General features: G+C 34.4%; 98 protein-coding genes, 1 pseudogene and 1 riboswitch (2 of these 100 cut by a window edge). Of the genes and pseudogenes, 61 read left to right on the top strand and 38 right to left on the bottom strand.

Annotated elements, in window-relative coordinates; genetic code table 11:
• The 5 genes from J3U24_RS06965 to J3U24_RS06985 form a co-directional block, all read right to left on the bottom strand.
• A protein-coding gene (locus J3U24_RS06965; protein ID WP_267337440.1) for a bifunctional 2',3'-cyclic-nucleotide 2'-phosphodiesterase/3'-nucleotidase crosses the window boundary here: on the bottom strand, positions 1-1,686 show its 5' portion. Its footprint begins 276 nt before the window's first position; only the first 1,686 of its 1,962 coding nucleotides appear in the window; it begins with the start codon at positions 1,684-1,686; its stop codon lies beyond the left edge, outside the window.
• A 26-nt stretch (positions 1,687-1,712) separates the two neighbouring features.
• Positions 1,713-2,876: an adenosine deaminase gene (add, locus tag J3U24_RS06970; RefSeq protein ID WP_267337439.1), complete on the bottom strand. Its 1,164-nt coding sequence runs from the start codon at positions 2,874-2,876 to the stop codon at positions 1,713-1,715.
• Positions 2,877-3,135: 259 nt separating this feature from the next.
• Positions 3,136-4,374, bottom strand: a complete 1,239-nt coding sequence (locus tag J3U24_RS06975) for a nucleoside permease (RefSeq protein WP_267330651.1) — start codon at positions 4,372-4,374, stop codon at positions 3,136-3,138.
• 189 nt (positions 4,375-4,563) lie between these two features.
• A complete protein-coding gene (gene deoD / locus J3U24_RS06980) occupies positions 4,564-5,280 on the bottom strand; it encodes a purine-nucleoside phosphorylase (RefSeq protein WP_220225805.1) in 717 nt (238 codons plus the stop codon).
• Positions 5,281-5,323: 43 nt separating this feature from the next.
• Entirely contained in the window at positions 5,324-6,553 is a 1,230-nt protein-coding gene (locus J3U24_RS06985; RefSeq protein ID WP_065563162.1) for a phosphopentomutase, read from the bottom strand.
• A gap of 482 nt (positions 6,554-7,035) precedes the next feature.
• Between J3U24_RS06985 and murB the strand changes: the two genes are divergently transcribed.
• Genes murB through birA form a run of 3 tightly spaced genes read left to right on the top strand, consistent with a single transcriptional unit; the run spans position 7,036 to position 10,169 of the window.
• Positions 7,036-8,046 carry a UDP-N-acetylmuramate dehydrogenase gene (murB, locus tag J3U24_RS06990; protein WP_220225806.1) on the top strand — a complete coding sequence of 337 codons (1,011 nt, stop codon included), beginning with the start codon at positions 7,036-7,038 and terminating at the stop codon, positions 8,044-8,046.
• Positions 8,047-8,095: 49 nt separating this feature from the next.
• Entirely contained in the window at positions 8,096-9,208 is a 1,113-nt protein-coding gene (locus J3U24_RS06995) for an MFS transporter (protein ID WP_065563160.1), read from the top strand.
• A 7-nt stretch (positions 9,209-9,215) separates the two neighbouring features.
• The gene (gene birA, locus J3U24_RS07000; protein WP_267337438.1) at positions 9,216-10,169 is read left to right on the top strand and encodes a bifunctional biotin--[acetyl-CoA-carboxylase] ligase/biotin operon repressor BirA; all 954 of its coding nucleotides are present in this window, start codon (positions 9,216-9,218) and stop codon (positions 10,167-10,169) included.
• Positions 10,170-10,875: 706 nt separating this feature from the next.
• On the opposite strand, the gene J3U24_RS07005 is transcribed toward birA, so the two are convergent.
• Positions 10,876-11,091, bottom strand: coding sequence for an EexN family lipoprotein (locus J3U24_RS07005; protein ID WP_065733814.1), 216 nt, complete (start codon positions 11,089-11,091; stop codon positions 10,876-10,878).
• Between the two features lie 610 nt (positions 11,092-11,701).
• Between J3U24_RS07005 and J3U24_RS07010 the strand changes: the two genes are divergently transcribed.
• The 4 genes from J3U24_RS07010 to J3U24_RS07025 all read left to right on the top strand — a co-directional run bounded on the left by J3U24_RS07010 (position 11,702) and on the right by J3U24_RS07025 (position 13,472).
• A complete protein-coding gene (locus tag J3U24_RS07010; protein ID WP_267337437.1) occupies positions 11,702-12,127 on the top strand; it encodes a hypothetical protein in 426 nt (141 codons plus the stop codon).
• Between the two features lie 64 nt (positions 12,128-12,191).
• On the top strand, positions 12,192-12,371 hold the full coding sequence (locus J3U24_RS07015) for a hypothetical protein (RefSeq protein WP_267346987.1): 180 nt from the start codon (positions 12,192-12,194) through the stop codon (positions 12,369-12,371).
• A gap of 100 nt (positions 12,372-12,471) precedes the next feature.
• Positions 12,472-12,882 (top strand): J517_1871 family lipoprotein, encoded by a 411-nt coding sequence (locus J3U24_RS07020; protein WP_267337435.1) that lies wholly within the window; start codon positions 12,472-12,474, stop codon positions 12,880-12,882.
• Positions 12,883-12,995: 113 nt separating this feature from the next.
• On the top strand, positions 12,996-13,472 hold the full coding sequence (locus J3U24_RS07025) for a hypothetical protein (RefSeq protein ID WP_267337434.1): 477 nt from the start codon (positions 12,996-12,998) through the stop codon (positions 13,470-13,472).
• A 97-nt stretch (positions 13,473-13,569) separates the two neighbouring features.
• Here J3U24_RS07025 and J3U24_RS07030 read toward each other — a convergent pair whose 3' ends face one another.
• Together J3U24_RS07030 and J3U24_RS07035 are read right to left on the bottom strand one after the other, a co-directional pair.
• The gene (locus J3U24_RS07030) at positions 13,570-13,911 is read right to left on the bottom strand and encodes a helix-turn-helix domain-containing protein (RefSeq protein ID WP_267337433.1); all 342 of its coding nucleotides are present in this window, start codon (positions 13,909-13,911) and stop codon (positions 13,570-13,572) included.
• 765 nt (positions 13,912-14,676) lie between these two features.
• Entirely contained in the window at positions 14,677-16,983 is a 2,307-nt protein-coding gene (locus J3U24_RS07035; RefSeq protein ID WP_267337432.1) for a zinc/cadmium/mercury/lead-transporting ATPase, read from the bottom strand.
• A gap of 871 nt (positions 16,984-17,854) precedes the next feature.
• On the opposite strand from J3U24_RS07035, the gene J3U24_RS07040 reads away from it, so the two are divergent.
• Positions 17,855-19,168 carry a hypothetical protein gene (locus J3U24_RS07040; protein WP_267337431.1) on the top strand — a complete coding sequence of 438 codons (1,314 nt, stop codon included), beginning with the start codon at positions 17,855-17,857 and terminating at the stop codon, positions 19,166-19,168.
• Between the two features lie 336 nt (positions 19,169-19,504).
• Positions 19,505-20,686, top strand: coding sequence for an MFS transporter (locus tag J3U24_RS07045; protein WP_267337430.1), 1,182 nt, complete (start codon positions 19,505-19,507; stop codon positions 20,684-20,686).
• A 54-nt stretch (positions 20,687-20,740) separates the two neighbouring features.
• Here the strand turns inward: J3U24_RS07045 and surE are convergent, their stop codons facing one another.
• Complete coding sequence (surE, locus tag J3U24_RS07050; protein ID WP_267337429.1) at positions 20,741-21,517, bottom strand: 5'/3'-nucleotidase SurE; 777 nt, start codon at positions 21,515-21,517, stop codon at positions 20,741-20,743.
• A gap of 23 nt (positions 21,518-21,540) precedes the next feature.
• The gene (locus J3U24_RS07055) at positions 21,541-22,392 is read right to left on the bottom strand and encodes a neutral zinc metallopeptidase (protein ID WP_267337428.1); all 852 of its coding nucleotides are present in this window, start codon (positions 22,390-22,392) and stop codon (positions 21,541-21,543) included.
• A 272-nt stretch (positions 22,393-22,664) separates the two neighbouring features.
• On the opposite strand from J3U24_RS07055, the gene proP reads away from it, so the two are divergent.
• Positions 22,665-24,143 (top strand): glycine betaine/L-proline transporter ProP, encoded by a 1,479-nt coding sequence (gene proP, locus J3U24_RS07060; protein ID WP_267337427.1) that lies wholly within the window; start codon positions 22,665-22,667, stop codon positions 24,141-24,143.
• A 789-nt stretch (positions 24,144-24,932) separates the two neighbouring features.
• Entirely contained in the window at positions 24,933-26,639 is a 1,707-nt protein-coding gene (dld, locus tag J3U24_RS07065) for a D-lactate dehydrogenase (protein ID WP_267337426.1), read from the top strand.
• Between the two features lie 59 nt (positions 26,640-26,698).
• On the opposite strand, the gene mutS is transcribed toward dld, so the two are convergent.
• Positions 26,699-29,251 carry a DNA mismatch repair protein MutS gene (gene mutS / locus J3U24_RS07070; RefSeq protein ID WP_267337425.1) on the bottom strand — a complete coding sequence of 851 codons (2,553 nt, stop codon included), beginning with the start codon at positions 29,249-29,251 and terminating at the stop codon, positions 26,699-26,701.
• A gap of 567 nt (positions 29,252-29,818) precedes the next feature.
• On the opposite strand from mutS, the gene gapA reads away from it, so the two are divergent.
• Positions 29,819-30,817 carry a glyceraldehyde-3-phosphate dehydrogenase gene (gene gapA, locus J3U24_RS07075; protein ID WP_065563148.1) on the top strand — a complete coding sequence of 333 codons (999 nt, stop codon included), beginning with the start codon at positions 29,819-29,821 and terminating at the stop codon, positions 30,815-30,817.
• Positions 30,818-30,952: 135 nt separating this feature from the next.
• Here the strand turns inward: gapA and J3U24_RS07080 are convergent, their stop codons facing one another.
• The 3 genes from J3U24_RS07080 to yjgA form a co-directional block, all read right to left on the bottom strand.
• Entirely contained in the window at positions 30,953-31,162 is a 210-nt protein-coding gene (locus J3U24_RS07080) for a cold shock domain-containing protein (RefSeq protein WP_025315032.1), read from the bottom strand.
• A gap of 391 nt (positions 31,163-31,553) precedes the next feature.
• A complete protein-coding gene (ppa, locus tag J3U24_RS07085; protein ID WP_065563147.1) occupies positions 31,554-32,078 on the bottom strand; it encodes an inorganic diphosphatase in 525 nt (174 codons plus the stop codon).
• Between the two features lie 69 nt (positions 32,079-32,147).
• The gene (gene yjgA, locus J3U24_RS07090; protein ID WP_267337424.1) at positions 32,148-32,684 is read right to left on the bottom strand and encodes a ribosome biogenesis factor YjgA; all 537 of its coding nucleotides are present in this window, start codon (positions 32,682-32,684) and stop codon (positions 32,148-32,150) included.
• 77 nt (positions 32,685-32,761) lie between these two features.
• Between yjgA and pmbA the strand changes: the two genes are divergently transcribed.
• The 6 genes from pmbA to recG all read left to right on the top strand — a co-directional run bounded on the left by pmbA (position 32,762) and on the right by recG (position 41,798).
• Complete coding sequence (gene pmbA / locus J3U24_RS07095) at positions 32,762-34,114, top strand: metalloprotease PmbA (protein WP_267337423.1); 1,353 nt, start codon at positions 32,762-32,764, stop codon at positions 34,112-34,114.
• Positions 34,115-34,120: 6 nt separating this feature from the next.
• Complete coding sequence (locus J3U24_RS07100; protein ID WP_267330638.1) at positions 34,121-35,857, top strand: SulP family inorganic anion transporter; 1,737 nt, start codon at positions 34,121-34,123, stop codon at positions 35,855-35,857.
• Positions 35,858-35,892: 35 nt separating this feature from the next.
• Positions 35,893-37,107: a CinA family nicotinamide mononucleotide deamidase-related protein gene (locus tag J3U24_RS07105; RefSeq protein ID WP_267337422.1), complete on the top strand. Its 1,215-nt coding sequence runs from the start codon at positions 35,893-35,895 to the stop codon at positions 37,105-37,107.
• Between the two features lie 173 nt (positions 37,108-37,280).
• Positions 37,281-37,571, top strand: a complete 291-nt coding sequence (rpoZ, locus tag J3U24_RS07110; RefSeq protein WP_065563143.1) for a DNA-directed RNA polymerase subunit omega — start codon at positions 37,281-37,283, stop codon at positions 37,569-37,571.
• A gap of 19 nt (positions 37,572-37,590) precedes the next feature.
• The gene (gene spoT, locus J3U24_RS07115) at positions 37,591-39,699 is read left to right on the top strand and encodes a bifunctional GTP diphosphokinase/guanosine-3',5'-bis pyrophosphate 3'-pyrophosphohydrolase (protein ID WP_220225826.1); all 2,109 of its coding nucleotides are present in this window, start codon (positions 37,591-37,593) and stop codon (positions 39,697-39,699) included.
• Positions 39,700-39,704: 5 nt separating this feature from the next.
• Positions 39,705-41,798, top strand: a complete 2,094-nt coding sequence (gene recG, locus J3U24_RS07120) for an ATP-dependent DNA helicase RecG (protein ID WP_267337421.1) — start codon at positions 39,705-39,707, stop codon at positions 41,796-41,798.
• Positions 41,799-41,924: 126 nt separating this feature from the next.
• On the opposite strand, the gene ulaG is transcribed toward recG, so the two are convergent.
• Complete coding sequence (gene ulaG / locus J3U24_RS07125) at positions 41,925-42,992, bottom strand: L-ascorbate 6-phosphate lactonase (protein ID WP_065733831.1); 1,068 nt, start codon at positions 42,990-42,992, stop codon at positions 41,925-41,927.
• 27 nt (positions 42,993-43,019) lie between these two features.
• The gene (gene ulaR, locus J3U24_RS07130) at positions 43,020-43,781 is read right to left on the bottom strand and encodes an HTH-type transcriptional regulator UlaR (protein WP_065563139.1); all 762 of its coding nucleotides are present in this window, start codon (positions 43,779-43,781) and stop codon (positions 43,020-43,022) included.
• A gap of 440 nt (positions 43,782-44,221) precedes the next feature.
• On the opposite strand from ulaR, the gene J3U24_RS07135 reads away from it, so the two are divergent.
• The 12 genes from J3U24_RS07135 (at position 44,222) to uvrD (ending at position 56,240) form a co-directional block, all read left to right on the top strand.
• Entirely contained in the window at positions 44,222-45,988 is a 1,767-nt protein-coding gene (locus J3U24_RS07135; RefSeq protein WP_065733832.1) for a PTS ascorbate-specific subunit IIBC, read from the top strand.
• A gap of 35 nt (positions 45,989-46,023) precedes the next feature.
• Positions 46,024-46,497 (top strand): PTS sugar transporter subunit IIA, encoded by a 474-nt coding sequence (locus J3U24_RS07140; protein ID WP_267337420.1) that lies wholly within the window; start codon positions 46,024-46,026, stop codon positions 46,495-46,497.
• Positions 46,498-46,500: 3 nt separating this feature from the next.
• A complete protein-coding gene (locus J3U24_RS07145; RefSeq protein WP_267337419.1) occupies positions 46,501-47,193 on the top strand; it encodes an L-ribulose-5-phosphate 4-epimerase in 693 nt (230 codons plus the stop codon).
• Between the two features lie 20 nt (positions 47,194-47,213).
• On the top strand, positions 47,214-47,858 hold the full coding sequence (locus J3U24_RS07150; protein ID WP_065733834.1) for a 3-keto-L-gulonate-6-phosphate decarboxylase UlaD: 645 nt from the start codon (positions 47,214-47,216) through the stop codon (positions 47,856-47,858).
• Between the two features lie 65 nt (positions 47,859-47,923).
• Positions 47,924-48,814 carry an L-ribulose-5-phosphate 3-epimerase gene (locus tag J3U24_RS07155; RefSeq protein ID WP_267337418.1) on the top strand — a complete coding sequence of 297 codons (891 nt, stop codon included), beginning with the start codon at positions 47,924-47,926 and terminating at the stop codon, positions 48,812-48,814.
• A gap of 257 nt (positions 48,815-49,071) precedes the next feature.
• On the top strand, positions 49,072-49,203 hold the full coding sequence (gene lptM, locus J3U24_RS11655; RefSeq protein ID WP_416380179.1) for an LPS translocon maturation chaperone LptM: 132 nt from the start codon (positions 49,072-49,074) through the stop codon (positions 49,201-49,203).
• Between the two features lie 12 nt (positions 49,204-49,215).
• A complete protein-coding gene (gene lysA, locus J3U24_RS07160; protein ID WP_065733836.1) occupies positions 49,216-50,469 on the top strand; it encodes a diaminopimelate decarboxylase in 1,254 nt (417 codons plus the stop codon).
• A 106-nt stretch (positions 50,470-50,575) separates the two neighbouring features.
• Complete coding sequence (gene dapF / locus J3U24_RS07165) at positions 50,576-51,400, top strand: diaminopimelate epimerase (RefSeq protein ID WP_267337417.1); 825 nt, start codon at positions 50,576-50,578, stop codon at positions 51,398-51,400.
• Positions 51,401-51,448: 48 nt separating this feature from the next.
• Positions 51,449-52,183 carry a DUF484 family protein gene (locus J3U24_RS07170; protein ID WP_065733837.1) on the top strand — a complete coding sequence of 245 codons (735 nt, stop codon included), beginning with the start codon at positions 51,449-51,451 and terminating at the stop codon, positions 52,181-52,183.
• Positions 52,184-52,192: 9 nt separating this feature from the next.
• Complete coding sequence (xerC, locus tag J3U24_RS07175; protein ID WP_065563130.1) at positions 52,193-53,116, top strand: tyrosine recombinase XerC; 924 nt, start codon at positions 52,193-52,195, stop codon at positions 53,114-53,116.
• A complete protein-coding gene (gene yigB / locus J3U24_RS07180; RefSeq protein WP_267330632.1) occupies positions 53,116-53,829 on the top strand; it encodes a 5-amino-6-(5-phospho-D-ribitylamino)uracil phosphatase YigB in 714 nt (237 codons plus the stop codon). The genes xerC and yigB overlap by 1 nt, the downstream gene beginning before the upstream one ends.
• A 182-nt stretch (positions 53,830-54,011) precedes the next feature.
• On the top strand, positions 54,012-56,240 hold the full coding sequence (gene uvrD, locus J3U24_RS07185) for a DNA helicase II (protein WP_065733840.1): 2,229 nt from the start codon (positions 54,012-54,014) through the stop codon (positions 56,238-56,240).
• Positions 56,241-56,303: 63 nt separating this feature from the next.
• Here the strand turns inward: uvrD and cyaY are convergent, their stop codons facing one another.
• The 6 genes from cyaY to J3U24_RS07215 form a co-directional block, all read right to left on the bottom strand.
• Positions 56,304-56,612 carry an iron donor protein CyaY gene (gene cyaY / locus J3U24_RS07190; RefSeq protein ID WP_065733841.1) on the bottom strand — a complete coding sequence of 103 codons (309 nt, stop codon included), beginning with the start codon at positions 56,610-56,612 and terminating at the stop codon, positions 56,304-56,306.
• A 91-nt stretch (positions 56,613-56,703) separates the two neighbouring features.
• The gene (locus J3U24_RS07195) at positions 56,704-57,222 is read right to left on the bottom strand and encodes a surface-adhesin E family protein (RefSeq protein WP_065733842.1); all 519 of its coding nucleotides are present in this window, start codon (positions 57,220-57,222) and stop codon (positions 56,704-56,706) included.
• Positions 57,223-57,993 carry a hypothetical protein gene (locus J3U24_RS07200; protein WP_267337416.1) on the bottom strand — a complete coding sequence of 257 codons (771 nt, stop codon included), beginning with the start codon at positions 57,991-57,993 and terminating at the stop codon, positions 57,223-57,225.
• Positions 57,994-58,072: 79 nt separating this feature from the next.
• Positions 58,073-58,687, bottom strand: a complete 615-nt coding sequence (locus J3U24_RS07205; RefSeq protein ID WP_267337415.1) for a thiamine diphosphokinase — start codon at positions 58,685-58,687, stop codon at positions 58,073-58,075.
• Between the two features lie 21 nt (positions 58,688-58,708).
• Positions 58,709-59,164, bottom strand: coding sequence for a ribosomal protein S18-alanine N-acetyltransferase (gene rimI, locus J3U24_RS07210; protein WP_267337414.1), 456 nt, complete (start codon positions 59,162-59,164; stop codon positions 58,709-58,711).
• A complete protein-coding gene (locus J3U24_RS07215) occupies positions 59,139-59,540 on the bottom strand; it encodes a DNA polymerase III subunit psi (protein WP_267337413.1) in 402 nt (133 codons plus the stop codon). Before J3U24_RS07215 ends, rimI begins: the two co-directional genes overlap by 26 nt.
• Positions 59,541-59,633: 93 nt before the next feature.
• Between J3U24_RS07215 and rsmC the strand changes: the two genes are divergently transcribed.
• Positions 59,634-60,668 (top strand): 16S rRNA (guanine(1207)-N(2))-methyltransferase RsmC, encoded by a 1,035-nt coding sequence (gene rsmC, locus J3U24_RS07220; RefSeq protein ID WP_416380500.1) that lies wholly within the window; start codon positions 59,634-59,636, stop codon positions 60,666-60,668.
• 41 nt (positions 60,669-60,709) lie between these two features.
• On the opposite strand, the gene hemN is transcribed toward rsmC, so the two are convergent.
• Positions 60,710-62,080 carry an oxygen-independent coproporphyrinogen III oxidase gene (gene hemN, locus J3U24_RS07225; protein WP_370632605.1) on the bottom strand — a complete coding sequence of 457 codons (1,371 nt, stop codon included), beginning with the start codon at positions 62,078-62,080 and terminating at the stop codon, positions 60,710-60,712.
• A 240-nt stretch (positions 62,081-62,320) separates the two neighbouring features.
• Complete coding sequence (yihI, locus tag J3U24_RS07230; RefSeq protein ID WP_267337410.1) at positions 62,321-62,785, bottom strand: Der GTPase-activating protein YihI; 465 nt, start codon at positions 62,783-62,785, stop codon at positions 62,321-62,323.
• A 162-nt stretch (positions 62,786-62,947) separates the two neighbouring features.
• Between yihI and coaA the strand changes: the two genes are divergently transcribed.
• The 8 genes from coaA (at position 62,948) to pbpC (ending at position 75,445) form a co-directional block, all read left to right on the top strand.
• A complete protein-coding gene (gene coaA, locus J3U24_RS07235; RefSeq protein WP_267330625.1) occupies positions 62,948-63,883 on the top strand; it encodes a type I pantothenate kinase in 936 nt (311 codons plus the stop codon).
• A 16-nt stretch (positions 63,884-63,899) separates the two neighbouring features.
• Entirely contained in the window at positions 63,900-64,355 is a 456-nt protein-coding gene (locus tag J3U24_RS07240) for a DUF1090 domain-containing protein (protein ID WP_267337409.1), read from the top strand.
• 146 nt (positions 64,356-64,501) lie between these two features.
• Positions 64,502-64,546: riboswitch (PreQ1 riboswitch) on the top strand.
• A 4-nt stretch (positions 64,547-64,550) separates the two neighbouring features.
• Complete coding sequence (gene queF / locus J3U24_RS07245; protein ID WP_065563118.1) at positions 64,551-65,024, top strand: preQ(1) synthase; 474 nt, start codon at positions 64,551-64,553, stop codon at positions 65,022-65,024.
• Between the two features lie 37 nt (positions 65,025-65,061).
• Positions 65,062-65,721 (top strand): 7-cyano-7-deazaguanine synthase QueC, encoded by a 660-nt coding sequence (queC, locus tag J3U24_RS07250; protein WP_065733848.1) that lies wholly within the window; start codon positions 65,062-65,064, stop codon positions 65,719-65,721.
• A 21-nt stretch (positions 65,722-65,742) separates the two neighbouring features.
• On the top strand, positions 65,743-66,903 hold the full coding sequence (locus J3U24_RS07255; protein ID WP_267337408.1) for an acyltransferase family protein: 1,161 nt from the start codon (positions 65,743-65,745) through the stop codon (positions 66,901-66,903).
• 117 nt (positions 66,904-67,020) lie between these two features.
• A complete protein-coding gene (locus J3U24_RS07260; protein WP_267337407.1) occupies positions 67,021-67,695 on the top strand; it encodes a 7-cyano-7-deazaguanine/7-aminomethyl-7-deazaguanine transporter in 675 nt (224 codons plus the stop codon).
• 261 nt (positions 67,696-67,956) lie between these two features.
• Positions 67,957-73,053: an alpha-2-macroglobulin family protein gene (locus J3U24_RS07265; protein WP_267337406.1), complete on the top strand. Its 5,097-nt coding sequence runs from the start codon at positions 67,957-67,959 to the stop codon at positions 73,051-73,053.
• 94 nt (positions 73,054-73,147) lie between these two features.
• Complete coding sequence (gene pbpC, locus J3U24_RS07270) at positions 73,148-75,445, top strand: penicillin-binding protein 1C (RefSeq protein WP_416380497.1); 2,298 nt, start codon at positions 73,148-73,150, stop codon at positions 75,443-75,445.
• Between the two features lie 281 nt (positions 75,446-75,726).
• Here pbpC and J3U24_RS07275 read toward each other — a convergent pair whose 3' ends face one another.
• From J3U24_RS07275 to dtnK, 3 genes are read right to left on the bottom strand one after another with little or no spacing between them, the layout of a single operon-like run.
• A complete protein-coding gene (locus J3U24_RS07275; protein ID WP_141677452.1) occupies positions 75,727-76,488 on the bottom strand; it encodes a DeoR/GlpR family DNA-binding transcription regulator in 762 nt (253 codons plus the stop codon).
• A gap of 23 nt (positions 76,489-76,511) precedes the next feature.
• A complete protein-coding gene (pdxA, locus tag J3U24_RS07280; protein WP_267337404.1) occupies positions 76,512-77,495 on the bottom strand; it encodes a 4-hydroxythreonine-4-phosphate dehydrogenase PdxA in 984 nt (327 codons plus the stop codon).
• Between the two features lie 12 nt (positions 77,496-77,507).
• Positions 77,508-78,782, bottom strand: coding sequence for a D-threonate kinase (gene dtnK / locus J3U24_RS07285; RefSeq protein ID WP_267337403.1), 1,275 nt, complete (start codon positions 78,780-78,782; stop codon positions 77,508-77,510).
• A gap of 227 nt (positions 78,783-79,009) precedes the next feature.
• Between dtnK and J3U24_RS07290 the strand changes: the two genes are divergently transcribed.
• From J3U24_RS07290 to pmrB, 11 genes are all read left to right on the top strand, one after another.
• Positions 79,010-80,146: an iron-containing alcohol dehydrogenase gene (locus J3U24_RS07290; RefSeq protein ID WP_267337402.1), complete on the top strand. Its 1,137-nt coding sequence runs from the start codon at positions 79,010-79,012 to the stop codon at positions 80,144-80,146.
• 27 nt (positions 80,147-80,173) lie between these two features.
• Positions 80,174-81,052 (top strand): dihydrodipicolinate synthase family protein, encoded by an 879-nt coding sequence (locus J3U24_RS07295; RefSeq protein WP_267337401.1) that lies wholly within the window; start codon positions 80,174-80,176, stop codon positions 81,050-81,052.
• 43 nt (positions 81,053-81,095) lie between these two features.
• Entirely contained in the window at positions 81,096-82,499 is a 1,404-nt protein-coding gene (locus J3U24_RS07300) for a sodium:solute symporter family protein (RefSeq protein WP_267330616.1), read from the top strand.
• 12 nt (positions 82,500-82,511) lie between these two features.
• The gene (locus J3U24_RS07305) at positions 82,512-83,708 is read left to right on the top strand and encodes a sialidase family protein (protein WP_267330615.1); all 1,197 of its coding nucleotides are present in this window, start codon (positions 82,512-82,514) and stop codon (positions 83,706-83,708) included.
• Between the two features lie 53 nt (positions 83,709-83,761).
• A complete protein-coding gene (locus J3U24_RS07310) occupies positions 83,762-84,226 on the top strand; it encodes a YhcH/YjgK/YiaL family protein (RefSeq protein WP_267330614.1) in 465 nt (154 codons plus the stop codon).
• Positions 84,227-84,454: 228 nt separating this feature from the next.
• Entirely contained in the window at positions 84,455-85,282 is an 828-nt protein-coding gene (locus J3U24_RS07315; RefSeq protein WP_267330613.1) for an ABC transporter substrate-binding protein, read from the top strand.
• A gap of 3 nt (positions 85,283-85,285) precedes the next feature.
• The gene (locus J3U24_RS07320) at positions 85,286-86,005 is read left to right on the top strand and encodes an amino acid ABC transporter permease (RefSeq protein ID WP_065733860.1); all 720 of its coding nucleotides are present in this window, start codon (positions 85,286-85,288) and stop codon (positions 86,003-86,005) included.
• Positions 86,006-86,011: 6 nt separating this feature from the next.
• Positions 86,012-86,704 (top strand): amino acid ABC transporter permease, encoded by a 693-nt coding sequence (locus J3U24_RS07325; protein WP_267337400.1) that lies wholly within the window; start codon positions 86,012-86,014, stop codon positions 86,702-86,704.
• Between the two features lie 105 nt (positions 86,705-86,809).
• Positions 86,810-87,334 carry a phosphatase PAP2 family protein gene (locus J3U24_RS07330; RefSeq protein WP_176701500.1) on the top strand — a complete coding sequence of 175 codons (525 nt, stop codon included), beginning with the start codon at positions 86,810-86,812 and terminating at the stop codon, positions 87,332-87,334.
• A gap of 122 nt (positions 87,335-87,456) precedes the next feature.
• Positions 87,457-88,119 carry a two-component system response regulator PmrA gene (pmrA, locus tag J3U24_RS07335; RefSeq protein ID WP_220225855.1) on the top strand — a complete coding sequence of 221 codons (663 nt, stop codon included), beginning with the start codon at positions 87,457-87,459 and terminating at the stop codon, positions 88,117-88,119.
• A gap of 33 nt (positions 88,120-88,152) precedes the next feature.
• Positions 88,153-89,250 carry a two-component system sensor histidine kinase PmrB gene (gene pmrB / locus J3U24_RS07340; protein WP_267337399.1) on the top strand — a complete coding sequence of 366 codons (1,098 nt, stop codon included), beginning with the start codon at positions 88,153-88,155 and terminating at the stop codon, positions 89,248-89,250.
• On the opposite strand, the gene J3U24_RS07345 is transcribed toward pmrB, so the two are convergent.
• A complete protein-coding gene (locus J3U24_RS07345; RefSeq protein ID WP_065733865.1) occupies positions 89,222-89,842 on the bottom strand; it encodes a YrbL family protein in 621 nt (206 codons plus the stop codon). The genes pmrB and J3U24_RS07345 overlap by 29 nt on opposite strands.
• Positions 89,843-90,117: 275 nt before the next feature.
• On the opposite strand from J3U24_RS07345, the gene rplM reads away from it, so the two are divergent.
• The 8 genes from rplM to J3U24_RS07385 all read left to right on the top strand — a co-directional run bounded on the left by rplM (position 90,118) and on the right by J3U24_RS07385 (position 102,782).
• A complete protein-coding gene (rplM, locus tag J3U24_RS07350; protein WP_034901369.1) occupies positions 90,118-90,546 on the top strand; it encodes a 50S ribosomal protein L13 in 429 nt (142 codons plus the stop codon).
• Between the two features lie 11 nt (positions 90,547-90,557).
• A complete protein-coding gene (rpsI, locus tag J3U24_RS07355) occupies positions 90,558-90,950 on the top strand; it encodes a 30S ribosomal protein S9 (RefSeq protein WP_065561853.1) in 393 nt (130 codons plus the stop codon).
• Positions 90,951-91,252: 302 nt separating this feature from the next.
• Entirely contained in the window at positions 91,253-91,885 is a 633-nt protein-coding gene (locus tag J3U24_RS07360) for a glutathione S-transferase N-terminal domain-containing protein (RefSeq protein ID WP_065562614.1), read from the top strand.
• 48 nt (positions 91,886-91,933) lie between these two features.
• Positions 91,934-92,338 (top strand): ClpXP protease specificity-enhancing factor, encoded by a 405-nt coding sequence (locus J3U24_RS07365; RefSeq protein WP_267337398.1) that lies wholly within the window; start codon positions 91,934-91,936, stop codon positions 92,336-92,338.
• Between the two features lie 371 nt (positions 92,339-92,709).
• Complete coding sequence (locus J3U24_RS07370; RefSeq protein WP_267337397.1) at positions 92,710-93,627, top strand: inorganic triphosphatase; 918 nt, start codon at positions 92,710-92,712, stop codon at positions 93,625-93,627.
• Between the two features lie 1,359 nt (positions 93,628-94,986).
• On the top strand, positions 94,987-97,443 hold the full coding sequence (locus tag J3U24_RS07375; protein ID WP_267337396.1) for an autotransporter outer membrane beta-barrel domain-containing protein: 2,457 nt from the start codon (positions 94,987-94,989) through the stop codon (positions 97,441-97,443).
• Positions 97,444-97,697: 254 nt separating this feature from the next.
• Positions 97,698-100,538 carry a bifunctional [glutamate--ammonia ligase]-adenylyl-L-tyrosine phosphorylase/[glutamate--ammonia-ligase] adenylyltransferase gene (gene glnE, locus J3U24_RS07380; RefSeq protein ID WP_267337395.1) on the top strand — a complete coding sequence of 947 codons (2,841 nt, stop codon included), beginning with the start codon at positions 97,698-97,700 and terminating at the stop codon, positions 100,536-100,538.
• A gap of 75 nt (positions 100,539-100,613) precedes the next feature.
• Complete coding sequence (locus J3U24_RS07385) at positions 100,614-102,782, top strand: extracellular solute-binding protein (RefSeq protein ID WP_267337394.1); 2,169 nt, start codon at positions 100,614-100,616, stop codon at positions 102,780-102,782.
• A 31-nt stretch (positions 102,783-102,813) separates the two neighbouring features.
• On the opposite strand, the gene J3U24_RS07390 is transcribed toward J3U24_RS07385, so the two are convergent.
• From J3U24_RS07390 to yeiP, 4 genes are all read right to left on the bottom strand, one after another.
• Positions 102,814-104,040 carry an MFS transporter gene (locus J3U24_RS07390; protein ID WP_065562608.1) on the bottom strand — a complete coding sequence of 409 codons (1,227 nt, stop codon included), beginning with the start codon at positions 104,038-104,040 and terminating at the stop codon, positions 102,814-102,816.
• 13 nt (positions 104,041-104,053) lie between these two features.
• The gene (locus J3U24_RS07395; protein ID WP_065733871.1) at positions 104,054-104,881 is read right to left on the bottom strand and encodes an MBL fold metallo-hydrolase; all 828 of its coding nucleotides are present in this window, start codon (positions 104,879-104,881) and stop codon (positions 104,054-104,056) included.
• 230 nt (positions 104,882-105,111) lie between these two features.
• The gene (gene ttcA / locus J3U24_RS07400) at positions 105,112-106,008 is read right to left on the bottom strand and encodes a tRNA 2-thiocytidine(32) synthetase TtcA (protein WP_267337393.1); all 897 of its coding nucleotides are present in this window, start codon (positions 106,006-106,008) and stop codon (positions 105,112-105,114) included.
• A gap of 14 nt (positions 106,009-106,022) precedes the next feature.
• Positions 106,023-106,595: an elongation factor P-like protein YeiP gene (yeiP, locus tag J3U24_RS07405; RefSeq protein WP_065562605.1), complete on the bottom strand. Its 573-nt coding sequence runs from the start codon at positions 106,593-106,595 to the stop codon at positions 106,023-106,025.
• A gap of 98 nt (positions 106,596-106,693) precedes the next feature.
• Between yeiP and J3U24_RS07410 the strand changes: the two genes are divergently transcribed.
• A complete protein-coding gene (locus tag J3U24_RS07410) occupies positions 106,694-106,960 on the top strand; it encodes a YkgJ family cysteine cluster protein (protein WP_065562604.1) in 267 nt (88 codons plus the stop codon).
• A gap of 177 nt (positions 106,961-107,137) precedes the next feature.
• Positions 107,138-108,601: an amino acid permease gene (locus J3U24_RS07415; RefSeq protein WP_267330679.1), complete on the top strand. Its 1,464-nt coding sequence runs from the start codon at positions 107,138-107,140 to the stop codon at positions 108,599-108,601.
• Positions 108,602-108,722: 121 nt separating this feature from the next.
• On the opposite strand, the gene infA is transcribed toward J3U24_RS07415, so the two are convergent.
• The 5 genes from infA to leuS all read right to left on the bottom strand — a co-directional run bounded on the left by infA (position 108,723) and on the right by leuS (position 113,930).
• Positions 108,723-108,941 (bottom strand): translation initiation factor IF-1, encoded by a 219-nt coding sequence (gene infA / locus J3U24_RS07420; RefSeq protein ID WP_025315083.1) that lies wholly within the window; start codon positions 108,939-108,941, stop codon positions 108,723-108,725.
• A gap of 218 nt (positions 108,942-109,159) precedes the next feature.
• A complete protein-coding gene (nadD, locus tag J3U24_RS07425) occupies positions 109,160-109,816 on the bottom strand; it encodes a nicotinate-nucleotide adenylyltransferase (RefSeq protein WP_267337391.1) in 657 nt (218 codons plus the stop codon).
• Positions 109,810-110,814, bottom strand: coding sequence for a DNA polymerase III subunit delta (gene holA, locus J3U24_RS07430; protein ID WP_267337390.1), 1,005 nt, complete (start codon positions 110,812-110,814; stop codon positions 109,810-109,812). The genes nadD and holA overlap by 7 nt, the downstream gene beginning before the upstream one ends.
• A 2-nt stretch (positions 110,815-110,816) precedes the next feature.
• Entirely contained in the window at positions 110,817-111,311 is a 495-nt protein-coding gene (gene lptE, locus J3U24_RS07435; RefSeq protein ID WP_065562599.1) for an LPS assembly lipoprotein LptE, read from the bottom strand.
• Positions 111,312-111,347: 36 nt separating this feature from the next.
• The gene (leuS, locus tag J3U24_RS07440) at positions 111,348-113,930 is read right to left on the bottom strand and encodes a leucine--tRNA ligase (RefSeq protein ID WP_267337389.1); all 2,583 of its coding nucleotides are present in this window, start codon (positions 113,928-113,930) and stop codon (positions 111,348-111,350) included.
• Between the two features lie 224 nt (positions 113,931-114,154).
• Between leuS and J3U24_RS07445 the strand changes: the two genes are divergently transcribed.
• Positions 114,155-114,772 (top strand): hypothetical protein, encoded by a 618-nt coding sequence (locus J3U24_RS07445; protein ID WP_267337388.1) that lies wholly within the window; start codon positions 114,155-114,157, stop codon positions 114,770-114,772.
• A 153-nt stretch (positions 114,773-114,925) separates the two neighbouring features.
• Here the strand turns inward: J3U24_RS07445 and bamD are convergent.
• Positions 114,926-115,343, bottom strand: a pseudogene (gene bamD / locus J3U24_RS07450) (outer membrane protein assembly factor BamD) (its annotated part continues 305 nt past the right edge of the window); the annotation flags it as partial.

Genomic DNA, 115,343 nt, shown 5'->3' on the forward strand with positions numbered 1-115,343 from the left:
ATTAAATTTAACATTTTTACCACCAGTACCAGGGAATGTTCCGGTATAAGCACGATAGTTATTGGTAGCAATTAAAAATGCTTGATTGGAAGCAATAGGTTTTTGTTGATAAGTTAAGTTTACGATACGTTCTGAATCAGGATTAATTAACTGACAATTTCCATCATAACGTGCAGGTTTAGTGATATCAATTTGATAACTCACACCATCAATGGTATCAAAATTATAAGTTCTAAATTTATCCCAATTAATCAAATATTGTGGTTGTGGCGAATTGATATCAATTTGATTATAAACACCTGCTGAGCATTCCAACCACTCTTTAACATCTTTACCCGTTATTTTTACCGCAGATAAAATATTAGGATAAAGATAGATATCAGCTGCATTTCTAAAAGTTAAATCACCTTTTTTGACATCAACATAAGCTGAAGGATCGTTTTTACGACCACCAGCTTTAAACGGTGCAATTGCCGATAAAATGGGTAATCCATCCAGATCTGGATCACCTTGAACAAACTGTTTCACATAATCAATTTGCGCATCACTAATAATTTGCAAAGCAGAAGTATCTTCGACTAATGCTAAATAACTATTGATATCGGTTGAAACCTTGCCAATTGGTTTACCAACAAATTCACGGGTACCTTCGTGGTCGTCTCTTAACGCATTCGTAATATTTTTATCTGTCTCAACTAATGCTTTTTTATTTTTAATATCAAAGATCGGGCGAGCTTCTGATTTACCAGAAATGACTTTCCAATTAGCTTTATCACCTTCAATAACTAAATCGACTACACCTAAATGACTTCCCCATTGTCCAGGCATTACTGCGGGCACATGATTGATATTTCCGGTACTAATATCAGTATTAGGCAATGATTTAAAATCCTCGCTAGGAAAGACCCCATGAGAATGACCAAACATAATAGCATTAATACCTTCAACTTGGCTTAAATAATAGACTGAATTTTCAGCTAAAGCCTTATATGGTTCGGCAGAAACACCTGAATGCGGAATTGCAACAATGATATTTGCACCTTGCTTTTTCATTTCAGGCACTAATTGTTTCGCGGTTTCAGTGATATCTTTAACAATTACCTTACCTTCCAAATTAAGTTTATCCCACTGCATAATTTGTGGTGGCACAAAACCAATATAACCGATTTTAATAGTGTGTTGTTTACCTTCTCTATCAACGACCGGTTTATCTAAAATAATATATTGCCTAAAGTAAGGTTTATTTGTTTTCGCATCAAAAACATTAGCATTAACATAAGGAAAATTAGCACCAGCTAGACTTTTTTGTAAAAAATCTAAACCAAAATTAAACTCATGATTACCGATGTTACCAACTACATAATCTAGCGTATTAAGTGCTTTATAAACAGGATGAGTCTCACCTTTGTTTAGACCTTTATTCAAAGCATAATCAGCCATTGGACTGCCTTGAATCAAATCGCCGTTATCAACTAAAACACTGTTTTTTACCTCTTTTCGTGCTTGATGAATTAAATTGGCTGTTTTAGCTAAACCAAAAGTATCAATGTACTGATCTTTGAAATAGTCATAATTCATCATATTACCGTGCAAATCGGTAGTTTCTATAATTCTTAAATCTACTGTTGCTGCTTGAAGTGAACCAGATATTAATAGGGTTAGTAGGCTTAATCGGGTTTTATTCATATCAATCTCCTATTTCTCTGATGTTGTTAATCATTAACATATAATAAAACGAGATAATTCTTAAATCGTTCAATAATAGCAGGGTGATACTGCTGATCGTTGATTGCCTGTTGTAGACATTGCTTATCATTACTCGTAAAAAAGGCTAAAACGTCATTAAACAAACGTGATTTTTCGGTTGGTTCAATAAATGCAGCATCAATTCCACAAAGTGTAATATCAAACAGTTCCAATCGAGAAAAATGAAAAAAATGCTCAGCGAGCTGATATTCTTTCTCTATATCGGTGCCAAATATGCCTGCGTCATCGGTATTAAGCGTTATTCTGACCCCTCTATCATAAAGTTGTCGAATTGGGTGATTAAGAATATCACCATTTAACTTATTGACTAAAATACGATTACTAGTAAGCGCTATTTCTAAAGTGATCTTGTTATCAATTAAATCCTCAATCAACTTATCATCTTCAATGGCGGCAATACCATGTCCAATACGATTCGCGCCATGTTTAAGCGCTTGGATAATACTTTCAGCAGAATCAATTTCACCAGCATGATAAGATTTTTTTAAATTCAATTTAGAAGCAAGTTGATGGGCTTTTTCAAAATCATCAAAATGACCTGCTTTTTCATTACCTGCGATATTAAATCCGGTAATAAATGGGTGGGGGTTATTCTCAATAAATTGCAGTGTATCGTATACCACATCGGCACCCAGATGGCGCACGCCAATCACATGGTATCTTACAGTAATATTATGTTCTTTTTGAACATCAATAATCGCTTTATCCATTTGATTAAGCGTTTGTTTAAATCTTTCTTGATCCCAAACTATTTTACCTTCGCTTTCCATGGCACAAATATGATAGGGAGACAAAAATAGCTCGCAATAGATTAACCCTTGCTTGGCATTTCTGCTTAAAAAATCGTAAGTAATTAGGTAATAATCGTCGGGATGTTTAACAAAATTAGAGACAGTATCATAAGTTTGGATAAATGAAACAAAATCGGATTCATCATAATTATATCGACCATTTTTATAATCGGTTGCATCATATTCACCGGGTCGATAGCACAATGAATCAGGAAAAGTCAGATGATTCTTATCGGCTAGTTTTTTTGCCATAAATGGTGTAATACTACCTTCCACATGCTCATGAAGTATAACTTTTGGGATTATTTGCTTATTCATCTAGTTCTAATCTGTTTAAGTATATGCTTATAGGGCACTTGTAAATTATTCATCAGACTAAAATGATACAACTTTTACAAGCATTTTATTCTACCTTGATAAGACAATTATTTTCCATACATTTTGTGTGACTTATCAATTTCTTTGAAATCAAGTGGCAACAATAGACAGGCAACAAATTAGATGCCTGTCTATTGATGTGGCCAAATTGGTTAATTTAGTCTATCTATTTAATATTAACCTTGCCATGAGTTTGGTATTAATTTCTGTTCTCAAGAGTATCATTCTTGAAAATAAAGACAAAAATAATAGCAAGTAATAAAGAATATCCTGCAAAAATTAACCAAATTGTACGCCAGTCAATGACACCATTTACAGTGTAAAGATCCACAACAACACCACTGATAGTTGAACCTAAATAAGCCCCAAAACCATTGGTCATAATCATAAATAAACCTTGTGCACTATTACGGATATCTGGTGAAACTGTTTTATCAACGTACATAGAACCCGAAATATTATAGAAATCAAATGCACAACCATAAACAATCATTGACAGAAGAAGTAACGTGAAACCTACAGGTGATGGATCGCCAAAAGCAAATAATCCAAACCGAGCAACCCATGCCAACATACTGATTAACATGACATACTTGATACCAAATCTTTTCATAAAAAATGGTACAAATAAAATAAATACAACTTCTGACATTTGTGAAATAGATAGCAATACTGACGGATATTGCACAACTAAACTATCAGCATATTCCGGAATACTTTTAAATGAAAGTAAGAACGGATTACCAAAAGTATTGGTAATTTGTAAAATACCACCAAGGAAGACTGCAAAGACAAAAAAGATAGCAATTCTAGGTTGTTTAAATAATACAAATGCATCTAAACCTAAAGAACTTACAAGCGATTTTCTTTTTGACTCATCTTTAGCAATGACAATTAATGGCAATGTTAATGAATATAGGCTGAGTAAAATCGAACCGCCAGCTGCAATATAGAGCTGTACATTGCTTAATCCAACTTTTAAGAAACTAACAAGCCACATAGCAACAATGAAGCCGATAGTACCAAAAATTCTTATACTAGGGAATTGCGATATAACATCAAGACCTTCTGATTCTAAACAAGAATAAGAAATTGAGTTAGAAATCGCGATAGTTGGCATAAATGCTAAACAATGAATTAAAATTACCACGACCATCATAAATGGTGTTGTGACTGAAGCGGCAATAAAAAGGGTTATTGCCCCAAATAAGTGACAAAGCATGAATAAACGATTAGCAGGAATCCATCTATCTGCCACAACACCAAGCAGACCTGGCATAAATAAGGATGCTATGCCCATAGTACCATAAACTGTACCTACTGTTGTTCCAGTAAAATGCAAGGTCTCCATCATGTAAGAGCCTAAAGTTATAAGCCAGCTACCCCAGATAAAAAATTGCAAGAAAAATATAACTTTAAGTTTGAACTTAATATTCATTTCGTTTCCTTATTAAATGAGTTCTCTTCTAACCTATTAGATAAAATTAATGAATAAATAAAAATTGTTATTACTATCGATGCGTTAGTTATAACGTTAAACACATTTACTGATAAAATTGATTAATGACAGTCAATGTAAAACTTTTATTTTTTAAACAAAAAAAATGGCAGAAATTCTGCCATTAATTTAATCTGAATTGAGTAATACCGACTCTAACGCAACAGTAATCATCTCTTTGAAGCCTAGCTGGCGTTCTTCGGAAGACATCGCTTCGCCTTTTCGAATATGATCTGATACCGTACAAATCGCCAACGCTTTTGCGCCATATTCAGCCGCCACACCATAAATACCAGCAGCTTCCATTTCGACACCTAAAATATTGTATTTTTCCATGATATCGAAAAGATCAGGCTCAACGCTATAAAACAGATCAGCTGAGAAAATATTACCAACCTTCACATTAACATTTAAATCTTTAGCTGCATTAACCGCATTACAAACAAGACCAAAGTCAGCGATGGCAGCAAAATCATGATCTTTAAAACGCAAACGATTCACTTTAGAATCCGTACAAGCGCCCATACCAATAACAACATCACCAAGATTAACATTTGGGCTAATTGCACCGCATGAACCGATACGAATAATGTTTTTGACACCATAAAACTTAATCAATTCGGTTGTATAAATAGAACAAGATGGGATACCCATTCCATGCCCCATAACAGAAACTTGTTTACCTTTATACTGACCAGTAAAACCGAGCATTCCTCTTACATTCGTTACTTCTTTAGCATTATCTAAAAAAGTTTCGGCAATAAACTTAGCTCGTAATGGATCGCCGGGCATTAATACCGTTTGAGCAAAAGCACCATCGGCGGCGTTGATATGAGGGGTAGGCATTTAACTCTCCTGATTTATTACTAAAAAACGTCCTAAACAATTGCTATTTACGAATAAATGACTTGCCATAATCCATTGGTGACAAATCAAAATAATCAGCAACACTTTGACCAATGTCAGCAAATGTTTCACGATGACCTAATGATCCAGCTGGAACACTATCACCATAAACTAAAACGGGAATATGCTCACGAGTATGATCCGTACCAGGCCACGTTGGATCACAACCATGATCGGCACTAATAATTAAAAGATCGCCTGGTTCAATAAGGGCTAACATCTCAGGTAAACGACGGTCAAAATATTCTAAAGCCGCAGCGTAGCCTGCAACATCACGTCGATGACCATAAGATGAGTCAAAATCAACGAAATTGGTAAACACAATCGTGTTATCTTTCGCTTGTTTGATTTCTTCTAGCGTAGCATTGAATAAAGCCTCAATACCTGTAGCTTTAACTTTCTTAGTGATACCTACTTCGGCATAAATATCGGCAATTTTACCAATTGATACAACAGTACCTTGTTTTTCTTCAACTAGCTTTTTAATCATTGTCGGAGCTGGTGGTTCAACGGCTAAATCATGACGATTACCAGTACGCACAAATTCACCAGGCTTATTACCTAAAAATGGACGAGCAATAACGCGGCCGATATTATAATCGCCTTTATTAAGCTCATCACGAGCTATCTCACAAACCTCATAAAGTTTATCAAGACCGAAAGTCTCTTCATGGCAGGCAATTTGAAAAACAGAATCAGCAGAGGTATAAAAAATAGGTTTACCAGAAGCCATATGCTCAAGCCCAAGCTCATCAAGAATCACTGTACCTGATGAATGACAATCACCAAGATAACCAGGCAAGTTAGCACGTTTAACAATATTATCTAATAATTCTTTAGGAAAACTATTGGTAGTATTGGTAAAATAGCCCCAATCAAACAGAACGGGAACACCCGCGATTTCCCAGTGACCTGATGGCGTATCTTTACCCGACGAAATCTCACTGGCAAAGCCATAAGCACCAATAACTTCACCTTCGGTAGCCATTCCTTTAGGGTATGAACCAGTTGATTCATAAGCGGCTTCTATCAAACCTAACTTTCCTAAATTAGGTAATTTTAATGGGCCTTGACGACCATGATCTGCATTACCTGAAGCACAAGCTTCGGCAATATGGCCTAAGGTATCAGAACCTTCATCACCATATTTTTTTGCATCTTCAGCACCGCCGATCCCAAAGGAATCGAGGATCATAATAAAAACTCTTTTCATAATTTCCTCTAAATCACAACTACCACTAAATATTGCAACAATCTTAAAACATAAAGTTATATAAAACCGTGATCGATAACTTATTTTTTAAATTTCATTAATAATAACGTCTACCACAAGGTTGAGTAAAATAGATTTTAACTAAATTTATAAAAAAGATCGTTTGGGTAGCTATAATACATGATAAAAAAAAACAAAAAAGGGAAAGTGTCCAATTTGTAGACTATTTGTCTAATCTTTTGACACATATATCAACCTAAAAGTAGTTAAGATCATTAAAAAAAATTTTAATGCATAAAAGATCGTTTTGCGTTGTGATAATATAGCAAATAAATAAACAATCGACACAATAGAATAAATTGCTTTATCAAAATAGATAAAGGCATTGATTTAATACTTTTAAATAATAAAAGGCATAAAAAATGCCGAATAAAACTAATTTAATTGAATTTAAAAGTATTTCTAATAAAAGGTAGTTATTAATGAACCAAAAAATTCCTAACACATTTGCTTTAGATGTCTATGCCAACCAAGTAGAAACAGTCGAAACTGTGGAACAGCTAATGCAAGTTTGGAAAACTAATACCGATAGTCAACCAATTATGATTATTGGACAAGGTAGTAATACACTATTTACTGAAAATTTTGCTGGTACAATCATTGTTAATCGAATTAAAGGATTAACTATAACCGAAACCCCAACACACTGGCATTTAAAAGTGGGTGCGGGTGAATATTGGCATGATCTAGTTGCTAACACCATTAATCAAAACATTCCCGGCCTTGAAAACTTAGCTCTAATACCAGGATGTGTAGGATCTGCACCAATTCAAAATATTGGCGCTTATGGCATTGAATTTCAAAAAGTAGCCGATTATGTCGAATTACTTGAATTTGCAACGGGTAAAATTATTCGCGTAACTGACGGCCAATATGGCTATCGTGAAAGCATCTTTAAACAAAAATATGCTAATGGTTATGCGGTTGTATATGTTGGCATCACATTACCAAAACAATGGAGCCCGGTGTTAACTTATGGTGAATTAAGGAATTTTGATCCAGAAAGTGTCACCCCAAAAATGATCTTCGACAAAGTGTGCGAAATCCGTCGTAGCAAACTGCCTGATCCTAATGTATTAGGAAATGGTGGAAGCTTTTTTAAAAACCCAGTAGTAGACAAAAAATTTGCTGATAAACTACTTGAAAAATATCCAACAATGCCAATATATCCACAATCAAATGATCAAATAAAATTAGCTGCCGGCTGGTTAATTGATCAGTGTGGTCTAAAAGGCTATCAAATTGGTGGTGCAGCAGTGCATCAACAACAAGCTCTTGTATTAGTCAATAAAGATAATGCGACAGCGCAAGATGTCGTTGCGTTAGCGCGTTATATCATAAATGCAGTATTACAAAAGTTCTCGGTGCACCTCTCGCCTGAAATTCGATTTATGGGCGCAACTGGTGAGATTGACGTGGATAAATTTCTATAACGTAAATAACGTTTATTAGACAATAAAACAGCTTATATACAACAAAATTATGAAACATTCGTATTCATTTCCTATTTTATTAACAAGTTTATTATTTGTAACCATCGCCTTATCGGCACTTAATACCCAAGTGCCACTTTGGCTAGTGCGTGAACATTTTTCACTAGGACAAATAGGTTTAGTCGGCTCGAGCTACTTTACAGGTAACTTAGTGGGAACGATTATGGCAAATTGGTTTATTAGCCGATTTAACGCCAGATTTACTTACACCTATAGTTGTATTATCTTTGCGATTGCAACTATTGGATTAAGCTTTTCAATGGATTTCTATAGTTGGGCGATATGGCGATTTTTTATTGGAATAGCCTGTGCGGTTACTTGGGTGGTCATTGAAAGCTGTATCTTAGTTACGGGTACTGTTCGTACTCGCGGTAAAATGCTGGCGGTTTATCTAACCACCTACTACTTAGGTACTGTTTTAGGGCAAGCATTGCTCCAATACTTTCCGCAAAACGTACTCTATTTTGGCCTAGTAATAGCAGTGCTAATGGGGTTAGCCATCTTATTTATATTACTAACCCATTACAAATTACCTAAAAAGAAAAAAAGCAGTTTCAACATCATCCCCATGATATTGTATAAACCTTCTCGAGTTGGTTTAATTGGTTGTGCGATTGCTGGTATGTTAATTGGATCGCTATACTCTCTAATGCCAGCATACTACTCACATCTAGGTTATACAGATAACCAAGTCGCAAATTGGATGGTTTTACTAATACTTTCTGGGGTAATCGCGCAAATGCCTGCCAACTGGTGCGCAGATAGGTTTGGTCGTCGTATTGTTTTGTTGGTTGAATCAATCTTAATGATGATAGCTTGTTGTTTACTGATATTTAACCTCTATGGCGTATTAGCCATCATTTTACTTGGTGCGACCATTTACACTATCTACCCAATCTCAATGGCCTGGGCTTGCTCATGTGTTCGCAAACAAGAAATTGTATCAATGAATCAAGCTATGCTATTAACCAATACACTTGGTAGCCTAGTTGCGCCAGCGGTAATTGCCTTTATAATGGACACATTTAACAATACCTATTTATTTATTAGTTTTGCTATAATTTCGCTTTACTTTATTGTTTTATTATCACTCAAAAAGTGAGGGTTTAATGCGCAGTAACCAAAATCCATTGAAATTAATCAATATATTAGCTGATGGGCAGTTTCACTCCGGTGAAGAACTTGCCAACCAATTTGGAATAACGCGAGCTGGCATCAACAAATATATCAAAGTGCTACGGGAATGGGGGATCACCTTATCATCCGTGCAAGGTAAAGGTTACTGCTTAGCATCACCAATAGATCTACTTGATAAAGTCAAAATCGACAATGACTATGGTGCTGATAGTCATGTGGAAGTACTGCCTATCATTGAATCAACCAACCAATATCTATTAGATAATATTGAAAAATTACAAACTGGCGACAGTTGTGTTGCTGAGTTTCAATCTAAAGCGCGAGGCAGGCGAGGGCGACAATGGTTTGCACCATTTGGCAGTAATCTCTATTTCTCAATGTATTGGCGACTTGAACAGGGCATCGCAGCAGCCATGGGGCTAAGCTTAGTCGTTGGTGTTGTGATAGCCGATACGTTACGAGAAATCTCGGGGCAAGATATTAAAGTAAAATGGCCAAATGACCTCTATCTTAATGACCAAAAACTTGCAGGCATATTAGTTGAACTTGCAGGCAAAACGGGAGACTGTGCACATGTTGTTATTGGTGTTGGAGTCAACCTAATGATGAATAATCCCGATACAACTATCGTCAACCAAAAGTGGGCTAATTTAGGTAAAGTTGATCGCAATTTATTAGTGGCAAAAGTCGCGAAAAATCTAAAATTAAAACTTCGAGACTTTGAACAACATGGACTAACACCGTTTCTTAACGATTGGCAACGGCTCGACAATTTTGTAGGGCGTCCTGTTAAATTATTAATTGGTGACGATGTGATCCGTGGCGTAGCCAAAGGTATCAATGAACAGGGTGCGTTACTCTTAGAACAAAATGGCAAAACGAACGCATTTATTGGTGGCGAAATCTCATTACGAAGTGATGAGTGAAATATCTATCGGTAATTGATTAACATGAATTACCGAAAAGTACATCTTGTGATCGGGAATAAATCGGTACAATAGGTAAGCGGCAAAAAATAATGCAGCTCTAAATCCCTTTTTATCTTGACTTAACCATTTAATAAATTTCAAATTATATTGATAATCTCGCCTTAAACCAGCTGTTTAAAAAAGCACCAAAAAAATTGGTGGAATTTTTCATTTTGGTATTTTAATTAATAAACAATAGGTTATAATTAGGGTGTTCCCTATATGTATAGGGATAAACCGAAACCACTCATCAGTTCGTTGCTCCATGTTCTGTGTTCCCTATATGCATAGGGATAAACCAGCGTATTGGTAGGTTACAGATTGCTAAAAAGTTAAGTCACAGTTTGCAATTAATCTAATATTTACAGTTATTTAAGCTACATTCTCAATTGCAACAGAGAAACAAAGTGATATTGTGAAAGAACCCAATTATCAATTTCAAATAAACGGTAAGCAAACAGCATTTGCTAAATTAATTGATAACAAGGATAGCTAAAAGAGATTTGTTCGAAGTAGATTAATCAATTGTTTAAATTAAAATAAAGCCGAAAAAGAAGTTAAGATTATAAGGCAAGATGGTAAGCTTATGATTAATAATAAAATTAATGCTATAAGCTTATCACGGATTGAAATTTAAAGCCAACATGAGTAGCTTATAAAGCTATTAATTCCAGCTTGCGTTACCAACTCTATTTTTTGAGACCACTGCTTTGTGAGAGTTTTGACAATTTAAGCTATCACCATCAATTTCACCGTTCTCACATTTTTTACGATATTTATCTAGTAGTTCTTTATCATTTTTAAAATCTTCTACAGTATAGGTCTTTTCATTACATCCAAATAAAAACAAAGCAGTAATTAATATTAATATCTTTTTCATATAAAATCCTTGCAATAATTGGTTAATATTAGATTAATTTTTTATAGTAGTTTTACTAAAAATTCATTTACAGCTAAACGAAGTAAATCAGATATTATTTTTAAATGCAACTTTGCTCGTTTATTTTTTTCAATATATTCTAATTCTTCATATTTATTTTCATCATTCGCTTTTTGATTATCTGTAATATCTATGAAAATGAGCGAGTTTTTAATGATCTGCAAATCATGGAAGGGGAAGCGCTGAAATTAATGAATAAATCAAAAAGACACCTAAGGGTGGTTTTTTTATGCTCATCAATCAGTTTTACAATACTTGCTTGTTGAGTTTCATTATCCTTTATATGTTCTCTAACTTCATAAACGATTTCTCTTATTTTTTTCTAATTGGTTTGGATATTATTTCACCATAAACTAGTTCTCTAGCAATATAGTAATCTGGCGTGTTTTTAATTATAAGTTCGTTGTTTTCTTTATTCACTTTTGAGCGCTCGAATGAATATATTTTCTTATGTACTTTGATTATAGAATAAACAAATTGAATTTAAAATTGGCAAAATTGATTTTATAGATAATATTTCATACCATACTTAAAAATTAAGGAGAATGGTATGAAAAAGTTATTAATTTTAATGTTTATTGGTTTTTCGATTTCAGGGTGCTCAACAACTCCAATTTCATTAAATGAAGTAAAGGACGTCCCGAAAGAGAGAGTGTTTAAATTTCAGAACGAAGTTAGTAATTATGCTAATTTAATATTGATAAGAGATAAAGGCTTGGTTGGTAGTGGTTGTTACATAAACGTATTTATTAATGGGGAAGAGGCAGCAAGGCTAGAAACTAAAGAACGTGTTTCACTGTATGCACCAAGTGGTAATATAATAATTGGTTCATCGATTCAAGGAAAGGGATTGTGTGGATTTAACCCTCCAAGACGTGAACGTGAATTTGCGTTTAAGAATGGCGAAAGAAAAGTATTTAGATTATTTATAGATCAGAATGGAAATACAGATATAATCCCAACAACTTTATATTAAAGTTGTTCAGTTCACCAATGCATAAATGGTTTAGAAAATTCAACTGGTTTTGGGATAAAACATGATGAACAATAATCTACAGATGATGCATGATTTAATTCAGAAACAACCCTGGGATGCTGATATTTTGGAAAAAATCCAAAAGTTGATTGATGCAGAACCCAATGTAGCAATTAAACGAATGATGGGGATGAGTCTGAGTGCTGTTATTATTAAAATGAATAATAGCAATAACAAAGTTTAACTAAATAAATTATTAAAAATTAACAATCTGCTCTGGCGGGTTTTTTATTGCCCAAACCCTTTAAATAACATACCATTACCTAAAATTTAAGGAGAATGGTATGAAAAAAATTGTATTGAGTTTATTTTTAATTTGTTTTGCTTTAGCTGGATGTAAAACGTTAGGGGATGTGAACGCTGATGATTATTTACGTTCAAGCCCACAAAATGTCGATAATAAAATGGTTGGGGTATGGGTTGCAGGAATGGGACCATACTTAACCACGATTAAAATAAATCCAGACGGGACAGGCTTGTTTTGTTATTCATGGAATGGGAAAGATGTTTTATATAAGTTGATTTATGATGGAAAATCATTGATTGTTCAAAGCGGTGAAAAGCTTGATGTTGATAAATTTAATTCTAGTGAAATCAACGTTACCGCTAATTACTACATGGGTAAAAAATATACGTTTTACCGCGACGATAATTATATAAAATCATCATCGTACTGTACTGCAAACGTAAAATAATTTACTCAATAAAATAATAAATTTTATAAATAAGACCGCTTTTATAGCGGTTTTTTATTGTGCAAATTTCATGAATTTCGTACTATTGACCTAAATTATTTACAGGAGAATGTATGAAAAGATTATTCATCACCATTTTATTGCTTTTTTCATTTAGTGCTTTTACCAATGAAATTACTTACAAAGATTGGCGAGTTAATATCGTTACTGATCCAATTACAGATAAAAAAACAGTGTCAATGAAGTCAGTTTATGTATCAAACAGCGATTCAATAAGTAGCGCTTTTTTTACAGTTAGTTGTGATTCAGTCTTTATTGTTCCATTCTCCATTCATAATAGTTTGGAAGATTATGAGGATGGGCTAATTAAAGTTATTTTCAGAGTTGATAAAAATACTCCAGTAGAAATGGAATGGGAGAAAAAAAGTAGCCTATTAATTACTAATCAAAAAGAGTTTTTAAATAAAGAAATTCAGGGGGCTACAAAGTTTATTATTAGAGTTGGGTCTAAATCTACAGTGGATTTAAAATTTCCTTTAGCTGGCTATAAGAAAGCTTACGAAAGGTTAGAAAAAGAATGCTCAAATTAAAAAATAATTAACTTGTATTTATTACACAACCCGCCTAGAGCGGTTTTTTGTTCTCTGTTAACAAATTTTGTCATATTATCAAGTCATTAGCGAAGAGTTAAAAATCTAAAAGTTCAGGCTTAATATGTAGTGCTTCAGCAATTTTAATCCGCGTTGTTTTTCTTAACTTTTGGCTTTTTTCATATTGAGAATATGCTGACTGGCTAATACCGATTCTATTTGCCACTTCAACTTGAGATAAATTCAAATATTCACGCCACGCCTGAGCTGGCGAATAGTTATTATCAAAAACCATGTTCACAACATCGCTTGGTACACCAGATTCAATGTCAATTGTCTTGGATTTAGATAACTCTAAATATTGATTGTATGGTAAAACCACAAATTGCGGTTGCCCTTGTTCGTTATTAATAAATTGTATATTAGTAAGTTCGGTCATCTCGTTTTTTCACCTCTTCAATAGAAACAATATAAATCTAGCCATTAAAATTAAAAACACTCGATAATTACCAACTCTTAACCTGTATTGATATTCATGGCCAGTCAATGCTTTTACATTAATACAATTTGGCATATCAGCTAAATCATTAATCTTATTATGAATTAGATTGTTGTTAGGTATTTTCCGTAACTGCTTCAATGCCTTGATTTGAAAAGCAATTTTATTCATTTTGCTTTTCTAATCAATTTTAATATAAGTATAATATAAGACTTATAAGTATTTTTAATTAAAATATAAGATTTATTTTTTCATTTCTCTCATTCAAGAAAATTTGATATCTTGAGAAATTATGGCGGAAGAAATTACATCGCTAAAACTAAAAATTGAGGTGCAATGCATCGATCGAGCAAGCAAGCAAGCAAAAAACTAGACGAGTATTCTCTATAAGTAGCGATAAACGTTTTGCATATAAACAAAAAAGGATGAGGATAGAAGGAAATTGAGATAGAAAAATAAAAAGCGGGTGAGTTAGCTTTTTTACTATTTTGGTAATCGTGAAAATCTACCAATACATTGATAAACGGTTTGTATATGAATCGCAGTGGTTAACTTCAAAGCGTTCCATTTAAATAAGGATTTACCAGAAGGGATTGCGTACAGCATCCCTTCTTTAATAGATTTAAGAATAAAAGTTAGATTACGCCATTATAAAAAGTTCGAAAACTTATCCTTTAAAAAACAGTTAAAATTAGCTGTTCACCCTTATTTTTTAACCTTAAGCAATCTTAAAGCATTGGCTGTAACAATCGCTGTGGTACCCGAATCGGCTAATACCGCAAGCCAAAGCCCTGTAATACCAAATAAACTAGTAATTAAAAATACCAACTTAATTCCTAAGGCAATTGTAATATTTTGTTTGATATTACGATTAGCGAAGCGAGTTAAACGTATTAATTTAGGTAAGCTTAATAAACTATTTTTGGTTAAAGCGGCATCGGCTGTTTCAAGTGCAACATCCGTACCACTACCCATAGCAATACCGACAGTTGCAGCCTTCATAGCAGGGGAATCATTAATTCCATCACCAATCATCGCAATAGACGTATGTTGACCTATTTTTTCGATTTCTGCTAGCTTATCTGCTGGCAACAACTCAGCACGATAATCTATGCCTAATTGTCCTGCAATTGCTTTTGCTGCACGTTGATTGTCGCCGGTTAACATTAATGTTTGCAAACCAAGTTGCTTAAGCTCAGTTATAGCAGCTAAAGCATCACTTCGTAGCACATCTTGCAAAGCAATAATCCCCAACAACTGCTGGTGGGTTGTAACCACCACAACGGTCTTACCACCATTTTCGAGTTGAGTGATAGTTTCAGCATCTTTAGCACTTATAGCCGTTGATACGGTTTCAATCTTATTAGGAGATACAATAAAATAAATTTGCTGATCTAATTCACCTTGAATCCCTACGCCAGCAATCGCCTTACGATTTAGGGCTTCCTCAAAATGGATCTGTTTTTGCTTAACATAATCAACTAAAGCCTTAGCTAAAGGATGGTGTGATCCACTTTCAATCGAGGCAACAATCGCTAACAACTCCTCGCTAGAACAATGAAGATTAATGACATCAGTTACCTGTGGCTTACCCTCAGTTAATGTGCCTGTCTTATCAAATGCCACCATCTTAATTGAACCAATATGCTCAAGTGCTGCCCCCCCCTTAATCAGCACCCCATGTTTAGCTGCGCTTGATAAAGCCGAGGTAATAACAGCGGGTGTAGATATCACTAATGCACAAGGACAACCAATTAACAACAACGTCAATCCTCGATAAATCCAAGTATACCAATCGGCACCCGTCAACAATGGTGGAATTACCACCACCAAAAACGCAAATAGCGTAATTGCAGGCGTATAATAACGACTAAACTTATCGATAAAACGCTCAATAGGCGCTTTACGATCTTCGGCATCCTCAATCAATTGCAAAATCCGATCAACGGCATTTTGTCCTGATTCCGAAATCACCTTGAGTTGAATAGTATTATCCACCACTAATGACCCAGCTAAAATTTTATCACCACTTAAATAATTAACTGGAATCGACTCACCTGTTAATGCGCTCTCATCAATGCTGGCTTGTTCGCTAACCAAAATAACATCAGCAGGTAATCGTCCACCAGATGAGATCTCGATAATATCATTAGGTTTTAGTGTATGGCTGGCAACTGTTTTTCTTTTACCATCGATAATAATCACCGTTTCATCAGGCATCAACTCTACTAGTGACGAAATTCCTTTTTTCGCCTTACTCGTTGCAAAGCCCTCGAGCATCTCACCGATCATAAATAAAAAGATCACCATGGTAGCTTCTTCCGCTGCTCCAATAAACAGCGCACCAAGAGCGGATATACTCATTAACGACTCAATTGCAAATAGAGTGCCACTACGGGTTAAAACAATTGCCTCCTTCAAAATGGGGATAATTCCAACAATAGCAGTCACAATAAAGGCATATTCGCCAGCTGTATGATTCACCAACAAAATAAGATAACTTACTACAATTAAAGTACCTAAAACGGCTAACGGAATAAATGCTTTTTTATCAAAATTATGTGAATGTTCGTGGTGATGGGATTGGTTAGCTGATGCCTCAAAAATTGGGGTATAACCCAATTCTACGACTTTATCTTCAATCATCTTTATTACCGCATCATCATGCTTTGGAACAAAAACGATTAACTTTTCGGTTGAAAAAATAATTTTGGTTTGATTAATATTGGGCAGTGTCTTAACACCGTTTTCGATTTTACTTGCGCAATGTGCGCAATCCATACCTTGAATTTTCCAAGTTAATTTAACGCCTTGGCAACTCTGCTCAGGCTCTTCGGGAGGATCTTCAATCTCATGTCCATGATTATGCCCATGATTATGTCCATCACAAGATACTGTTGGACTTTCGTTATGAGAATCATGCATATGATTATGTGCAATATTATGACAATCTCCATGACAATGGTCGTGATTATCGTGATGGGATTGCGTAGATTTGTTATTATATAACATAACGTTACCTCTATTCGTGGATGATTTTTATTGTACGCTCAAAAAAACAAAAAGAAATATTTTTAACCCATTTTTCTAAAAAAAGTTGAGGAGCGGGGTTTTTGGGGTTCAAAATTCTGCTTTGCAATGTTGTCTCAAATAAATAATTCTGCTTTAAACTGAGGCGTTTTTTAGTAGCTGTTTTTTTGCATCAAAAAAAGTTGAGGAGCGGGGTTTTTGGGGTTCAAAATTGTGCTTTGCAATTTTTTCTCAAATAAATAATTCTGCTTTAAACTGTGGCGTTTTTTAGTAGCTGTTTTTTGCATCAAAAAAAGTTGAGGAGTGGGGTTTTTGAGGTTATAAATTACGTTTAAACTTTATTAAATGATCCAAATCGCTAATTTTAAAAACCAGAATAAATTAATAGGATCATTAATTACATTTTTAAAGATTTGTAATTTAAATATATTTAATTAAAACAATATGTAATAATTTGGCGCTTAGATCCTTTTTAGATCATCTTTACGTAGGTTTACATAATTGAGTGAAAAAAAGTGTTGCATCGTGTTTTTCCAATCACTATACTTTTTTAACAGTTTTAGCAAAGAGGCTAAAACTTGGTAAAAAAGCATAAAATTGCAAATAAATCAAAAAATTACTTGACAGGATTGTCGCAAATGTTTTATAATTTTCAACAGGCAACAGGCAACAGGCAACTTGGCCAACCTATAATTTAAATTCGTCTAAGTCCAGCTCCCAACTTAAATTTTTCACTGAAACTTATTTTTCCACTCAATCAAGTGAAATTCTGCGAATTTTCGCGCGATCGTTTTCCGGATCCTTTTTTAGATCCTTCCATTTTCCGAAATTATCCCTACAGATTGTTTTTTTCGTGGCGATTTCTCTTTCTTTTTCGAGTAACGCATTAACTTCACAGACAACTAGGAATGCGATACAGGGTAGTGCGCCGTATTTGACTTTCGACGGTGGTCGTACTCGTGTGGTTAATACTAACGATCTGCTTGGGATTACTTTATCTAATGGCTCAAGATACACACCTTCAAACAATACTTCATCTTCTTCAAGACCAATTGAGTTGCCTACTGCCGGTGAGAGTTTTGCTGATATTGGTATGCTGGTTCCCACTGATACTAATTCAGTTGAGCTTAGTACACTGATTGGGTCACCTTATAATTATTGGGGGGATGATGATGGTGATTCTGACGTTACTGCTACAGGTTTTATAAGTTTATCTATCGTCGATAAATACAATCAAACTGTATCACGTAGTACTGTTCCAACACTTTGTAAGGCACCTTATAAGGTTACGTTATCAAGTACTAACAGCACATTATCTACTCGTTACGGTGTTCCTAATCGTAGTGATTTTAGTGCTAGTAATGTGAATTATTATGTTAATCCTAAGGCTTCGCCTGTGGTTTGTTTTGCCAGACCTAATTTGGAGTATGGTAGAGATAATTTGGCTGGTCCGTCTTGGATGTGGGACCCTGCTAATGGTTTTCTCACTCAAAAAACAGACCCATCCTCTTACGGTCAAAACTTTCCTACTACTGGCGCTAATGGACTGTACTTTGATTTACTCATTACTGGTAGTAGTCAACCTTTATCTTGGTCTTCGTTATCTCAGGGAGGTATTACAGTTACAATGTCCAATTCTACTGCTACAAGCGTACGGGTTACTTTAATGGGTCCTTACGCTACCACATCCCAGCATAGTTCATCTAGTCCTGGTCGTGTTTACACGCCTTCTCTGCCTCAGACCTTCGAGTTGGTCGGTCGTGACAATAATGATAATCCAGTTATTAAATATGGTTTTACTTTGAAGCAGTGGTTCGTCCACCGTGGTAATGTGGCTGAGACCAATTATTCTCGTGTTTTATCTTGGTGTAATAGTCTTGGTTATCAAATGCCACGCGTAAAGGATTTATCCAACGCTGTTCGTGCATCTGATGGAATTATCTCTGGCGCCACACCTCCCGCACCCCATAATGCTTACATGCGTCATATAGGTTCTGGTTTTTTCACTGAGTGGGGAAAAATGGTGGATTATTCAGGCGTTGGCTTCAACGACAGTTGGTTCTGGACTAGTGACTCGAATGGTAGTTCCCAGTTTTTCGTGGACGCGATGACCGGTAATCTAGATTGGCACTTCTACTACGGCTACGGACTTTGCTCCTATCCTTAGTTTTTATTTCTTCGTCCTTAATCCTTAGTGCCGGGAGGGAAAGATAATATTAAGTTACTAAAAGTAAGCTACGAGTCAACGTTGGTAAGTGATAGAAAGCGATTTTGTGACTTAGCGACGTTTGAATTACCCGCCTAGGCGGGTTTATTTTTAAGTTTTTTTTCGAAAAAAAGTTGAGGAGCGGGGTTTTTTAAGCCTTAAATCTACCATTTATTATTACATTTTTAGTATTAATGTTGGTGGATTGTTTAAAAAGCCTTTATTTAAATACGCCTATATTCCCACTAATTTTAGGGGTATAATTGATGCACTTAATTTCATGGTAAATCGGCTTTTATGACTTCTTCATTCCTTCGAAAATCGGGTGTTGTTTTTGGTGCTTTTTTAGTAGCAACCTTTATTATTGGGGTGGCGGGTGCTTTGCAATCACCTACTTTAAGTCGTTTTTTATCGTTTGAAGTTGGCGCTGACCCTCGCTTAGTGGGGGCGTTTTATTCGATTAATGCGTTAGCCAGTATTATTGGTAGTTATCTGTTAGCTAAGTATTCAGACAATAAAGGTGATAGGCGTAAGATTGTTATTTTTTGTTGTTTGATGGGGCTGGCAAATAGTCTGACTTTTGCCTTTTCACGCAACTATTATGTCTTAATTACATTAGGCGTATTTTTTGCTGCTTTAGCGTCTGCCGCGATGCCACAGATTTTTGCTATGGCGCGTGAGTATGCAGAAAAGAGTGGACGTAATGCGGTTGCCTTTAATTCCCTGATTCGTGCACAGTTGTCATTAGCGTGGGTGATTGGCCCTCCATTATCTTTTGCTTTGGCGATCAAATACGGTTTTACCATCATGTATTTGTGTGCAATGTCGATGTTTATTATTTCGATGATTGTGGTAGCAATCTATTTACCACCCATTGAAAAAAAGGTTATCAGTTCGTTTACTGCTAATGAGTTAGCGGTGGCAAACCAATCAATTTTTACTAATCGTAATGTCATGTGCTTGCTAATTTCTACCATTTTTATGTGGACCGCTAATATGATGTATATCATCGATATGCCGATTTATGTAGAAACGGTTCTGCACTTATCTGATTCATTACCTGGTGGGTTGATGGGGTTAGCGGCAGGGATTGAAATTCCTATTATGATTATTGCGGGTTATTTGGTCCCCGTGTTAGGTAAGCGAAATCTATTTTTTATCGCTATAATTTGCGGAATTTTATTTTATATTGGGATGATTCTGTTTAAAGATTCAACCATGTTATATGTGTTGCAACTTTTTAACGGGCTGTTTATTGGGATTGTTGCTAACATTGGTATTATCTATTTCCAAGATTTGCTACCAACTCGTATGGGCGTGGCTTCAACGCTATTTAATAATGGTATTATTTGCAGTGTCATTTTAGCTGGTATCATTCAAGGTTTTGTTTCACAAGCTTATGGGCATGAAGTGATTTATTGGATTGGTTTAGTGATGGTGACGATTTCGTTTTTATTCTGTGCTTTAGTGAAGAAATAATTTATTTACGTCTTCCTGAGTGATTTAGGAAGACGTATAGACAATATCTAAGTTTTATACTTTAAACGTTGCTTTTATTTGTTGATATAACGCGTAATTCGTACGTTCATAATTTAACGGTGTAATAGCAATATAACCATCATTAGCTGCATCAAGCTCTTTGTCGATATCAACCTTTACACTTTGGTTACGTTTAGCTCTAAACCAAAAGTAGTCATGACCTTCTGGATCTTGAGTTTCTGCAATAACAAATTGGCTTACATCCGGCTCGCCCTGTTTTGTGATTTTTATCCCTTTTATTTGATCGGCTTGGCAATTAGGGAAGTTGATATTGAAGCAAGTCTTATCTGAAAGGGGGTAGAGTTGTCTGATTATCGATTCAGCAAGATGAGTTGAACAGTGCCAATTGGTTGGTGTGTTATCTTCACTGCTGACTTGACTTAGCGCCATGGCCGGCACGCCTAGCGTCATTGCCATCATTGCTGCCCCCACTGTGCCCGATAATATTGTTTCAAATCCCAAATTAGATCCATTATTAATTCCTGACAGCACGAGATCGGGTAATTTATTAGCCATTAGCGATTTTATGGCAAATAGTGAGCAGTCAGCAGGGGTGCCGTAGACTGCGTATTCTGTATTGCTCCGCTTTTGAACACGAAATGGCGACTTTAAACTAACTGAACAAGAAACGCCACTTTGATCAACAACAGGTGCGACAATCCAAACTTCGTTTGCTATGTTTTCAGCCACGCTTTTTAAAATCTGAATTCCAGGGGCATCAATGCCATCATCATTGACTAAAAGTACTCGGTTGACTAATTTTTTTGACATATTGGTTCCTTTTTTATATTTCCTTATTGAATAAATGTATTGCACTGATCCATCGACCCACTGTCATAACCACGTTTAAACCATGTATAGCGTTGTTTTGATGTACCATGAGTAAAGCTATCAGGAACAATATAACCATTATTTTCTTGTTGAAGGCGATCATCGCCAATTGCTTGCACAGTATTTAGGGCTTGCTCAATATCACCCGCGTCTAAAATATTTTTCACGCCATTGCCCCATAATCCCGCATAACAGTCAGCTTGTAATTCAAGTTTGACCGACAATTGGTTACGGATTAGTGTAGATTGATTTTGCGATAATTGTTCAACTTTATTAAATGTGCCAAGTAAATTTTGTACATGGTGCCCAACTTCGTGTGCAATCACATAACCTTGTGCAAAGTCACCTCCGCCACCTAGGCGTCTTTTCATCTCTTGATAAAATGATAAGTCCAGATAAACCGTTTTATCGAGATTGCAATAAAATGGTCCCATCATGGCTTGCCCGGTACCGCACATGGTTCGGGTTGCTCCGTTATAGAGTACGAGTTTAGGGGGAATATAGGTTTTGCCTAATTTTTGGAATTGTTCGCGCCAGAAATCTTCGGTACTTGCTAATATTACTGAAGTAAATTTATCTGCGTCGCTAGGTAGGGTGTTGTCAATCTGGCTTGTTGATGTGGAATCATCCAAATCAATCACATTGCTGTCGAGCAAACCGGTTAAGTCAACGCCATAGTAGCCTGCCACTAATACAACAACAAATAAAACAATTTTACCTTTACCACCAATTGGGATGCGTGTCCCAATATCACTTCCTGATTGTGAGCGGCGATCTTCAATGTTATCACTCTCTCTTTGGTCTCTCCATCTCATAGGGAATACCTCATCAGTTTTGGTAACATCATTCTAAAGGATAATAGATGAGGTTACTAGCACTACTCATCATAAAAAGAGGATGTGATAAATGGGTTATTTTTGCTTTTTTTAGGTATATAATTCTTACCTATATCGCATCAATTGAATAAGTAAAATTGGTGTGATTAAATTTAAAACCTCATCTGACTCGCATAATTTGATTTAGTTTATCTTTGGCATGGTAGCCGGTTATTTATTTTTATATTAATGAATTTTAAAGGCGGTACTTCATGGCGCAATCGAATAATAAACCTTTGGATATTGATGATATCCCTATCATTAATGACAATCAGCTAAAAAAAGCCACTTGGGCATCGGCGTTTAGTAATGCTATTGAGTGGTATGATTTTGGGGTATACAGTTTTGTGGCGTATATTATTGGGCAGGTGTTTTTTCCTCATGTTTCACCTAGCGTGCAGATTATTGCTGCGTTATCGACTTTTTCTATTCCTTTTTTTGTTCGCCCTTTAGGGGGGATTATTTTTGGTTTAATTGGTGACAATATTGGTCGCCAAAAAGTGCTATCTATCACTTTAGTGATAATGTCGTTAAGCACATTTTGTATTGGGTTGATTCCAACTTATGAGACGATTGGTATCACTTCGCCTGTGTTGCTGTTGATTGTTAAATTAGCCCAAGGGTTTTCAATCGGTGGGGAATACTCTGGCTCAGCAACGGTAGTTGCCGAATATTCGCCCGATCGTAAACGTGGTTTTATTGGTGGTTGGCTTGATTTTGGTTCAATGGTGGGTTTTATAATTGGTGCAGGGCTAGTGGTGTTTTTATCAATGTTACTCAGTCAATCGGCGCTATTTAGTTGGGGCTGGCGAATTCCGTTTTTAATAGCCTTACCGCTTGGGATCATTAGCTTTATCCTACATCATATTTCAGAAGAGACGCCAACTTTCCAACAACACCTTGAAGCCAGAGAGTTGCAAGATAAGGCTGAATTAACACTAAAAAAAGTTGTCGGTAAATATTGGCAGCATATTTTAATTTGTGCGGGATTGGTTATTGTAACAAATGTCTCGTTTTATCTGTTGCTAACGTATATGCCGAGCTATTTAGCGCATAATTTGAATTATGATACTGAACAAGGTTTGCTTATTATTATTGCGATTATGGTCGGTATGTTAATTATTCAACCTATTATCGGGTTATTAAGTGACAAGGTGGGTCGTAGACCTTTCATTTTAATCGGAAGTATAGGTTTATTGCTATTATCTTATCCTGCATTTATGTTAATTAATAGCCAGCAAATTCCTTTGGTTTTTTTAGGCGTATTTATTTTGGCCCTGTTTATTAACTGCTTTACTGGAATCATTACCTCAATATTACCCGCAATGTTTCCAACTAATATTCGCTATAGTGCTATTGCAAGCATTTTCAATGTTGCCATTATTATTGCCGGGGTAACGCCAACATTTGTGGCATGGCTTGTTGAATCAACTGGTAATTTATATATGCCCGCTTACAATTTAATGTTAGCAGGATTCATTGGTGTGATTACTGGGCTTGCTATGCATGAAACTGCAAATAAACCTTTACACGGCACTAATCCAACCGCCGCCAGTCGAGACGAAGCGCAATCACTTCTATCTGAACACTTTGATTCCATTGAAGAGGAAGTTGAAGATATCGATGAGCAGATCGAGGAACTACAAAATAAGCGACAAGAACTTGTCGATCAACATCCTAAATTGGATTAGTTAACTTTTTCCATTGCTTAGAATTAGTTTATAAAAGTTGAGGAAAGGAGGCTAAAGCTATTAAGCGCCAAACGTTTTACTCACTATTGGCTTAAATTGTTTAATATAAAATTATATTTTATACTGGATCGGATTTTTGACTTAGCAACGGAAAAGGAATGGGTAAAGTCACTTTTGAGCAATTTATTTATTTAAGCATTGTGGAATCGTATTGTTTTTCATAATGATTTATATGCTCAATGAATTTGATGCTTATTTAAAAGAAAGAGAAAGTCAAAGTCAAAAGCGAAAGAAGCCGAAGAAAATATTCAAAACAGATGTTCCATTAATTAAGTCGGTACAAGAATTTAAAAAATTAAAAAAGAGTAAACGCCGCAAATTTAGTTTTATGTGGAAGTGTTTTTATCGAATAAAGGATTTTTTTAGAAAAAAAAGTTGAGGAGTGGGGTTTTTGGAATATTAAAATCGCTCATTTTTATATCTTTTCTAATATCAAACCGTGGTCATTTTATATAACTTTTTTTATTCTAAACAAGTCTATTTTTAACTGGCTGTTCATCATTTTTTTATAAGCATTCATTGAAAATTTATTCTAAAAACGTTAACTTTTTGGTCTGCAAAATAGGTTAACTACTTTTCCCTTTTTTTTGATTATTTTTAGCTTTTTGTGTCAGTTTTGATATTTAGCGCTATAAAGTTTACTCCCCTCTTTTCAATAGATTATATTGGTTATAATATATCCAAAATTGGTTGAATTTACTTATAATAATTCAAAGAAGGGAAGATAAAATGGTTGCAAATAGTACATCAGATCTGATAACAAAATTAAAAAATATTGTTGGTGATAAATATACCTTAACTGATCCAAATCGGACTTTACCTTATCGTCAAGGTGCGCGTTTTGGTGTAGGTGATGCATTAGCTGTTGTTATCCCAGGCACGCTTTTAGAACAGTGGGAAGTTTTAAAGGCTTGTGTTGAGGCGGATGTGATTGTCATTACACAGTCTGCCAATACGGGGTTAACTGGTGGTTCTACTCCTGATGGTAATGATTATGACCGGCCAATAGTTATTGTTAGTACTCGTCGATTAGATGGTATTCAAGTGATTGAAAATGGTGATCAGGTGGTCTGTTTACCGGGTAGTACGTTATTCCATTTAGAAAAAGAGTTAAAAAAATATCACCGTGGTCCTCATTCTGTGATTGGCTCGTCTTGTATAGGTGCTTCGGTTTTAGGTGGCGTTTGCAACAATTCCGGCGGTGCTTTGATTCAACGTGGTCCTGCTTATACTCAAATGGCGGTATTTGCCCAGTTAGATGAGCAAGGTCAGCTACATTTAGTCAACCATTTAGGAATTGAATTGGGTGACACACCAGAAGCAATTTTAGAAAATTTACAAAAACGTGCTTATACCGATAACGATGTTAACCCTAATGCTGGTTTAGGCCATGATCACCATTATTGTGATCATGTACGACAAATCGATGCTGATACACCCGCTCGATATAATGCCGATCCAAGTCGTCATTACGAAGCGTCAGGTAGTGCTGGTCGATTGATGGTTTTTGCGGTGCGGTTAGATACTTTTCCTTTAGAAGAAAAGACCGCGGTATTTTATATTGGAACTAATGATACCAACGAACTGGATGATATTCGTCGTCATATTTTAGGAACTTTTAAGCATCTGCCAATTTCAGGTGAATATATTCATCGTGATGCGTTTGATATTGCAGCGGTATATGGCAAACATCTATTTTTAGCTATTCAGAAATTGGGTACCGATACGATCCCCCGTTTGTATGCGTTTAAGAATGTTGTCGATCGTATTGTGAGAAAAATCCCTTTCTTCCCTAACAGTTTTTCTGATTGGTTTGCGGTGAATGTGTGTAAGTTGTTACCTAAGCATTTGCCAAAATCGATGCGTGATTATCGTGATCGCTATGAGCATCATCTCATTTTGAAAATGTCTGATGACGGCATTGCCGAAGCTGAGGCATTTTTGAAGGAGTATTTTGCAGATAGTGAGAAACGTAGTGGTAGTTATTTCCGTTGTAATGATAAGGAAGCTGAGGCCGCTATGTTACACCGCTTTGCAACAGCGGGTGCTGCTACGGTTTATCGTAATGTTCATACTAAGACTGTCGAGGATTTGGTCGCTCTAGATATTGCTTTGCGTCGTAATGATAAGGAGTGGTTCGAAACGTTACCAGAAAGTATTAGTCAGCATTTTATTCATAAGCTTTATTATGGCCACTTTTTCTGTTCAGTGTTCCATCAAGACTATTTGGCTAAAAAAGGGACTGACTGTACTAAGATGAAAGAGGAGATGTTGGCGATACTCGATCAGCGTGGAGCACAATATCCGGCCGAACATAATGTTGGTCATTTGTATCATGCTAATTCTGATTTGAAAAATTTCTATCACGAGTTAGATCCAACTAATAGCTTTAATCCGGGTATTGGTAAAACATCTAAAAAGAAATTTTGGAAATGATTTAGAAACTAAACTGAACATTAAAACCGCCATTATTGAATTAATGGCGGTTTTTTTATTTAGAGTAATTTTTTTAGTTGATAGACTGCTTCTAACGCTTGTTTTGGCGTTAATGCATCTGGATCGAGCTGTTGTAGAGCTAGCTCGACTTCTGATGGTTCAGTATCACTGATCAAGGTCAGTTGTGAGCTTTCAATATGGCTGTCAGCTGTTGAGAGAACTTCTAGCTCTTTTAGCTTCTGTTTGGCTCGTTTTAATATCGTTTTAGGCACACCGGCTAATCCTGCCACAGCTATACCAAAACTTTTGCTCGCTGCACCTTCGGATACTTCATGAATGAAAGCGACAGTATTGTCGTGTTCAATCGCGTCAAAATGGATGTTGTAGACACCTTGTATCTGTTGAGGTAGTTGGGTTAGTTCAAAATAGTGGGTTGCAAATAGTGTCATTGCTTTGATTTCGTTAGCCAAATTTTCAGCACACGCCCAAGCTAATGAGAGACCATCATAGGTTGATGTTCCTCGGCCAATTTCGTCCATTAAAACTAAGCTATTTGGTGTAGCGTTATGCATAATGTTGGCGGTTTCGGTCATTTCAACCATAAATGTCGAACGCCCAGATGCTAAATCGTCAGATGCGCCAATACGGGTAAAGATACGATCAACCGGGCCTATTATTGCTTTCGAAGCTGGGACAAAGCTACCAATGTAAGCAAGTAAGACGATCAACGCTGCTTGGCGCATGTAGGTGCTTTTTCCGCCCATATTAGGGCCAGTGATAATTAGCATTCTTCTATCTGATGATAGTGAAAGTGAGTTGGCGATAAATGGCTTTTGTAATACTTGCTCGATCACAACGTGCCGCCCATCTTTGATTTCAATACCCGGTTTGTTGGTTAATGTTGGGCATCGGTAGTTGAGCGTTAGGGATCGTTCAGCAAGATTAGTCAGTACATCAAGCTCGGCAATCGCATCAGCGCTGGTTTGCATGTTAGCTAATTCTGGCATAAGTAGGTCGAACAGCTGTTCATAAAGCTGTTTCTCTAGTGCTAATGCACGACCTTTAGACGTTAAGACTTTGTCTTCGTACTCTTTTAACTCAGGAATGATGTAGCGTTCAACATTTTTAAGTGTTTGTCTTCGTGTGTAGTGTATTGGCGCTAGGTGGCTTTGGCCTCGGCTAATTTGGATGTAGTAACCATGTACCGCATTAAAGCCTACTTTTAAGGTGTCAATTCCTAAGGTTTCACGTTCTCGAATTTCAAGTTGTTCTAAGTAGTTAGTTGCACCATCTGCTAAATTGCGTAGTTCATCTAATTCTTGATGATAACCGGCAGCAATTACGCCTCCGTCTCGAATAATAACGGGTGGGGCTTCGACTATTGCACGATTTAAGATATCAGCAATTTGGTCAAACTGGTTAATTTTGGCGCGTAATGCAATTAGTGATGGCGCGTTGAATTCGGATAGCTGTTGTTGAAGCGTTGGCAATAGGTTATAGGCATCGCGTAGGCGAGCGAAATCTCGCGGGCGAGCACTTCTCAATGCTAATCTTGCTAAAATTCGTTCAAGATCACCAATCTGTTTTAATAGCGGTTGTAGGTCGGTGATATGGTTTTGCAGTTCTTGAATTGCTAGCTGTCGGTTTTGTAATATTGCTAGATTACGGATTGGCGAATGCAGCCAGCGTTTAAGCATTCGACTACCCATTGCAGTTTGGGTTTTATCTAAGATATCAGCTACAGTATGTTCTGTTCCACCTGATAGGTTTTCGGTAATTTCTAAGTTTCTGCGAGTGGATGCATCGAGCACGACAAAATCAACTGGCGATTCTTTAACTATTGAGCGAATATGTGGCATGGCTGTGCGTTGGGTATCTTTTACGTATTGTAATAAACAGCCTGCTGCACATAATGCATAATGGCACTCTTCTACCCCATATCCAATTAAATCATTAGTTCCAAATTGTAAATTGAGTTGTTGTTTGGCGGTTTCGAGATCGAAGTCCCAAATTGGTCGCCGTCTTAATCCATGACGGTTTTCAATTAGGTTCATTGATTGAAAATCTTCTGGGTAGAGTAACTCAACTGGGTTAGTTCGCTGTAATTCTGCTTGGATAGCTTCTGGATTATCGCATTCAAATACAAAAAAACGGCCTGAACTTATGTCTAAAGTGGCGTAACCAAAGTGCTCTTTTTGTTGCCATATGCACGCGAGTAAGTTGTCTTTACGATCTTCTAATAGTGATTCATCACTCACTGTGCCTGGTGTAACAATTCGAACAATTTTACGTTCAACGGGGCCTTTGCTGGTTGCAGGATCACCTATTTGCTCACAAATTGCTACTGATTCGCCAAGCGATATAAGTTTAGCTAAGTAGCTTTCAACTGCATGATAAGGCACTCCAGCCATAGGAATTGGCTGTCCATTTGATGAGCCTCGTTTAGTCAGCGATATATCTAAGAGTTGCGAACCACGTTTGGCATCATCATAAAACATCTCATAAAAATCACCCATTCGATAAAACAGTAAAATATCCGGATTTTCAGCTTTCAATTTTAGGTATTGTCGCATCATTGGTGTGTGGTCGGTGAGGTTGTCGTATTCGGTCATATTATTAATTCTTTTTTATCTAAAACTCTGGCGATTATTATCTCTAACCTTGCTTGTATTTTGTACAATCTTCGATTTTGCTCTTTAAGTAACCCAGTTATTAAAAAGCTAAAAATTGGTTCAACTTATTTTTTTATTCGATATTGTATATTTTTGGGTGATTGTATCATTTTATATGATGTAATGAAAATGAGCTGATTGGTTGTAAATAATAAAAACAATGAATAATGTAGAGTTTAAAGCGATGATTATATTTCATCTATCAACTTTTTAAGTTAATCGATATTATCGCTTTTGAGGTTGAAGTGAGCTTAAGTCATTATCAATAAAATGAGTGTTAGTGCATTATCATCCTTGATTTAAAATAAGTTTATATTGAAAATAAAATTAGCTTTTTGATTTATAATATGCCTATTTAGGCTGGCTATCATCGGATGATAATTAAGATGGTTTTCTGTTAAATTTATTCTTACCAATTATTTTAATTCAGCTTGAATAAACCTCAAAAATTTGGTAGTTTATTGCCAATTATTTTATCATTTAACACAAATAAAGAAGGTAATTGTTATGACAATCAAAGTAGGTATTAATGGTTTTGGCCGTATCGGTCGTATTGTTTTCCGTGCTGCACAAAAACGTTCTGACATCGAAATTGTTGCAATCAACGATTTATTAGACGTTGATTATATGGCTTATATGCTTAAATATGATTCAACTCACGGTCGTTTTGACGGTACTGTTGAAGTTAAAGACGGTAAATTAATCGTTAATGGTAAAACAATCCGCGTTACTGCTGAAAGAGATCCTGCGAACTTAAAATGGAATGAAGTAGGTGTTGATGTTGTAGCTGAAGCAACTGGTTTATTCTTAACTGATGAAACTGCTCGTAAACATATCCAAGCTGGTGCTAAAAAAGTTGTTTTAACTGGTCCTTCAAAAGATAGCACACCAATGTTTGTAATGGGTGTTAATGATAAAGATTATGCTGGTCAAGATATCGTTTCTAACGCATCTTGTACTACTAACTGTTTAGCGCCTTTAGCTAAAGTAGTTAATGATAACTTCGGTATCGTTGAAGCGTTAATGACTACAGTTCACGCAACTACAGCAACTCAAAAAACTGTTGATGGTCCTTCTCATAAAGACTGGCGTGGTGGTCGTGGTGCTGCTCAAAACATCATCCCTTCATCAACTGGTGCTGCTAAAGCTGTAGGTAAAGTTATCCCTGAATTAAATGGTAAATTAACTGGTATGGCTTTCCGCGTTCCAACTCCAGACGTTTCTGTTGTTGACTTAACTGCACGTTTAGCAAAACCAGCTAAATACGAAGATATCTGTAAAGTTATCAAAGCAGCAGCTGAAGGTCCTATGAAAGGCGTTCTTGGTTATACTGAAGATGACGTTGTGTCTACAGATTTCTTAGGTGAAGTTTGTACTTCTGTATTTGATGCTAAAGCAGGTATCCAATTAAGCGATAACTTTGTTAAATTAGTATCTTGGTACGATAATGAAGTTGGTTATTCAAACAAAGTATTAGACTTAATCGCAGTTGTTTCTAAAAAATAAGAAGCATTGTAATTGATAAAAAAAGCGACCTTGAGTCGCTTTTTTTATTTCTGCTAAGAATGATTATTCGTAAGCATAAAAAACGCCTATTTGAAAAAATAGGCGTTTTACTTTTATTATTTAATTAAAATTTAATTAGATAACAACAACTTCAGCCGCTGCTGGTCCACGTGGGCTATCTTGGATCGCAAATTCGACTTGTTGTCCTTCAGCTAAGGTTTTAAAGCCGTCGCCTGAGATTGCAGAGAAGTGAACAAATACATCTTTGCTTCCATCGGCTGGGGTAATAAAACCAAAACCTTTACTTTCATTGAACCATTTTACTTGGCCTGTTTTTTTATTCATTTACTAGACATCCTAACAATAATTAATAATTTGCCTTATCGGCTGTTTAGGCTTAACAAAACATTGTTTACATCAACTCAAAAACTAATCTAACCAGTTTACCACTAAATTAAAAAGTTAATCGTTTCCATAAAAATGCTTCTTTTGTTCACCCAGGACTATTACCTCATAAATCATAATCGAAAGCAAGAGTTTCATGACATTTTTTTCATCTTAGGATGAAGTTTTTTATATGATTTTTTGGTAATTGATCGTTTTTTGATCTATAGCAAATTACTGATATTATAACTACTTGAAGTTATTTCGAAAGTCAAAAAAAGTCTAAAAATGTGAGTCATAAAAATTTTTCTTTATGACTCGGTAAAGCGATTACTTTTTTGTAAAGAAGGGGTTATTTTGCACGTTCAAATGATTCGATAATTTCTTTGCGAGCTGCTTCTGCGTTATCCCAACCTTCAACTTTTACCCATTTACCTTTTTCAAGGGCTTTGTATTGTTCAAAGAAGTGTTTGATTTGAGATTTTAATAACTCAGGTAAGTCATCTACATCTTTAATATGATCGTATTCTTTTGATAGTTTAGTGTGTGGTACTGCAACTAATTTAGCATCAGAACCCGCCTCATCAGTCATTTTTAATACACCAACTGGACGGCAACGAATTACTGAACCTGGTTGTAATGGGTATGGTGTTGGGACTAATACGTCAACAGGATCGCCATCTAGTGATAAAGTGTGGTTGATATAACCATAGTTACATGGATAGAACATTGCTGTTGCCATAAAACGATCGACAAATACTGCACCAGTGTCTTTATCAACTTCATATTTAATTGGGTCAGCATTCGCTGGGATTTCGATTACAACATAGATGTCGTCTGGTAATTCTTTACCTGCTGGTACATTTAATAGTCCCATTTTTGTGTCCTCTATCTTTTATTTGTTAATAGTGTTTAATGATAAATATAAAGCGAACATTATAAAAATTTACTCTGTTTCGCTCAAATCTTTTAGATATTGAAAAATTTGTCTGGCTGTTTTTGGGGTTTTGTTTGCAGAGAGTTGTTTTTTGGCTAAACGCGCTAGTGTGCGTAGTTGCTGTCTATCTGCGGAAGGGAAAAGCCCCATTATTGATTCTGCATCACCCGTTTCTATAAGTTCGTCACGCAATTTTTCTAATCGATGAAATAGGGCGACTTGTTGGTTATGGCGATTTTTAAGTTTATCCAAAGCTAATGTTATAGGTTCAATATCACGACTTCGAAGTAGTTTACCAATGTATTGGATTTGCCTACGATAGCCTTCTTTTTTTATTTTTTGCGCTAATTCAATCGCATAAAGTAGATCTTCATCAAGGGGAATTTTAGCAATTTCATTTTTGCTTAAGTTGACAAGTTCGACACCTAACTTTTTAAGTGCTTCAGCATCACGTTTGATTTCACTTTTACTGACGTAAATAATGTCATCGTCTTGAGGATCAATGTTGAAGTCAGGTTCTAAATTTGGCTCTTGATTGTTATTCATGCTATTTCTTTTGTTAACTAAAATTGAATTCTGGCATATTATAACGTATCACTAGCAGAATTGTAGAAAATAATAAAATGAGTATTGAACAAATTAAAAAAGACGCGTTAAGCCAAAAGCAACATTTGTCAGCAATTGTTGCCGATGCTATTAGCCAGGCAAAAGCTCGAGTTGATGCGGTTGAGGTATCGATTAATCAATCAACAGGTATTAGTGTTAGTACACGAGATGGTGAGGCTGAGAATGTTGAGTTTAATAGTGATGGTGCGTTAGGTATTACTGTTTATCAAAATCAGCGTAAGGGTAGTGCGTCAACCAGTGATTTGTCACCACAGGCAATCAGTCAAACTGTGGATATGGCTATTAATATTATGCAATATACGTCAGCAGATCCTTGTTCTGGTCTTGGCGATCCCGATTTAATGGCTTTTGATGCGCCAGATTTAGATCTGTTTTATCCAAGTGATTTGAATGTTGATAATGCAATTGAACAGGCAAAACAGGCTGAACTAAGTGCGTTGGCAAGGTCTTCTTTAATAAGCTGTGACGGTGGTTATTTTAATAGTCGTTATGGTGTTTATGTTTATGGTAATAGTTTAGGGATGTTACAAGGTTACTGTGCAAGTTCGCATTCACTTTCTTGCTCTGTTATTGCTGAACAAAATGGGCAAATGGAGCGTAATTATGAATATACGTCATCCCGTGTTGCTAACCAATTAAAATCACCTGATTGGGTTGGTAATCATGCTGCTGAAAAGACGGTTGCTCATTTAGGTGCTAAACAAATAAAGACTATGCAAGTTCCAGTTCTTTTTTGTGCAGAAGTTGCTGTTGGGTTGATTCGCCATTTAGTTGGAGCCATTAGTGGTGGTGCTATTTACCGAAAATCCTCTTTTTTATTAGATAGTGTGGGTAATGCGATTTTTCCTGATTGGCTGACAATTTTAGAAGATCCTTATATTTTAAAAGGAGTTGGGTCATCACCTTTTGATAGTGAAGGAACCAAAACAGTTAAGCGCAATATTATTGAAGACGGTATTTTACAAACTTATTTGTTAAGTAACTATTCAGCTAGAAAATTAGGGCTAAAATCGACAGGACATGCTGGTGGTATACATAATTGGTTAGTTTCACCAAGTCAAACTGATTCTGATTTTGATACAATGCTAAGAAAATTAGATAAAGGTGTTGTTATTACGTCATTAATGGGACAAGGTGTTAATAATGTTACGGGTGATTATTCGCGTGGCGCCTCTGGTTTTTGGGTGGAAAATGGTAAAATACAGTATCCAATCAATGAAATTACCGTCGCGGGTAACCTTAAGGATATTTACCAAAATATTGTGGCAATAGGCAGTGATATTGAGACAAGAAGTAATATTCAAACGGGATCAATATTAGTAGAAAATATGAGTGTAGCAGGGAAATAATCAAACATGGGAAAGTTTACCAGTAGCGCATTATTCCAAAAAATTATTTTTTGGATGCCAGGCCTGATGAGTTTATTGCGATATAAGCGCGAATATCTTAGTTTTGATATTAAAGCAGGATTATCAGTGGCAGCAGTTTCTTTGCCTGTTTCTATCGCTTATGCAGAGCTTACAGGCGTTGGTGCGATTGCGGGATTATATTCAACTATCTTGCCGCTTATTGTCTATGCGCTTTTTGGTTCATCCAGGCAATTGATTGTCGGTCCCGATACAGCTACCTGTGCTGTGGTTGCTGCTGTGGTATTTCCTTTAGCAGCTAATGATCCTGTTTTACGTTGGCAATTGGTGGTGCTGTTGACCATTATGATCGGTATTTGGTGCTTGATTGCCGGAAAACTCCATTTAGGTGCTTTGGCGGATTTATTAAGTCAGCCAATTTTGATTGGCCTACTTAATGGGATTTCAATTACTATTATGGTCGATCAGTTAGCTAAGATGTTTGGCTTTAAGTATGATTATTCTTATTTGATTGAACGCATTGCTTATCTACCTTTTAAAATATCTGAAATTCATGTGTTAACGGCATTTATATCTTTTTGTACACTTGCGATTTTGGTTGTATTGAAAAAATTCAAGCCACGTTATCCAGCCCCTTTGTTTGCTGTAATTATTATGACGTTTCTCTCTTGGCTGTTTAATTTTGAACATTATAATGTTCGAATCATTGGTGGAGTAACGAGTGATTTTATTCCTGCTGAGTCATGGATTGATTTTGATAAGGGCTTGATGCGTAATTTAGTCGTTCCTTCGCTCAATATCGCCGTTATTTGTTTTGTAAGTATGATGATTACGGTACGAAGCTTTGCCTCTAAAAATAATTATGAGACTAATGCCGATGTTGAATTTAAAGCATTAGGTATGGCTAATATTGTTGCAGGTTTATCGCAAGGCTTTGTAGTCAGCGGTACCTCATCACGTACCGCGGTTAATGATGCCAATGGTGGTAAAACGCAATTAGTATCAATTATTGCGGCTGTTTTGATTGGCTTTGTCGTATTGTTCTTTTTGTCACCACTACAATATATTCCAACTTGTGTGTTGGCGGTGATTTTAATATATTCTTCTTTATCTCTTATCAATTTCCAAACTATTATCCGATTTTTTAAATTCGATCGTGATGCGTTTTATTTAAGCTTAACTACGTTAATTTCGGTGTTAGTTATTGGTATTATTCCCGGTATGGCGTTGGCCGTTTTATTAGGGCTGTTTTTATTTTTGCGTCGTGTGTTTAGGCCGAATGATCAATTATTAGGTGTTGATGAAAGTGGACGAATTCATTCAATTGGTTCGGATGTTAGTCCATTAAGTAACACTATGATTTATCGCTTTAATTCTCCATTAACTTATTTCAATATTGCATACTTTAAACGTAGGATTATTAATTATATAGATGAATCTCCTGAGACAATTAATTATGTGATTGTTGATGCTATTCCTTGCTTTACCTATAAAGATGTTAGTGTTTTGACCGGTATTGACGAGTTGGTTAAATCATTGAAGGTTAGAAATGTGGTACTAATTTTATCTGGCCGACGTAAAACATTGAAGAATTGGTTTAAGCAGATGAATATTAAATTAGATACTGATTATATTGAGTTTGCTTATGATCTTTATTTTGCTGTAAGGTCAGTTCAGAGTAAAGAACATATGGAAAGCAAAAACGACGAGGATATAAATAATTAAATTTTTAATCATTTTTTAATTAGCTAGGGATAATTGTGAATCAGATAAAAGATCCACTCAAAATTGAGATGCTTAGTACTGGAGATGAGGTTTTATATGGTCAAATTGTTGATACTAATGCAGCTTGGTTATCTGATTTTTTATTTGAAGAAGGCATTTCTATCACTTCGCGCCATACAGTAGGGGATGATTTGTTGACATTGGTTGATACTCTGCAAGAGCGTAGCTTACACAATGATATTTTAATTGTGAATGGAGGGTTAGGACCAACAAGTGATGATCTAAGTGCACAAGCAGCTGCACAGGCTAATAATGAGTCTTTGGTTTTACACGATGAGTGGCTTAAAGTGCTTGAACGCTACTTCCTGAATCGCGGTAGAAAAATGCCATCAAGCAATATCAAACAAGCAATGTTACCTCAAAGTGCAACGTTAATTGATAATCCAATCGGAACGGCATGTGGCTTTAAGATGGTGATAAATAATTGTCTATTATTCTTTACGCCAGGCGTTCCTTCTGAATTTAAAGAAATGATTAGAACTTCAATTTTGCCTGACATTAAGATGATCTATCCTATAACCGAACGTAAACTCTGTTATCGATTAACCACCATGGGGCGAACAGAAAGTGATTTAGGAATGGAGATCGAGACTTCATTAGATATTCCTGATTTTATTACAGTTGGTTATCGTGCAGCAATGCCTATTATTGAATTGAAATTAACTGGGCCAGAAAGTAAAAAAAGTGAAATGGATAGCGCATGGCACAAAATAAAGTCTATTGTTGCAGATAATTTACTTTGTGAAGGTGTTAATCAAGGTGTATCAGGTTTAGCTCAGGTTGTATCAAGATTGTTAAATGAAACGAATCAATCTATTGTGGTCATTGAACAACAATCAGCTGGAGTAATTGGTTATCACCTATTAGAAGCCAATGCCCCCGTGGTGAAATCAGAAGTGGTACCTTTTGTGATGGAAGAACCACTTAATTACTTTTCACAAGTATTGCAAAATCAAAAAGCCGATATTGCGCTAGGGGTAGTCAATTTTCAAGAAAAGAATACGGAATTTACTTTAGTTATTGTCACTAAAAATCAAGAATTGCATTTTAAATTGAAGTATACTGGTAGAGTTCAAAATAATAAGATCCAACAACAAATTTTATCTGCGATTGCTTTAGATGGTTTGCGTCGTTATCTTTTAAATCTGCCTATCATTGGGCCTAACGTTTGGTTAGAGTTATTGGTATAGTTTTATCGTATAGTTTTAACAAATAGTTTTATAATATTGCTTCCGCTTTTAGAACGATTTTACAGGGGTTTTTCATTTGTTAGTAATATTAGTTATGGACAATTCCCTACAAAATTAAGTAGAATAGCGGATCTTTCAATTGAAGCATATAAGTTAATATATTAGAGGTAAAAATGGCTCGTGTAACTGTCCAAGATGCAGTAGAAAAAATTGGTAATCGCTTTGATCTCGTTTTAGTTGCAGCAAGACGTGCTCGTCAATTACAAGTTGAAAACAAAACGCCACTAATTCCAGAAGAAAACGATAAAGAAACTGTAGTTGCTTTACGCGAAATTGAAGATGGGCTTGTAAATAAACAAATTCTTGATACTGCTGAATTCCAAGCTCGTCAAGATGAAGAATCAGAAGTGCGTAATGCTCTTCATGAAACGGTACTTTTAGAAAATACTCCCTCATACGAATAAACATTGCTGAGAATTGTCCATGCAATATTTTGAAAGCTTAAAAGAGGTTGTTGCATTTTATCTTCCAGCTAAACAAGTTGAATTAATTCAAAATGCCTACTTTTTTGCGAAACAAGCGCATGAAGGACAATTCCGTTGTAGCGGTGAACCCTATATTACTCATCCGGTTGCTGTAGCAACCATTTTAGCCGATATGCGGCTGGATTATGAGACCATCATCGCTGCACTTTTGCATGACACCATCGAAGATACCCAAGTCACCTTTCAAGATATAACACAAAAATTTGGCAAACATGTTGCCGTGTTAGTTGAAGGTGTTTCGAAACTTGATAAGTTAAAATTTAGAAACCGACAAGAAGCTCAAGCTGAAAATTTTCGCAAAATGGTTTTAGCCATGACCGAAGATGTCCGAGTGATTCTAATTAAGTTAGCTGATAGAACGCATAATATGCGTACTCTTGGGGCATTAAGACCGGATAAACGTCGACGTATTGCTAAAGAAACATTAGAGATTTATGCTCCTTTGGCTCATCGTTTAGGTATTCATCATATTAAAACTGAGCTTGAAATACTTGGTTTTACGGCGATGCATCCTAATCGCGCTAAAGTTCTTGAAAAAGTTGTTAAGATTGCTCGTGGTACCAGAAAAGAGCTTATTCAGCAAATTCTATCAGAAATTAAAGGGCGTTTAGCTGAAGCGAATATCAATGCCCAAGTGGAAGCGCTTGAAAAGAACATTTATGCTATTTATCAAAAGATGCAACTTCGTGAACAGCATTTCCATTCAATTATGGATATTTATGTTTTCCGAATTGTAGTTGATGATGTTGATACTTGTTATCGTGCACTTGGTTTAGTCCATAACTTATATAAACCTCGACTTAATCGTTTTAAAGATTATATTGCTATTCCTAAAGCGAATGGTTATCAATCGTTGCATTCATCATTGATTGGCCCACATGGTACGCCTGTGGAAGTGCAAATTCGAACCGAAGATATGGATCAAATGGCAGAAATGGGTGTGGCTGCGCATTGGATTTATAATGAAAATGATGAGTTAAATAACACTACTACTCAGATTAAAGCCCAGCGTTGGATGCAGAGCTTGTTGGAACTTCAACAAAGTGTTGGTAATTCATTTGAGTTTATTGAAAATGTTAAATCTGACCTTTTTCCAAAAGAAATTTATGTTTTTACACCCAAAGGTCGAATTGTTCAATTACCTGAAGGTTCAACAGCAGTTGATTTAGCATATGCTGTGCATTCTGATATCGGTTTCCAGTGTATTGGGGCTTTAGTTGATCGTAAACCTTACCCGCTTTCTCAACCTTTAAGCAATGGTCAAACTGTTGAAATTATTACGTCTCCAGAAAGTCGTCCTAATGCAAGCTGGCTTAATTTTGTGGTTAGTGCTAAAGCAAGATCTCGCATTCGACAAGCATTGAAAACCTTGAAGCGCGAAGATGCTATTTTATTAGGTCGTAAATTGCTTAATTTAGCGCTTATTAAATCGGGTGGAATCGACTCGCTAACTGATAAGCAGAAAGATCGTATTGTTAGTTTGACTAAGTTGACTTCGTTTGAGGATGTATTAGCTGAAATAGGACTAGGCAATATTATGAGCCATTTTATTGTCAAAGGCCTTGAACATAAAGCGCTTTTATTTAATCAATCTGAGGAAAATAAAACATTAGTTATAACGGGAAGTGAAGGGGTATTAGTTACTTTTTCAAAATGTTGTCATCCTATTCCTAATGATCCTATTGTCGGTCATGTTAGCCCTGAAAAAGGTTTAACTGTGCATCATGAATCTTGTCGCAATGTTAGTGGTTATCAGAATAATCCCGATAAATATATTTCGCTTAAATGGGCACCAGATATTGAGCAGTTTTTTGTAGCTGAAATTTGGGTAGATATTATTAATAATCAGGGTTCTTTAGGTCATGTTCTTTCTATCATTAATGATGAGAAAGCACATATTCAATGGTTAAACACGGAAGAAAAAGATAGGCAAATCTATACAATTATTTTGCAAATTGAAGTTAAGAATACTCAACAACTTAATGATTTAATTCGAAAATTATCACTACAACAAGATGTAGTGAGTGTGACACGTAATATTAATTAGTTATTATGGTTGATCGTTTGCTAAACCGAATACCGCTTGCAAAATTAGCTGGTATTGGGCCTAGTTTAGAAAAAAAATTCTTTGCACTTGGTATTAAATCTGTTCAAGATCTCTTATTACATTTCCCTTTACGTTATGAAGATCGTTCGACATCTTCAGCAATTAGTGATGTTGCTATTGGTGAAACGACCACAATTTTAGGTCAAATTATCAAAAGTGAAATAATTACAACTAAACGTAAAATGTTGCTCTGCTATATTCAGGATGATTCTGGTATCGCTATTTTACGTTTTCTCAATTTCAACATGGGTATGAAGACAGCCATGGCATCCGGTAAATGGGTGAGGGCTTACGGAGAAATAAAGAGGGGGAGCCATTATCCAGAAATGATTCACCCACAATTTAATATTCAATCAAAAAAAGAGGAGTCGCCTAGTTTTTCTGAACCAAACGAAGAGCGATTTACGCCGATTTATTCAACTACCTATGGGTTAACTCAGAATGTCATCCGTAAAGCAATACAATCGGCATTAATATTGTTAAAACGAAATCCACCAGCTGAAATCTTACCGGTTTCAATAAGCAATGGTTATTTATCTGTTGTTGAATCATTAGATATTATTCATAATCCATCATTAACAACGAATGTAGATCAGCTTATTGATGGAGAACATCCAGCAATAAAGCGTTTTGTTTTTGAAGAGTTGCTTGCTTATCATTTAAGTATGTTGTTTATTAAGGTTGATAATCAAAAACAACATTCTTATCCAATGCATATTAATAAGCGTTATTCTCAGCCTTTCCTTGCTTCCTTGCCATTTGAACCGACTAATGCGCAAAAAAGAGTCGTACAGGATATTTATCAAGATATGGCTAAGTCAGTTCCAATGATGCGATTAGTTCAGGGAGATGTGGGCTCAGGTAAAACGTTAGTGGCTGCTTTAGCCGCTCTAAATGCTATTGAAAATAATAAGCAAGTTGTTTTAATGGCGCCGACCGAAATATTAGCCGAACAACATTTTCATAATTTTTGTCGATGGTTTGAGCCACTTGGAATAAAGGTTGAGTTGTTAACTGGGCGATTAACCGCAAAAAATAAAAAACGACGATATGATGATATTGAATTAGGCGAAATTTCAATGTTAATTGGTACTCATGCCGTATTTGTTGAGAAAGTTAAGTTTTTCCAATTAGGATTGGTGATTATTGATGAACAACATCGCTTTGGTGTAAACCAGCGATTAAGTCTTTGGGAAAAAGGTATTAAAGATGAGTGTCATCCTCATCAATTAATAATGACAGCAACGCCAATTCCAAGAACCCTAGCGATGACAGTTTATGCAGATTTAGATGTATCAATCATAGATGAATTACCTCCAGGACGAACGCCAATATCGACGATAGTGATACCAAATTCTCGTCGTGATGAAATTATTCAACGTGTCAATCAAGCTTGTATTGATAATCGCCAAGTCTATTGGGTTTGTACTTTAGTTGAAGAATCTGAAACGCTTGATGCTCAAGCTGCAGAAATGTTAGTTGCAGAATTACAAGAACGCTTACCGCATCTTATTATTGCTTTAGTGCATGGCAAAATGAAATCAGATCAAAAACAATCTGTCATGCAGGATTTTAAAGACGGTAAAATTCAATTATTAGTTGCCACAACGGTTATTGAAGTCGGTGTCGATGTGCCTAATGCTAGCTTGATGATTATTGAAAATGCTGAACGTTTAGGCTTAGCACAACTGCACCAATTACGTGGGCGAGTAGGGAGAGGTACTGCAATATCTCATTGTGTTCTTATGTATCAAGCACCTTTAAGTAAAATAGCTCAAGCACGTATGAAGGTGATGCGAGAAAGTAATGACGGTTTTGTTATTGCCCAAAAAGATTTAGAGATTCGTGGTAGTGGCGAAATTCTAGGTACAAGGCAAATAGGGGTAGCTAACTTCAAAGTAGTTGATTTAATCCGTGATCAACATCTAATTAATGAAGTGCAAAAAGCCTCTTATTATTTACAGAAGAATTATCCCGAAAGTGCTAATCAGCTAATTGAATGTTGGCTACCTGATCGAGAAAAGTACATTAATGCTTAAATTATGATAGTAGTTGAGAACTGTAATAGCTTTTTCCATATAATATTCAATAAAAGCAGAGCGTTATTCATAAAAAAGGACTTATAGCGATATCTATAAGTCCATAAATATTAGTGTTAATTTTATTTATAAGAATGAACGGTATGGTAATTCCGGCTCATCGGTAAAGATATCTCTGAATCCTCGATAGTGCTGATAATGCATTTTATTTTTATCAGTAGGATATGTATATTTACCACCAACTTGCCAGAAAAATGGTCTAAATTGATATTCTAGGCGGTCTTTTTTCATATCCCATAATACTTCTATTTCACGAGGATCACTTTGGAAATTAGACCAAATATCATGGTGGAATGGAATGACCACTTTAGTGTTGAGAGATTCTGCTGCGCGTAAAATATCTGACGAAGTCATTTTATCGGTTACACCACGTGGATTTTCGCCATAAGATAAAAGAGCAACATCAATTTTATAATCATTACCGTGTTTTGCGTAATAGTTTGAATAGTGAGAATCCCCTGAATGGTAGAGTGAACCACCGGTTGTTTCGAATAAATAATTGACTGCACGATCATTCATCCCATCTAAAATGGATTTATCTGTTGATGAAACACCTTTAGGTAAAGTTACAAGTGATGTTCTATCAAATGAATCTAAAACATGAATCGTAATATCACCAACATGTAAGGTTTCACCTACTTTTGCAACAATACAGCGTTCTTCCGGTACACCCCAACTTTTCCATAATTCGACACAAGCTTTAGGACCAATAAATTTTACTTCTGGTGAGCAATTTTGAATAACTGCAGCTGCAACATTGACATCAATATGGTCCGCATGATCATGTGTCGCCATGACGGCATCAATCTGTTTAATAGCAAATGGATCTAAAACAAATGGGCTGGTTCTTAAATTAGGTTGTAATTCACGTACACCTCCCATGCGCATCATCTGGTGTTGTTTGTTCATTAAAGGATTGGCGTGGGTTTTTTTACCTGTACCACACCAGAAATCGACAGAAATATTGGTGTTACCAGCTGATTTCAACCAAATTCCCGTACAAGCAAGCCACCACATGGTAAACGTATTAGGTTTAACTTCCGTATTTTCTATCTCTTCATTAAGCCAAGTTCCCCACTCAGGAAAAGTGTTTAAAATCCAAGAGTCACGGGTAATTTCATTCACTTTACTCATACTATGTTCCTTTTCTTCATTTAATAGTTAAACTAATATTACTTCTACGCCTTGCTCTTTTATGCAATCGATTACTTCTTTATTCGCTTGTTTACCTGTAATTAAAATATCGATTTTATTTACAGGACAAAAAAGCATGCCGGAGTTGGCTTTAGTATCGATTTTGGAGCTATCTACCACCACAACTAATTTTTCAGCTTTTTCTAAAATTTGTTGTTCTGCAACTGCACCTAAGATCTCATTTTTATAAAGACCAGTTGGTGTTAATGTTTTGCCACTAGTAAACATCCATTTTGCTGCATAAGAATCAGTAAAGCTGGCAATAGGGTTGAGTATGATATTTTGTGTTTTGTTATATAACCCTCCCATAATGATGACGTTTTCATGATCGTGTTCAATTAAATAACAGGCTAATGGAAAGTAATTGGTAATAATTGAGACATTTTTACCACACAATTCACGCCCTAATAAAAATGCTGTTGAACCGCAATTAATCACAACGTTTTCATCACTTTCGCATAGTTTAGCTGCACGTATCGCGATGCGCGCTTTTTCATGATAGTGATCGGTATTATTGATATCTATTGGTGCCCATATAGGTTTTTGTTCTTCTAACCGTAAAATACCATTACGTACTTTTCGCACTCGCCCATCTAAAGCAAGTTTAGTTATATCTCTTCTAGCTGTAGCCGGAGAAATGGAGAAAATTTCAATTAATTCGGTGACTTTTAACTCACCTTTTTCATTGACTAAAGCAACAATTTCGTTGTGTCGCACAATTTCATTCATTGATAACCTCTTATAACATCATGAGCTAATTTGATTATTTGTGATAATAATTATCATTGGATTTATTGTCAATCGCTGATCATGTCTCATTAAAGATAAAATAATTTAATGTATTGATTAATATAGCTATAATTTGATTTGCATGGTGTTTTTTTTAGCGATAATGTGATATCCATCACAGTTTTACAGTTGATTGTTATAGAAAAGTGATCTACGTCAAAATAATCATAAATAATCATTGAATGATTAATTGTGATTATGGAAGATGAATATCAGTTAATGAATCACGATTGATTAACTGAGTTAAGTTTTAAGAAAAAAACTAACCTCACACTAAACAACCATATAAGTGGCATCTGGATAGCGTTAATTATCCTGCATTGAAAAGTTAATAAGGATTTGTAATGCAAACAGTGTCCAATAACCAATGAGAGGGGCATATGGAAGTAATCTATAACATTTTCTACATTTTTTATAGTCAAGTCATGACGAAAGCACCTTTGTTATTAGGCTTGGTGACAATGCTTGGTTATTGTCTTTTACGCAAAGACATAACCACAATTTTAAAAGGAACAATTAAAACCATTGTTGGGTTTATGTTGTTACAAGTGGGTTCAAATGTGTTGGTTTCGACCTTTAAGCCGGTTATTGCCAAATTAGCTGAATATCATGGTATTAAAGGATCTATCATTGACACTTATGCATCAATGGTTGCTGTTGAAAACGGTATGGGTGATCAGTATTCGTGGGTAGGATATGCGGTTTTATTAGCACTAGCAATTAATATTGTTTTAGTCATTTTTCGTCGTATTACCGGTATTCGTACCATAATGTTAACAGGCCATATCATGTTCCAACAAGTAGGGTTGATTACTTTATTCTATTTTCTTTTCGGTTATGGCATGTGGGAAACAATAATCTATTCAGCAATCATTACAGCGTTATATTGGGGAATATTTTCCAATATGATGTTTAAGCCTACCGAAGCGGTGACTGGTGGTGCTGGTTTTTCAATTGGACACCAGCAACAACTTGGTTCTTGGATTGCTGTTAAATTGGCACCAAAATTAGGCGATAAAGCCAATTCTGTTGATAACCTTAAATTACCTAAATGGTTACATATCTTTCATGACAGTATCGCTGCTACAGCAATTGTTATGACATTCTTTTTTGGCATTATTTTGCTCTCATTTGGTTTGGATAATTTGCAAACTATGGCTGGCTCTACTCATTGGACTATTTATATTCTTGAAACAGGATTGAAATTTGCTGTTGCCATACAAGTTATCGTTGGTGGGGTAAGAATGTTTGTAGCTGAATTATCTGAGGCATTTAAAGGTATTTCGGAAAAATTGATCCCTAATGCAGTATTAGCAATAGATTGTGCTGCGATTTATGCATTCTCACCTAATGCTATGGTATTTGGCTTTATTTGGGGGGCATTAGGACAATTTTTAGCGATTGCTTTATTACTTATTTTCAAATCACCGATTATGATTATTCCTGGTTTTATTCCAATGTTCTTCTCTAATGCGACAATTGGTGTTTTTGCAAACCATTTTGGTGGTTGGAAAGCGGTGATGAAACTCTGTTTTGTTATGGGCATGATTGAAGTATTTGGTTCAGCTTGGGTAATTCACATTTTTGCTCAAAATGGTACTCCTATTGACGCTTGGATGGGTATGGCTGATTGGGCAATTTTATTCCCACCAATTTTACAAGGCTTATCATTCTCTCATTTATTCATCTATTTATTAATTGCATTAGCTTTAGTTTATATGTTTTTTGCTGCAAAACAGCTTAAACAAGAAGAAGCAATGCAAAAAGATCATCCAGAATTTAACGATAATCAACAAGATGTTAATGAAGCTGTGGTAGATAAAATGGATGAAGTAGCCGTGGCTGAAGGTCGTCCGATACGTATCCTTGCGGTATGTGGAAGTGGGCAAGGTTCTTCAATGATGATGAAAATGAAAATAGCTAATTATCTAGATAAGAAAGGTATTGCAAATGTGATGGATTCATGCGCGGTAACTGATTACAAATCGCGTTTACCCAATGTTGACATTATTGTTGCTTCAAAACACTTGATTCACGAAATCGAAGTTAATGAAGGACAACATGCTTTAGGTGTACAAAATATGCTTAATCCAAACACATTCGGTGATGAGCTTATTGAGATTATTAAAAAAGTACTTGCTCAATAATCGATTAAATATAAAGAGAAGAAAGGAGTACAACGATGGCTTTGAAAGAATCATTAATTGAAAATAATTCAATATTATTAAAAGCAAATGCTGCTAATTGGCAAGAAGCTGTCAAATTAGGTACCGATATGTTAGTCGCTTCAAATGCAATTAAACCGTCTTATTATGACGCAATTATCCACTGCGTTAAAACAATGGGGCCTTATATTATTATTGCACCTAATTTTGCCATGCCTCATGCCAGACCAGAAGATGGAGTCAATCGTACTGCTTTTGCTTTAGTAACCCTTAATCAACCAGTTTATTTCGATGGCGAAGAAGAACCTGTTGATGTGCTTGTTACTTTAGCTGGAAGTACATCAGATCAACACATGGAAGGATTAATGGAGGTTACCCAAGTGTTAGATGATGAAACCAGTGAAACCGGAGTCAATCTTGATAAGTTAAGAGCTTGCAAAAACAAAGAAAATGTTTATGCGGTCATCGATAAGGCATTAAATGGAGGCTAATTTATGTATCAAGAATTAAAAGAAAGAGTATTAGCAGCTAATTTAACATTGCCTCAATATCATTTGGTGACATTTACATGGGGCAATGTGTCCGAGATTGATCGTGATAAAGGTGTTATTGCTATTAAGCCATCGGGTGTCGAGTATCACAATATGAAAGTTGATGATATTGTAGTGGTTGCACTAAATGGTGACATTATCGAAGGTCATCTCAATCCATCAAGTGATACCGCTACTCATCTTGAGCTTTATAAAGCATTTAAAGATATTGGTGGTATTGTTCATACGCATTCTCGTTATGCGACTATTTGGGCGCAAGCAGAACTCGATGTACCTGCCTTAGGAACAACCCATGCTGACTATTTTTATGGTGATGTGCCATGTACGCGTCGATTAACCGATAGCGAAATAGCAAATGATTATGAAAAAAATACTGGACTGGTGATTATTGAAGAGTTTAAACGACGCGGGCTCGATCCTAAAGCGATGCCGGGCGCAGTTATTTCTGGTCATGCTCCTTTTTGCTGGGGTAAAAATGCTTTAGATGCTGTGCATAATGCAGTCGTATTGGAAGAAGTCGCAATGATGGCTATTTCTACACGTCAACTTAATCAAACAATAAAAATTCAACAAGCTTTATCGGACAAGCACTATTTTCGTAAACATGGTGCGAATGCTTATTATGGTCAAAAATAGAATGCAAGAGGGCAAATAAAATGACAAAACCTAAACTACAAATCGCATTAGATCAAACAGAATTACAACCAGCTTTAGAAGTTGCAAAAAATGTTGCTGGTTTTGTGGATATTATCGAAGTGGGAACAATTCTTGCTTTTGGAGCAGGTATTGGAGGCGTTAAAACGTTAAGAGAAAAATACCCTAACCATATCTTGGTTTGTGATTTAAAAACTACCGACGGTGGCGCGATTTTAGCCAAAATGGCTTTTTCAGCAGGTGCTAATTGGTTAACTGTTTCAGCGGCTGCACATATTGCAACTATTGAAGCCTGCAAAAAAGTTGCTGATGAATTTAATGGAGAAATTCAAATAGAGTTATATGGTCATTGGACTCTAGATGATGCCAAAGCCTGGCGAAAGTTAGGTATAAAGCAAGCTATTTATCATCGTTCTCGTGATGCAGAATTAGCTGGATTAGGATGGGGTGAAGAAGACTTAGTTAAAATGCGTCAACTTTCCGACTTAGGCCTTGAGCTCTCTATCACGGGCGGTATTGTACCTGAAGATATTCATCTTTTTGCAGGAATCAAAACGAAAGCCTTTATTGCTGGTCGTGCTCTTGCTAACCAAAATGGTCAACAAACTGCACAAGCTTTAAGAGAGCAGATAGCTAAATATTGGTAATTGGTATGTTGCAGTTGTCAATTCAACTGCAATGCATATTGTTCCATTTTTATTAGGTTTAGATTATGACAAAAAGAGCAATAAATATCAAAAAAACCACGCCTCGTATTGGTATTTATGAAAAAGCATTACCAAATGATTTAACGTGGCAACAAAAATTTAATGAAGCAAAAGCATTAGGATTCGATTTTATTGAATTATCCATTGATGAGTCAGACGAACGTCGAGCAAGGCTGGATTGGTCTGATGATCAAATTTATTCATTACGTCATTTGTCAGAACAAATGGGCATAGCTTTGCACTCTATTTGTTTAAGTGCTCATCGAAAATATCCATTCGGTTCCAATGATGAACATATTCGTGCACAAGCAAAAAACATAATGAACAAGGCAATAGTACTTGCTTATAAATTAGGTGTCAGAGTCATTCAGCTTGCAGGATATGATGTCTATTATGAACCAGCAAGTAATCAAACCCATCAACGCTTTATTGAAGGCATGCAGTGGAGTGCCAAACAAGCAGAAAAAGCAGGTATTATGCTTGCGGTAGAAATAATGGATACTGACTATCTTAATTCACTAAGTAAATTCGAGATTCTGAAAAGGGAAATACCGTCTTCATATTTTATGGCTTATCCGGATGTTGGTAATATTTCTGGTTGGAATTATGATGTATGCACCGAACTATTATTAAGTCGTGATCATATTGTGCAAATTCATCTTAAAGATACCAAAAAAGTTAAATCTAATTATTCTGGGCAATTTCGAGATTTAGTTATTGGTGAAGGCGAAGTTGATTTTCCGGCCATTTTTAATACATTAAAATTAATGGATTATTGTGCTCCTTTTGTGATTGAAATGTGGGCTAAAGATGATAATTGGAAGCAAAATATTATTACTGCTCAACAAAGCCTAAATGCTATGGCATCCCAAGCAGGATATGCACTATTCTCCTAATTTATTTGTAATAAAAATGATATAAAGCTCAATTAATGTCTTATTTGGGCTTTATCTATTCAGTCGAATTAAAAAATAGCCATCAGAACCCATCTGAATGACATGTTATTTTTAAGCTTAAGATCATTATTAAACTCTTTTATAGCAACATATTAATATTAAGAGATTTTTATTTATTCTTTCCACCAATTGGCCTATCGTGTAATATAATGGCCATTATAACAAAATGAAAGAATTGCGAATATTATATGAAATCAATGATCAAATTATTCTCCATATTATTAGCCATCTTGACATTAGTTGGTTGTGGTTTAAAAGGCCCACTATATTATCCCAATGAGCAGTCAAGGACATTTGTTCAATCTAATGATGTGAGTAACATAGCTTAAAGGAATAATTCAATGAAATTTTTACATTATTGTAATGGTCAGTTATTGGCAGATGACGTCGCTATCTCTGATCTAGCAAAGCAATATGGAACTCCGTTATATGTCTATTCTGCTGCTCATATGACAAAACAATTTCTTGCTTATCAGCAAATTCTTCAAGATAAGAAACATCTAATTTGTTATGCAGTTAAGGCTAACAGTAATTTATCGGTTTTAAATTTGTTGGCTAAACTTGGTGCCGGTTTTGATATTGTCTCGCAGGGTGAATTGGAAAGGGTGCTAAAAGCAGGTGCCGAACCTAGAAAGATAGTTTTTTCTGGTGTCGCAAAATCTATTGAAGAAATCAAACGTGCGCTTGAAGTTGGTATTAAATGTTTCAACGTTGAGTCGGAGGCGGAATTATATCGTATCAACGAAATTGCTCAACAATTAGGTAAAATTGCAACAATTTCATTAAGAATTAATCCTGATGTGGATGCCAAAACCCATCCCTATATCTCAACAGGATTGCGTGAAAATAAATTCGGCATAAGTTATCAATTAGCCCTTGATGTATACCGCAAAGCGGCTAGTTTAAATCATATTAAGATAGTTGGTATTGATTGCCATATTGGTTCTCAATTAACAGAATTATCGCCATTTTTAGATGCTGCTGATAGGATTTTAATATTGGTTGATAAACTCAAAGCAGAAAATATTCACCTTGAACATATTGATTTAGGTGGTGGATTAGGGGTCTGTTATGAAAATGAAACACCTATTTCTGCATCCACACTTGCTTCAGAGTTACTTGCGAAATTAACCAATTATGCTGATCTTGAAATTATTTTTGAACCAGGCCGCTCAATTGTGGCTAATGCTGGTTTATTAATTACTAAAGTTGAATACACTAAACATCAAGATGGTAACCATTTTGCTATTGTTGATGCGGGAATGAATGATTTAATTAGACCAGCTCTTTATAAAGCTTGGATGCGAGTTTTACCAGTCAGAGAACCAAAAAGTTCTGATAAAAAAGAATGTTACAATATCGTTGGACCAATCTGCGAATCTAGCGATGTGTTAGCTTATCAACGAGAGTTGTCCGTTGAACAAAGTGATCTATTGGTTATTTGTAGTGCTGGTGCCTATGGTTTTAGTATGGCGTCAAATTATAATAGTCACCCACGTCCAGCTGAAGTTTTGCTTGAAGGAGGAAAACAACATAAGTTAATTCGAAAACGTGAGACGTTTGATGATTTATGGCGTGGTGAATTAGTATTATAATCTTTTAAGAGTGTGTGATGCGATGGACTCATTCGCTTGGCAAATAAAGCGCTTTATTAATTAAACTTAATTAGAGTAATAGGTAATTAAAAAAAGGTAAGCAAAGATGAACTTTTCTAAAATGCATGGATTAGGTAATGATTTTATGGTTATTGATGCACTAACGCAAAATGTTCATCTTTCGAGCGAATTGATTAAACGCATGTCAGATCGCTATACCGGTATTGGCTTTGATCAGTTACTTGTTGTTGAACCACCTTATTCGCCAGAAAGCGATTTCCACTATCGCATATTTAATGCAGATGGTTCAGAAGTGGAACAATGTGGTAATGGTGCACGTTGTTTTGCTCGTTTTGTTCGTTTGAAAGGGTTGACGAAAAAACGTGTTTTAAAAGTAAGTACTATGAAAGGTAATATTGTATTGACGGTTAATGATGATGAAACCGTACGTGTTAATATGGGAATCCCTATTTTTGAGCCGAGTAAAATTCCTTTCAAAGCCATTAAAGAAGAAAAAACTTATATTATTCGTGCACAAGAACAAACAGTTCTGTGTGGCGTTGCTTCAATGGGTAATCCGCATTGTGTTATTCAGGTTGATGATATATTAACAGCTCAAGTATCAACGCTTGGTCCACTGTTAGAGCAACATGAACGTTTTCCTGAAAAAGCAAATATTGGTTTTATGCATATTATCGATCGAAATAATATTAATTTGCGCGTATTTGAACGAGGTGTTGGTGAAACACAGGCTTGTGGTACTGGTGCTTGTGCGGCTGTCGCAGTAGGTATTAATCAAGGACTCTTAAATCCACGAGTAAATGTTAATTTACCTGGTGGCAAATTAATTATCGAATGGAAAGGCAATCAGCAACCCCTTTATATGACTGGACCAGCAACACATGTATATGATGGTTATATTTCAATTTAATAACTGATGTAATTTAGGATTTGATACTGAGTACGATAGAAATAAATTATGGTCATTAAAAAAACACAGACAGTTAAATATAAGCCTCATCGTCGACAAAAAAACTTTGTCAAATTGAATGATGAAATGGTCAGTCAGTATATCATTGATAATCCTGATTTCTTCATTCGTAATGCTGCTCAGATTGAACGAATGCGTGTACCACATCCAGTTCGCGGAATTATTTCGTTACCTGAATGGCACATGGCTAGACAGCGTAATAAAATTAATCAGTTAGAGTCTGAAATTACCATGCTAATGGAGCATGCTAGTGCTAATGAGCTGCTTTTTAATCAGTTAATGAAATTGCAATTCGACTTAATTAAAGCAAAAGATATTGATGAATTAATTGTATCTTTAAAAAATTGGGCTAAAGATTTAGGGCTCAATGGTGCTTATTTATATCTTTTCGATGATAAATGGTTACTTAGTGCGCCATCTAGCTATCATCATTTAGCCTTAAATTCATTACAATTTGATTTTATTCGTGTTCGTCATCTACAGTATAGTCAGTTTTATTTAGGTCAATTAAACACAACTGAATTAGATTTTTTATTACCGCAGCATGGTTATGTCGGATCAGTTGCATTATCATTATTTGGTCAATTTGGGGACCTCGGTCTTTTGATGTTTACTAGCCCAGATCCACAACATTATCAAGTTGGGCAAGGAACTTTGTTATTAGAGAAAGTTAGTGAGATATTACCTATTTTGATTGAAAAATGGATTATGCGAAGAAAGTAAGGAACGATGATGGCTAAAACTAATCCAAATTATTCCACTTTATTAGCTGAGCCGGTTGAGCATTTCTTAAACTATCTAAAATCAGAAAAACAACTTAGCCTAAACACACAAGTTAATTATCGCCGTCAACTTTATGCCATTATCGATTTAACCAAGGATCTGGATATTGAAAAATGGCAAGCTATTGATTCGTCAGCTGTACGATTATTAATTAGCAGAAGTCGGCAAACCGGTTTACAAGCAAGAAGTCTCTCCTTACGACTGTCTGCTCTGCGAAGTTTTTTCGATTGGATGGTGAAGAATGAAATGATTTCCGTCAATCCTGCTCGAGGTGTAGTTAATCCTAAATTAGGCCAGCATCTTCCTAAAAATATCGATATTGATGAGGTTAATCAATTACTAGATATTGAATATAACGATCCATTATCTGTGCGCGATAGAGCTATGCTCGAAGTTATGTATGGTTCTGGATTACGTCTTTCTGAATTAGTTAACATTAATTGTCGAGAGCTAAATTTAAGGGAAGGGGAAGTCCGGGTAATGGGAAAAGGTAATAAAGAACGGAAATTACCTTTAGGGCGAGAATCTGTAAAATGGATTGAATATTGGTTAACCATGCGAAATGAATTAAAACCGCAGGATGATGCACTATTTATTTCTAAATTGGGGAAACGAATTTCTCCTCGTAATGTGGAGAAACGATTTGCTCAATGGGGTATCAAACAAGGATTAAGTTCACATGTTCACCCACATAAACTACGCCATTCATTTGCAACGCATATGCTTGAATCGAGTGGCGATTTGCGAGCAGTACAAGAATTACTAGGTCATGCTGATTTATCCACTACACAAGTTTATACTCATCTGGATTTTTCACATTTATCGGAAGTTTATGATTCTGCTCATCCACGAGCTAAAAGAGGGAAAAAGTAATGCATTTTTATCGTTCAATTGACTGCATTAAAGCGATCACTTTCGATCTAGATGATACTCTATATGATAATAGTATGATTGTAGATAAAGCTGAAGAGGAAATGATAAAAAATTTACAGAAATATGAACAGTTTCAAAATTTAACATTAGATTTATATTTCCAAGAAAAAAGTTTGGTGCTCTCAATCAATCCGGAAGTTTATCATGATGTGATAGTTTGGCGGATAGATACTATAAAATCTTTATTGAATAGAACCAATATACCCGTATCTCAACATTCTCAGATAATTGATGGTGCGGTAGATTGTTTCAATGTTTGGCGCCATAAGATGGTTGTTCCTCAATCAACACATACTTTATTAACTAAACTAGCAAAAAAATATCCATTAGCGGTAATTACTAATGGTAATGTCGATGTAAATAAAATCGGATTGGGAGACTATTTCCAATTTTCTTTACGCGGTGGACCGGATGGACGTTCAAAACCATTTCCAGAAATTTTTGATTTGGCTGCAAAAAAATTATCCATACCCAATAAATATATATTACATGTCGGCGATAATTTAGAGACTGATGTTAATGGCGCCATTAATAACGGTTATTTATCGTGTTGGATAAATATCTTTGAGCAAGATATTTATCATCTTACTGATGCAAGGTGCCTACCTCATATTGAGATAAGCCGATTGCTAGAATTAGATAATCTGTTATAATTATCACATACGTGTATAAAAAGACAGTACAGTTAGATGTAAATAAGATTTGCATTTACTACCTGTCTTTATTTTTTTAATAGACTCACCAATAAATATTATAAAGAAAATGGCAATTTTAAAAAGATTCAATATATCAATAATTAATAGTGGTTTATGTAATCGGGATGGGTTAACACATAATGGACATTAAGCAATCATTATTAAAAGACCTTAACACAGAACAACAAACCGCAGTAGTTACAGATAATCAATATACTATTGTACTTGCAGGTGCCGGAAGTGGTAAGACACGTGTACTTGTTCATCGAATAGCTTGGCTTTGTGTTGAGAAAAATTATTCATCGGGTTCAATTTTTGCGGTGACTTTTACCAATAAAGCTGCTGCTGAAATGCAGGAAAGAATTGAATCGTTAGTTGGTGAAAGATATTTAAATGGAATGTGGGTTGGTACCTTCCACGGTTTGACTCATCGCTTATTACGCATGTTTCCTCAACAAGCTAACCTTCCAGATAATTTTCAGCTTATTGATACAGAAGATCAGATTCGACTTATCAAGCGAATTTTCCGAGAACTTCAAGTAGATGAAAAGCAATGGTCAGCAAAAGAGTGTGCTAATTATATTTCTGCACAAAAAGAGAAAGGATTACGCGCTAAAGACTTGCTGCCAGAAGATCCAAAACAAGTAATGTGGCAAGTGATCTATCGTGATTATCAAGCAATTTGCGATAAAGTTGGCTACGTTGATTTTTCTGAGTTAATTCTGAGAGCTTATGAATTACTTTGTAGAGATGAGAATGTTTTAGATTATTGCCGTAATCGTTTCTCAAATATTCTCATTGATGAGTTTCAAGATACTAATAAAATTCAATATCGATTCGTACAAAAATTAGCGGGTAATACAGCTAATATCATGATTGTTGGTGATGATGATCAGTCAATTTATAGTTGGCGTGGTGCTAATGCCGATAATCTTCAATTATTTATCAATGATTACCCCGATACTGAAATTGTTCGCTTAGAGCAAAATTATCGATCCACAGGGTTTATTTTAGATTCTGCAAATAAATTGATTGCTAACAATAAAAATCGGTTAGGTAAAAATTTATGGACCGATAGTGGCGATGGTGAAAAAATCTTGCTTTACAGAAGTTTTAATGATGCTGATGAGGCAAGATTTGTTGTTGGTCAAATAAAAAAATTGCATGAGCAAGGTCAAAATTACTCTAGTTGTGCGATTTTGTATCGTAATAATATTCAATCTCGGATTTTTGAAGATACATTAATGCAAAATGGCATACCTTTCCAAATTTATGGCTCGATTAGATTCTATGAAAGGCAAGAGGTTAAATTGTCTCTTGCTTATTTACGTCTATTACATGACCATAACAATGATATGGCATTTGAAGCCACTATAAATACGCCAACTCGTGGTATAGGCCAAGTTACTTTAGATAAAATTAGACATTTTGCTAAGCATAAAGATATGTCGTTATGGGATGCTTGCTTAACGTTAATTGAAAAGAAGGGACTTTCTGATAGACAACTTACAGACATAAATCGATTTATCCATTTAATGCAATCGATTCACGCTGAAGTTAATGACTTACCTTTTTATAAACAATTAGAGAAGATTATTACGTTATCAGGTGTCTTGCGAATGTATGAACAAGAGCCGGGTATTAAAGGTCAGGCAAGGTTAGAAAACCTTGAAGAGCTTGTTTCTGCAGCTGAGCAATTTTACCGTGTCAATCAAAATACCGTGATTGAGGATGCTGAAACAGGTAAACCTTTAACAATTTTAGAATCATTCTTATCGGTTACGTCGCTTGAAAGCCGTGATGTTGGTACTGACCAAGATTCTGTTCAACTGATGACGCTACATTCAGCAAAAGGATTGGAATTTGACAATGTCTTTATTGTAGGCTGGGAAGAGGGTATCTTCCCTACCCAACGTTCTATTCAAGAAGTCGATAAAATGGAAGAAGAAAGACGTTTAGCTTATGTTGGTATAACGCGAGCAAGAAAAAACTTAACGCTTTCATTGACAGAACAAAGACGACTCTATGGTCGAGAAGAACGAAATTTACCTTCTCGTTTTTTAGATGAGTTGCCAGTTGAAAACTTAAATGAAACCTATTACCAAGGTAGTTTTTCTTCATTTGGGGGACGATCTGGTTACCAAAATAAAGATGATGAGTTTTATCAAGAACGTAAAAAATCTTATTCTAAGAAGAAAAAGGAAGATGATGGTTATACATTAGGTAGAAAGGTTAAACATAACCGTTTTGGTGAGGGATCAATTATCAATCTTGATGGTGAAGGTGAGCATAGACGAGTTCAAATCGCTTTCGTTGATGTTGGTATTAAATGGTTAGTAATAAAATTAGCAAATCTGACATTATTATAAATGCCATCTACCTAAATAAGATAGGCGCTAAATATTAATTTACCGCCTATTTTTTTATGAAAATTATTCAGCTTGTTCTTCTACGGCTTGGGTAAAAATATCTTCAAATGTTTGATCTGATCGATTACAAATCCATTTGTTGTTAATAAAGTCAAAATGATAACCTTGTTTTCTTGTTGCTAACCAAACTTGAAATAAGGGTTCTTGTGTATTAATGATAATTTTACTGTTATTTGGAAAGCTGATATTAATAACATTACCATTAGTTTCGTAATCTAAATCGATATCATGCTCATCAGCATAATCATCAAGGTATGATTCAATTTGATTAAAAAGTTGATCAGTTAGAGTATGAAATTGAGTGACGTTCATATTGGTGTGATTATATTGAGCAATTAATATAGAAATAGTAGCATAAATAGAGAGACTCCGCCACAGCTAGGTGGCGAGAGCAAATTAAGTGTTACTGGTTGAGAGGTAATGAACAAGCCATTATTAATAATTTATAATTATCGTCATTTTTTTCGGCTCGCATCCAACGGCTTGGAATATTAATATTATTAATTAATTTACCCTCTGCAAAGTTTTTTTCAACAAGATCAAGTTGTCCTTTAGCAATTTCTTTTTTGTCACAATTAGCGTAATAGTTAATGACTATAGTGCGATAGGGTGTTTTCACATTATCTATGTTTTGTACTAATGCAGGAGTATAATTGATCACTTCTTTAAAGACACGAATTCGAGGATTATATGGGTGTGACTTTATCGATTTTTTATCAAGGAATGAATACCCAACCTTATTATCTTCGTCAGTTTTAGAAATAGGTGCAAATTGCTCACCGATTCTAGGATTGCTCAACATTTCCTCAACTTCTTTTGCTTGAGTGGCTTTCTCTTCTTCAGTAAGTTGTGGCTTTTCATCTGTTGCATGGCTTATAGTTGCAAAAGAAAAAAGAATTAAGACTAAGCATAATTTTTTCATTTAAATGTTATCTCCCTCTTTTGAGCTCTTGCCTTCACTTGATTCTTGAGTTGCATTATTTTTCTCTTGTTCTTTTTTTAATTTAGAAGCTTCGATCTTTTCTTGCTGCTCTTTTCTTATTTGATCATCAAATAGCTTTATATCTGGACGATCTTTATAAAGAATATCTTTCTTTAAATCGCCTTGAATAGAACAAAGAACTCGATTTTGGTTGTTGTCTAGGTTTTCTAAATATAGTGATTTCTCAATTGTCCCAAGTTTTGGCACTACACCATCAATTGAATAGAGATTATCTGTCCACTCAGGGGATTTAGCATTACGATCATAAATTTTAGCATTAGCAATATAAACATTTTCATTATAACTTGACCATTTTATATTTTTTAATGCATTAATAATTTCTTCTTGGCTATTATCAAAAATAAAGCCCCAATAATAATATTTTCCAGATAAATTTGTTGGAATATATATGTCTTGGTATCCCGTAATAGTTAACCCACGATATTTAAGTGGTTTTTTAAAAATAACTTTATTTTTATCTTGTTGATAAATGGATTCTACAGGAATGAATGTCACATTATCTTTTGTGGTTAAATCAACGTATTCGCTAAATGTTTTTTTATTTTCAGCTAGATTTTGGAAAAATTGATTATCACATGCAAGAAAAGTATCAACTATCTTATCTGTTACACTTGCTTTATTGTCTTGAGCAAAAGCTATGCAAGAAACGAGCGAAGAACAAGCAATCACAGTAAGTTTTTTGAAAAGCATGGGTTGTTCCTTTAAAAAAGCGATAATAGAATGTAACCATATTGTAAAGCAATGTAAGTTGATGTCAATCTAAACAGTTTTAATTTTGAACAAAAATCAGTAAATCACCAGCATTAAAAGAGATTTCGACAGTGTCATTAATCGCTTTATTACGTAAACTAGTAAAACTACCTAAAGATAGAGTTTGATTATTTAATGGGTATTCAAAACCGGTTATAGTCAACCCTGTAACTTTGGATAGAGGCATTAATGAAATAATATGGTATTTAACATGATGGATAATTTGATGGTTAGTTGCGAAGAAAAAGTGACAATAATCATCATAAAACAGCATTTTAAATTGTTGATGATATTGCATAGCAACCGATAAGTTACCTAGAAAGTGGTCACTGGATCGTCCTGATGCACCATATATGGTAAATGATGTGACTCCTTTACTATTTAAAAACAACAAAGCTTTTTCAAAGTCAGTTTTAGATTGATCTGGCGTATGAATGATTTGGGTTTTATCGGGAATTGTCATTGTGGAGTTAATGCTATCTAAATCACCGATTATAAAATCTGGTTTAATTGAAGATTTAGATAGATAACTATGATATGCACCGTCAGTACATGCGATATAATTATAATTACCTAAATCGGTAGGTAGATTTTTAGGTGGTTCGCCATTTACAAATAACAGTGCTGTGAACATTATTACTCCCATTAAAACATTTTATAACGCTAAAGTATAAGCCATAATAATTGCATCTTCTTTATTACCATCGGTGGTTGGGTAATAATTTTTTCTAATAGTTATTTGATTGAACCCTATTGAGTGATATAACTCAAGTGCTGTCGCATTTGATTTTCTTACTTCTAACCATATTGTCGAAATTTTATTTGGCATTGCCATTAAATCATCAATCAACTGGTTTAATAATGTTTTTGCTAACCCTTGATTCCGGTATTTAGGATGTATGGCAATATTAAATAAACTTGCCTCATCAGCTACCTGTTGGCAAATACAAAAGCCTACAATTTTATTATCAACGGTTATTTTAAGGTTTAAATAACGTTCTCCTTGATTTGAAAAGAAAGTCTCTTTAGACCAAGGAATAGGGTAGCATAATCGCTCTAACTCATAGGCTTCTGCTAGATCTTTTTCATTTAGGATGGAAATCGTTTTCATATTCACATAATTGTAGCCAAAGCTGTCGCTTTTGTTGTGGATCTTTGGCTAGCGAAACTAAATCGCTGGTTTTAATCGTTAATTTATTTTGCCATTGTTCATGGCTTTTTATGTCAATAAACCAAGTTACAACTTTTACTTCATCTGCCGGTATTATTAATTGCGAAGGCGTAAGAAATAAAACTTGCTCTTCAGTTAACTCAATGGCTTTTAAAATATCATAATAAATTTTTTGAGTTGGTTGCTTTTTAGCAATGACGATTAAACGAATTTTATCGTCGATATGTGTAGCAACTTCACCTTGAAAAACGGCAGAATTGCGTAAAACATATTGGGTAATATCACATTGCTTTAGATACCAATCAGTTGCTGTCATTGTCGGATTACTGTTTTTATTAGGGATTAAAGAAAGTTAATTGTATAATCTTCGCTTCAATTTATAAAGGTTTTTCATTGAGGCATTATGGCAATATCCGCATTTACTCCTGCTAGCCAAGTACTTGAACGTCATCAATCCTTTTTTGATGATAAAAATATTCTTATTGCAGGTGATATCCAAGATAATTACCCAGCTGTTATATCAGCTAATTTGGTTAAGATTCACTGCTCGCAGTATCACACATTTTTAAATTTTAAACACTCGAAACGAGCTGAAAGCACCAATTTTTCGCTCTATCCTGACGAGTCTTTTTATAACAATGTTAACACACTCATATATTATTGGCCTAAAACTAAGAGTGAAGCGCAATTTCAGTTATCATTTTTATTAAATAATATGCCTAAAGAGAGTGATATTTTTATTATTGGTGAAAATCGGACTGGTGTAAAAAGTGTTGAAGGATTATTAGCTGATTTTGGCTCTATACAAAAAATAGATAGTGCAAGGCGATGTGGTCTGTATCATTTTCGTGCTGATAGCCGTTTAGCTTTTGAACTAAAAGAGTGGTGGCTAAGTTATCATTTAACCATTGAAAACCAAGATATCGAAATTAAAAGCTTACCAGGTGTATTTAGCCAAAAAGGATTAGATGCGGGTAGTGAGCTTCTGTTAAATGCATTGATGGAACAGAGTGATATTATCAAAGGTAATATCCTAGATGTAGGTTGTGGCTCAGGCATATTATCAACAGTTTTAGGTAAGTTATATCAAGATATAAGTTTAACATTAACTGATGTCAGCAGTATGGCGTTAGAATCAAGCAAAGCTACGTTAGCTTGTAATAATCTTTCTGCAAATGTTATTGCTAGTGATGTATTTTCAGATATCAACGATAAATTTCACTTAATCATCTCTAATCCACCTTTTCATGATGGTAAAGAGACAAGTTATACTGCAGTAAACAAACTGATTAAAGAGGCTAAAAAACACTTAAAATTAGATGGTTATCTTTGTATTGTGGCAAATTCATTTTTGCCTTATCAATCGATTTTGGATGAAACCTTTAAAAGTGTTGAAATTATTGCCCAAACAACAAAATTTAAAGTCTATTTAGCCAGTCATTAATAAGTAATGATAATCAAATATTCATGCGTGAGTTGAGTGAACTAGATCACGCGTGAAAATTGATGTTGTCGAACCAATCGTCGCATATAAATATCAAAACACATACAAATATTTCGAATAAGCAAATGCCCTTTAGGTTGGACTACGATGCTATCTTTACCAATTAAGACTAAACCATCTTGTTCCAATGGTGCTAATAGTTTTAAATCTTCAGTAAAATAGTCATCAAATTTAATCGCATAAAGTTGTTCAATTTGTTTTTTATCAAGGTAAAAATGGCAAATAAGTTGCTTAATGATGTCTCTTCTTATTTTGTCATCTTGATTTAAGGTAAATCCTTTCCATAAACCATTACCTTGTTGTTTAACTAAAGTTTGATAATTTTTTAGATCTTTATGGTTCTGTGCATAACTATCACCCAACATACTAATAGCTGACACACCAAGACCCAATAAATCTGAATCGCCTTTAGTCGTGTACCCTTGAAAGTTACGATGCAATTTATTTTCTTGTTGAGCAATAGCCAACTCATCGGTTGGTTTGGCAAAATGATCCATACCGATAAATTGATAACCGGCTTGAGTTAATTTTTCTATACTAGTTTGTAAGATCTTTAATTTTTGATTAGCGTTAGGTAAATCATAATCTTTGATTTTACGTTGCGCAGCAAAACGACTAGGTAAATGGGCATAATTAAAAACGCTTAACCTATCAGGTGAAATATCAATAACTTTATTTAAAGTTTCGGTAAAACTTTCAACGGTCTGTTTAGGTAATCCATATATTAAATCGAGGCTAATTGATCGAAAATTATTTTTTCGTGCTTGAGCAATCAACGAGCGGATTAAATTTTCATCTTGTTCTCGGTTAATTAGATTCTGAATTTCATGATTGAAATCTTGAATTCCCATACTTAACCGATTAAAGCCTAGTTCAGAAAGATGATCGATTGTTTGTGTACTGATTTCTCTGGGGTCTATTTCAATTGATAATTCAGCATCTTGAGTAAAGTTAAAGTGTTGTCTGATTGATGTGATTAATCGTGTCATTTCATCATCAGTCAAAAAAGTAGGAGTGCCTCCGCCCCAATGCATTTGGCTTACAATACGATTTTTAAACAACTCTGACCGTTTAGCAATTTCAATATCTAGTATATCGAGATACTGGGTAACTTTATGGGTTTGCCGGGTAATAAGTTTATTACAACCGCAAAAGTAACAAAGTTTATGGCAAAACGGAATGTGGACATATAGTGATAATGAACGTTCAGGATAACGTGTGGCAGCTGAAAGAAAGTTTTGTTCAGTGAACTGCTCATTAAATTCAAGCGCAGTTGGATATGAAGTATATCTTGGGCCGGAATAGTTATACTTTTCTATCAACGCTTGGTCCCATAGCTGAGATTGAATCATATTGTGTTTATTTAATCCTGCTTTTGACATTGTTGTTTCCATCACATTTTGCTTTACTACGCTTTTTAATTTGCGCTTTAATTTTAATACGATTGATTTTTTTCAAATACAATAATGTGCAGATAAATAATCCCAAATATAAACCGAGCATAATAAATATTGGCATGGTTAATGACTCTTTATTGACATTATTTGGAAAATGAAATTATAAATTTCTAGTTCATATTAAATAAATCTAACTTAATTACGTTTAAGTAAGCTGACAATATCTTCTTTAGGCTCTTCTAACTCGTCATCAAAATCATTATCTTCATAACCTAATTGTTTCATCAGTTGATCAATGCGATCTAGTTTATTATCAAGATAGGATTGTTGTTCATTAGTCAATGTTTTGCCTTGGTCAACTAAATCAAGTAAATGGTCAAGTTTAGTATCATTTTCAAGCTGGTCTAATTCTTGTTCTGGTGTTAATTTGACCTTTTTAGGTTGATTAACTTTTATAATTGGATCATCCGTTTGAACTAATGAAATTGGTTTTTTACTACCAATTCGCGGATCTTTAATGATATTTGACGTTTTTTTATTGTTTTGTTTGCCGTTAAAACGAGAACCACTAGGTAAACCTTTATGTTTACGTTTGCGCTTAAGTTCTCGAGACTCTTCATTAATCTCTTGGCGGGTTTTTTTCGATTTATTTTTTAACATACAATCTCAATTTAATATTTGGTTATAAATTTACTTAAACATATTTTACCAGCAAGTCATTAATATAGCTATGAGCAGAAGTTAATGCGAATTTATGATTGTAAAAAAATAGATTTAGTATAATCTGAGCCAAATAATTTTTAAATATTGAGCAAATAAAACATGAAAAATCATTTGAGCCCTTATATGCAATTTACCCGACAAGAGTGGGCTGGCTTGCGTAATGCGGTACCGATGACTTTAACTGCTGAAGAATTAACCTCGTTACAAGGAATTAATGAAGATTTGTCTATGGATGAAGTAAGTGAAATTTACTTGCCTTTATCTCGATTACTCAATTATTATATAAGCAATAGTTTTAGCCGTCAGGCAGTCTTATCAAAGTTTCTAGGTAAAAGTCAGAAAATACCTTATGTTATCGGTATTGCTGGTAGTGTTGCTGTTGGTAAAAGCACCACAGCTCGTGTCTTACAAGCATTATTAACTCGTTGGCCGGAACATCGTAAAGTTGCGTTAGTTACAACCGACGGCTTTTTATATCCCAATCGTTATCTTGAAGAACGTGGTATCATGAATAAGAAAGGATTTCCTCAATCTTATGATATCAGAAAGTTAATTAATTTTGTTGCTGATGTAAAGTCAGGTCAGTCAGAAGTTAAAGCACCCGTTTATTCTCATTTGGTTTACGATATTGTTGAAGACGAACAGATTACTATCGACAGTCCAGATATTTTAATTCTTGAAGGATTAAATGTTTTACAAGGCACCATAAATTATACACAGGCTAACAATCGGGTGTTTGTTTCCGATTATGTAGACTTTTCAATATATGTCGATGCACAATTACCCTTATTACACGATTGGTATGTGAATCGATTTTTAAAATTTAGAGCTGGGGCATTTAGTGATCCTAACTCTTACTTTAACCACTATTCTAAGCTTCCCGAGGAAGAGGCTGTGAATATTGCTAACCGCCTTTGGCGAGAAATTAATGAATTGAATTTGATCGAAAATATCCTGCCAACACGGGAACGAGCAAGTTTGATTTTAACCAAAGGTAAAGATCATAAAGTAGATTGTGTTCAATTAAGAAAATAAACTTAGGGGAATCAATATGAAATCAGCAATTAGGTTATTAAGTAAGTTAAGCATTATCACTTTCGTTACTGCATTTTATGTAAACAGTTATGCAACAAATAATGATGAATACCAAGGGTTAAATTGTGACGGAAAAAAACAAGCAATCCAAACTAAAATAGATCAAGCTAAGAATGCCAATAATGCTAATGAAGTTGCAGGTCTTGAAAAAGCACTTCAAGAAGTTAATACCAATTGTAAAGATGAAACATTAGAAGAAAAATATAAAAGATTAGTGGTTGAAAAAACTAAAGATGTTACTGATAAAACTAAAGAATTAGCAGAAAAGACTAAAGAATATGCAAAAGACAAACTCAATGCAAATCAAGATAAAATTGATGCATTAAAAGCTAAATTAAATGATGCTGAAAAAGAGTTATCTGATGCTAAAGATAAACTTGCTGATTATTACAAACAAATGACTAGCAAATAGAGTAAAGTTAAACGCAAAAAAGTGCCTTCCTCAACTTTTTTGTTAGATAAGCACCATTAATCGAGCGTTAATGGTGCTTTTTTATTGATAAAAGATAATGTGCTTAAACTAGACTTTTCTGCCTAAAAAGAGTAAGGTGTGCGCCTTATTACGTGGTTCGTGAACCTCCCACGCTAAAAAACTAAGGAAAATTTAATGAGCAACATTACACTACTTGGCGACCAATCTGTTCGCTATCCAACTGACTATTGTCCAAATATTTTAGAAACCTTTGATAATAAACACCCCGGTAATGATTATTTTGTTAAATTTAATTGCCCGGAATTTACCAGCCTTTGTCCTATCACTGGTCAACCTGATTTTGCGACGATTTATATTTCGTATGTCCCCAATATAAAGATGGTTGAAAGTAAATCGCTCAAACTCTATTTATTTAGCTTTCGTAATCATGGTGATTATCATGAAGATTGCATTAATATCATTATGAAAGATCTGATTAAATTAATGGATCCTAAATATATTGAGGTTTGGGGGAAATTTACACCACGTGGTGGTATCTCTATCGACCCTTATGCTAATTACGGTAAACCTGGTACAAACTGGGAACAAATTGCGCTTAATCGTTTAGCTAATCACGATCTTTATCCTGAAAAAGTCGATAATCGTTAATTTTTTTCGTACACAAATTATATCGGAACCGTTAAAAATGCAAAATCGTAAAGCACTAGTGATATTTTCTGGTGGGCAAGATTCTACTACCTGTTTACTGCAAGCCATTGCTGATTATGGGCGTGAAAACGTTGAAACAATCAGCTTTCAATATGGTCAACGACATGCCATTGAGCTTGAAAAAGCCAAATGGATTGCTGACGATCTTGGTGTAAAGCAAACCGTCATTGACACTTCAGTGATCAAACAAACAACTAATAATGCCTTGATTGATGACTCGCAAGAAATTAAATCAGCTCAAGAAGGGAATTATCCGAATACCTTTGTTGACGGGCGTAATATGCTATTTTTATTGTTAGCCGGGTGTTATGCCAAACAGCACGGTATTAAAGATATCATTATTGGGGTATGTGAAACCGATTTTAGTGGTTATCCGGATTGTCGAGATATCTTTATTAAATCCATGAATGTTTCGATGAATTTAGCCTTGGATTACACGTTTAACATCATCACCCCATTAATGTATCTGACTAAAGCGCAAACATGGGAAATGGCTGATAAACTTGGTTATCTTGATTATATTCGGCTACACACTCACACTTGTTATTATGGGGTAGAGGGGGGATGTGGTAAATGTCCTAGTTGCGACTTACGTGAAAAAGGGTTAAATCAGTATCTAACCCATAGCTCTAAATAGTATTATTTAAAGGGGAAATGCATGTCTGACAATCATCAACGATTAGTCTCATTGGATGTATTGCGAGGAATGACCATTGCAGGAATGATTTTAGTGAATAATCCCGGGTCGCAAAATGCTATTTATCCTTTACTTAGGCATGCTAAATGGAACGGGCTGACTTTTGCCGATCTCATCTTTCCTTTATTTATGTTTATTATGGGCGTGTCGACTTATATTTCCTTAAATAAATTAGATTTTAAGCTTAATAAAATTCTGTTAATTAAAATCTTGAAAAGAACACTGATTATTTTTGCTATTGGATTATTGATTGCTTGGTTTTCGGGTTTTCTTGCTTTGTATAAGTATTTTAATTGGCTGCCGTTTCATGAGCGGATGGTTGAATCTTTGTCTTGTATAGATCAAATCCGAATTATGGGCATTTTACAACGTTTAGCGATCTGTTATTTGTTTTCTTCTCTTATTATTTTATGTTTTGATAGAAAATATTTGCCTGTTCTGATCGTTCAAATATTACTGTTTTATTTTTTCATCTTATATTTGGGCGACGGGTTTGAGCAAAAAAATAACAACATTATTGCTAAAGTCGATAGAATGATTTTGGGTGAAGAGCGTATGTATCTGGATAATGGTATGTATTTTGAACCGGAAGGGATATTAAGTACTTTTCCGGCCATTGCTCAAGTCCTTATCGGTTTTTGTATCGCCAAACAAATATTTGCGACTAATGTCAATGTCGACAAAATAAAAATCTTGATTAAATACGGGATAATTTTTTCAATAATAGGGTTTATTTTGAGTTTTATTTGCCCAATTAATAAAAAAATCTGGTCACCGTCATTTGTATTGGTGACTTGTGCTATAGGTTGTGTCTTATTTGCCTTATTAATTTGGTTGATTGATATCAAAAAATACAAAAACGCCGTTCATTGTTTTATCCCCTTTGGCATGAATTCTTTATTCATTTTTGTTATCGCCGGTATTATTTCGATTATAACGCGTAGAATGACGCTGGTTTATCATTCTGATTCACTCAGTTTGCGACAATTTCTGTATTCAAAGGTTTTAGGGCAATATTTTGGAAACTACCCCAGTTCTTTTATCTATGCCTTATTCATTGTCGTAATTTGTTGGTTGATTGCTTTTATTTTATATAAAAAGCATTTTTTTATAACAATTTAAAAATATTAGATATCGATGTAATTAAATTCGGGTTATCCGACATTTTTAACCTTAATTACATCATTTTTACATTAAAGATTATGGGTTCTCTCACCCCATTTAAAAAAGGAAACGAATATGTATTTGAATATTCATTCTGAAACACTTCAGAACAAATTTAATTCAGCTCAGCAGCGCAAGGCGCTTTGCTGGCTCTCTTTTTTTCATATTTTAGTTATTGCTTCGAGCAATTATCTGGTACAAATCCCGTTTGATATTTTAGGTTTTCATACCACTTGGGGAGCATTTACCTTTCCATTTATCTTTTTAACCACCGATTTAACCATTCGGGTATTTGGTGCTAGTCTTGCCAGAAAAATTATCTTTGTCGTTATGATACCGGCATTACTGTTCTCTTATTCCATTTCGGTTGTGTTTTTTGAAGGGCATTGGATGGGATTTTCAGCTTTATCTGATTTTAACAGTTTTGTTTTCCGTATTGCTTTTGCCAGTTTTGCCGCTTATTTAGTCGGGCAATTGATGGATATCACCGTGTTTAATTATTTACGTAAGAATAAAGCATGGTGGGTTGCGCCTTCGGCGTCAGCGGTGTTAGGTAATGGTATAGATACTATTGTCTTTTTTGCCATTGCCTTTTATCAAAGTAGTGACGAATTTATGGCCAATCATTGGATCGAGATTGCCGCAATTGACTATAGTTTTAAAATTTTGATTTGTGGATTATTCTTCTTACCGCTTTATGGCATTATTTTGAATTTCATTTTAAAAAAACTGCTTATAAAATCACTATAACAACCTGATTAATTACTTAATTATTCGGAATAATTGTTAATATTTAGAGCTTATCAGCGTTATGATAAGTTCTAAATGCTAAAACCCCTCTCAAAAACCCCGTTCCTCAACTTTTTTTACCAATTTAAAACATTTAATTATCTCAAAAAAAATTAAAAATATTGATAAAGATTCTTTGCTAAAGTTTTTGTGAAAGTGCATAATATAAACAAAAAAATAAGTAGTATTTTTATCAGGAATAGAAAGGATTTAGGTGAAACAATGAGATTGATAAAACACTTAGCTGTGTTGGGTTTGTTTTTGACGTTATGCGCTTGTGATAATCAAAAAGATAAATCGACAGATTCAGTAAGTAATAATAAAACTGAATTAACTACAAATAATACCAGTAATACCAGTAATACCAGTAATACAACGCATGATTCGAGTACAAATTCGCAATCTCATAACCCATTTAATCCAACACCTGAACTAATCGAAAAATATAAAGGTAAAAATCTAAAAGTTCTCGATAGTTCAGAATTAATCATTGATGGTTCAAGCACATTAGTCGTGACGTTTTCCGTTCCTCTCAATCCGAAATTGAATTTTTCAAATTTATTAAGATTGGTTGACAAAGAGAGTGGTGTGGTTGATGGCGCTTGGGAGTTGTCTGATAATGGCCTTGAATTAAAACTTCGCTACCTTCAGCCAAATCGTAAATTGGTTTTAACTATTGATAAGATGTTATCAGCGATTAATGATAGCCATTTGTCATCTGTTTATGAAGCTCAAATAACCACCCAAGATCGCCAACCTATGGTTGGTTTTGCTAGTACTGGATTTTTATTACCAAGTAAATCCATGAGTGGATTGCCGATTAATACGCTCAATGTTGATAAAGTTGATATAAACTTTTTCAAAATTAAGCCAGAAAAATTACCTATTTTGCTTGATAATTATGGTTTTATTGATATGTTGTCAATTTGGCGTTCGCAAAGTATGAGTGAATATACTGATTTAGTTTATTCTTCAAGATTTGATCTTAATCCTAGACCGAATGCTCAAGAAACCATTATCGTTAACCTTTCTACAGTTTCTGAACTTAATCAAGAAGGTGTTTATATTGCGGTAATGAATGAAGCGGGTACTTATAATGAATCAAATCCTGCAACAATATTTTCAATAAGTAATATCGGGGTTTCATATCATCGTTATGATAATGGTAAATTAGCAGTAACGACTCATGCGTTAGATAACGGTAAGCCACTAGCTAATATTAATTTAACATTATTATGCGAATCTAATAATAAGCAGTGTAAGAATATTAAGGCAACGACAGATAAAGATGGCTATGTTGAAATCGATGGCAACAACAAGGCATATAGCGTATTGACTGCAACCGATGGCGAGCAAACGTCATTTTTGATGGTTAATCGTGCTGCGCTTAATTTAACTGATTTCAATTTATCGGGCAAACCTTTCTACCAAAAACAATTATTTGTTTTTGGCCCTCGTGACCTTTATCGTCCGAACGAAACCGTCTATTTTAATGCACTATTACGTGATGCAGATGGACAGGCATTACCTGATCAACCAATCGTCGCTGAAGTGTTTTCTTCTAATGGTCGAGTTGTCAAAACTTATCAACTAAAAAGCAGTGTGAATACCAATGGTTTATATCAACAACAATTTGTTATCCCCGCTGATGCAGCAACAGGTAATTGGTTAATTCGTTTCAATTTAGGTGATGATAACTATCGCCAGTGGAATTTCAAAGTTGAAGAATTTTTGCCAGAACGTATGGCGATGGAAATACACAGTTCATCTGATGGTCCAATTCTAAAGAGTGAAGATGTTTCTTTTGATATAAAAGGTTGGTATTTATATGGTGCGCCAGCATCCGGTAATCGCTTAGATGCTAATCTTTATTTAAAGAAAGTTGATACCATTGCGGGATTAGATGACTTCAAAATTGGATCAGCTACTGAAGAAAATCCATATCGCGAACTTGATTCTTTAGAGTTAAAGTTAGATAGCGATGGTTTAACTGAAATTAATATTGAGAATAATTATTGGTCAGGAAGCTCATCACCTCTAAAAGTCGTTTTACAAGCTAGTTTGCTAGATTCTGGTGGTAGACCAGTTACGCGTTACGCAACACAAACTATTTGGCCTGCACCTAAATTGCCGGCAATCCGAGCATTATTTGAAAACTCAGAATATTATGATTGGAATAGCGATAATTATTTTGAGCGCCCAACTGTAGACATAAATAGTAATGCTGAATTCGAAATCGCTTATGTTGATTTGGATGGGGAAAAATTAGGTACAAAATCATTAAAAGCTAGACTAGTTCGTGAGCGTAATGATTACTATTGGGTTTGGTCTGAGGAAGATGGTTGGCGTCAAAGTTCCAACTCGAAGGAATTTGTGGTTTCTGAAGATCAGTTATCTATTGAGGCAGGCAGTACCACAAAAATAACCTATCAACCTACTGATTATGGTGCTTACCGAATTGAAGTGGTAGATACAAACAGTAAAGTCGTATCAAGTCTCAGATTCTGGGCTGGTTATGATTGGGAAGATAATACTCATGGTACTAAATCTGTACGCCCAGACCAAGTTAAGTTAAGTATTGATAAACCATCTTATAATCCTGGAGATGTCGCTAAAGTTAATGTTCAAGCACCTGTAGCTGGTTCTGGTTATATTTCTCTCGAAACCAATGATGGAACCATTTGGAAAAAAGCCATTACGGTGGGTGAAGAAGGTTTAGATGTCGAAATTCCTATTGAAAAATGGGGGCGACATGATGTCTATATTAGTGCTATGATTATTCGCCCTTCGACTGATGCTTCCGTGCAAACAGTTAAACGAGCAATTGGTTTACTTTATTTACCAATTGATACGTCTAATCGTCAATTAAATGTGACAATTGATACACCGGTACAAGTAGAACCTGAAACTGTTGTGCCAATTAAAATTAAAATGGATAAGCCATCTGTCCAAAAAGATAAAAAAGTGACTGTATTGGTTTCAGCTGTTGATTCAGGTGTTTTAAATATCACTGATTATGTCACACCCGATCCTTATGCTTGGTTTTTAGGACGTAAACGTTTTAATGTAGATTTTAACGATGTCTATGGCAGCTTAATTGAAGCTACTGGTCGTAATGTAAATATGAGCTTTGGTGGTGATGCGATGGGCGCTGGCGGTAAAAAACCGTCAAATGAAGTTCAAATTGTTGCGCAACAACTCAAAACCATTCAATTAGATGATAATGGGGAAGGTGTGATTAATTTACCTTTACCTAATTTTAATGGTGAGCTACGTATAATGGCTCAAGCATGGGATGATAATCGTTTTGGTAAAGCTGATAAAAAAATGAAGGTTTCAGCTCCGGTTATAGTTGAATTATCAACTCCTCGATTCTTATCTGGTGGTGATCGCGCTGTATTAGCGTTAGATCTTCATAATTTGACAGATAAAACACAAAATATGAAAGTTGAAGTATCGACTAATGGTTTGATTCATCAAAATGAAGCCAAAACGATATCAGTCAAACTTGATAGTAAACAAAAAGATATCATTCAAATCCCTGTTATTGCAGATTATGGTTATGGTACTGGTTCGGTAACGATAGCGGTCAAAGGTATTTTACTTGAAGATAATTCTGACACTAAAATTGAAAGATCATGGTCAATTGGAGTAAGGCCTGCATATGCCGGAACAACGAGATCTTATGTGTTAGCACTAGATGCCAATGAGAATTGGGAATTACCAAACGATGCATTAACAGGATTAATTGATAACACTGTTGAAGGGCAATTGGTCATTTCTAATCAGCCGCCGTTAAATATTGCTCAATATATCAAAGATTTATTTGCATATCCTTACGGTTGTTTGGAACAAACAACGAGTGGTTTATTCCCATCATTATATGCTAATAGTAAACAACTCGCAGAACTAGGTATTAAAACTGATTCAGATGAGAAGCGTCGTGAAAAAGTGCAATTAGGTATTTCACGTATCTTATCAATGCAACGAAGTAATGGTAGCTTTGGGCTATGGAATAGTCATAGTGAAGAAGAGCATTGGTTGACAGTTTATGCAACAGATTTCTTGTTGCAAGCTAAAGAACGAGGTTATCAAGTTAGTGATAAAGCGCTTGATTCAGCAATGACACGTCTAGGTCAATATATCTATGATACGTCTGCATATAATAATTTTGGTTATTATGGAGATTCACGTAGTTTTGAGTTTTCTAAGTTGTCAATTAAAGCCTATGCATTAATGGTTTTAACTAAACAAAATAAAGTTACCTCAGCAATGCGTAACGAGATAAATTATTTATCAGACAAGATAAGTAATGATAAGTCATTTATCTATTCGCCATTACCTATAGCTCAACTAGCGGTTGCTGCTAAATTAAATGGTAATCAAAATGTTTATGAAAAATTATTACCTTTAGTTTTTAGCACTTCGTATCAATACAATAATCACTGGTTTGGTAATTACGGTAGTGAAATACGTGATGAAGCATTAATTCTATCTTTATTAATAGAAAACAAAATAGCTCAGAATAAACAAGGTACTTATCTGTATAATTTATCAGATTTATTAAACAGTAAACGATATTTCTCAACACAAGAATTAAATTCATTGTTTATTGCTGGTTGGTCATTAGAACAGCATAGAAGTGGTAATAAATTTAAAGTATCAGTGAATGGAAAAGTTAATGAAGTTGATTCAGTATTTTCTCATTCATATGATTTTGATAAATTAACACAAGGATTATCGATTGATAATTCAGAATCAGATGAGCCACTATATGTTAAGTTCTCTGTAACAGGTTATTCTAAAACACCTCCAGCGCCAACCTCAGCTGATGGTTTCTTTAACATCAGTCGTACGTATTATGATTTGCAGGGTAATAAAATATCACCAGCAGATTTAGATGTAGGTTCTATGATGGTTGTGGTTTTAGATGTAATAGCTAAAGAACAAGTTCATGATGCGTTGGTTGTTGATTTCTTACCAGCTGGTCTAGAGCTTGAAAATCAAAACCTTTCTAATAGTAGTGTGAATTTATCATCAATTCCTGGTATAGCTAAATTAATGGGAGATGATGATGCTAGTAATATTAAATATCAAGAATATAGAGATGATAGATATGTTGCCGCTGTTAACATTAATAATTATGTGGGGCGCAATAAATATCGAAAACGTTTAGTGTATTTAGTTAGAGCAGTAACTACTGGCGATTACATGATTCCTTATCCTTATGTAGAATCTATGTATCGTCCAGACCGTTTTGCTATAGGACAATCACCTGATTTCATGACTATTTCAAATCCTAAGCAGGAAGAAAATTAATTAGATATTAATATACGTTACTAATTATTCCGCCAATATATTTGGCGGAATTTTTATTTATAAATACATTTGGCTGGGTCACATAATAAAGATAATGAAAAAATGCTTTTATAAAATATTTAAATTTTTTTTGATATTATTAGTTTTATTGAGCAGTAGTTTTTTTATTGCTGACTCTCTTTTTCCTTTATCTATTTCACAAAATAAAACTACACAAACCGTTGTTGCAGATGATGAAACGCCATTATGGCGATTTGCTGATCAAAATGGTGTTTGGCGTTATTCAGTCAGTCTTGATGAAGTGCCAGACTATTATCTTGAAGTTTTATTAAATTATGAAGATCGCTATTTTTATGAACATATTGGTATTAATCCGATTTCTTTATTTCGTGCAGCTTGGCAAAATATATCAAATGATAAAATCGTTTCCGGTGGTAGTACTATATCTATGCAAGTGGCAAGATTATTATATCCACACGATCGAACGCTAACGGGTAAGCTAAAACAGATCTTTAGAACCCTCCAGCTTGAATTACATTATAGTAAAGATGAAATCTTAACTTTATATATTAACCACGCACCCTATGGTGGCACAATAGAAGGTATTGGGGCGGCAAGTTGGTCTTATTTTGGTAAACAGCCCAAAGAGTTAACAAGAAGTGAGGCAGTATTATTAGCAGTGTTGCCTCAAGCCCCAAGTCGATTACGACCCGACCGATTTCCTGAAAGAGCCAAACAAGCTCGTGATAAAGTATTAGACCGATTGGCAGAATATAAAGTATGGTCAAATGATTTAATCGAAACCGTTCGACGCGATGAGGTTTGGGTATATCCACGAAAAGCACCACAAGTGGCTCCCTTACTGGCTTATCGTTTAAAAAATAAATACCCTAATGAGGATATTATTCATTCCACTATTGATGTTTCAATTCAATATAATTTAGAAGATTTAGCCATCAATCGTGTGAAACAACTACCGCCTAAAACATCATTGGCTATTCTAGTAGTCGATCATACTGATATGACAGTAAAAGGTTATGTCGGTTCAGCTGATTTTAATGACAATGAACGCTTTGGCCAAGTTGATATGATTAGTGCGTTACGTTCTCCTGGCTCTACACTAAAACCTTTTATTTATGCTCTTGCTCTTGATGAAGGTATGATTCATTCTGAATCGCTATTGCAAGATGTTCCTCGTATTACTACTGATTATCGTCCAACCAATTTCGATGATGGTTTCTATGGGCCGGTTAGTGTATCTGACGCATTAAGTAAATCATTAAATTTACCAGCGGTTCAATTAATTGAGTTATATGGCCCAAAACGATTTGCAGGTAAATTGGCTGGTATTGGGTTACCTTTATCTTCGATAGGCAATGAGCCTAATATCTCCTATATATTAGGTGGTGCTTCATTAAGGATGGATAATCTTGTTAGTGCATATAGTGCATTTGCTAGGCATGGCGAAGTGAGTCCATTGCGCTTTACTCAAAAAGAGCCATTGATTAATAAACCCTTTATTTCAGATGGTAGTGCTTGGATAACAAGACAAATGTTAATTAATAGTAATCTATTAGCTTATAAAACAGGAACCAGTTATGGCTATCGGGATGCTTGGGCAGTTGGTATCAATCCAAGATATTTAATTGGCGTTTGGGTAGGGCGTCCTGATGGCACTCCCGTTGTTGGGCAATATGGTTCAATGTCTGCCATGCCAATTTTACAACATGTTAATTCAATTTTATTAAATAGAGAAAATCGTTTAAATCGTCCACTTACTACTTATGAAAAACCAGCATCAGTATCTTCTACGAAAATTTGTTGGCCATTAGGGCAACCTCTTCCGGAATCTGATGTAAATTGTCACCGTCAAAAGACCGCATGGGTTTTAAATAATATGACACCGCCAACACTAAGTACCTATGGTGAACTAAAAAATAATATCTATCGTTCTGGGTGGATAACGATTTGGGTAAATGAACGAGGTGAACGTGTTGCTGCTGATTGTCCCGGAGCACAAAAAAAACAACTTGCCCTATGGCCAGTATCATTAGAAAACTTTTTGTTAACAAAAGAGAAAAGGCGGACTCTATTACCACCAATTGATAAAAGTTGCCCTGTAATGGGACAAGATGTTTTTGCTTCACTCAATATCGTAGGTTTACGTGATAAACAATTGATTAGAGCATTACCAGGAAGTCATCAAGTCACAGTTGATTTAACTCCAGAGGGTGGATATGGGGAAAAATGGTGGTTTTTAGATGGAAACTTAGTTGCTAATTCTAAAGATAATGAAAAAGTGGCCTTAACTATTGCTAAAAAAGGTGTTCATCGTTTGCTATTATTAGATGAAAGCGGACAAATATTTCGATTAAAGTTTATGTCAGATTAATTAAGTAACAAACTCAGTGGTTAATTTATTGCCCATTAAATATGTAATGGATTGCTATCTGAGGTTTATTTTAATCGGGATTAACAGAAATATCTAACGTGGCAGAAACAGTTAGCATCTATACAATATGTCACGGTTCAAAGTGCTTGTAAGATAAGTTTAACAAAAGTTAGACAATCAATGTAGACAAAAATATAGTGATCAGTGGGATAATTATTTTCAATAAAGCTAATACTACAAATAAAGTCATTCCATTGGTGATCTCTTATTAGTGGAATATATTATTTGGCAATATGTAATTTAAATGTTTGATTTTGAAGAGCTTGTACGGATTCTGTATCAAGATGATTATCAGTAATAATGTCAGTAAAGCGGTTTAGAGGTATAGACGTAAATAAAGAATAAGTATTATATTTACTACTATCTGCAACAAGAACAACTTTATCTGCCTTCTCGGCAAAGCTAGATTTTATTAATGCTTTATCTTCAGTTGGTGCTGTTACACCTTTACTTAAGCTCCAAGAGTTACAACTAACAAAGGATATGTCAGGATTAATTTGTAAAAGCAAAGAGCGACCATGTTCACCGATGCAAGATTGGCTACTGTCATCAATTTTCCCACCAATTATTGTGACTTCAATTTGTTTAAATTCAGACAAAAATAGCGCGATATGTAAGTCAGATGTAATGACCCTAACTGGCATTTGCGTAATTCTTTTTGCTATTTCTAATGTCGTAGTACCGGCATCAAGAGCGATTGAGTCACCAGGTTTTATTAGCTTTGCAGCTACATCTGCTATAAGTTGTTTTTCATTAAAATTTTTGTGAATTTTTTCGAAAGTAGTGGGTTGATTTGGAATAAAACGGTTTAGTGTCACGCCTCCATGTGTTCGACTAATGACACCTTGCTGATCTAATTTGATTAAGTCACGACGAATAGTCGCTGGAGAGGCTTCAGTAGCAATAACTAAATCTTCGACTGTCACTAGATTATGAATTTTTAAATAGTCCATGATTTGATCTAGTCGATTGTATTTTCCCACTGAAAACTCCTCTTTTATTTTACTTAATTAGATAACAGTTCCGCTAATCGGATTGATTCTATCATACTATCTGGTTTTGCGACACCTTGCCAAGCAATATCATAGGCGGTTCCGTGGTCAGCGGATGTGCGAATGAAAGGTAAACCAGCTGCAATATTTACACCATCATAAAATCCTAATAACTTAAGTGGAATATGACCTTGATCGTGATACATAGCCACGACTATATCAAATTTGCCTTGGTGTGCTTGTAAAAATACAGTATCTGGTGCACATGGTCCAATGGCGTCAATTCCGTATTGGCGCATTTTTTCGATAGCGGGAGTAACAATTTTAATCTCTTCATCACCAAACAAACCATGTTCACCAGCATGAGGATTAACGCCTGCAACGGCAATTCTAGGGTGCTTAATCCCAATTTTTTTAAGGAAATTATCAGCAATTTTAATTACTTTTTCAATGCGTTCACTGTTTAAGGTATCTAAGAATTTACGTAATGAGACATGGGTTGTGACATGGATGACTTTAAGTGAATCGGTATAAAGCACCATTGCTACATCTTTGCTATCAGTTAATTTTGCTAATAATTCGGTATGACCTGGATACATATGCCCAGCAGAATGTAAGGCTTCTTTATTTAATGGTGCGGTGGCAATAGCTGAAACTTCGCCGCTTAAAGCAAGCTCAGTCGCCTTTTTCACACATCGGTAAGCCAAATCACCAGCTTGCGGTTGAATCATACCAGGTTTTAGAGAATCAATATCATCTAACTTTATATCAATGACATTAATAATATTAGGTTGAAAAATAGCATTACTAACTTGTTCAATCACATTAATTGAAACATTAGTAAATAACCCCATTTTTAATTGCTTTTTCAGAACTTCAGCAGAACCAACTACAACAGAATGTATATTTTTAAGTACTTCTGATTGTAGAGCTTTTACAATAATTTCTGGTCCAATACCTGCTGGATCCCCCATTGTTATCGCTACGATTTTTGACATCGTATTTCTCCTTTAAATAAATTCTAATGTTTTTAAAAAAATATCATTTGAACCAAAGCCTCCAGCTTTGGTAAATACACGATATTTTATAGGTTTGTTACTTATTAATTGACCATAAGGTACACCAGGACTTACTTGTCCTTCAATTCTAAACCCTATAGCCCCTAAAGACTTGGCTATAGCTATCGCTACATCTCCACCAGTCAAAAATAGATTTTTAAACTGTAGCCGATTGACTAATTGACCTAAAGATTGACAGATATGTTCACCAAGTTGTTCTCGAGTTAAGTTATATTCCTTACAATAATCTTCAACTTTATAACGATCGTCTATATTAGAACTTGTTCTGACTATGCAATGTTTTTGATAATCTAGTTGTGATTGAATCTTTTTTGTTAATTGGGTTAATGTAAATAATGATATATGTGGTAATAATTCTGTAATATTTATATCAAAAATTACCCAATTATCTTTCTGATTAACCGTATAATTTATTTGTTGTTGTGTCTTTTCACTCATTGAACCCGCTATGACTAATAATGGATGAGTACTTATCCTGGGGTTAGTTGTATTTTTTTCTTGATGAATTATTGGTAAAAAATCAATCAAACCAGCTGATCCAACTAGTAATAATTTCTCTTGTAATGGTAAGATTTGTTCAACTATACATTGCAAATCACCGTTTGTTTTAGCATCAACAACAATCATTTTTTTACCATTATTGATAGCATTTTCAATATGTTCTTTTAACTTATAATTTCTTACTTGATCTAAATTGACCTCTACACATGAATAGTTTGTTTGTTGTTCAATACAATCTTTTATATTTGATGAGTAAACAGGCGTTTTAGGGTCACTAGCAAATTCAGTATTAATTAATTCAATTCCATTTATGTAACAATTTCCATTTATTGTCGTACGATTCATATTGGGATATGCAGGAACAACCAATGCAACTTTATTTTTAAAATTATCCAATAGCGTGGCTATTTCAGTACCAATATTTCCTCGTAAAGTAGAATCAATTTTCTTATAAATTTGCTTAACGTCAGGATTATTAATAATAACTTTTTGTATTCTTCTTTGAGCTTCTTTATCTGTAACGGCGCGACTTTCAGTATTCACGACTATAACATTATTATTTTTACTTTCTTGAAAACTATGTTTTTCTGATAAGTTGGCTTCTTCCCAATTGAAAATTACATCAACTACCAATCCTTTGTTTACTAATTGAACTCCAGCGTCATTAGAACCGGTGAAGTCATCAGCAATAATCAACTTAATCATTAAGAACTCTTAATTATAAATAATTCCAGTTTTCTGATTATACATATTCTTTATTAAAAAAAACAATTATTATGATTAAAATAAATCAAAAATTGCATAATGTGATCTTGATCATAGTTTTTCATATTCAATTTGATCAAAATGCAAACATAAATTAATATTTAGTGATTAAATGAAATCAATATGATTTTTAATTGTCATTTTTGGAGCGTTTGTTGGAGATGGTTATGCATATAAATAGCACAATTCTTAGTGGACAAGGAGTTTTAAAAGATCTTCATTTTTTATTTAAAGATCGTAAGCATGTTCTGTTTATAACAGATCAAAATATTATTAATTTATCCGTAACAAAAGAACTCATCAAAAAAGTGCAAGAAAATGTTGCTTTAGTAAGCATAGTTGATGATATTCCGCCGGAACCAAGCCATCAGGATGTAACTAACTTACTTAATAAAATGAAGGTATCTAATGCTGATCTCGTAATAGGTGTAGGTGGTGGAAGTGTACTTGATGTAGCTAAATTGATTTCTGTTTTATGCGTTAAAGATTCCAATATTACTCTTGAACAATTATTAGATGGGCAAAAACCAATTAAGCGGTGTACTTCTGTATTGATACCGACTACAGCCGGTACAGGATCAGAAGCAACACCAAATGCGATTCTAGCTATACCTGAAAAAATGACCAAGCAGGGTATTATTTCTCCCGTCATGTTACCTGATTATGTTTGTTTAGCACCTGAATTAACAACGTCAATGCCAAAGCATATTGCTGCTTCAACAGGTATAGATGCATTATGCCACTTAATAGAGTGTTTTACAGCCAGTATCTCTAATTCGGTTGGTGATAATTATGCTTTGATAGGTATGGAAAAGCTATTCAATTCACTCGAAAAATCAGTTGATGATAACACTGATATAGAAGCAAAATTGAATATGCTTTGGGCTTCTTACTGTGGTGGCGCAGCTATTGCTCATGCTGGTACTCATTTAGTTCATGCAATGTCTTATCCACTTGGTGGTAAATACCATATCCCTCATGGAGTTGCTAATGCAATTTTACTTGTTCCTTGTATGGAATTTATTCGTGATGCAGTCGTAGATAAATTTGCTCAAACTTATGATCTTTTACCTGATGCTGTTCTAACTTTAACCGCAGAAGAAAAATCGCATGCTTTAGTTAACTACTTTAGAGAATTAGTAAAACGCTTAGCATTACCTAGTAAATTACAAGAACTTAATATTTCACCAGATGACTTACCTTATTTAGTTGATGCAGCTCTTGATGTGAAACGTTTAATGAATAACGTGCCAAAGCAAGTTTCCAAAGAAGATGTATTAGCTATTTATCAATCGCTTTTATAGAAACTTTGGCTATTAGGAGTAAATATTATGAGAAAAAAAATAGAAGGGATTTTAACTGCTATCGTGACTACATTTGATGATAACGGTGATTTTTGTCCAAAACGAATGCGTAAACAAGTTCAACGTCAATTAACTAATGGTAACAGTGTTTTTTGTAATGGTACTAATGGTGAGTTTTTTGTATTAAGTACTCAAGAAAAAATTAAAGTGACTGAAGTTTGTGTTGATGAAGTTGCTGGCCGTTCACCAGTTATGGCTCATATTGGGGAAATCTCAACACGTGAAACAATCAAATTAGGCAAAGAGATAGAGAAATTAGGTGTTGATGCTGTATCAGTCATAGCACCTTATTTTATACCAGTTAAACAAGAAGAGCTAATTTATCACTACACGGCTATTGCTGACGCTCTTACTGTTCCCGTCTTTTTATACAATATCCCCGCCAGAACTGGTAACACAATTCAACCTGAAACAGCAGCCAAATTAGCTGAACATCCCAATATTTTAGGTATTAAAGATAGTGCAGGTAGTGCAGAAAGCTTACAAGCTTTTCTTGATGTAGCTAACAACATAGATGGATTTGATGTATTAACAGGGCCAGATTCGCTCATTTATCAAGGTTTTGTTGGTGGGGCTGTTGGATCTATTTCAGGACTCGCAAATGTAGCTCCGGGTTATATCAATGCCATTTGGAGAAATTTTAAAGAGGGTGATTTAGCTAAGTCTAAAGCTGCTCAAGATGCCGTTGGGGATTTAAGAAAAAATTTGTATGCAACAGTATTTTCACCAGCAGCTGTGAAGAAAGCATTAACTTTAATGGGCGAAGATGTTGGTGTAAGTCGTTATCCAGTTATGTTCTCTGATGAACATATAGCAACAATTAAAAATATTATTAAAAAACTATAACAAATATTTACATTGTAATTATATTAAAGATGAAAGGTGATTTATGCATTATTTTGGAACGATGGACACAATAATAATAATTAGTATTGTGGTTCTCTACATATTAGCTACCTCATGGATGACTTATTTTTTAAGAAGTAAAAACAATAGTGATTTCATGGAAGGGTCTCGAGCTGTACCTGCAATTGTTGTAGGTATTTTATTGATGACTGAGTATATTGGTGCGAAGTCAACTATAGGAACAGCTCAGTCTGCATTTGATAATGGTATTGCAGCGTCATGGTCAGTTATAGGTGCTGCAATAGGGTTTCCATTATTTGGCTTGATATTAGTTAAAAAAATTTATAACACTGGAGAAATCACTATTTCTGGTGCTATTGCACAAAAATATGGTAACTCAACTAAGAATTTAATTTCTCTAATAATGATTTATGCATTAACACTAGTAAATGTTGGAAATTATATTAGTGGAGCTGCAGCTATTTCTACTGTGCTCCAAATCTCTTTACCTGTTGCAGCTCTTATTACTGCAGTGGTAAGTACATTTTATTTCGCTTTTGGTGGATTGAAAGGTGTGGCTTATGTAACAATTATTCATAGCGCCGTTAAATATTTTGGTGTGTTATTTATTTTAGGAACGGCGCTTTATCTTACCGGTGGTTTTGGTCCTATGATTGAACAAATGCCACCTCATTATTGGACTTGGGATGGTTCAATCGGAGCAAGTACAATTTTCGCCTGGTTAATTGGTACTATAGGTTCAATATTCTGTACACAATTTGTTATTCAAGCTATATCATCAACTAAAGATGCTAAATCAGCTAAAAGAGCTTGTTGGTATGCTTTCTTTTTCTGCTTACCAATTGCGATAGCAATAGCTATTATCGGTGTTTGTGCAAAATTCCTTCACCCTGAAATCAAAAGTTTATATGCATTACCTGTATTTATTCAAGATATGAATCCTATCATGGCAGGCATTATTACTACATCATTAGTTGCTTCAATTTTTATCAGTGTTAGTACAGTGGCATTAGCAATAGCTTCTTTAATTGTTAAAGATTTCTATGTTCCTTACTGTAAGCCAACAGCAGAAAAAGAATTTAAAGCAACAAAAATTATTTCGGTTATTGTTGGTTTTGCTCCATTATTACTTGTACTTGCTTTCCCTGAAGTTCTGAAATTATCATTCTTCACAAGAGCAATTCGATTATCAATTACCATTGTGGCAATGATAGCCTTCTATCTACCATTTTTAAATAGTACACGAGCTGCAAATATGGCTTTAGTTGGTGCTGCAATTATAACGTCTCTTTGGTTCTACTGCGGTGATCCGTTTGGTATTAATAACATGTATGTAGCATTAATTTCACCTGCATTAATTATGTTATTAGACAAAGTGCTAATCAGTCCTTTTGTAAAAACTAAAGTGAAAGCGGATAATTTATAAGGAGATAACGGAATGACAAAAGTAAGATTAGATTGTTCAGGCCGATTATGTAAAAACACTGATGATACAAAACGTGTTGATGCATATTTGCCGACCGAATGTGTGCAAAATCATGCAGCAAATTTGTTGCAATTGCCAAACGGTGATCTACTTTGCACTTGGTTTGGAGGAACACAAGAAGGGATTCCTGACATTTCTGCGTATTATTCTAGATTGAAAAAAGGAAGTGATACATGGACAAAAGCGGTTAAACTTTCAGACGATCCAACACGATCTGAACAAAATCCATTATTCTTTTTAGATCCTGATAATGTTCTATGGATTTTGTATACTGCGCAAATTTCAGGAAACCAAGATACTGCGATTGTCCGTTATCGAAAATCACTAGATTATGGAGAAACCTGGGGGCCGATTGAAACATTATTGGAAGACCCCAATAAAGGTATTTTTATTCGCCAGCCTATTACTGTTATGCCAAACGGGGATTGGTTATTGCCAGTTTTTTACTGTATTGCAAAACCCGGTGAAAAGTGGGTTGGAAGTTATGACACTAGCGGTGTGATGATTTCTAAAGATAAAGGTAAGACATGGTCAAATATTGATGTTCCTGAAAGCCTAGGTTGTGTGCATATGAATATCTTAATGCTAAAAGATAACTCTTTGTATGCTATTTTTCGAAGTCGTTGGGCTGATTATATTTATGAAAGTAGATCAACAGATGGTGGCTATACGTGGACAAAACCAATTGCTACCATTTTACCTAATAATAATTCATCAATTCAAGCCACTGTATTAGATAATGGACATATTGCCTTAGTGTTTAATAATTCAAGTGCCAAAGATGCCAAAGAAAGGCGAGTGTCTCTTTATGATGAAATAGAAGATGAAAGCAGTGCACATAAAGAAGAAGCAAAAATTCTTGATGGGCAAAAAAATGCTTTCTGGGGTGCTCCTAGAGCGCCTATGTCGTTAGCAATTTCCACTGATAATGGTAAAACATGGCCCTATATTCGAAATTTGGATGAAGGTGATGGTTACTGTATGTCAAATAATTCAAAAGACAATCTTAATCGAGAGTTTTCATATCCAAGTATCAAACAAGGCTTAGATGGTAAGTTACACATTGCCTATACCTATTTTAGAATGGCAATTAAATATGTTTTGGTTGAAGAGGATTGGGTTAAGTCCACTATTAATAATAAGTTCTAGCAAATTTAAAGGGCTTAAATTTTAAAAAGTAAACTGGCAAAGGGAGATTGGAAATGATTGCTGGTAATACAAAATTTCTACATTTAGCAACACTACCTAAGTCGTTATATAGTATTTTAGCTCGACCAGAGGCTAGCTTTGAATATCTAAAGACTTTACCTGATGGTAAATATCAACTAAAAGGAGAAAGGTGGTTTTATAATGTCGGTGATTCTTATACTTCGCCTGAGCAAGAGCGACATACAGAGTTCCATAAGCTATTTTTAGATATTCAAATGATCTTAGAAGGTGAAGAAATCATTCGTTACAGTTTGATTGATTCTAGTAATGAACCTTGCTATGAGAAAAAACCTGATTTGTATATTTTGGAAAATCCTAAAATAAATAATGCTATTTATTTAACTGAAGGAGATTTTGTTACTTTTGCACCTGGTGAAGCCCATCAGGCTTTGTGTATGATTAATGTTCCACAAAAAGTACGAAAAGCTGTATTTAAAGTTCCCATAGATATTATTTAAATTCAATTATCATTTACTAAAACATCCAACAAGTAAGCCAAAGCAAGTTCAGTTACTGAGCTTGCTTTTTTAGTTAAAACTTTTATGTATTTTCAACGTATCTGATATGTATCATAATTCAATATAACTATAAGTTATAACCATGTAAACATTTGTTATTTATCCATACGATTCTTTATTGATAGACTTGATATATATAAACCAGTCCTTCATTTTTTGGGAGTCGATATGAAATTTTTAACTAAATCATTAACAGCTGCAGCACTATTTACGGTCTTGTTAGGTATCAATTCAGCCTACGCCGATCGTTTGGATGATATTGAAAAACGAGGGGAGATCAAGATAGCTGTTTTTGATAGTAATCCTCCGTTTGGATTTATTGATGAAAAAACTAATAAAATTGCTGGGCTTGATGTTGATTATGCCAATGAAATTGCTAAAGCATTGAATGTAAAAGTCGAACTAGTTCCAACTAATCCGGCCAACCGTATTCCTTTACTAACCTCACAAAAAGCAGATCTGATTGTTGCAAACTTTACGGTTACTGATGAACGAGCTAAAACAGTCGATTTTAGTTTGCCTTATTTTGCTACTGGCCAGAAGTTTGTAGCTAAAAAAGGATTCCTAAAAACAGCAGATGATCTTAAAAATCTTCGTATAGGTGCCGATAAAGGTACAGTGATGGAAATTACTCTACGTGAGAAGTACCCAACTGCTAAAGTAATCTCATATGATGATACACCTTTTGCTTTTGCAGCATTACGCAATGGTGTTGTACAAGCTATTACTCAAGATGACGCAAAGTTAATTGGTTTACTTGCTAATGTTCCAGAAGAACAACGAGCTGCTTTTGAAATATCTCCATTTAGTATAACTCAAGAATATCAAGCTGTAGGTATTCCAAAAGGGGAAACCCGCTTGAAAGAAAAAGTTGACCAAATATTATTAAAGCTTGAAAATGATGGTGAAGCGTTAACTATCTATAACCGTTGGTTTGGACCTGATACAAATTCAGCCATGCCTCGTGGTGATTTCAAAATAGGTAAAGGTCAATAAATAATGTATGAGCAATTACTGGAACCCCGTTATTTATGGTGGTTGTGGGATGGTTTTTTAGTCACTATCGCTATTTCAGTTTTAACAATCATTCTCTCTACAATATTTGGTTTTTTGCTAGTTATTGCTCAACAAAGTCATATCAAAATTATCAAAGGCGTTGTAATTAGTTATAACGCTATTTTTCGTTATTCTCCATTGTTACCGCAGCTTTTTTTCTGGTATTTTGGTATAGGTAATTTGTTACCAGTAGAATTTAAAATGTGGCTATTTGATGAACCGCAAATCCAGCTGTTTTTTTTCTCTTTAAAAATGCCTTCTTTTGAATTTATTATTGGTTTAATTGGATTAACATGTTACTCCAGCGCTTTTATTGCTGAAGAATTTCGAGCAGGAATTTTGGGAATAAGCAATGGTCAAGAACAAGCATCATTAGCTTTAGGCCTTACACGTTGGCAAAGTATGCGGTTTATTATTTTACCTCAAAGCATTCGTATCGCATTTCCTCCGTTAATTGGTCAATATATGAATATCATCAAAAATTCCTCTTTAACAATGGCTATTGGGGTGTTGGAACTATCTTATGTTTCACGTCAAGTTGAAACCGAATCGCTGAAAACATTTCAGGATTTTGCGATAGCAACATTTTTATATATTTTAGCCATTGTTATTGTTGGGACACTAGGCAATATTTACCAATCAAAGCGATTAAACAGGGTCTAATTTTTTATGGATTTTAAAGGTTTTGAAGTAATTTGGAATAATTTAGATTACCTAATGTGGGGTAATTTCCCAGGCGGTATTGTGTTGACTCTTTTAATGAGCTTAGCTGCTATTATCTTTTCGTCTATTTTAGGTATTTTCGCTGGTATTGGTCTAACTGTTTGCAAAGGATTTTTACGTCAACTTTTAGTTGTAGTATTAGGATTTTTAAGAGCGATTCCCGTTATTATGCTGATATTTTGGACTTATTTTTTGTTGCCAGTGCTATTGAATATTGATGTGCCAGCTATTACAACAGTTATTTTTGCTTTATCTTTAATTGGTGGCGCATATATTGGTCATTCCGTGTATGCGGGAATGGTAGCTATTGCTAAAGAACAGTGGCAAGCGGCTTTTTCGTTAGGTTTAAATAAAAGACAAGTCATCATTTTTGTTATTCTTCCTCAAGCATTAAAAATGATGCTGCCTTCATTTGTTAATCAATGGGTATCATTAATTAAAGATACGTCTTTAGCTTATATAGTGGGTGTTGCAGAATTTACATTCATTGCTACCCAAATTAATAATCGTAGTATGGTTTATCCTACTGAAATATTTTTATTTGTGATTGTTGTTTATTTTATTATTTGTGCTGCACTTGATTTTACTGTCTCTTTATTGCCGAAATACCATTTGATTACTCGAAAAAATAAACGATAAATATCATTTATTAAATGTTCAAAATCCTTTTTAAGGTTCTTTTAAGCTTTATTGATTAAATTACAACTAAATATTGTTTTTATAGGTCGTTGTATGTTGCTTGATATGAACACTCATCTTTTTTTATTAATTAATGCTCAAGAACAAGCCTCCAAATTATTTATTCTTTTTGCCATATTTTGTGCAAATTATTTAATCTTTGTTCCTATAGTCATATTGGGAATATGTTTTTTATTCAAACCTGTTTATAGACAATTAATCATAAAAATTGCTTTAGGTTTGGCTGTAGCCTTATTTGTAACCTTTGTTATTCGACATCTATTTTATTCTCCACGACCATTTGTTCTTAATATTGGTACCAACTATTTGAATCACGATAAAACGAGTTCTCTTCCTAGTCAGCACGCTGTTTTTATTTGGACTATTTGCTTCTCACTTTATCTAAATTATAAAAAGCAATTTAAAGCATTAACTTATCTATGTACGATTGTTGCATTACTTGTTTGTTGGAGTCGAATCTACTTAGGTGTTCATTGGCCACTGGATATTCTGGTGGGTATGTTGTTAAGTTTTATCTCTGTTTATTTAGTCAAAAAGATATGGTTTATACGTTCAAAAAGTTTTAAATAATTATTCGCTAAATTATAACTATCAAAATGAACTTAAATTTTTAAAGCATTGGGAAATAAATAGTAAAGCGTATAATAGTTGTAAATGTTACATTTCTTAAATCAAAATTAGGTAACACTATAATGAAAATTCTTATAGTAGAAGATGATAGTTTATTACAAAAAGGTTTATATGACGCGATAACGTCTAATGGCTATGTTTGTGAAGTCGCATCTAATGGCAAGCAAGCTGAGGATCTTATTGAGTTTGCACAGTTTAGTTTAATTATTCTTGATTTAGGTTTGCCTGATTGTGATGGCTTAGAGTTACTCACCCGATGGCGCAAAAAAAATATCGATATTCCTGTACTAATTTTAACCGCTCGCGATACTATCGAAGATAGAGTTGAAGGTTTAGATCTTGGTGCAGATGATTATTTAATAAAACCCTTCGCCTTAACCGAATTGCTAGCCAGAATAAGAGCGTTAATTCGTCGAAATCAAGGAACTGCCGATAATATTGTTAACTATGGTCCTATTTCAATAGATATTAAACTTCAAAAAGCTACTTTAAATAATCAAGAAGTGATATTGACGCCAAAAGAATTTATTTTACTATCTAGATTGATGTTGAAAGCCGGTGAAAAAGTGCATCGAAGTTTATTACAAAATGATCTATATGATTGGCAGAGTGATCCAAGTTCAAATGTGCTTGAAGTTTATATTCACGCCTTAAGGAATAAATTAGGAAAAGATTTAATTAAGACTGTGCGTGGGTATGGCTATCAACTCAATATTAATAATTAGTTATTATTTTAAAATTAATTGAATGGCAAATTTATGATTGAACAGTCTTTGAATAATATTCGACATAGTATCCGTTGGAATCTATTTTTTACTTTGGGTGCAATAATGCTAATTTGCCAAATTATTACAGTATTTTGGTTATGGCATGAGAGTAAAGAGCAAATTGATGTTTTAGTTAACTTAACGTTAAGTCAAAATAAAATAGATGAAGTGGTTGAACATGAAGAATTAGAAGCAATTTTTGCATTATTTTGCTCAGCATTTTCCATGATGGTTGTAACTTTATTTTTGGCCTATAAGGCGATTAAATGGATTACTAAACCCCTTGAGATACTTGAAAAAGATTTAAATAAAAGAACTGAAGATAATCTTAAGCCAATAAAACCAATCAGTAATATGCGTGAAATTAAGTCAATTACTACGGTATTAAATAATTTATTTGAAAGGCTTAATAATACATTATCTCAAGAACGTTTATTTACAGCAGATGTAGCTCACGAGATGAGAACACCTTTAGCAGGTATTCGATTACATCTAGAATTATTAGAAAGTAAAGATAAAATAGATTGCCATGAGTTAATTGAACGAATAGATCGTTTAGTAAATACCGTAGAACAACTGTTGATGCTTGCTCGAGCAAGTCAAAAATTTACTCTAGGTCAGTATCAAAAAATTAATTTTCTAGATGATATTCAAATTCCCCTTTTTGATGAATTGACAGAGTTAACAGTACAGAAACAACAAAGTATTGATTGGGAAATTACAAGTAATAATATAATTTTTAATGGTGATGCGACTTTGATTCGTTTACTGATTCGTAATTTGGTTGAAAACAGTTATCGGTATAGTCCAAATGAAAGTAAAATTACTATTAGTTTTTATAAAGATGCTGAAGAAATTGTGATAGCCGTTAAAGATGAAGGGAACGGTATTGACGAGTCAAAAACAGAAAAGTTAACCCAAGCTTTTTTCAGAATGGATCGTAAACATGATGGAATAGGGCTCGGCTTGAGTATTGTTAATCGTATTACTAAATTACATCATGGCCAATTTACATTAAGAAATCGGCAAGACCAAAAGGGTACGATTGCCGAAGTCAGACTTAATGATTCACATCATCAATTAACTTAGTGATTAATGAATTATGCTTATTTTCTCGAATTAGTGATGATAAAAATCGTTGCCATGTGCGTTCAATTTTGGCTTTTGCAAAAAAGCCTACATAGTTAGCGATAGGAATAAATGTCGAATTACCAATGTTATCAATAATAATTAAGCGATTTTCCTCTGGTGACAAATGCTGAAATAAAATATTTTTACTCTTGATTGTCATAGTAATGATTCTATCTTTCAGCAAGGCTGTTTTTAATGCTTTGAGTGATACAACTAACGCATCATAATTTTGATTAGTTGCTTGTTCGTCGAACAGATATTTTTCTAATGGAATAGAAATTTTTCCATCATAGTCACGAATAAGTTCAAAAACATGACCTTGACCAAAATTAGTCATTACAGGACCATAATATTTTGCTAGCACATCCCATGAGATATTGCGATTTATAAGGTGCTTATAATAGGCAATTTCACGGTTTGTTTCTTCTTCTGCTCCTTCATTATAATTGACTTTGATACATTTATTAGGATCATCGGGGTGATGATAACATTTGCGGTGTAAACCTTTACTTATATAATCTTTTTCAGCAAGTTGAATTAAGTTTTCCATCAATTTTTATCGTGTTATTTAATATTAGTTAAAAGTGTAGCAGTTACTGTTTTTTCTCGCTACGCTTTTTTTATCATAAATCCTAGCGCTTTTTTAATATTTCTGTATAATATTGCCACCCACGTTACAACAGTGTTTTTCCCAACGCTGTTTTCGGTTGTCAGTATTAGTATAACGACTCGAAGGGGTTAGTTAGTTAATAGTTGCAATCAAAAAGTGTAAATAAATCAAATGATTTATTAACGTGAGATTAATTAAAATTTGGATAAATACAAATGAGTACTTTTTCAGCTAAACCAGAAACAGTTAAACGCGACTGGTATGTTGTAGATGCAGCAGGTAAAACGTTAGGTCGTTTAGCTACTGAAATCGCAAGCCGTTTGCGTGGTAAACACAAAGCAGAATATACACCACATGTTGATACAGGTGACTATATTATCGTTATCAATGCAGAAAAAGTTGCTGTAACAGGCAAAAAACGCACTGATAAAATCTATTATCGTCATACTGGTTACATCGGTGGACTTAAAGAAGCGACTTTTAAAGAAATGATTGAACGTCATCCTGAACAAGTCATCGAAATTGCTGTAAAAGGCATGTTACCGAAAGGTCCTCTTGGTCGTGCAATGTACCGTAAACTAAAAGTTTATGCTGGTAGTGAGCACAATCATGCGGCACAACAACCGCAAGTATTAGATATTTAAGGGGATAGAAGATGGCTGATAATCAATATTACGGTACAGGTCGCCGCAAAAGTTCTGCTGCTCGCGTGTTTATTAAACCAGGTAGTGGAAATATCATTATTAACAAACGTTCATTAGAGCAATACTTTGGTCGTGATACTGCTCGTATGGTTGTTATGCAACCTTTAGAGTTAGTTGAAATGACTGACAAACTTGATCTTTACATCACAGTTAAAGGTGGTGGTATTTCAGGTCAAGCGGGTGCGATTCGTCACGGTATTACTCGTGCATTAATGGAATATGATGAAACTTTACGCTCTTCATTACGTCAAGCGGGCTTTGTTACTCGTGATGCACGTCAAGTTGAACGTAAAAAAGTGGGTCTACGCAAAGCACGTCGTCGTCCACAATTCAGCAAACGTTAATTGCAACGTTACAAATTTGTTTCGAAACCCAGCCTATGCTGGGTTTTTTTTATCGCTATATAATTTTAAACAAGCTGTAATAATATTTATTCTATTTTTATTAAATTATAATTAATTCAAATGGATAATAATAATCTTTGTTATCTTGCTCTTACTTTATTGAAATTAATAAACATTCAAAAATGACAATTTGTCGAAAAAACAAAAAGAAAATATATTTTTTTTAACAAATTTGTTATCCAATTTGCTAGAATAGTAACCATATTAAAACTTAATTAAAATTTCGCATATTTGGAGTGAACATGGTTGTTGCTGTTAATAAACGTTCTGTGATGACATTATTTTGTGATACAACTGACATTTACGGCCATCAGATTCGTTTTGTGCTGGCAGAAAAAGGGGTAACAGCTGAGATCGAGTTTGTTACATCAAATACTTTACCTCAAGAATTATTGGATCTTAATCCGTATGGTTCAATCCCTACCTTAATCGATCGTGATCTAACTCTTTATGAAACACATATTGCATTAGAGTATTTAGATGAACGTTTTCCTCACCCGCCATTAATGCCGGTATACCCAATTGTTAGAGCTAATTCCCGCTTAACAATGTATCGCATTAAAAAAGAATGGTATAGCGCCTACGAAACGATCTTAAAAGATCCTGATAGTAGTAAAGCTAAAGAGGCTCGTAAAAACTTACTTGATGACTTAGTTTCTATTTCTGTCATGTTCAAAGAAAAAGATTACTTTATGAGTGATGATTTTACTTTGTGTGATTGCTATTTTGCTCCTTTACTATGGCGTTTACCATTGATTGGTATTGAATTGCCAAAAGTTGCAGAGAAAAACTATCTTTCTTATATGGCACGTGTATTTGAACGACCTGCTTTTATAAATTCTTTAACTGAAGATGAAAGAAAGATTAGAGCTTAAAATTTATTTTATCTAATGACAGATTAGCAATTAAACAAGGTAGCCGTTATGGAACTTGATGACATGACTCCTCGACGCCCTTATATATTTAGGGCATTTTATGACTGGATTTTAGATAATGATTTAACTCCTTATGTTGTGGTGAATACGTCTATTGATGGTGTATTAGTTCCACAAGAGTTTGTGAAGGATAATCAGATAGTACTCAATATTGCACCCCAATCGGTAGGACAGTATTTGGCCAATAATGATCAAATTGAATTTAATGCTAGATTTTCTGGTGTTCCTCAACATATTGTTGTGCCAATGGCTGCTATTGAAGCTATTTATGCTCGTGAAAACGGAGTAGGGATGGGGTTTGAAGATGAACCATACTACAAAGCCTTAAGACAAAGTGCAACTAAGCAATCCGAAAATGTTAAACCAGCAAATCCTTTTAGGGTTGTTAAATAGCTATTCTTAATTATTTTTTTATTATCCTATTTAAAGTTTAGCTAATAAATAGGATATCTTCCTACCTATTGGAATACCCATGCTAAAACTAGCTAACCTAAATCACACAATTTAAACAAGATTGTTATCTTGTGATGTTTAAAATTAAGAATAAGTTTTATAAAAAAGTGTTTAGTTAATTAATTTATATAATTCCACTTTTCTACTGCTTTTTCTATACACTTTTACCTATAAAGTATTAATTATTTTATCTTGTTTATTTATCATCCCGAATGTCGCTATAGCTTTAATCATATTATAGTTGATGATAGCCTATATTTGTTAGCCTAATCGGTATATCATATGGCAAAATAAATAATGAAAACAGACAAATGAGTAACGAAATTGAATTAAAGTTTCAAATCAATCAAAGTGATATAGAACACTTACAAAGTTATTTAAATCAATGGGTTTATTGTGATGAAGCAGAATTTTCATCACAAAAAAATTTAACCAATCAACTAAAATTAACTAATACTTATTATGATACCGAAGATCATTTATTGAGACAAAATGGTTGTGGTTTGCGTATTCGAAGTACTGAAGATGGCCAAAATAAGTGTTATGAAATTACCGTCAAATCAAAGGGTAATTCTGTGAGTGGCTTACACGAACGAATTGAAATTAATCGGCCTTTACCTAATGACAAATTAGATTTAAGTGTGCTGCCCAAAGAGGCATTACCTGATGGTTTAATCCAGTTAAATCCACTTTTTACGACTAATTTTAAACGTCAAACTTGGTTGATATCATTTGCCAATAGTGAAATAGAAGTTGCTTTAGATATAGGCAACATTACCTCAAACGGACAATCTAAACCAATACAAGAAGTTGAGCTCGAGATAAAACAGGGTAATAAACAAGATTTGATCAACTTTGCGATTGAATTAAGTCGCTTTAGCTTACATCTGTTTTCTCAGAGTAAGGCTTCGCGAGGATATCGCTTATTTCTCAATGTACCTCTTACTCCTAGCGTTTATTCTCCACAAATAGAGCGGGATTTGCCAAGCCTACTAAACTTTTGGCAACAAAATGAAGAATATGCTTTAGAAAATAACGATTTAACTTATTATAAACAGCTACTTATTCAAATAAATGAAATATTAATAAATAAGAATTTTGAAATTGAGCCAGAATTTCAGCAGTGGCAAATGGCAATGCAATGTATTAACTCGATTAAAAATTTTGCTTATAGCGAGGTAAACACAAAATTCAAACTTAGGCTAATTTCAGAAATAAATAAAATATAGGTATCAAAATGAAATTGGAAAGGACTTTTTTTAAATTACCACTATTATTAGTTTTATTTTATTGGTTATTTAATATTTTATATATTGTTGTCTATTTCACTGGATTTGATGATTATTTTTTACTGTCAAATATGACAAGTAATCAACTTATTAAAAATTTAACTAAGCAAGTATTAATCAACTTCTATTACCAAATACCAAGCTCAATTGTTGTATTTGTATTTTCCATAGTATTATTTTATAAATATTCAATTAATCAGGTCAATTCGAGAAATATTACTAATACGTTACTTGTTGCTATATTAATTACATCAATGGATATTGCAGGGCGATGGTTTCTTTACAACAGTATTAATTCATGGGTTGAATCTAAAATTAATTACCTTTTCATGGATAGTTATTTTTCTCTACATAATGAGCTTATTAATTTTATTAAGATAATAACTATTTATATTTTTGTAACACTATGGACTTATTTTAGTATTAGATTGTTGAATAGAAATTTTATTCATGACAGTAACGAATTAACTCAATCAGAGAGTCAGCGGTTACATCTTGGAGTATTCATTTCGCTTTATAATTGTTATTTTAACAGCCTGTTTTTTCCCATTATTTTATTTGATGGTGTACATTTCAGTTTTACAGGTATTATTATTAATATAGTTGGATTAGCTATATTTTTATTAATTACTAATTTGATCGGCTATTTTTTGTTAAGAAAATGTTTTACAGGTGTAACAGAAGTTTTAAACTTAAAAAAGCTTATATTTAGTACGATAAGTATATTCATCTTCAACTGCATATTGGTAACAATAATTATTATGGTATCAGTTTCTCTTCATGAATATTTAGAAATATATTATAGATTATCCAATAATTTTTCATTATGTTATACATGGACCATTATAGGAATCGTGTTTATTCTAAGCTCTATAATGGTTAGAATTATGACCAAACTGCTATTTTATTCAGAAAAAAATAGAATCAATATCACACAATAGTACAAGTTGTATATATGTATTGGTAAAGCGATTTATAAATTAGCTTCCAATACATAATCATTTTGAAAACTTATTCAAGATCTATGCCTTTCAAACTCAAATCAAAAACTCCTCATTTCAAAGTAAAAAAACTAACACTTTATCGAAATTTATATTCGACAATTTTTATTGTCAGACAATAAAAGAACATTTAGTTAAATCATTAAATAACCGATATAGACATTAACTATTTTTTTTGATACTTTGTTATTTTAGGTAAATTTTATAAATAATAACAACAAGTTAACTTTTGTTAGGTTTGTTAAGATTTAAGTTAATCAATGTAATGATTAGTAAATACCAAATAAATGGAGTTTATGTGTTCAAAAGTAATTTAAATAAAATTGATCTCTTGATCAAATTAACACTAGGTACTTGTCTAGTTACACCTCATCTTGCAAGTGCTTTAACTATTATTGATGCATCTAATATTGGAACTCATACTAATAGCGGTATTGCCGTTTCTTCAACCGATGATATCATTATTCAAAATATAACAGGTGTTGCTGCGCCTCATATCAACATTACTAGCAACCAAGATTACGGTATTAAATCAGGATATAATGGTAAAACTTTAACCATTGATACCGGAACGGATGAATTTGTAATTCAAACTAATGCAACAGGTAATTATAATAAAATAAGTAACATCCATGTTCTTTCAAATGGGAAAGTCAATGCTTTAAGTGACATTCGCCTAAATGTTAAAGATGGTACCGGTATTTATTTTGCTAATAGGGGGAAAGCTGATTTTGATAAAAAGGTAACTATAATAGGGACCGGTACATCAAATGGCAGTTTCATTGGAATTCGAGCTTATAACGGTTCAAATTCATCAAAAACTGAAGGCAACTTCAATGGTGAAGTTAACATACAGTCAGTAGGAAATGGTAGTTATGGTATTTTATCCTTACTGAATAACGCACCAGATTCACTTGGTATAAATCTAAACTTTAACGAAAAAGTAACGATTAATATGAGTGGCAATAATTCGACTGGTGTTGCGTTCCAGGAATATGCTGGTGCTAACCCAAATGCAGACAGTGTTATTAAATTTAATAATGGATTAGATGTAACAACGGCTAATGGAACCGCTGTCTACATGGACCAAAAAGCAGGAAAATTATTCATTAATAGTGGCTCAAATGTTAATAACATTGTTTCAACTAGTTATAACAATTATAACGCAATACAGTCGACTGCTGGTGAAATAGCTGTTAATGGTAAATCGAATATTAAGGGTGATATTTATGCAGCCAGTTCAGGACAGATTAATCTTGATTTAACTGATGGCTCGACATTATTAACTTCAATTGATAATACATCTTCATCTGCGAATAAAGGTACTATCAATGTTAAGATAGATGGTAGTCAAAGCCAATGGAATATGACTAATAGTTCATCTGTTGATTCCCTTACGTTAACTAATTATGCCAAAGTAAGTTTTGGTCATGATTATGCAACATCAAATACGATACTTGATGGTTCAAATAACATGACTTTAACGGCAAATTCATTATCTGGAAATGGGCTATTTGAATTGCGCACTTCCATCGGTAGTGGTTTTGCTAATGATTTACTCAAAATTACTGGCTTTTCACAAGCAACTGGTAATCACAATATCTCAATTAGAGATGACAACAATGGTTCAGCAGCAGTTACTGGTAATGAAAAACTTACTTTAGTTGAAACTGAAGGTGGTGGTGCTAATTTTAATTTGACTTCACCATCAGTTGATATTGGTGCATACCAATTTAATACTCTAACTAAAGTCACTGATGAACGTAATAGTGGTTCAGAAGATTGGGTATTATCAGCTCAAAAGAAAACAGTAAATCCAACTAAGCCTAATTTAACCAATACAGCTCAAAATGCGGCAAATATTCTAAACTCCAGTTACTTGATTAGTTACATTGAAACACAAACTTTAATGCAAAGAATGGGTAAACTTCGTCAAGGCGAAACATCTGATGGTGATGCTTGGGGTCGTATTTATGGTGGTAAATTAAGTTCATTCAACGATAAACGTTTATCGAATTTTGATATGGATTATTATGGCTTACAACTTGGTGTGGATCGAAAAGTTGAAAATACAAATGGTGATATCTATTATGGTATCATGGGTGGTTTAAGCCGAGGAAATATAGATCATCATGTAGGTGATGGAAACACTAAAGGCTACTATGCAGCACTTTACGGCACATACCTAAACCAATCAGGGTTTTATATCGACGGTTTAATTAAATATATGAGAATGTCGAATAAATTTAATACTCGTACCGGTGGGGGTTATTTCGTAAAAGGTGATGGTAATACTAATGGTTTTTCAATAGGGACTGAACTAGGTCAACGATTCTATTTCAATTCATTACCAAATCAAGGTTGGTATTTTGAACCTCAAGCTCAATTAACTTATTCTCATCAAGGAAGTGCAGTCATCAATGCGACCAATGGATTAAGAACTAAATTGGACAGTTATAATTCATTACTTGGTAGAGCAAGTATTGTCCTAGGCAACAGCTTTACCCAAGATGATAATATAGTTGATGTATACCTAAAAACTGGTTATGTGAAAGAGTTTGATGGTGAAACATCTTATGTCTTTAACCATGTTGCAAAAGAAAAATATGATTTCGGTGGCAATTGGTGGGATAACGGTATTGGTGTAGATGTTCAGTTTAACAAACAACACCATATCTATACAGATGTTGTTTATTCATTCGGTAATAAATTTGACCAAAAACAAGTTAACTTAGGTTACCGTTATAGTTTCTAATAATTAGAGACTATCTATTAATTTAAAAAATAGACATTAACTTAAAGTGACTACTCTGCGTAGTCACTTTATTCAATAAACAAGTCTCAACTCGTCTTTCAAATCGTTTTCATTAATTATCAGCTAATCAACTATTGAAATGATATCAATATTCTTTTTTACAATTTGTTTAATAAAAAGATATGTGAAGTTAAAAAGTCATTTATAATAGTTAATTAGGTGATTTTATCAACAAGTTTAAGTGAGTGCTTATTATGTCTCAGCCTATATCGCTAGTTTCACCATTAATTGCAGAGCAAAAACAGAAAATCACATCACAATTATCACAATGTGATTCAATTGCAGTACAAAATAATCTTGATATTTTGGTACAAAGTGATTTTATTGTTGATGCTTTTTATCGGTTTCCAGATTGGTTGACAGACATTATTAACAATCCTCCTCAAGCTGATGAAAGAAGTTACTATCAACAATGGTTAAATGAAAAGTTAGCATCGGTATTTGATGAGTTGGAACTAATGAAAACTTTAAGATTATTCAGACGCTACATTTTAGTAAGGCTTGAATGGTCACAATTAACGCAAACAAGTAGCGATGAACAAATTTTATTACAACTTACTGAGCTAGCTGAGGTGATTATTGTCACTGCACGAGATTGGCTATATGAGCTTAGTTGTAAAGAGTGGGGAACCCCTTGTAATTTGCAAGGAGAGGCGCAACCTTTACTTATTCTAGGGATGGGGAAACTCGGTGGAGGAGAACTTAATTTTTCATCTGATATTGACCTTATTTTTACTTATCCTGAACATGGGCAAACACAAGGTGGTCGTCGCGAATTAGATAATGCCGTCTTTTTCACACGTTTAGGACAGCGTTTAATTAAAGCTTTAGATCAAATTACTGAAGATGGTTTTGTCTACCGAGTTGACATGCGTTTACGTCCTCTAGGTGATGGCGGTCCACTTGTTTTAAGTTTTTCAGCGATGGAAGACTACTACCAAGAGCAAGGAAGAGACTGGGAACGTTACGCCATGGTAAAAGCGAAAATACTCGGTGATCAACAAGATTTATACACTAAAGAGCTTTACCAAATGTTAAAACCATTTGTATACCGCCGTTATATTGATTTTAGTGTCTTACAATCATTGCGAAACATGAAAGGCATGATTGAACGTGAAGTTCGTCGTCGAGGTCTAACCAACAATATTAAACTTGGTGCAGGTGGTATTCGAGAAATAGAATTCATCGTACAAGTATTTCAACTTATACGTGGTGGACGTGTGATTGGCCTACAAACACGTTCCTTATTGACTGCTTTACAAGTGATAGAACAAGAATCCCTACTTAATGCTAATGAAGTAGATGCTCTACGTGAAAATTACTTCTTCCTACGTCGTTGTGAGAACCTATTACAGGCTATACATGATGAACAAACACAAACACTACCAGAAGATGAATTAGACCAAATACGTATAGCAATAGGCATGAATTTTAGAAGCTGGAATGAATTTGTATCTGAACTTACTAAAAGAATGCAATTTACTCGGCAAATATTTAATCAACTTATTGGTGATGAATCAACTGAATCAACACAAAATACGAACAACGATCACTATAATGACCTTTGGGTGCCTGATTTACAATTAAGTGATGTTACTTCAGTACTATTGAACTATTCACCTGATGATGCCAAACAGCTTTATCAAATGCTTTGTCAATTTCGTGATGATATCAGTAAACGGACCATTGGTGTTAGAGGGCGTGAAATCCTCGATCAGCTAATGCCAAAATTATTAGAATTAATTTGTAATGATAAGCATGCATTAATAATACTATCACGAATTTTACCGTTACTAGTCAATATTGTTAGCCGAACAACTTATTTAGAGTTACTGCTTGAATACCCAACGGCATTAAAACAACTAATTCGATTATGTAGTGCCTCACCAATGATTAGTGAGCAACTTGCACATTATCCAATCTTATTAGATGAGCTTATTGATATTCACTCACTTTATCAAACTGTTGCCCCTAATGAATATAAAAGTGAACTTTATCAATACTTACTTCGAATTCAGGTTGATGATGAAGAACAACAACTTGAGGCATTAAGACAATTCAAACAAATGCAACTCCTACATATAGCCGCTGCTGATGTTGAACATGTATTAAATACCATGAAAGTAAGTGATCATTTAACATATGTTGCAGAATCGCTTCTCGATTTTGTTGTTCAAATGGCGTGGAATCAGATGATTGCTCGTTATGGAAAGCCGGCACATTTAACCGATAATCAAAAAGGGTTAGTTATTATTGCTTATGGTAAATTAGGTGGTTGGGAATTAGGATATGGATCAGATTTAGATCTCGTATTTCTTCATGACTGCCCTGTTGATAGTATAACCGATGGTGATAAACAAATTGATAGCCGCCAGTTTTATTTACGACTGGTACAACGAATAATTCATTTATTCAATGTACGTACTAGCTTTGGTATTCTTTATGAAGTTGATGTTCGCTTACGTCCACAAGGGGATGCAGGACTATTAGCTTGTAGTTTGAGTGCATTTTATGACTACCAAATGAATGAGGCATGGACTTGGGAACATCAAGCATTAGTTAGAGCAAGAGCCGTTTATGGTGAGATTGAACTTATTAAACGCTTTAATGAAATTAGGCATACTGTTTTATGTAAAAACCGTGAAGAAAGAGTATTAAAAACTGAAGTTCGAGAGATGCGTGAAAAGATGCGGGCACATTTAGGCACAACAGCGCCACATCAATTTAATTTAAAAATAGATGCAGGTGGTATTGGTGATATTGAATTCTTATCACAATATCTAGTACTAAACTATGCACATCAATATCCTAAAATGACCACATGGAGTGACAACGTACGGATCTTGGAGCTTGCAGCTAACTATCAAATTATGGATAACCTAGAAGCCCAGCAACTCACTAAAGCTTATATTGATATGCGAAATGAAATCCATCAATTATCGTTGCAACTCTTACCGAGCATTGTTGATGACTCATGTTTCAAATCAGAAAAAGAGATCGTGAATCAAAGCTGGCTAAAATGGCTTAAAGACTAATTAGTTCTAATATACTTATAATTGTTTAATAAAGTTGGTTTGATTGAAGTGAAAATTTATGGAGTGTAATACCAAATGGCGACGATCAAAGACATAGCAAAACTTGCTGGTGTATCTCATGGTACTGTCTCAAATGTACTCAATGATCGTGGTAATGTCAGTTTAAAAAAAATCAAATTAGTTGAACAAGCGATTCAACAATTAGGTTATCAAATCAATTTATCTGCCAAAATTTTAAAAGAAGGTTCAAATAAGTCTATTTCGGTTATACTACCAAATATCACTTCCGAACAATATACTAATTTATATGATGGCCTGTTTAGTCAAGCCAACCGACTTGGTTATGAGCTTTCGCTTTATTTAACTTATGACTCTAAAGAACTGGAATTACAATTAATCCAAAAGGTAGCTGTAAAACGTGATCATGCAGTTATCGTTGTTAGTTCATTATCAGATGCTAACTCCTATTATCAAAAAATTAAATTACCAAAAGAAAAAATTATCTTTGTCTATCGAAAGCCTATCTCAGCATTGCAATTCATATCTCTTGATTATGAGAAAGCTGGACGGGAGATTGCTAATGAATTAATCAAAAAAACGTATCGAAGAATTGGCTTATTTTGTAATTCAGAGCATCACACTCATACTAAAAACTTCAAAAAAGGTTTACTAAACACGTTCAAAAAGCATCATTATGATGTGACATTGAATAGTATTGCATCTAAACCTTCTAATGGTACCTACAATTTAGCTTTTAGTTTTTTTGAAGATGAACAGGTTAATTATGATGCGCTAATTACCATGGATATGGAGCGGGCACATTTTATTCGTAATGCTAATTATTTTGGAAGTTTAAAATCTTGCCCACCCATTTATACATTAACCAATAACAGTTTTTTTTATGAAGATAACATTTATCAATACCATATGAACTATGGCATATTAAGTGAACAAATTATCAAACTAGTAGAAGGCAAAAACACAACCAATCTTGATAATAAAGGTTTTTCATTATTGCCTGATTTGAATTCAGAAAACATAACTAAATCTTCAGAAACTATTAACTTTTTAATCTTACCCAGCCCATCAACGCAGGCGGTAAAAAAACTATTACCACATTTCCAAAAGACGAGCGGTATTGATGTAAATTTAATTATAAAACCTTTCGACGAAATATATCATATTCTTAATCAATTTGAACAACATCAGCAAATTGATATTATACGAATTGATATGGCTGGATTACCTTGGTTTGCACCATCGATATTCAAACCTTTATCAGAATTAGATATTAACTTGAATCAACTGTTTGCAAAATATCCACAAGAAATTGTAGAACGCTTTAGCTATGTAGATAATTCTGCTTATGCTATTCCTTTTGATCCTAGTGTTCAAATGCTCTTTTATCGCAAAGACTTATTTAATGATCCATTAATTAAGCGTGCTTATTTTGAAGCATATCGACAACATCTTAATGTCCCTAAAAACTTCAAAGAGTTCGATCAAATTGCGACCTTTTTTAATCAACAGCAAAATACGGAATCCCCAGTAGAGTTCGGTAGTTGTATTACGCTCGGTAATTATGAACTTATCGCATCTGAATTTTTAGTTCGCTATTATTCTCAAGGAGGAAAACTAATTAATGGCAATAAATTTGGTTTAAATACCACAATTGCTAGAACTACTTTAAATCATTTGCAATCATACATTAGCGTTGCCAAAAATATACAATCAGCTTGGTGGCAAGAATCAGTAAATTTATTTGAACAAGGCAAGCTAGCTATGTTAATTGTTTATATGAATTTATTTGGCTATATTAATCATCGTAATATATTGCCTTTGGTTGGATACGCTAAAGTACCGGGAAAAAAATCACTATTTGGTGGAGGTTCCCTTGGTATGTCAAAATATAGTCAAAAAAATGAACAAGTAAAAACCTTTTTTAATTGGCTTTACTCCAACGAAATCAGCGAACAAATAGCATTACTTGGTGGAGCAACCGCACAAAACACTATTTTCCAAAATCATCGAATTATAAATAGTTATCCATGGTTACCAGTGGCGCAACAACAATATGCCAATGGCATTCGAGAAAATAGCATGACAGGTAGTGCTATTAATTTAAGACTGATTGAAAATATTATTGGAAAGTATTTAACACAGTGGATAACTAACCAATATAGTTCAAAACAAGTCATAGAGATGATTAATAGTGAGATAGAAAAAAGTATGGCTAATAAATAATTATTAGCCATATTAAAGTAAGAGTAAGAAATTAATCTGATTCTACTTTTTTAGGTGCCATGATGACATCTTTATCTTTAAAGAAATACCAGAAACCTACAGCAACAATTGCAGCAACTACCGCAGGATAGATCCAGAACTCTTGCCATTGTGGACCAGCATTAGGTAATGTCTTCTCTGTAACAACGCGGTTATTGATAAAGCCACATACTGACGCAGCCATAAATACACCAAAGCCATTAGAAACAATAAAACGTAACCCTTGAGCTTGCGCTTTAATTTCTGGACCTGCTTTCTTATCAACATAGATATCACCAGCAGTAAAGAAGAAGTCCCAACAAATACCTTGTAACAATAGCGTACCAATAATATAGAAGAACATATTATCTTCTGATGTTGCGGCCAGTGATAACATCATGCTACGAATTACCCAACAAATTGCGCCGAATAAAATGATTTTTTTGAAACCAAAACGACCTAATAAGAAAGATAGAAGGAACATAAATAACACTTCTGTAGCGATAGCAATTTGCATCATTGAAGCAGGCTCTAAATCTAATACAGGTAAATATACTGGTAAATAAGCACTATATGCAGTTTTAGTTATCATTAGGACAAAAGTAGATAGCATAAAAATAGTGAAATACTTATCTTTGAAAAGTGATAATGCATCTAAACACATTGCATCACGGATTGAGAATTTCTTATTTCGACTTGTAGGTGGTGTGTTAGGTAAAGTAAAACAATAAATCCCATAAACCACAGATGCACCAGAAGCAAGTAAAAATGAGTTAATGGAGCTAGAAAAACCAGTATAACCAAGAATTAATCCTACAATCATAAAACCAATGGTGCCAAATACACGAATAATTGGGAACCAGCGCACACCATCTATATGCCTAAAACTAACGCTATTAGCTAATGCTGTTGTTGGATAAAATAATAAACCAACGATAAAAATCATGATTAAAAAGCCAGCAATATTGCCACTTTCAACAAAATTAGGAATGATAAATAAAACAACTGCATTGAGAATATGTAATATGCCCATCACTTTTTGTGATGCAATGAACCTATCAGCGATCATTCCAATGAAAAGTGGAGAGATAATAGTTGCGATTCCTAAAACTGAATAAGTCGAACCAACAATTTCTTTTAATCCATAAGCAGCAAGTACTGCCCCAATAACCATATTCCATGCACCTTGCACAAAATATTGTAAAAACATCATTACCAATAAACGTGGTATTTTAAACATATAAAGCTCCGTATTAAATCGTCTTCGTCAAGCCATCATAGGCTACTTCAATATTGTAAGGTTTGAATATTTCAACTAATTCATCATGCATAAAACCACTGCTATGAGAGTGGTGAGACGTGATAAGTTGAGTGCTTGAGCTAAAAATACCATCATCCAACATGCGCTTTTGAGTAGCGATAACAGTTTCAATACTCATATGATTATTGGTCTTATCATTTTGTTTATATCCATAAGTACACTCAAAAATAGCCATATCAATTTTTTTGCCACTATCTTTTAGCCATTGCCATGTGAGTTCAGGAAAATAGCCAGAGTCATGTCCGTGTAGAAACGTTTTTCCATCTTTCTCAATCAAGTAAATAAAGCAAAATTCCCATTTAGCATGATTAGCTAACAAAGCTGTAACGGTATAACCAGCTGAGGTTACAACAGTTTGAAATGGAACTAATAAATTAAATACAAAACGTTCAGGACTATAACCAGGTACTACATTCAAACAACCATTTATGGCAATATCATTTCCATAAACGTAAAGAGGGTGGTCGATATTAAAACCATAATCCACCATACGGCTAAATAGATCGCCCACATTAAAATGGTCAGGATGAGTATGAGTAAATAATAAGTCCTTTATTTTAGTAACATCAATGTTTTCTCTCATTGCTTGATAGCTATATTCCGGAGCAAAATCGATTTGCACAATATCATCAATAAGAATCGAACTTCGAGTTCTTATATTTTTACCTTTTTGAATGCGAGATTTTTCACAAATCTGACATTTACAAAAAGGATTTGGGATACCTTCTGATGCAGCAGTACCCAAAAAATGTATTTTCACATTGTTCTCCTATGTTTATTTATTTTTCATACATCGTTATTTTATGAAAATTGGAACGTTTCAATTTTATTTTAATGTCATTAGAACCACAATAAAAATGGATTTTTTTTTGTCAATTCGTGAGCTAGATCAAAGTTTATATACAATCGATTATTGTTTTAATATCAGAAAGGATTATCGACGATATAGATTATCGCCGATAAAAAAAGAAATTAAATTGAAGGGTTTTTTTAGTTGGCCTCTTTCCAAAGAATCAGATTTTTATCATCTAGTTCCGATGTATCAAATCCGATCATAGCTGGTAACTCTTCATGATCAAATGCCAAATCACCACCATTAACATCAATATCACCTTTCTTAATACCTTTGAAATCATATAAATTGGTATCACATAAATGAGAAAGGGTAATATTCTGCGTGGCTCTGAACATAGTTTCTATACGACCAGGAAACTTCTTATCCCAATCATTTAACATCTCTTTGATCACTTGACGTTGTAAATTAGGTTGTGAACCACAAAGATTACATGGAATGATAGGGAATTGCTTAATTTCAGCATATTTTGCAATATCCTTTTCTTTGCAGTACGCAAGCGGTCGAATAATAATATGTTCACCTGAATCATTCATTAATTTTGGAGGCATCGCTTTAAGTTTTCCGCCATAAAACATATTTAAAAATAATGTTTCTAAAATATCATCACGATGATGCCCAAGCGCAATTTTTGTCGCACCGAGCTCAGTTGCTGTGCGATATAAAATACCTCGTCGAAGCCTAGAGCAGAGTGAACACGTGGTCTTGCCTTCAGGGATCTTTTCTTTAACAATACCATAGGTATTTTCTTGAACAATTTTATACTCAATACCTAAAGATTCGAGGTACTCAGGTAAAACATGTTCAGGAAATCCTGGCTGCTTTTGATCTAAATTGACTGCAACTAATTCAAATTGCACTGGTGCACTGATTTTTAAATTAATTAAAATGTCTAGCAATGTATAACTATCTTTACCGCCAGATAGACAGACCATTATACGATCGCCTTCTTCAATCATATTGAAATCAGCGATTGCTTCGCCTGTTAGGCGACGCAATCGTTTATGTAATTTATTTTGATTGTATGTATTCATCACGATTTAATAGATTATTCCGCTCGGCTCATATATCGGCGTTCAGCAATATGAATTTTAACTTTTTCGTGGTTATCAATATATTCAGGTACTTGAATAACAAGGCCAGTAGACAATGTTGCAGGTTTAGTACGTGCGCTTGCCGAAGCACCTTTTATACTTGGCGAGGTTTCAATAATTTCAAGTTCAACTGTTTGTGGTAATTCTAGAGCGACAACTTCATTTTCAGCCATCAAAACTTGAATTCCATCCATACCGCCTTCTGGGATAAAAAGAAGTTCTTCTTCAATTTGATCTTTCTTAAAAATAAACGGAGTATAGTCTTCATTATCCATGAATACATATTCATCCCCATCAATATAAGAAAAGCTTACAGGACGTCGAAATAGTTCGATAGTGTCTAAAACATCATCACCCTTAAAACGTTCTTCAACTTTACCTCCAGATTTAACATCGGTAAAACGCATTTTATAAAGTGTACTTGCACCACGAGCACTAGGGCTTTGTACATCAATTTCTTTTACAAGTAACAACTTACCGTTATAGGTGACAGCATCACCACGTTTAATTTCATTAGCTTTAGCCATAATAGATTCTTCATATTAAATAGAGTTAAAAATTAGCTCGCTATTTTACCCTTAACTTGCTATTGTCACCAATAAAATTTATAAAACAATCTAATCTCATGACTGAATCATTCCAATGTCGAAGAAACTGTGGGGCATGTTGTATTGCACCGTCGATCTCATCTGCTATGCCTGGTATGCCTAAGGGAAAACCAGCAGGTGTTGCATGTATCCATTTGGATGAAAATTTATTATGCAAATTATTTGGCCAATCAACCAGACCCCAAGTTTGTAGTCACCTAAGACCATGTTATGAAATGTGTGGAACAAATCGTAACCAGGCATTAGATTATTTAACTCAATTAGAACAGCTTACTAGCAACTAAGTATTGCTAATATTTAACATATCGGCTGTATTATTAGAATTATTTATCTCGCACATAAATTTTTTTGATACACTTCACGCACTTTAATTAGCTAATGATAAATATTTAAATAAATTAGCTTAAATCAGTTACTAAGCTACATCATATTAAGTGTAGTTAAAATAATTAGTAAGTTTAATTAACAAGAAGAAAATTGATATGACGAAAAAATTAAAGCGTGATTTGAAAGCTCGCCATTTAGCAATGATCGCTATTGGTGGTTCAATTGGTACTGGGCTATTTGTCGCTTCTGGTGCAACAGTTGCACAAGCAGGTCCAGGAGGCGCATTAGTATCTTATGCTATTATCGGCATAATGGTTTATTTTTTAATGACTAGCCTTGGAGAGCTAGCTGCTTATCTTCCCGTTTCGGGAACCTTTGCAACTTATGGAGCACGTTATGTAGATGAAGCATTTGGTTTTGCCATTGGTTGGAACTATTGGTATAACTGGGCAATTACTGTTGCTGTTGACTTAGTTGCGGCACAATTAGTTATTTCCTATTGGTTTGATGCTGGTGCCTATAGTTGGTTATGGAGTTTATTGTTCCTAAGCATTATTTTCGGCTTAAACTACATTTCTGTAAAAGGGTTTGGTGAAGCAGAATTTTGGTTTTCATTAATCAAAGTGGTTACTGTTATTTTATTTATTGTTGTTGGCTTATTGATGATAATTGGCATTTTAAAAGGTGCTGAAAATGCTGGTTGGCAAAATTGGAAAATAGAGGGTGCACCATTTGTCGGCGGATTCTCATCAATGATCGGTGTGGCGATGGTTGTTGGATTCTCATTCCAAGGTACTGAGCTAATTGGTATTGCGGCGGGAGAATCTAAAGATCCAGAAAAAAATATACCAAAAGCAATGAAACAAGTTTTTTGGCGAATACTGCTATTTTATATCTTTGCCATCTTAGTAATTAGTTTAATTATTCCATACACTGATCCTAACTTACTTCGTAATGATGAAACAGATATCAGCGTTAGTCCATTTACCTTAGTTTTCCAACATGCAGGATTATTATCCGCAGCAGCTATCATGAATGCGGTAATTTTAACATCGGTTCTTTCTGCTGGTAACTCTGGCTTATATGCTTCAACACGTATGTTATATGCATTAGCAAAAGAAGGTAAAGCGCCTAAGATTTTCAGTCGATTATCTTCAACAGGCGTGCCTGATATGGCGTTATTCGCAACTACATTAGTGGCTATGCTCTGTTTCTTAACGTCATTATACAAAGATCAAGAGGTCTATTTATGGCTACTAAATATGTCAGGTATGACAGGATTTATTGCATGGCTTGGTATTGCAATTAGCCACTATCGTTTTAGAATAGGTTACCTCACACAAGGACGAGATCTCAATAAATTACCTTACCGATCAAGTTGTTTCCCATTTGGTCCTATTTTTGCTTTTGTGCTTTGTTTGATTATTACACTCGGTCAAAATTATGAAGCATTTTTACAAGATACCATTGATTGGAATGGCGTTATTGCAACTTATATAGGTATCCCATTATTTCTTTCAATTTATTTTGGTTATAAGATTGTTAAAAAGACAAAATGGATAAAATACGATCAGATGGATTTTTCTCAAATGGACTAATCAATTCACATCTAGATTAGATTGCACTTCCGTCGACATCTGTCGACGGAATTGTATTAAGAAAGAGAAAATAACCAATAAACTGGTTAATAATACAAAAACAACAAGTGCGATAACGATATTAGCGACTACGGAATATGATACGTGCTTTTGAAAGATCGTAAGGTGTCATTTCAACAGTTACTTTATCGCCAGTAAGAATACGAATATAGTTCTTTCTCATCTTTCCAGAAATATGTGCAGTAACAACATGACCGTTTTCAAGTTCAACTCGGAACATCGTATTCGGAAGAGTATCAAGAATAGTACCTTGCATTTCAATGTTATCTTCTTTTGCCATTGGGGCCTCTTAAAATTAAATACAAATTAAATATACTCAAATCAATATTCCGATTTTCTTTATGTTTAATTAGAAAAGCGAATTTATCAACTAAAACACCAATTTTTGGTGTGTGCAAATTCATTGAATATGAGTATAGACACAGAACAGCTATAATCAGATTATCTAAATATAGCGGCAAAATAATGCCGAAAAAACTCACAGATGTAAAGTCATTTCTAACATTTCTTTGAATTATAAATTCCATGTTCATGTATGTAGTGCCAAACTTTGCTCGGTAACAACTTTTCACAGCATTGTTGATTATCGATATTTAGCCTTATTTCTGTCGCTGAAATCGATTCAAGTGGTGTATTAGCAAAATAGATATAACCATTTGGATAATGATGTAACGCTTGGCTATCTTTTGTTTGATGTTGATTAATCCATGCTTGCAAATTGCTATCATCGGTGGTTTGGGGATAACCTGGCCTTTTACAAATAAGCAAATGACAATAATCGAGCAACTTTTGCCACTCTTTCCAAGTGGGTAAATTAAGCAAAGAGTCTTGCCCTATAATAAAAGCCAAGCCTGATAGGGTACCATTTTGTTCACGCCATGCTTTAAGCGTATCAACAGTAAAAGAGGGTTGATTGATTAGCTGTGGTTCTAATTCTCGTGTATCGATGGAAAAAAGCGAATAATCAGATATAGCTAATTTTAACATAGCTAAACGTTGTTCTGTTGTGGCTTCTGGCTGTGGTTTATGAGCAGGGATTCGATTTGGCAATAAATTAATATTATTCAATCCAACCTCTTTGGCTAAGGCTAGAGCAGGGCGCAAATGCCCATAATGGATTGGATCAAAGGTGCCACCAAAGAGTGCTGTTAACAATTATCTAATCCCATAAACTGCATAGTTAAATTCAACAGAGCATCCCAAATAGGTAAATCATTATTATGTTTTAAGCTAATCTCGATTTCAGTTAAAGTGGCCAATAGAGCAAATAGATGCTTGATATCGAATCGACTTAAATAAGCACTATACATCTTTCTTTTATTTTGCCAGATTCGATATTCGTCAAAAACTTGGCGCGGGGATTTTTCTGCTAAAGCCAATTTTAAATTGATCAACAAAATCAACTCACGTTGAATAATACGCAATAATATCAATGGCTCGAAATCATTCATTTTAAGCTGGTGTAACACATGCATTGCCCGCTTAGATTTATTGTAAACCATTGCATCAACCCAATGATAAGGCGAGAATATTGCTGAATCATTAATATTTGATTCTACTTGCTCATAATTAATAGTCTGATTAGGGTAAAGTAATTTTAATTGCTCAATAATTTGCGTTAAAGCCAACAAATTACCTTCATAATAATAACTAAGCAATTCAATTCCAGGTTGCTCAATTGTCATTTGCATTTGTTGCAAATAGGTTTTTATCCATGATGGTAATTGTGCTACTTCTGGCGTTGAACAATTCACAACCACTAAATTATCAGACAAGGCCTTATACCATGCTGAATTTTCTTGAGTCTTGGTAATCTTAACTAAGCTGATTATCAACCCGATATCAGGGGTTAACATTTCACATAACGTATTTAATTTTGTAGCAACTGAAACATTAAGCACACCTTCACCAATTTCTAAACAGAGCAAGGTTTTATTAGAAAACAAATTCATTGCCTGACAACTGTCATACATTGCCGGCCAATCAGTTTGAGCGTTTATCGTGAAAGAAAGTTGCTCGTCATATCCAGCTTGTTTAAAAGCTTTACGTAACTCAGTTTGCGCATAATGTTGCAAGTAAGGATCACTACCTAAAATCAAATAATAGGGTGATCCTAACTGATGGATGATTTTTTCTGCACTAATTTTTTTCATCGTTAATTAGGTGTATCAACCGATTTTAATTTACGGATGATCTGTTTTGCAGCCTGCTTATACATTTCGTCTTCAATTAGATTTTGCTCGACTGTTTTCGCAAGAGCTGCGGCTGGATTATCAAAGAACGTACGGAAAACACGAACATTAATTGGATGAATTTGTTCACCCGCAATTACTACTTGAGCTTGAATCGTTAGTACTAATTGATATTCTGCTGCTTTACCATCTTGATAAATGGATATGGTGCTTTTACTCAATGAATCACCCACTATTCTGAGTGATGGGTAATTGGCTGGATCATTAATATTAGCCAAAGTTACTTTATTATCGCGTAGCAACTCTTTAATATTTCTCGATAAACGACCATAAGGATCACCACTAACATATGAAAGCGTTTTAAATCGAGCAGGGACTTCAGTTTCATACTGCAAATGAAATCCACATCCCGTTAGCGATATCGCCAATAACATCAGTAAAGCTAAATATTTTTTCATTGGTATTACCACCTATATCCAAGTTATCCAACAATATTAACTTACAACCAGATTCAATAATTTACCTGGTACATAAATCACTTTGCGAATTGTGGCATCAGCTAAGTATTTTTCAATATTTGGCTCTTGTTTAGCTTGCTCTACAACATAATCTTGCTGAGCATCAGCAGGTACAGTGAATTTACCACGCACTTTACCATTGATTTGCACAACAATTAATTTTTCGTCTTCAACCATAGCTGACTCATCAGCAACTGGCCATGAAGCATTATCAATTGTTTCACTATGACCTAATGCTTGCCACATAACAAAACAAGCGTGTGGCATCATAGGATAAAGTAATCGAACTACTGCATTTAAAGACTCATCCATCAATGCGCGATCTTGATCAGTGTCTTGTGGTGCTTTTTGTAAGCGATTCATAAACTCCATCACCGCAGCAATAGCTGTATTGAAAGTTTGACGACGACCAATATCATCACTCACTTTAGCAATTGTTTTATGTAATTCACGACGTAAAGCTTTCTGATCAGCATTCAATTTAGCGATATCGAGCGCAGCAGTTTTACCAAGTTGAGAATGCTCGAAAACTAAACGCCAAACACGTTTAATAAATCGATTAGCGCCCTCAACACCGGATTCTTGCCATTCAAGCGTCATATCAGCTGGGGATGCGAACATCATAAATAAACGAACAGTATCAGCTCCGTATTTTTCTACCATCTCTTGTGGATCAATACCGTTGTTTTTCGATTTTGACATCTTAGTCATACCAGCATGAACAAGTTCATTGCCTTTACTATCTATTGCTTTAGCAATACGGCCTTTATCATCACGTTCAATGGTCACCTCGGTTGGTGAAACCCAAATACGCTCGTTAGTTGGGCTGGTATAATAAAAAGCATCAGCTAAAACCATACCTTGGCAAAGTAAACGTTTAGCAGGCTCATCTGATTTAACCAAACCGAAATCACGCATCAATTTATGGAAGAATCGGAAATAAAGTAAATGCATAATCGCATGTTCGATACCACCAACATACTGATCAACAGGTAACCAATAATTAGCTGCGTTTTCATCTAACATACCTTTGTCATAATGTGGGCAAGTATAGCGAGCATAATACCAAGATGACTCCATAAAGGTATCGAAAGTATCTGTTTCTCGAAGGGCTGGTTGACCATTAACGGTTGTTTTTGCCCACTCGGGATCGGCTTTAATAGGACTGGTTATCCCATTCATTTCAACATTTTCAGGTAAAATGACGGGAAGTTGATCTTCAGGTGTTGGGATCGTTGTGCCATCTTCAAGCGTCACCATTGGAATCGGCGCTCCCCAATAACGTTGGCGAGAAACACCCCAATCGCGTAAACGGTAATTCACTTTACGGTTACCAATACCTAACGCAATAAGTTTATCGGCGATAGCATTGAAAGCTTGATCAAAATCAAGACCATCAAACTCACCTGAATTAAATAATTTACCGTGCTCAGTATAAGCTTGCTCAGAAAGGTCAGGAGCTTGCCCATCTTGATTCAAGATAACTGCTTTAATTGGTAAATTATATTTTGATGCAAATTCATAATCGCGTTCATCGTGACCCGGTACAGCCATCACAGCACCAGTACCATATTCAATTAACACAAAATTAGCGATCCAAACTGGAACCTTATTACCGGTTAATGGATGGATGGCAAAAAATCCAGTCGCCATACCTTTCTTTTCCATTGTAGCCATATCAGCTTCAGCGGTTTTCGTGGTTTTACATTCAGCAATAAACTCAGCAATTTTAGGATTGTTTTGCGCAGCTAATTGAGCAAGAGGATGCTCAGCCGCCACAGATACAAAACTCACACCCATTAACGTATCAGGGCGAGTAGTATAAACGCGTAACTTATCGTTATAATTTTCAACGGCAAAGTCAAATTCCACCCCTTCAGAACGACCAATCCAGTTACGTTGCATGGTCTTAACTTGTTCTGGCCAACTCTCAAGAGTATCTAAATCATTCAATAACTCATCGGCATAATCAGTGATTTTAATAAACCATTGTGGAATCTCTTTACGCTCAACCGGAGTATTACAACGCCAACAACAACCTTCAACTACTTGCTCATTAGCTAGAACAGTTTGATCGTTAGGGCACCAGTTAACAGCTGAAGTCTTTTTATAAACTAAACCTTTCTCAAATAATTTAGTAAAAAACCATTGCTCCCATTTGTAATACTCAGGACGACAAGTAGTAACCTCACGGTCCCAATCATAACCAAAACCAAGTAATTGCAACTGCTTCTTCATATAAGCAATATTTTCATAAGTCCATTTAGCTGGTGCAGTATTATTTTTAACGGCTGCGCCTTCTGCTGGCAAACCAAATGCATCCCAACCGATTGGCTGTAAAACATTCTTGCCGTTTAAGCGTTGATAACGTGAGATCGTATCACCGATTGTATAATTACGGACATGACCAAGATGCAAACGACCTGAAGGATAAGGAAGCATTGACAAACAGTAATACTTCTCTTTAGATGGATCTTCAGTAACGTGGAAAGTTTTCTCTTCTTGCCAATGTTTTTGTACTTTGGCTTCAATTTCATCTGGGCGATATTGTTCTTGCATGACGAATTAATGTCCTATCTATTATTGCTAATAAAAAATAATTTGCTAATTGTATTGGTTATTGGCACGTTTTACAAACGATATATGAAACAAGGAGGATGATTTGATACCAATATTTATATGAATTAAAATCAATAAAGTTATAAATAAAAAAATAAATCTTTGCTTCTCAATATATTTAAAAAACTTAAGATATATTTCTAAAAAAATATCAGGAATAGTTTATGGAAAATCGTACATTTGAATTTCGTTGTTTTACTCGGCGCTCATTTATAAGTTTAATGATACTCATTTTTTGCTTTGGTGTTTTAGTCTTTGGTTGTCTCTTGTATTTATTTGCATTATTCTTTAGTGAGATGATTCCCAACCAATACTTTGAAATCATTTTTATTGTTGGACTCCTTGTTCCGGAATTATTTTCTGTCTTTCTGTTTGCTATATGTATTGCTCGCTTGTTCCGTAAAAAAATGACGATTAATGTCAATTCATATTCGATTAATATTGATGACCATAAAAAATTGAATCAAACGTTTCAATGGTCAGCATTACAAACAGTAATGATGTTTAAAAGTACCGTAGTGCTATATCACACGATTATTTTGGAGTTTGACAATAAGCTTATTAATATGATGGTGGCAAAAACTATCTATTTGTCCAAAAAAGATATTGATCAATTTCTTCAATTTATACAATATGTCGATGAACAAATTATAAAGCCAGATTTTACATTATCCTCATCGGATACAACGTTATCAACTAAACTTACCCAAGAACTAACAAAAGCATTAACAAATAAAAATTATGATCATGGAGAATACCGTTATTTATATGTTAGAAAGTAACTCATGGGCATTTATTGTTTATAAATTACTGATAAAAAAAATGGCTATTTAAATAGCCATTTTTTTTAGATCTGAACTAAATTAACCACCATTAAATACACTTAAGAAGCGAGAAAAGTAAGATTTTTTCTCTTCAACTGGCATATTTTCAAGATTAGCTTGTATAAGTTTATCGACTTTTTGGCTTTCGTCAGTCAAACCTAATTCATTATATGCATTACTCAATAACGATAATGCTGTTTTTGTTGAATCAGTATCTGGAAATAACGCTAACATTTGAATGACTCGATTTACCACGGCAACATAAGCGCCACGGTTAGTATAATATTGAGCCACTTTTAACTCATAGCGAGCGATACGGTTCTTTAAATATACTAAACGTTTTTTTGCATCAGCGGCATAACTGCTCGTTGGAAAACTAGAAACCAAATAAGTAAAATCTTTAAATGCTGCCATCGCAAATTCAGGATCACGATCTGAACGATCAACATTAAACCAACCCTGAATAGTATTATCATTTTGCGCCATATTGTTAATACCGCGCATATAAATCACCCAATCGATATTCGGA

Origin of the sequence: Gilliamella sp. B2785, from assembly GCF_026537005.1 — a bacterium.
GTDB classification, from domain to species: domain Bacteria; phylum Pseudomonadota; class Gammaproteobacteria; order Enterobacterales; family Orbaceae; genus Gilliamella; species Gilliamella apicola_E.

Excerpts from the sequence above, each read along its gene's own strand:
- add (WP_267337439.1), bottom strand. The coding sequence starts at position 2,876 with ATGAATAAGCAAATAATCCCAAAAGTTATACTTCATGAGCATGTGGAA.
- J3U24_RS06975 (WP_267330651.1), bottom strand. The coding sequence starts at position 4,374 with ATGAATATTAAGTTCAAACTTAAAGTTATATTTTTCTTGCAATTTTTT.
- deoD (WP_220225805.1), bottom strand. The coding sequence starts at position 5,280 with ATGCCTACCCCTCATATCAACGCCGCCGATGGTGCTTTTGCTCAAACG.
- J3U24_RS06985 (WP_065563162.1), bottom strand. The coding sequence starts at position 6,553 with ATGAAAAGAGTTTTTATTATGATCCTCGATTCCTTTGGGATCGGCGGT.
- murB (WP_220225806.1), top strand. The coding sequence starts at position 7,036 with ATGAACCAAAAAATTCCTAACACATTTGCTTTAGATGTCTATGCCAAC.
- J3U24_RS06995 (WP_065563160.1), top strand. The coding sequence starts at position 8,096 with ATGAAACATTCGTATTCATTTCCTATTTTATTAACAAGTTTATTATTT.
- birA (WP_267337438.1), top strand. The coding sequence starts at position 9,216 with ATGCGCAGTAACCAAAATCCATTGAAATTAATCAATATATTAGCTGAT.
- J3U24_RS07005 (WP_065733814.1), bottom strand. The coding sequence starts at position 11,091 with ATGAAAAAGATATTAATATTAATTACTGCTTTGTTTTTATTTGGATGT.
- J3U24_RS07010 (WP_267337437.1), top strand. The coding sequence starts at position 11,702 with ATGAAAAAGTTATTAATTTTAATGTTTATTGGTTTTTCGATTTCAGGG.
- J3U24_RS07015 (WP_267346987.1), top strand. The coding sequence starts at position 12,192 with ATGAACAATAATCTACAGATGATGCATGATTTAATTCAGAAACAACCC.
- J3U24_RS07020 (WP_267337435.1), top strand. The coding sequence starts at position 12,472 with ATGAAAAAAATTGTATTGAGTTTATTTTTAATTTGTTTTGCTTTAGCT.
- J3U24_RS07025 (WP_267337434.1), top strand. The coding sequence starts at position 12,996 with ATGAAAAGATTATTCATCACCATTTTATTGCTTTTTTCATTTAGTGCT.
- J3U24_RS07030 (WP_267337433.1), bottom strand. The coding sequence starts at position 13,911 with ATGACCGAACTTACTAATATACAATTTATTAATAACGAACAAGGGCAA.
- J3U24_RS07035 (WP_267337432.1), bottom strand. The coding sequence starts at position 16,983 with ATGTTATATAATAACAAATCTACGCAATCCCATCACGATAATCACGAC.
- J3U24_RS07045 (WP_267337430.1), top strand. The coding sequence starts at position 19,505 with ATGACTTCTTCATTCCTTCGAAAATCGGGTGTTGTTTTTGGTGCTTTT.
- surE (WP_267337429.1), bottom strand. The coding sequence starts at position 21,517 with ATGTCAAAAAAATTAGTCAACCGAGTACTTTTAGTCAATGATGATGGC.
- J3U24_RS07055 (WP_267337428.1), bottom strand. The coding sequence starts at position 22,392 with ATGAGATGGAGAGACCAAAGAGAGAGTGATAACATTGAAGATCGCCGC.
- proP (WP_267337427.1), top strand. The coding sequence starts at position 22,665 with ATGGCGCAATCGAATAATAAACCTTTGGATATTGATGATATCCCTATC.
- dld (WP_267337426.1), top strand. The coding sequence starts at position 24,933 with ATGGTTGCAAATAGTACATCAGATCTGATAACAAAATTAAAAAATATT.
- mutS (WP_267337425.1), bottom strand. The coding sequence starts at position 29,251 with ATGACCGAATACGACAACCTCACCGACCACACACCAATGATGCGACAA.
- gapA (WP_065563148.1), top strand. The coding sequence starts at position 29,819 with ATGACAATCAAAGTAGGTATTAATGGTTTTGGCCGTATCGGTCGTATT.
- J3U24_RS07080 (WP_025315032.1), bottom strand. The coding sequence starts at position 31,162 with ATGAATAAAAAAACAGGCCAAGTAAAATGGTTCAATGAAAGTAAAGGT.
- ppa (WP_065563147.1), bottom strand. The coding sequence starts at position 32,078 with ATGGGACTATTAAATGTACCAGCAGGTAAAGAATTACCAGACGACATC.
- yjgA (WP_267337424.1), bottom strand. The coding sequence starts at position 32,684 with ATGAATAACAATCAAGAGCCAAATTTAGAACCTGACTTCAACATTGAT.
- pmbA (WP_267337423.1), top strand. The coding sequence starts at position 32,762 with ATGAGTATTGAACAAATTAAAAAAGACGCGTTAAGCCAAAAGCAACAT.
- J3U24_RS07100 (WP_267330638.1), top strand. The coding sequence starts at position 34,121 with ATGGGAAAGTTTACCAGTAGCGCATTATTCCAAAAAATTATTTTTTGG.
- rpoZ (WP_065563143.1), top strand. The coding sequence starts at position 37,281 with ATGGCTCGTGTAACTGTCCAAGATGCAGTAGAAAAAATTGGTAATCGC.
- spoT (WP_220225826.1), top strand. The coding sequence starts at position 37,591 with ATGCAATATTTTGAAAGCTTAAAAGAGGTTGTTGCATTTTATCTTCCA.
- recG (WP_267337421.1), top strand. The coding sequence starts at position 39,705 with ATGGTTGATCGTTTGCTAAACCGAATACCGCTTGCAAAATTAGCTGGT.
- ulaG (WP_065733831.1), bottom strand. The coding sequence starts at position 42,992 with ATGAGTAAAGTGAATGAAATTACCCGTGACTCTTGGATTTTAAACACT.
- ulaR (WP_065563139.1), bottom strand. The coding sequence starts at position 43,781 with ATGAATGAAATTGTGCGACACAACGAAATTGTTGCTTTAGTCAATGAA.
- J3U24_RS07135 (WP_065733832.1), top strand. The coding sequence starts at position 44,222 with ATGGAAGTAATCTATAACATTTTCTACATTTTTTATAGTCAAGTCATG.
- J3U24_RS07140 (WP_267337420.1), top strand. The coding sequence starts at position 46,024 with ATGGCTTTGAAAGAATCATTAATTGAAAATAATTCAATATTATTAAAA.
- J3U24_RS07145 (WP_267337419.1), top strand. The coding sequence starts at position 46,501 with ATGTATCAAGAATTAAAAGAAAGAGTATTAGCAGCTAATTTAACATTG.
- J3U24_RS07150 (WP_065733834.1), top strand. The coding sequence starts at position 47,214 with ATGACAAAACCTAAACTACAAATCGCATTAGATCAAACAGAATTACAA.
- J3U24_RS07155 (WP_267337418.1), top strand. The coding sequence starts at position 47,924 with ATGACAAAAAGAGCAATAAATATCAAAAAAACCACGCCTCGTATTGGT.
- lptM (WP_416380179.1), top strand. The coding sequence starts at position 49,072 with ATGATCAAATTATTCTCCATATTATTAGCCATCTTGACATTAGTTGGT.
- lysA (WP_065733836.1), top strand. The coding sequence starts at position 49,216 with ATGAAATTTTTACATTATTGTAATGGTCAGTTATTGGCAGATGACGTC.
- dapF (WP_267337417.1), top strand. The coding sequence starts at position 50,576 with ATGAACTTTTCTAAAATGCATGGATTAGGTAATGATTTTATGGTTATT.
- J3U24_RS07170 (WP_065733837.1), top strand. The coding sequence starts at position 51,449 with ATGGTCATTAAAAAAACACAGACAGTTAAATATAAGCCTCATCGTCGA.
- xerC (WP_065563130.1), top strand. The coding sequence starts at position 52,193 with ATGGCTAAAACTAATCCAAATTATTCCACTTTATTAGCTGAGCCGGTT.
- yigB (WP_267330632.1), top strand. The coding sequence starts at position 53,116 with ATGCATTTTTATCGTTCAATTGACTGCATTAAAGCGATCACTTTCGAT.
- uvrD (WP_065733840.1), top strand. The coding sequence starts at position 54,012 with ATGGACATTAAGCAATCATTATTAAAAGACCTTAACACAGAACAACAA.
- cyaY (WP_065733841.1), bottom strand. The coding sequence starts at position 56,612 with ATGAACGTCACTCAATTTCATACTCTAACTGATCAACTTTTTAATCAA.
- J3U24_RS07195 (WP_065733842.1), bottom strand. The coding sequence starts at position 57,222 with ATGAAAAAATTATGCTTAGTCTTAATTCTTTTTTCTTTTGCAACTATA.
- J3U24_RS07200 (WP_267337416.1), bottom strand. The coding sequence starts at position 57,993 with ATGCTTTTCAAAAAACTTACTGTGATTGCTTGTTCTTCGCTCGTTTCT.
- J3U24_RS07205 (WP_267337415.1), bottom strand. The coding sequence starts at position 58,687 with ATGTTCACAGCACTGTTATTTGTAAATGGCGAACCACCTAAAAATCTA.
- rimI (WP_267337414.1), bottom strand. The coding sequence starts at position 59,164 with ATGAAAACGATTTCCATCCTAAATGAAAAAGATCTAGCAGAAGCCTAT.
- J3U24_RS07215 (WP_267337413.1), bottom strand. The coding sequence starts at position 59,540 with ATGACAGCAACTGATTGGTATCTAAAGCAATGTGATATTACCCAATAT.
- hemN (WP_370632605.1), bottom strand. The coding sequence starts at position 62,080 with ATGATTCAATCTCAGCTATGGGACCAAGCGTTGATAGAAAAGTATAAC.
- yihI (WP_267337410.1), bottom strand. The coding sequence starts at position 62,785 with ATGTTAAAAAATAAATCGAAAAAAACCCGCCAAGAGATTAATGAAGAG.
- coaA (WP_267330625.1), top strand. The coding sequence starts at position 62,948 with ATGAAAAATCATTTGAGCCCTTATATGCAATTTACCCGACAAGAGTGG.
- J3U24_RS07240 (WP_267337409.1), top strand. The coding sequence starts at position 63,900 with ATGAAATCAGCAATTAGGTTATTAAGTAAGTTAAGCATTATCACTTTC.
- queF (WP_065563118.1), top strand. The coding sequence starts at position 64,551 with ATGAGCAACATTACACTACTTGGCGACCAATCTGTTCGCTATCCAACT.
- queC (WP_065733848.1), top strand. The coding sequence starts at position 65,062 with ATGCAAAATCGTAAAGCACTAGTGATATTTTCTGGTGGGCAAGATTCT.
- J3U24_RS07255 (WP_267337408.1), top strand. The coding sequence starts at position 65,743 with ATGTCTGACAATCATCAACGATTAGTCTCATTGGATGTATTGCGAGGA.
- J3U24_RS07260 (WP_267337407.1), top strand. The coding sequence starts at position 67,021 with ATGTATTTGAATATTCATTCTGAAACACTTCAGAACAAATTTAATTCA.
- J3U24_RS07265 (WP_267337406.1), top strand. The coding sequence starts at position 67,957 with ATGAGATTGATAAAACACTTAGCTGTGTTGGGTTTGTTTTTGACGTTA.
- pbpC (WP_416380497.1), top strand. The coding sequence starts at position 73,148 with ATGAAAAAATGCTTTTATAAAATATTTAAATTTTTTTTGATATTATTA.
- pdxA (WP_267337404.1), bottom strand. The coding sequence starts at position 77,495 with ATGTCAAAAATCGTAGCGATAACAATGGGGGATCCAGCAGGTATTGGA.
- dtnK (WP_267337403.1), bottom strand. The coding sequence starts at position 78,782 with ATGATTAAGTTGATTATTGCTGATGACTTCACCGGTTCTAATGACGCT.
- J3U24_RS07290 (WP_267337402.1), top strand. The coding sequence starts at position 79,010 with ATGCATATAAATAGCACAATTCTTAGTGGACAAGGAGTTTTAAAAGAT.
- J3U24_RS07295 (WP_267337401.1), top strand. The coding sequence starts at position 80,174 with ATGAGAAAAAAAATAGAAGGGATTTTAACTGCTATCGTGACTACATTT.
- J3U24_RS07300 (WP_267330616.1), top strand. The coding sequence starts at position 81,096 with ATGCATTATTTTGGAACGATGGACACAATAATAATAATTAGTATTGTG.
- J3U24_RS07305 (WP_267330615.1), top strand. The coding sequence starts at position 82,512 with ATGACAAAAGTAAGATTAGATTGTTCAGGCCGATTATGTAAAAACACT.
- J3U24_RS07310 (WP_267330614.1), top strand. The coding sequence starts at position 83,762 with ATGATTGCTGGTAATACAAAATTTCTACATTTAGCAACACTACCTAAG.
- J3U24_RS07315 (WP_267330613.1), top strand. The coding sequence starts at position 84,455 with ATGAAATTTTTAACTAAATCATTAACAGCTGCAGCACTATTTACGGTC.
- J3U24_RS07320 (WP_065733860.1), top strand. The coding sequence starts at position 85,286 with ATGTATGAGCAATTACTGGAACCCCGTTATTTATGGTGGTTGTGGGAT.
- J3U24_RS07325 (WP_267337400.1), top strand. The coding sequence starts at position 86,012 with ATGGATTTTAAAGGTTTTGAAGTAATTTGGAATAATTTAGATTACCTA.
- J3U24_RS07330 (WP_176701500.1), top strand. The coding sequence starts at position 86,810 with ATGAACACTCATCTTTTTTTATTAATTAATGCTCAAGAACAAGCCTCC.
- pmrA (WP_220225855.1), top strand. The coding sequence starts at position 87,457 with ATGAAAATTCTTATAGTAGAAGATGATAGTTTATTACAAAAAGGTTTA.
- pmrB (WP_267337399.1), top strand. The coding sequence starts at position 88,153 with ATGATTGAACAGTCTTTGAATAATATTCGACATAGTATCCGTTGGAAT.
- J3U24_RS07345 (WP_065733865.1), bottom strand. The coding sequence starts at position 89,842 with ATGGAAAACTTAATTCAACTTGCTGAAAAAGATTATATAAGTAAAGGT.
- rplM (WP_034901369.1), top strand. The coding sequence starts at position 90,118 with ATGAGTACTTTTTCAGCTAAACCAGAAACAGTTAAACGCGACTGGTAT.
- rpsI (WP_065561853.1), top strand. The coding sequence starts at position 90,558 with ATGGCTGATAATCAATATTACGGTACAGGTCGCCGCAAAAGTTCTGCT.
- J3U24_RS07360 (WP_065562614.1), top strand. The coding sequence starts at position 91,253 with ATGGTTGTTGCTGTTAATAAACGTTCTGTGATGACATTATTTTGTGAT.
- J3U24_RS07365 (WP_267337398.1), top strand. The coding sequence starts at position 91,934 with ATGGAACTTGATGACATGACTCCTCGACGCCCTTATATATTTAGGGCA.
- J3U24_RS07370 (WP_267337397.1), top strand. The coding sequence starts at position 92,710 with ATGAGTAACGAAATTGAATTAAAGTTTCAAATCAATCAAAGTGATATA.
- glnE (WP_267337395.1), top strand. The coding sequence starts at position 97,698 with ATGTCTCAGCCTATATCGCTAGTTTCACCATTAATTGCAGAGCAAAAA.
- J3U24_RS07385 (WP_267337394.1), top strand. The coding sequence starts at position 100,614 with ATGGCGACGATCAAAGACATAGCAAAACTTGCTGGTGTATCTCATGGT.
- J3U24_RS07390 (WP_065562608.1), bottom strand. The coding sequence starts at position 104,040 with ATGTTTAAAATACCACGTTTATTGGTAATGATGTTTTTACAATATTTT.
- ttcA (WP_267337393.1), bottom strand. The coding sequence starts at position 106,008 with ATGAATACATACAATCAAAATAAATTACATAAACGATTGCGTCGCCTA.
- yeiP (WP_065562605.1), bottom strand. The coding sequence starts at position 106,595 with ATGGCTAAAGCTAATGAAATTAAACGTGGTGATGCTGTCACCTATAAC.
- J3U24_RS07410 (WP_065562604.1), top strand. The coding sequence starts at position 106,694 with ATGACTGAATCATTCCAATGTCGAAGAAACTGTGGGGCATGTTGTATT.
- infA (WP_025315083.1), bottom strand. The coding sequence starts at position 108,941 with ATGGCAAAAGAAGATAACATTGAAATGCAAGGTACTATTCTTGATACT.
- holA (WP_267337390.1), bottom strand. The coding sequence starts at position 110,814 with ATGAAAAAAATTAGTGCAGAAAAAATCATCCATCAGTTAGGATCACCC.
- lptE (WP_065562599.1), bottom strand. The coding sequence starts at position 111,311 with ATGAAAAAATATTTAGCTTTACTGATGTTATTGGCGATATCGCTAACG.
- leuS (WP_267337389.1), bottom strand. The coding sequence starts at position 113,930 with ATGCAAGAACAATATCGCCCAGATGAAATTGAAGCCAAAGTACAAAAA.
- J3U24_RS07445 (WP_267337388.1), top strand. The coding sequence starts at position 114,155 with ATGGAAAATCGTACATTTGAATTTCGTTGTTTTACTCGGCGCTCATTT.